The organism is Cellvibrio fontiphilus (assembly GCF_042646205.1).
Taxonomy (GTDB): domain Bacteria; phylum Pseudomonadota; class Gammaproteobacteria; order Pseudomonadales; family Cellvibrionaceae; genus Cellvibrio; species Cellvibrio fontiphilus_A.
Genome location: NZ_JBHRTF010000016.1, coordinates 57672 through 149485 on the forward strand (window position 1 = coordinate 57672; position 91814 = coordinate 149485).

The window sequence follows — 91814 nt, forward strand, 5'->3', positions numbered from 1 at the left end:
GATGTGCTTACACAAGCTGATATTCAGAGCGCAACTCGTGAATTATTTAAAGTAGGTTATTTTTCCGACGTTGAAATCAAGCGTGATGGAGATGTATTGGTGCTAGTGATCAAGGAGCGCCCGGCCATCAACAAAATCGAATTAAAAGGTAACAAAGCCATCAAAACTGAAAACTTGATGGACAGCCTCAGAGACAACAATTTATCTGAAGGGCAAATTTTCCAGCGCGCCACTCTTGAAGGTATTACTCAGGCGTTGCAGCGCGAGTACGTCAATCAGGGGCGTTATGGTGCTAGTGTAAATATTGAAATTGAAGATATGCCTCGCAACCAGGTAAAAGTTCTGGTGAAGATCGACGAAGGTAGCCCTTCTCGTATCAAGCAAATCAACATTGTTGGTAACCATAGCTACACAGAAGAAGACTTGGTTGATTTGTTTGAGTTGAAAACTACTGGTATGTGGTCATGGATTTCCGGCAACGACAAATACAATCGTGAGAAATTAAAAGGCGATCTGGAACGCTTGGAATCCTGGTATTTGGATCGCGGTTATCTGAATTTTAAAATTGATTCTTCCCAAATATCGCTTAGCACTGATAAGTCCAAGATATTTATAACTGTAAATATTACCGAAGGCGATATATACCGCGTTAATGGCATAGAGTTGGCTGGTGATCCTGCGATTGATGAAAATATTATTCGCAGCATGATTCTTGTGAAAAAGGATCAAATCTTTTCCCAGATTTTGATGACTACATCTGAAGAGTACGTGACCAAACGTTTGGGTAATGAAGGTTATACTTTTGCTAAAGTCGAAGGCATGCCTGAGCGTAATGAGGCGGATAAAACGGTAAAAATTACCTTCTTCATTGATCCGGGCAAACGCGCTTATGTGAATCGCATTAATTTCCGCGGTAACACTAAAACAGTGGATGAAGTACTGCGCCGCGAAATGCGCCAAATGGAAGGTGGCTCTGCCAACTCTGCACAAATCGAGCACTCAAAAGTTCGTTTGGAGCGTTTAGGTTTCTTCAAAGAAGTTAAAGTAGAAAATAAAGAAGTTCCTGGAACCTCAGATCAAATCGATGTTGAGTACACTGTTGAAGAGCAGCCATCAGGTAGTATGGGGCTACAAGTAGGTTATGCCCAGTATTCCGGCTTGCTGTTCTCTGCGAGCATTCAGCAAAACAACTGGTTCGGTACGGGAAAACAAGTTGGATTTAGTTTTAGTCACAACCGTTATCAAACCGCCTATAACTTTAATTATAACGATCCTTATTTTACTCCCGATGGTGTCAGTCGTGGTTTGAGTTTGTATTACACCAAGAGTGACTACGGCTCATACAATATTACACCTTACAGTACTAACGTTTACGGCGGAAAAATTAACTTTGGCTACCCCATCTCCGATATTGAGCGTATAGGCTTTGATATAGGTCTACGTAGTTTAAACGTTGATTACACTTCATATTCATCCCAGGAAATTATTCGGACACCTTTCTGGAATCCCAATTATGGCTATATAAGCCAGGATGAAAATTATGAATTAACTCTGCGCAAACGACTGGGACTCGACTATCCATTAGGTAGCTTTGAAATTAAATCTGTCGATGAAAGCATGTTGGGTACGCCCGGTTTTCTGGATATCTACGGCGATACTTTCAATGATGCCCAAGCCAGCGTTTATTGGTTAAGGTCAACACTCAATCGCGGTATTCTTGCGAACCGTGGCGCATCGCAGCAATTGGGTATAGAAGTGTCATTGCCTGGCGGTGACCTGCAGTACTACAAAATTAACTACAATGGTCAAATATTCCAACCTCTGACGCGCGCGCTAACATTGCGTCTTCATACCCGTATAGGTTATGCCGCAGCCTATGGTGATTTGGACGAGTTACCTTTCTTTGAACATTATTATGCAGGTGGCTTTGGATCTGTTCGTGGTTTCGAGCGTAATACGTTGGGCCCTCGCAGTACTTATATTCGAGAAGCAATTGTTGCCAATACTGTTTGGGATGACGTAAACGGTGATGGTATTGCACAAGCGAGCGAGCAGAGTAATCCTGCTTATGTTCTCTGCAGCGATCCGGATGCTGGTAATTACGATGCTAACATCGCGTGTGATGAGGGAGTTTTATTATCCAACGCCAATACCAATAATTTGGTTGGTAGGACACGTGGCGCCTTCGGTGGTAATGTTTTGATTCAGGGCGGGGCAGAAATACTCTTCCCACTTCCGTTTATCAAAGATCAGCGCTCGCTACAAACTACATTTTTTGTCGATGCGGGGAATGTCTTTGACACACATTGCGGCGCAACACAGTTGAATTGTTATGATGTCGATTTGAGTAAAATTAATGCATCTGTAGGATTTGGTTTGACGTGGATTTCAGGATTCGGCCCTATGACTTTCAGTATCGCGGAGCCGTTTAAGGAAAATGAGTACGATCGTACCGAAGTGTTCCAATTTTCGTTGGGACAAACGTTTTAATAATAATTGTTTGGGCTAATTATCCAGAGGAATAGATTGTGACTGTTACACAGAAAATGTTTGCTGTAATTGCTTTATCTTTGGTTTCTGCAGCATCCTTTGCGCAGGGGAAGGTAGTTGTATTGGATCCAACAGGGGCTGTGATGGCTACAGCTGCTGCAAAAGCTAAATTTGAGAAATTACAAAAGAGTGCTGATTTTGCGGCTGCAAAAGCAAAACTTGATGGCCTTGCTGCAGATATCAAAGCACTGCAAACTGAATACCAGAAAGACGGTATGACTTGGAGTGCGGAAAAACGTGCCGAAAGTGAAAAGAAATTACAAAGCTTGGGGCAGGATTATCAATTCCAGGGTAAAAAGCTTCAAGGCGAACAGCAGGCATTGATGCAGCAAATCATGCAGGAGTTGGGTCCAAAAATGGAAACCGTGGTTAAGCAATTGGTTGAGTCTGAGAATATCAGCATGATTGTTGATGCCAAGTCAGTAATGATGGCCAAGCCAGAAAATGATTTGACTCCAAAAGTGACCGAACTTTTGAATAAAGCTAAATAATCAAAGCGAGTAAATGGTGACACGCACTTATTCACTGCTGGGATTGGCGGAGTACTTGGGTGCTGAGCTAGTTGGTGATCCAACGCATGAAATAAGTGCTTTGGCTACATTGCAGAAAGCTGAGGCTAATAGCCTCAGCTTTCTTGCTAATCCTGCGTACAAAAAGTACTTGGGCTCCACCAATGCCGGTGCGGTTATTTTGCATCCTGATCTGCAACATGAATTTGCGGGTAACAAACTGGTTTCTGTAAAACCTTACGTGGACTATGCCCGAGTCTCGGCTTTGTTTTCATCTGTCCCGACAGCGGAAGCGGGGGTTCATCCTTCTGCGGTTGTTGGTGACGGCTGTTCTATTGCTAATACAGCCTCGGTAGGTCCAAATGCTGTGATTGGCAAAGGGGTAGTTTTGGCAGATGGGGTTATAATCGGCTCTGGCAGCTATATTGGTGATGATAGCTCTATTGGACCTAACACCCGGGTTGCAGCGAATGTCAGTATCTATCACGGCATTACCATTGGTGGCGGGTGTATATTACATAGTGGTTGTGTGATAGGGGCTGATGGTTTTGGCTTTGCTCCACAGGATGATGGTTGGCTTAAAATCCATCAGCTCGGTGGAGTTGTAATTGGTGATAATGTTGAGATTGGGGCTTGCACCTGTATAGATCGTGGAGCCTTGGATGATACTTGGATTGCCGATGGGGTAATTATCGACAATCATGTTCAGATTGCCCACAACGTTCGTATCGGTAAAAACACGGCTATTGCCGGGCATTCTGCTATTGCTGGGAGCACGACAATAGGCGCTAACTGCACCATCGCCGGTGCTGTTGCCATTGTGGGTCATATTAGCTTGGCCGATAAAGTTCATGTTACTGCAAGAAGTTTTGTTTCTGCTTCGATCACCGAAGCGGGTTCTTACTCATCGGGAACACCACTGGCGCCAACTAAAGATTGGCGTAAAAATGCCGCCCGCTTTCGTCAGTTAGATTCATTAGCTACGCGCTTAATAAAACTTGAACGCGAATAAGCGTACATATAATTTCTATTTCTTCTTGGGGTTAAACCATGATGGACGTTAACGAGATTCGTGAATATCTTCCACATCGCTATCCATTTTTGCTCGTGGATCGTGTTGTTGAGTTGATTGAAGGTGAATCAATTGTCGCCTACAAAAATATTACCGTTAACGAGGAAGTCTTTAATGGTCATTTCCCTCAAAACCCGGTGTTTCCAGGAGTAATGATTCTTGAAGCCATGGCTCAAGCTTCTGGTATCCTCGGCTTTAAAACTATGAATAAAAAGCCACAGGATGGGTCTATTTATTTATTTGCTGGTGTAGATGATGTGCGTTTTAAACGACAAGTAGTACCGGGTGATCGTTTGCAACTGGAATCACGGGTTATTTCTGAAAAGCGCGGTATTTGGAAATTTGAGTGTAAGGCAAGTGTTGATGGTGTATTAGCCGCTTCAGCAACAATTTTGTGTGCTGACCGCAAGGTTTAACAACAACTAGACATTCAACGAGAAAGCATTTTGATAGATCCATCTGCAATTATTCATCCTGATGCCAAGCTTGCTCCCGATGTTCAAGTTGGCCCTTGGACAATTATTGGTCCTGATGTAGAAATTGATGAGGGCACAACAATTGCCTCACATGTTGTGCTTAAAGGACCAACAAAAATTGGAAAGCACAATCGTATTTATCAATTTTCATCCATAGGCGAAGATACTCCTGATTTAAAATACAAGGGCGAACCAACACGTTTGGTAATTGGCGATCACAATGTGATTCGCGAGGGTGTAACCATTCACCGCGGAACAGTTCAGGATCGTAGTGAAACTACAATTGGCAATAATAATTTACTCATGGCCTACGTTCATGTCGGCCACGATAGTGTAATTGGCAATAACTGCATTTTAGTGAATAACGCAGCTCTCGCTGGGCATGTCCATATTGGTGACTGGGCCATTTTAAGTGGTTTCACTCTTGTGCATCAGTTTTGCAAAATTGGTGCACATAGTTTTTCTGGAATGGGAAGCGCGATAGGAAAGGACGTACCTGCCTACGTTATGGTTAATGGTAGCCCTGCGGAGGCTAAAAACATCAATGTTGAAGGTCTGCGTCGTAGGGGATTTACCAAAGACGATATCACTCTGCTAACCAAAGCCTACAAAATTATTTATCGTCGGGGTTTGACGTTGGATGAAGCTTTGGCCGAATTAAATCCCTTAGCTGCTGGATCGCCTGCGTTACAAGTCTTAATAGACTCACTAAATACATCTACACGCGGTATTGTTCGTTAGAATTTTCGCTTGCGATTCTCTTTGCATTGAGTAAAAAACCGGAGGGCTTGGTGTCTGATCACATACATATTGGTATTGTTGTCGGAGAAGCCTCCGGGGATATACTCGGTGCTGCCCTAATTCAGGAGCTGCGCAAGCGCTTTCCCAACGCAGAATTTTCCGGTATCGGTGGCCCGCGGATGTTGGCGCTGGGCTTTCATTCTTATTTTCCCCAAGATCGTTTGGCAGTAATGGGCTTGGTTGAGCCTCTAAAACGTTTGCCTGAGTTGTTGCGGATTCGCAAATTTTTGCGTGAGCATTTTATCAAAAATCCTCCTGCTGTTTTTATTGGAATAGATTCGCCGGATTTTACTATTCCACTCGAGGCATCCCTCAAAGAAAGAAATATTAAAACAGTTCATTACGTCAGCCCATCTGTCTGGGCTTGGCGGCAAAAGCGTGTTTTTAAAATTGCGCGCGCCGTTGATTTGATGCTCACACTACTGCCGTTTGAAGCAAAATTTTATCAGGAACACAATGTTCCGGTTGAGTTTGTCGGACATCATTTGGCCGATGAGATTCCTTTTGCTGTCGATAAAGTTGCAGCGCGAAAAATACTGGGGTTGCCTACAGAAGGACGTATTATTGCGCTCTTGCCGGGTAGTCGTGCGAGTGAGGTTGAGCGCATGGGGCAGTTGTTCATGCAGTCTGCAGTGTATTGTCTCGAGCAAGATCCTGGGTTGTTGTTTATTATTCCTGCCGCCAGTCCTGATCGATATCGGCAGCTACATATTGAATTAAATGATTATGTGGATTATCCAATCCAATTAATCAATGGTCATTCCCATGAAGCAATGGCAGCAGCAGATGTTGTTTTATTGGCTTCTGGCACTGTTGCGCTGGAAGCTCTGTTGCTCAAAAAGCCAATGGTTGTCGCTTATAAGCTGGCACCATTAACCTATAAAATTTTATCCTGGCTGGTTAAATCGCCTTGGATATCCTTGCCTAATTTGCTTGCGCAGAAACTACTTGTGCCTGAAATTTTACAAGATAACGCAACGCCCCAAGCTTTATCGGCTGCGGTGATGCATTATTTTGAAAATCCGGACGAGGCAATTGCTCTTAGCGAAACCTTTGCACAAATGCACCTTGAGTTGAAGCGCGATGCCAGTGCTCGAGCGGCCGATGCTATTGCCAGTTTGCTCAATTCACCTACAAGAACTACCAACTAATAAAAGGTCAAATCGTGATAGAACCATTTGTAAGTGTTTATCAAGGAGTGCTTTGTGCTGGTTGTGATGAAGTAGGGCGTGGGCCTTTGGCTGGTGATGTAGTTGCTGCTGCGGTTATTCTCGACCCGGCCAAAATAATTAGCGGCTTGGACGACTCCAAAAAGCTAACAGAAAAAAAGCGCGAACTTTTATTCGATGAAATTCAAGCAAAAGCCATGAGCTGGTGTATTGCGCGCGCTTCTGTTGCAGAAATAGATAGCCTGAATATTTTGCAAGCCAGTTTGTTGGCAATGACTCGAGCAGTACAGGGCTTGCACATAGAACCCGAACACGTGCTGGTTGATGGCAATAAGTTACCAAAATGGAAATATACAGCAGAAGCTGTTGTGAAAGGTGATAGCCGTGTCGCCGCGATTAGTGCCGCATCTATTCTTGCCAAAGTCACTCGCGACCGCGAAATGATTCAGTTGGATAAAGTTTACCCTGGTTATGGATTTGCAGATCATAAAGGTTATCCAACCAAAGTGCATATGGAAGCACTTGAGCGTTTGGGGATTACCCCTATTCATCGACAATCCTACGCGCCTGTCAGAGTCAAAATAGAACAAATAGCCTTGTTCTGAATTCAGTTTTTCTGCTTAAGAAAATTATTATGCCGGCAGCCAATTTTGTTCATTTGCGGTTACACACTGAGTTTTCGCTAAGCGATAGCTTGGTGCGCATTAAAGCGTTAGTTAAGCGTGTTGCAGAGTTGAATATGCCTGCCTGCGCTATCACTGATCAGACGAATTTTTATGGTCTTATAAAATTCTACAAGGCAGCACAGGGCGCGGGCATTAAACCTATTGCTGGCAGTGACTTCTGGATTACCAGCAATGAAGCCGAAGGCAAGCCTACGCTAATTACTCTGCTTGCGATGAATGATCAGGGTTACAAAAATATCATTGAATTAATTTCGCGCGCTTGGCGTCAGGGGCAGCAGCAGGGCATTGCTTATTTGCAGCGTGAATGGCTTACAGAGTTTAATGCGGGTGTTATAGCGTTATCCGGCGGCAAATTGGGTGATGTAGGCATGGCGCTTTTGGGGGGGCGTGCTGCACAGGCAAAAGAGTTATTGCAAGGTTGGATGCAGGATTTTCCCAATCGCTTTTATTTGGAATTACAGCGCACTGGTCGGGAAAACGATGAAAATCATCTACATGCTGCGGTTGCACTAGCGGCAGAAATGCAATGCCCAGTGGTGGCAACTAACGATGTGCGTTTTTTAAAAGCCAGTGAATTTGAAGTTCACGAGGCGCGGGTTTGTATCAGTGAAGGGCGCACACTCGACGATCCACGGCGCGAACGTCGCTACAGCGACCAACAATATCTGCGCTCTGCAGAAGAAATGACAGAGCTGTTTAGCGATATTCCCGAAGCCATTGCTAACACACTCGAGATTGCCAAACGCTGCACCATTAACATTCAAATGGGCAAATATTTTCTGCCCGAATATCCTGTCCCTGCAGGCATGACCGAAGCGGAGTTCTTCCGCAAAATTTCTCACGAAGGTTTGGATGCGCGCCTGGAGCGCATTCTGGATAAAAGCGCGGCTGACTATGTTGAGCGACGCAAGGTCTATGAAGACCGGTTGAATTTTGAGTTGGATATTATCAACCAAATGGGGTTTCCCGGTTACTTCCTGATTGTGATGGACTTTATCCAGTGGGCCAAAGACCACGATATTCCCGTGGGGCCGGGGCGCGGTTCAGGTGCTGGTTCTTTGGTGGCTTATTCGTTAAAAATTACCGACCTTGATCCACTGCAATACGATTTGCTGTTCGAGCGCTTTCTAAACCCTGAGCGGGTTTCCATGCCCGACTTTGACATCGACTTCTGTATGGATAACCGCGACAAGGTGATCTCCTACGTGGCAGATAACTACGGTCGCGATGCAGTAAGCCAAATTATTACCTTCGGAACCATGGCTGCAAAAGCGGTGGTGCGCGATGTGGCGCGGGTGCAGGGAAAGTCCTACGGTCTTGCCGACAAACTCTCCAAAATGATTCCGCCCACACCGGGCATGACTCTCGCACAAGCATTGGAAGAAGAGCCGCAACTCAAAGAATTTATCGAGCAGGATGCTGACGCTGGCGAAATTTGGGAAATGGCTGTGCAGCTTGAAGGCCTCACGCGTAACGTGGGTAAACATGCCGGTGGTGTGGTGATTGCACCTACCAAGCTCACCGATTTTTCTCCGCTGTATTGCGACGAAACCGGCAGTGGTTTGGTCACGCAATTTGATAAAGGCGATGTGGAAGAGGCGGGCTTGGTCAAGTTCGACTTCCTCGGTTTGCGCACCCTGACGATTATTGATTGGGCGCGCATTATGATCGACAAGCAGCGCGCCAAAAAAGGTGAGCCGCCGCTGGATATCAGCGCCATTCCGCTGGATGACGCAGCAACATTCAAATTATTAAAACGCGCTGAAACGACTGCGGTATTCCAATTGGAATCGCGCGGCATGAAAGACCTGATCAAGCGTTTGCAACCCGACAACATCGAAGACTTGATTGCACTGGTAGCACTGTTTCGCCCGGGCCCTTTGGAGTCGGGCATGGTGGACGACTTTATCAACCGTAAACACGGCCGTGCGCAAGTTGCCTACCCGGATGCAAAATTCCAGCATCAAAGTTTAAAACCGGTTCTGGAGCCAACCTATGGTGTCATTGTTTACCAAGAACAGGTAATGCAAATTGCGCAGGTGCTCGCCGGTTATACCCTGGGTGGTGCAGATATGTTGCGTCGCGCCATGGGTAAGAAAAAACCGGAGGAAATGGCCAAGCAGCGCGCGGTGTTTGAAGAGGGCGCAAAAAATCAGGGCGTTGATCCTGAATTGGCGATCAAGATCTTTGACCTAGTGGAAAAATTTGCCGGTTATGGTTTTAACAAATCCCACTCGGCCGCTTACGCGATTGTGTCCTACCAAACGGCTTGGTTAAAAGCACATTACCCCGCCCATTTTATGGCGGCGACTATGTCGTCGGACATGGATAAAACCGATAAGGTGGTTACCTTTATCGAAGAATGTCGCACCATGAAATTGAAACTCCTGCCGCCGGATGTAAACTCCGGCGAGTTTCATTTCACCGTCGATGATGCCGGTCGCATTATTTATGGTTTGGGTGCGATTAAAGGTTTGGGCGAGGGGCCAGTTGAATCCATTATTGCAGCGCGCAACGAAGGCGGTCCATTCAAGGATTTATTTGATTTTTGCGCGCGCGTCGATCCGCGCAAAGTGAACAAACGCGCGCTGGAAGCCATTATTCGCTCCGGTGCGGCAGACAATTTAGGCCCAACCGCCAACACACCGCAGCACAATATTGATCACGACCGCGCAGTGATGTTTGCCGCCATGGGCGAAGCGGTAAAAACCGCTGAACAAGCTATGGCCAATACCAATGCCGGCATGATGGATTTATTCGGTGCGGTCATGACCAGTGACGATTCCAATAAGGATGTTTATGCGGATTTTCGTCGGGTACGCACCTGGACGATGAAAGAGCGTTTAAACGCCGAAAAAGAAACCCTCGGTTTGTATTTGACTGGTCACCCCATTGATGAATATGAAAGTGAATTAACTCACTTGGTGAGTTCGCGGATTTCCAATCTCAAACCGGAAAAAGGTAGCCAGACAATTTCAGGTTTGGTGATTTCCCAGCGGGTGGTGAAAACCAAACGGGGCGATAGCATGGCGATAGTGACGCTGGATGATCGCACTGGTCGCATGGATGTCACTCTATTTGCAGAAGTATTTCATGCGGCGCGCGATTTACTGCTCAAAGATGGTTTGTTAGTGGTAAGTGGGCAAGTGCGCTATGACGATTTCAGTGGCATGTTAAAAATGAGCGCCGACAATATTCGTTTGCTCTCCGATGTGCGTCAGGAAAAAGTGCGCGAATTGTGGTTGGAGTTGGAGTCTGGTTTGCTGCCGGTAAGCTTCAGCCGTGATTTGAGCGAGATACTCGACCCCTACCGCCAATCACCCCAGCAGGACGCTCGCTGCGCAATTGTGGTGGATTACCTGCGCAGTGATGCCCGCGCGCAATTGCGTTTTGGCAATGAGTGGAATATCCGCCCGGAAGATGAATTGCTCCAGCGTTTACGCGATGCATATGGAAGCGACAAAGTGAAACTGGTGTATTGATAACTGAAAAGTCTTTAGCTCTTTGTGATCTAACAAAAATCCTGCCTAAATTATTTATATCTTTCAGCTTGTGCTGATCGAACTAGACTAAAAAAGAGATAACAAAAGTCTGTGTTAATCAGCGTCTGGAGGTAACTACCATGCTGTCGATCCTGGTGAAAGATTATATGCAGTTAAATGCCCAAGCGATTTCCGCAAGTGCCAGTGTGCGCGATGTGGTTGAGCACCTGCTCAAATGGAATGTGACTGGGGCGCCGGTGGTAGATGAGGAGCGCTGTGTTATTGGCTTCGTATCCGAACAGGACTGTATTAAAGATATGCTCAACAGCGCGTTTTATGCGGAAGAGTCTGATAGTGTGACCCGCATCATGCGTCGGGACGTGCTATGTGTAACTCCAAATACCAGCATTCTGGAGATTGCAGAAACCATGTTGGGAAACAAACCTAAAAATTACCCGGTTGTGGAGCATGGCAAGTTGGTTGGTTTAATTAATCGCCGCTGCATCCTTCAGGCTTTGCGGGATAACAATGGCAGTTATTTTTCTCCCCGGCGTGATTCACCCGAGTTCGTGATTAGCTCTCGCGATATTCAGTAATGTCATGTCCGGTACTTAGTCCTACCTTGGTCATCTGCTTCGCCATATGATAAATGTCGCACGCTGTTGTGTGCGTGCGACCTTTTGTCCCACTCAGCTCCAGCGGCATTTTCACTCGAAAAGATCGACTAAAGCGCCCATTTCGCGTAAGGTAGCGACCCAATTGTGCCTGCTCAGGTTATGGTCAAAAAGCCAACAAACTCAGGTAGTTGCACTCCCTCTCCAAGTCAAAATGGTAATTCCTTACCCGGAACACGAGCTTGCTATGAATCTGAATTATCTGGATTTTGAACAGCCCATCGCCGAACTCGAAGGCAAAATTGAAGAATTACAACTGGTTGGCAATAGTTCCGATGTGAACATCGCCGACGAGATCGCCAAGCTGCGCGAGAAGAGCACCAAACTCACTGAAACCATCTACTCCAAGTTGACCGCGTGGGATATCGTAAAAGTTGCCCGCCATCCCCTGCGCCCTTATACCTCCGACTACATTTCCCGTGTATTTGAAGACTTTGATGAGCTGCATGGCGACCGCCATTTTGGTGATGATGCGGCGATTATCGGCGGTGTTGCCCGATTGGATGGCAAGCCAGTGATGGTGATCGGTGAAGAAAAAGGCCGCAGTGTGCATGAAAAAGTCATGCGCAATTTTGGTATGCCACGCCCTGAAGGTTATCGCAAAGCCCTGCGTTTGATGGAAATGGCCGAGCGCTTTAAATTGCCAGTACTCACCCTTATCGACACCCCCGGTGCTTACCCCGGGATCGACTCTGAAGAGCGCGGTATTTCTGAATCTATCGCGCAGAACCTAGCGGTTATGTCGCGCTTGCGCACCCCGATTATTTGTACGGTGATCGGTGAAGGTTCATCGGGTGGTGCTCTGGCAATTGGTGTGGGCGATCAGCTGAATATGCTGCAGTACTCCACCTACTTTGTGATTTCGCCCGAAGGCTGCGCCAACATTATTTGGAAAACCGTTGCCAAGGCACCGGAAGCGGCGCAGGCCATGGGCGTCACTTCTAAGGTGCTGCAAGATTTGGGTATTGTGGATGAAACTATTCCTGAGCCATTGGGCGGTGCGCACCGCAACATTGATGAAATGGCGAAAAAACTGCAAGAGCGTTTAATTGCCCAAGTGGATCGTTTAAGCAAAGAGCCGATTGATGCTTTGTTGGAGCGCCGCTACCAGCGTTTGATGAGCTACGGCAACTAAGCCTGTAACACACAAACCAAACCCATAAAAAAACCGCTGATACCAATCAGCGGTTTTTTTATGGGCGATTGAACCCTAGCGAGGTTTGTTGGGTTTATTGGCGTTTCCGGGGCGGTTATTTTTATTTACCGCCTTGCTTGTGGGTTTTACGTTGGTTGCTACTTTGGGCGTGTTGCGCCCATTAACCGGTTTGACACTTGGCTTGGCTGGTGCGGTCTGTTGCTGATTAAATTTCTTCGCACTTTCAAATTTATCGCCAAAGGCTTTTGCTGCTGGTTTTGCGTGAGGTTTTGCAGCGCTACCAGTGCGCGGTTTTTGCTGTTGCGTGCGGGCGTTAGGGTTGTGGCCGCGCGGTTTGCTGCGCGCTTCGCTCTGCTCGTCGGGAATCAGCGCAGAGGCGCTGCTGCCAATTAAATGCGGCTTGCGCATGGCGCGCAGGGCTTCGCGGATAATCGGCCAGTTAGCCGGATCGTGATAGCGCAATAGCGCTTTTTGCAAACGGCGCTGTTCAATACCGCGTGGAATCGCAATTTTCCCAGCTTTGTAAGTCAGTTTTTTCAGCGGGTTGCGCTCGCTCACATACATGGCGGTAGCCAAGGACATGGGCGATGGATAAAAGGTTTGCACCTGATCCACTTCAAAATTATTTTTCTTCAGCCATAGCGCGAGGTTGAGCATGTCCTCGTCGCGGGTGCCGGGGTGCGCGGCAATAAAATAGGGAATCAAAAATTGTTCTTTGCCAGCTTCTTTGGAGAACTTATCAAACATGCGTTTGAATTCGTAGTAGCTGCTCATTTTAGGTTTCATCATCTGTGCGAGCACACCTTCTTCGGTGTGTTCCGGGGCGATTTTCAAATAACCGCCCACGTGATGAGTAACTAATTCTTTTACGTATTCCGGGTCCAGTACCGCCAGGTCATAACGCAAACCTGAAGCAACCGATACTTTATTTACACCGCGAATTTTGCGCGCCGCGCGATATAAATTGGTGGTGTGTTTGTGGCTGGTGGTGAGGTTTTTACAAATAGTAGGGTAAACGCAAGACAAACGACGGCATTTGGAGAGCGTCGGCATATCTTTACAAGTCAGGCGATACATATTCGCCGTGGGGCCACCCAAATCAGAAATATGGCCAGTAAAACCTGGCACTTTGTCGCGGATATCTTCAATTTCTTTGAGAATGGATTCCTGCGAGCGGCTTTGAATAATGCGCCCTTCGTGTTCGGTGATGGAGCAAAAGGTACAGCCGCCAAAACAACCGCGCATGATGTTGACGGAGGTTTTGATCATCTCGTAGGCGGGGATTTTTTGTTTGCCATACACCGGGTGCGGCACACGCGCATAAGGCAAATCAAACACACCGTCCAATTCATCGGTTTCCAGCGGAATAGGGGGCGGGTTTATCCAGACTTCGCGGTTTTCATGTTTTTGAATCAGGGGGCGCGCATTAAATGGATTGGCCTCCTGATGCAGCACGCGCGATGCATGGGCATACAAAATGGGATCTTTGCGCACCTTATCGAAGGAGGGCAGGCGCACATAAACCTTCTCGGCGTCCAGCATTTCGCTGCGGTTTTGCAGCGGCATGGGAATAATGCGAATGGGCTGTGGCTCGTTGGGATCAAAGGCTTTTTCGCTTTCCATTCCCTGAGCCGGGCAGCCAATGGTTTTGAGTTGTTCGGCAGCTTCGGGGTTTAATGTGGCAATTTGCTCGGCCATTTTTTCCGGGTCGAGCTGACGCAAGCCAATTTGCGAATTGTTGATATCGCTTTGCGCGGCATCCACCACTGACTTGCTGTTGTGCTGGTATTCGTAGGGGTTGGGCAGTTTGTCGATATTGCCCGGCCAATCAATACGGGTGGAGTCGATTTCCGTCCAACCTGCTGGCGGCTCTTTTTTGATAACGGCGGTGCCGCGAATGTTATCCAGCTCTTTAATGCTTTTGCCTGCCGCGAGCGAGTGTGCTACTTCAGCGATTGCGCGCTCGGCGTTGCCGTACAACAGAATATCGGCGGTAGCATCAATCAATACCGAGCGGCGCACTTCGTTGCTCCAGTAATCGTACTGGGCGATACGGCGCAAGCTGGCCTCTATGCCGCCCAACACAATCGGCACATCTTTATAAGCTTCTTTGCAGCGCTGGCTGTACACGGTCACTGCGCGGTCGGGGCGTTTGCCGCCTATGCCGCCGGGGGTGTAAGCATCGTCCGAGCGCAGGCGTAAGTCCGAGGTGTAGCGGTTGATCATGGAGTCCATGTTGCCCGCGCTAACCCCAAAAAAAAGGTTGGGTTTGCCCAGCGCCTTAAACGGCTCGGCACTTTTCCAATCGGGCTGGGCGATGATGCCCACACGAAAGCCTTGGGATTCCAAAAACCGTCCAATCACCGCCATACCAAAGCTGGGGTGATCCACATAGGCATCGCCACAAACGATGATAATGTCGCAGCTATCCCAGCCAAGCTTGTCCATTTCCGCACGGCTCATCGGCAGGAAAGGTGCTGGCTTATAGGTTTTAGCCTGGGCGTGGATCTTGGGTTTGGGGTAGGAAAACAGGTGTTTGGCGGTGTTCATAGGGACTGCAATCGGGGGAATTAAACCAGCCGCCATTGTCCCAGAATCGCGGCTGGCGAGACAGCATTAATTTGCGCGCTTACTGACTTGCGCGTTGCTGCAGTAGCTCCTCATAGCCACCTTCGTTAGTCGCTTGGGTGAAACCCATAGCTTGCAGGGTTTCCTGGGCTATGCCAGAGCGGCGACCGGTGCGGCAATAAAGGCGGATACTGGCGTTTTTGTCGCTGGTGACTTCGCCAATACGCGCCGCGATTTCCTCAAACGGGATATGAGCTGCACCCTCCAAATGGCCGGCATTAAATTCTTCTGCGGTGCGTACATCAATCCAGATTTCGTTGGCAGTAGCTGGGTGAGACATGATCAAAATGACCCCTGTAATCAGTGAGTAAAAAAGGTGACGCAGCATATCAATCTCCTCTTAATCAGTGCCAGTTTCATGAGTGCCATCGTTGATAAGTGTGCGCCTTAAGCTGCATCAAAGCATATTAGCGCGCAATAAAAAACGCCCGCAGAGCGGGCGTAGATCGAGTGGATGATAGTAGTTCAAAAAGTTGACGGTTTTGGTTTGTTTCTATGCATTCGCCAATAATCTGTCATATTTGCGGCTGAGCATGTCATAAAACTGCTCGCGCACCTGCACTATGGTGTTTTTCAGCGCGGTAATTTGCTCCAGCGAAATATCCTTGCGCCCCACGTAGACCTGCTTGCGGTAAACCGCAATCTTGGCGCCATACAAACGCAGGCTGCGCTCCAGGTTTTTCTCCCCCAGCATCAACAGTTTGGCTTCGGCTTCGGCGAGTTTCTTAAACTCATCCACCAGCTCGGTGTTGACCGCCTCCAGCTCGGCGCGGCGCGCCTGCGGCCAACGCTCACCGAATTGGATGGACTCCACCACCAGCGACGAGTACTTGGCGAAAATATGGGTGACCGTGCCGACTTGGGTAGAGACTTCTTCCAGTATTTGCAGGCGACGGTTGTCGCGCGGGCTAGTAATGGGCTGATTGTTGGCTTTACGCAGCACTACCCAAGCGGTAACGGCGGCGATAAGCGCGCCCAAGCCAATTTTGAGTGAAGTATCAGTGATTTGTAAAAACAGTTCGTTGTCCATTGTGCGGTGCCCCTCTGTCAGTAAATCGACGTTATTGGTTCGATAACAGAGATTTAGCAAGATGCAGGCCAGCCTGCTGGCGCTGGGTAAAGAATCAGCGCAGGGGTTTGAGCAGGGGCTCCAAACCATTTAAGCGGATTTCATACATCAACCTCAACAGCTGGCCAAGCCTGCCTTTAGGGAAACCCTCACGCCCCATCCACATCAAATAATGCTCAGGAATATCAGCAATCACATGGCCGGCGTATTTGCCGTAGGGCATGGGTGTGGTGACCAGTTCTTTCAGCAGTTGGGGGTCAAAGGGAAATTCGTCCACCTTAACCACCCGCGAGTTTTACGGTAAAGCCGCGTTTTTCCAGCTCGGTTTTGATCTTGTCGCGCTGGTCGCCCTGAATTTCTATCACCCCGTCTTTTAGTGAACCACCTACGCCGCAGCTGACTTTCAAGGCTTTGGCGAGGTCTTTGAGTTGGGCTTCAGCGAGCGGTACACCGGTAATAGTGGTCACGCCCTTGCCGTTGCGCCCGGCCGTTTCACGGCGAATACGCACTATGCCATCACCCTGCGGAATACTAGCCGCCGGTTTTTCCTCTGTGATGCGCCCAGTCTCGGTGGAATAGACCAGGCGGGAGTTTTTGTCTTTGCTCATCTTGGTGATTTATCCCCATTAATAGATTGGTAATTCTAGCGCTGCTCACTGTTAAAATGCGCGCCGACATTATCGCTGCTCATCACCACAGAGAACATCATGCAAATACAAGGTCATTGGGCTGCCCGCTGGCAGCCACTGGTAGATGTCTTCGCCGACAATTTCACCCAAGGCGAGGAGGGGGCTGCGCTGGCGCTGGTGCATCGCGGGGAGTTGGTGGTAAACCTCTGGGCGGGTCAGCGCAGTAACAAGGTTGTGGGCTTGGAGCGGGTAGATTGGCGAGATGATACGCTGGTTAATATCTTTTCCGCTGGTAAGGGGCTGGTGGCGCTCTGTGTGTTGCAGCTGGTTGCCGAGGGCAAATTACTGTTGGATGAACCCATCCCCAAGGTTTGGCCGGAGTTTGCGCAGGCGGGCAAAGCGAGTGTTACGCTGCGTCAGTTGTTGTGCCATCGCGCGGGTGTGTCGGCGTTTCATCAGCATATTGCCAATGAGCAAATTTTTGACTGGGCGGCCATGACCAGCGCGGCGGCGGCTGAAACGCCTTGGTGGGAGCCAGATACCGCGCAGGGCTATTCGCCGTTTTTGTTTGGCTGGATTTTGGGCGAGCTGGTGAAACGCGCCAGTGGTTATGCCAGTTTTAACGATTACTTTCAGGCTCGGGTCGCTCAGCCGCTCGGCGTGAATTGTCATTTTGGTGTACCAGACGCGCTGCTCGACCAGATTGCCGATACAGGCCCCCTCAAGCGCCCTTTGGGGGCTACTCCCAGCTCCACCGGTGCCGATAGCGTTATGCTCGGCAAACTTATGAAAGCTGACCCGCGCGGTGTGACCAATCGCGCTTTTGCTAACCCGATTAGTTTGATGACCGCGACCAATTCACTGGCGTGGCGCCAAGCACAAATACCGGCCGCTGGCGCCCATGCCGATGCCCGTGCGCTGGCGACTATTTATGGCGCCTTGGCTAATGGCGGTGCCGTGGTTAAGAGCGGTGTTTTGGCAAATCAAGCGCAGCCGCTGTTGGCTGATGCTGTACTGCCTCTGTGCTGGCAAGAGCAGACCTTCGAGCAGGATCGCACGCTCGGTTTGCCGCTGCGCTTTAGTCATGGGTTTATGCTGTCCCAGCAGGATCGCCCCGACTGCCGTTACGGGCGGGGTGAGCGCGCCTTTGGTCACCCTGGCGCCGGTGGTTGCCTGGGTTTTGCCGACCCGGATGCAGGCTTGGGTTTTGGTTATGTCACCCATCGCATGGGGCAAAGTGTGTTAATTGACGAGCGCGCCGTGCGTTTGATTGATGTGACCTATAAGTTGCTGGAGCAATAAAATGATAGATCTTGAAGAGCAGTTAATTGATGTTCAAACCCGCGTTGCCTATCAGGAGGATACTCTGGCGCAACTCAATGAAGTAATCACTCGCCAGGACGCTGAAATAATCCAGCTAAAGCAGCAATTGCGATTGTTGGTGCAGCGTATTGATGAGCTTAGTCAAAGCGCCGCGCAGCCCGGCGGCGAGCTAGTTGATGAGCGTCCGCCTCATTACTGATGTTGACCCAAGTCAACCCTTGGCGTTTCAATCTTCTTTGTGGCGCTAAATGCCTCATATTTGAGAATAAATGTGATTTACACCGCCGTTTCTTCCGCAGCATAAAAAATCCTTGTCTACACTTTGCTTTCGGTAGGTAGATTTTTTAGCTTCGGGAGCAAGTGCGGTCACTATGCATACCTCAACCCCTAACTGGTTAGCAAAACCCAGCGATGAGTATGCTTTGCCGTTTTTATCAGGTTTATTTTCCGAGAGTCCCATCCCCAGCTTTATCACTGACAAACAGGGCGTGATAGTCAATATCAACCCGGCTTGTGAGCGCTTGTTGTATCTATCTCCACGTCAGGCAGAACAGGCAATCGGTGTTTACTCTATTTTTCGCGACCGTCAGCTGAGTGCGAATACTGAGCTGGGGCCGATCATGCAGTTGGTTTATGCCCAAGGAAAAGCCCAAGCGTTGGAGATGAGTTATACGCTGGGCAACATTCATCGCAGTCGTTTTATTTGTAACAAGCAGCTTCATTTTCGGGTGAGTTTTACACCTGTGCCGGATCGCCAAGGGCAGGTTGCTTATGTGTTGGTGCAATTGCAGGATCTTTCCCGTGAAAAAAGCGCACGTGACGCATTGCAGGAGAGTGAAGCTAGCTATAAGGCATTTATCACCAATAGCTCTGAGGCGATCTGGTGCTACGACATGCAGCCTCCTGTCGCCATTGATATGGAATTTGAGCAGCAGGTGAGGCAAATTGCGCAAAGTGCGCGGCTGGTGGAGGCCAATAAAGTCCTTATCAATATGCTGGGTGTCAATTCGTTGGATGATATTTTGGGGGCGGGCCTGATGGACAGTGGCTCAAGGAATTACGTCTTCGATATTCACTATTTTGTAAAAAACCATTACGTGATGGTGGATCATGACATTGTTCGTCAGGATTCACGCGGTAAAAATTTTTATTTCCAGATCTGCTGTACGGGCATAGTTGAGCAGGGGCAGCTCAAACGGGTTTGGGGAACCACTAAAGATATTACCGCACGCCGCCGCTACGAAGAAAAACTCCGCTATCAGTCCTATCACGATTCACTCACCGCCTTGCCCAACCGCGAAAAACTGTATGCCGATATGCAAACCTGTTTCGAGCAGCGCGGAGCAGAGCAAATAAGTGCGCTTTTACTTATCGACCTTGATCGATTCAAAGAGATAAACGATACCCTGGGTCACAATGTGGGTGACCACCTGCTGCAGTTGATCGGGCCTCGCCTCGCCAATGAAATGTCGGAGGTGCCTGGCACTGTGGCGCGCTTGGGAGGGGATGAGTTTGCCGTGTTTTTACCGCGCATTCGCAGTACCCATCAAGCAGTAGTGTTTGGTCACAGGCTACTGGATGCACTCTCCCAGGAGTTTGACCTCGATGGTTTTACCACCCAGATATCCGCCAGTATTGGCATCGCAATATCGCCACAGCAGGCGCAGGACCAGCACACCTTGATGCGATATGCCGATATCGCCATGTATTACGCCAAGAGCCAAATGTTAGGGCTGGCGATTTACAGTGCCGATTATGACCCTCATTCAACCAAGCGCTTGTCCATTATCGGTGAATTAGGGCGAGCGATTCGAGAGGATCAGCTGTGCCTTTACTACCAACCTAAAATCTTGTTGGATGAAAAGCGTTGTTACGGTTTTGAGGCGCTAATTCGCTGGATTCATCCTGAATTAGGGTTTGTTTCGCCAGCAGATTTTATCCCTATGGCGGAGCTGACCACTCTCATTCACCAGCTTACCGCCTGGGTTTTGGAGAAGGCCATCGCCCAATGTAGGTTGTGGCAGGATCAAGGAATGCCGCTGAGCATTGCAGTGAATCTTTCGGCACGCAATTTGATGGATGACAATATTCCCAAGCTGGTAGAGCGTTTGTTGTTGAAATACCAATTGCCGGCAGGTCGTTTGGAGCTGGAGATTACGGAAAGTTCGATAATGACTGATCCTGCCCGCGCCCTGCGCAACCTTGATGCCTTACATGCTTTGGGGGTGCATTTGGCGATTGATGACTTTGGTACGGGCTATTCGTCGCTGGCATATTTGAAGCGTTTGCCAGTGCAAACCCTGAAAATCGACAGTTCTTTTGTACGCAATATGCTTGAAGATCTACAGGACGAATTGATTGTAAATTCTACGATTCATCTCGCCCACAATCTGGGGTTGATGGTTGTTGCCGAAGGTGTGGAGAACGAGGCTTTATTGGAACGCCTGAATGACATGGGGTGCGATGAAGCCCAAGGGTTTTTCATCGGCAAGCCCATGTCGGCGGTGAATACCAGCGAATGGCTGGTAGAGTCGGGTTGGGTTAAACAGCCGGACTAATGAATGCCCTAAAACCCTTGGTACTGCAGTTGCGCCTCCACATATTTCAAACGCTCTTCAACCAAGGCAGTGCGATAGCTATTACCCTGTGTCAGCTTAAGCGCATTTCGCAGTTGAATCTGCGCCCGGTCGTAAACACCATTTAGAATAAAATATTCGGCGCGCGCTTCGTGAACGCCCAGAATATTACCTGCCAAGCCGTTCACCTCTGCCAACAGATACCAGACATAGTCATCGTTGCTGCGCTTGCGTGAATAGCGATCAAGGATGTCAGCGCATTGCTGGTATATGCCAGCTTTCATTAATGCTTCTGCATGGCGAATAATCAGTGGATGGCTGTTTGGATGTTTTTGCAATTGGGCTTCAATAATCTCCAATGCGGCCTTGTGACGCTCAGCGGCAATCTCAATATCGGCACGCATTATTTGATAAGTCACCCGTTCGGGTTCTTTTTCCAGCAAGGGTGCCAAAGCTTCACGCGCGGCATCAAACTGACTGGCTTTGGTCAGCGCAAGGGCCCACCCATAGCGACTGGCGTCAGGGTAAGCAGATTCTTTATCCAGCTCACTTTTAAACATACGCGCTGCTATTTGTGGTGTCTCTTCTGCATCCACACGGACACGGCTGCGCATAAGTTGGAATTCCAAGTCATCTTCAGCAGGTTTGCGTTCGTACTGCATAGCGCGGTTTCGGGCATCCGCTACACGGGTTTCGCTGACCGGGTGAGTTAATAGGTATTCTGGTGGGCGGCGGTTGAGGCGATTGGCGCGTACCATTTCTTCGAACATATCACCCGCTGCATGGGGATCAAGGCCTGCCTGAACCATGGTTTGCATGCCAATCCGGTCTGCTTCCTGTTCATTTTGACGGCTGAAGGCCAAAGAGGCCTGTTGTGCCGCTGCCTGGGTGCCCATAATTGCCGCGACACCTGCGTCGCTATTGCTGTTTGCCGCTAGCACAAGGCCGGCAAGCATACCCGCGAGCATTGGCATCATCATATTCTTTTGTTGTTCCAAGCGGCGTGCGTAATGACGCTGGCTCAAATGGCCCATCTCATGCGCGAGCACAGCGGCGAGCTGGTTCTCGGTCTTGGCGTAATTGAGAAGCCCGGTGTGGACTCCGATGATATTGCCAGGCACTGCAAACGCGTTGAGCGTGTTATTTTGCGCAACAACCAGGTCGATTTGCTTATTATCCAACTGGCTGTGGGGTAACAGTCGGGCAAAAAGCTGTTCGAGGTAATTGATAATCAGAGGGTCTGATGAGGTTGGTACCTGGCTGCGATAAGCTCTAAGCCAGCGCTGCCCCAAGGCTCGCTCTTGTGCAGGTGAAATCATGATGGAGCTGGTGTCGCCCAAGCTTGGCAGCTCAACTTCAGCACGGACGGCAAAGGGGTTAACAATCAGGCCGCAGACCAGTAGTAGAGCAAATCCTACAGGTGCAAGCGCGCGTTTTAGTAAAAACAGAGGGCGTTGAAAGAGCGTGAACACAGTAATTATCGGCTCCAGAGTCGATGCTACAGAATGAATTGCCAAGCAAAAAACAGGGCGCAACTCTAGCCTTTTTGGCGCGTAAAGACTAGGTTAGCAACCTTTTATGACCGCTGTTGCACTTAGGGGTTCGCTCTCCATGCGAACTTTTGTATTGTCTGGGCGCACTGGTTTCTGGAATCTGGACTGCTCCAGGCGTTACAACGGGCCAAATGGCTTGAAAAATCGGGTTTTCAGATTGGGATACTGCGCTTTGAGTGACACAACTGATTGTTTTATCCTGCCTGTAGATGCAGATCTAGATGCCAGAGGGCTGCTCTGTCCTTTACCTCTGCTAAAAGCCAAGCAGGCTCTGCGTAATCTGCAGCCCGGGCAGGTGTTGAGAGTCTTGGCGACAGACGCCGGCTCGGTGCGTGATTTTCATGCCTATGCGAAGATTAGTGGTATAGAACTTTGTGACCATGCAGTGCGTGATGCTGTTTATTGTTATTTATTGAAAGTTCCCAATACCTGAAGACAGTTTTGCCAGACTTCAAATTATTTGTTTTTATCGGCGCTGCACAGTTGCAGTAGCAGTCATTTTAGGAGGCCCATATAAATGGAGCCTGCGAATGCCGAAGTGAGCTTGTTATGCCAATATGCTGTTACAACATCAAAAAAAGTGCCTGGCTTGCGCTGTTGCTGGCCCTTGTTATGGGGGTTACGTGTCCTGCGCTCAACGCCCAGGGTAATGATTCCCCCAAGGCTACAAATACCCCTCTCACAGTAGTTAAAAGCGAAAATGACCAGCGAGATTATCGTTATCTGATTTTAGATAACCAATTGCGGGTGTTGTTAATTTCCGATCCTGCAGCAGAGAAAGCTGCAGCATCACTCGATATTCAGGTTGGCGCCAATCAAAATCCAGCTGATCGCCTTGGGCTTGCACATTTTCTTGAGCACATGTTGTTTTTGGGAACTGAGAAGTACCCCAGAGCTGGCGAGTATCAGGAATTTATTTCGCAACATGGCGGGCGCTATAACGCATTTACTGCCGCCGAAAATACCAATTACTTTTTTGAAATAGACAAAGAAAAATTGGCTCCTGCACTGGATAGATTTGCACAGTTTTTTGTGGCGCCATTATTTTCTGCAGAATATGTAGAACGCGAGCGCAATGCTGTTCATTCTGAATATGTCGCCAAGCTTAAAGATGATTCACGGCGCGAGTGGGATGTCTATCGTGAGTTATTCAATCCGGCACATCCTGGCGCCAAGTTTTCGGTAGGCAACCTGGTTACGCTTGCAGATCGAGAAAATCAGTTAGTTAGAGATGACATGATTCAGTTTTATGAACGCTATTATTCATCGCATTTGATGAGTTTGGTGGTGCTGGGAACTGAATCATTAAATGCACTGGAGTCTATGGTAAGAGACGGCTTTAGTGCGATTGAAAAACGTGATGTTGATTTCGTTGGCAATTATCCACCACTGTTTGATGCATCGACATTGCCCGCAAGCCTGGAAATTAAACCTGAAAAGGAACTGCGTCAGCTTAGCTTCAATTTTCCCATTCCCAGTCCTGATCCTCTATATCGTCAGAAGCCTTACGTTTACATTGCGCACATGCTCGGACATGAAGGGCGGGGCAGCTTGTTATCCCTGTTAAAGCGGCTTGGGTGGGCAGAGGGTATAAGTGCAGGAACCACTCTGCACAGTCGTAGTGACGCTGTTTTCCAGTTGACTATTCAGCTGACCCCACAGGGAGTAAGGGCACGAGATCAAATTGTTTCGTTGGTCTTTCACTCTATTGAACAGCTTAAATCGCGTGGCGTCTCGTCCTGGCGTTACGCCGAACTTCAGCAGTTAGCTGGCTTGGATTTCCATTTTCAAGAAAAACAGACCCCCATGGAAACGGTAAGCGCCTTCGCCCAAAAAATGAGTAAGTATGAGCCGCGCGATATCCTTCGGGGCGACTTTATGTATGCTGATTTCGACTCAAATGTGATTGAAAAAAGCTTGTCGTTTTTAAATAGCAATAACCTGTTGCTTGTGCTCAGTGCACCTGAAGTTCAGGCTTATCGCGTTTCCCGCCTCTATGCCGCACCCTTTACACTGCGCATGCAGATCCCTGAAATTCTTGAACTCAAGCCTACGGTGCAGCAGGAATTGTTTTTGCCGGAAAAAAACCTGTTCATTCCCAAGCGTCTTTCTGTAAAAGCAGGTTCTATGCTTGAGCAACGTGATGCAGAGGTTGATTCGAGACCAAAGATTATTTATCTAAATGATCACATGCGTACCTGGTTTGCTCAGGACCGTAAATTTAAACAACCGCGTGCGCAGATAAACTTGCGCATCAAATCTCCGTTAGTTGCAACCAGCGCTGAGGGAGCAGCGCTGGCGGAATTGTTTGCTGCACTGGCGATGGATCAATTAAATGAATTTGCCTATCCTGCTAGCTTGGCCGGTATTGATTACACTTTAACGGCAAATGGTCGCGGTTATGACTTAAGTATTTTTGGTTATTCAGGTCGGCAGGGAATGCTGATGAATAAACTCATAAGTGCAATAAACTTGGGGCGATTCAAAGAGGATCGTTTTGTATTGTTAAAAGAAAATTTACTGCGCAACTGGCGCAATAAAAACAAGGATCTTCCTTATCAGGTTATTGCACAGCAGGTTCCTGCCATGCACCTTGAGCCGCTCTGGTCAACACAAGAACTTATAGATGGGTTGCAAGATAAAAATTTTGCGCAGTTTAACCAGTTTGTTAGTCGCCAGTTAATTGATGCAAAAATTGATGCGCTTTTTTACGGTAACTATTTTCGCGCAGAAGCATTAAAACTCGCAGTGTTAGTAGAGCATGAATTATTGGGGCGGCGAACAGGAAGGGAGTTACCTCCAATGGTGCAGTTGATGTTACCCAATGATTCCACTAAACCTTGGCTTTACACTCAAACTCTGGGCCACAGCGACAGAATTGTTGAATTGTTTGTCCAGGGGCCTTCTGCTTCAGCTGAAGATGCTGCACATATGATGTTAATCAGGCAATTGCTGCAGCCGGCTTTTTATCATCAATTAAGAACGGAAAAGCAACTTGGCTATATTGTCGGCATTTTATCCGCATCTTCGCTAAATCTTGAGAATAGTTTGTTCGTGGTACAGTCTCCTGGGGCCAGTGAAACAAATATCATTGCCCATATAGATTCTTTTTTAGATGAGCAAGCCGGGGTGCTCGCCGATAACTTCACCTTGAATCAACAGTCATTGATAAAAAAGTTACAGGAACCTGCGCGCTCCCTCAAAGAACAGTCTGAGCGTTACTGGACGTCTATCATCACAAATGATGAAACCTTTGCTCGTCGTGAAGCATTGGTGGCTGCTGTTGCCAAAATTACTCCCGAGTCACTGACTCAATTTTATGATCGAGTATTTTTAAATAAAAATCGTCGCCTATGGCTGACATCAGGAGGCGTTGAAGAGCGGGATAAGTTCGAGGAAGTTCAAAGTTTGGCGGCTTACCGCAAAGCGTTACAACGCATGTTGGTTGAGTAAATGAGTGTGTTTTTTTGAGGCATAAAAGTGTTCTTGTGCTGCATTTTTGTGCGTGAATCTGAGTGAATTTCGCGCTAAAAATTATCATTTTTTTTACTGTCAATCGCTTGGTGAAACACAAACCTTAGGTAATAATGCCAGCCCTGTCGCGAGGCCCCGATTCTGTTTGGATTCATTCGGAATGACCACCTTGTTACAGCGATCTGTGCACTAAAGTTGTGCCCCTCCAGAGTGTTACCGTGTTGGCTAGGGCTGGTAAAAAATTCACACTTATGCAAGAATTCGTGGATTTTTTACACAAGTAAAAGGAATGTTCCTCCTGTAACTCCATGAAATTACAGCACTTTTTACTTTTCGCCTGTTTTTGCATGAAGCCCAGATCCAAATTCCTGTATTAGATACTACTGCTACATGATGTGCGCACCTGCGTACAGCTGAGGAGATTTGAATGCAACAAGATATCAATGCCATTGAAACAAAAGAGTGGCTAGACGCCCTTCGGTCAGTTGTTCGTCATGCGGGAAAAGATCGCGCCGCAGAAATCCTGAAGTCCCTGTCCGAGTCTGCTGTCAATCATGGCATTGAGCAGCCTTCTTCTATCAAGACTCCCTATATCAATACCATCCCTGTCGACAAAGAAGTAAAGTCTCCTGGCGATAATGCCATGGAGCGTAAAATTCGTTCGATCATCCGCTGGAATGCTATGGCGATGGTTATGAAAGCTAATGACAACGATGAGGGCTTGGGTGGCCACATAGCTTCATTTGCTTCATCCGCTACCTTGTACGATGTTGGTTTTAACCACTTTTTCCGCGGTAATGATGGCGATACCCCAGGCGATCTAATTTATTTCCAAGGCCACGTTTCACCGGGTATGTATGCCCGCTCGTATGTAGAAGGTCGTCTGAGTGAAAGCCACCTGGATAATTTCCGTCGCGAAGTAAATGGCGGCGGTCTGTCCTCCTACCCGCACCCTTGGTTGATGCCCGATTACTGGCAGTTCCCGACTGTATCCATGGGCTTGGGCCCAATCAAAGCCATTTATCAAGCGCGTTTTAACCGTTACATGGAAGCCCGTGGTTTGATTCCGGCGACTGACCGCAAGGTGTGGGCATTTTTGGGTGATGGTGAGTGCGATGAGCCGGAAAGCTTGGGCGCAATTTCCCTTGCTACCCGCGAGAAGTTGGACAATCTAATTTTTGTGATCAACTGTAACTTACAGCGCCTTGATGGGCCTGTGCGTGGCAACAGCAAAATCGTCCAGGAACTGGAAGGTGTGTTCCGCGGCGCTGGCTGGAACGTGATCAAGGTTCTCTGGGGGCGCGGCTGGGATGAGTTGCTCGCCAAAGACAAAACCGGTTTATTGCAAAAGCGCATGGACGAAGTTGTAGATGGCGAAATGCAAAACTACAAAGCCAATGGTGGCGCCTATACCCGCGAGCATTTCTTCGGTAAATATCCGGAGTTGCTGGACTTGGTCAAAGACATGACCGACGACCAGATCATGGCGCTTGCACGTGGTGGTCACGACAGCCACAAGGTTTACAACGCCTACCACCAAGCAGTAAACACCAAAGGTAAGCCGACCGTAATTCTGGCTCAAACCGTGAAGGGTTACGGTATGGGTACATCCGGTGAAGCCATCAATAAAACTCACTCGGTAAAAGCGCTGGATATTGAAAGCCTGAAAAAATTCCGCGACCGTTTTGAACTGCCAATTAGCGACGAAGACCTGCCGAAACTTCCTTACTACCGCCCGGCGGAAGACAGCCCTGAAATGCATTACATGAAGAGCCGTCGCAAGGAACTTAAAGGATTTATTCCATCGCGTAACGCCAGCTTTGATCCATTGCTCGTTCCCGCGCTGGATGCCTTTGCCGCGCAATTGAAATCCACCGGTGAGCGTGAAATTTCCACCACCATGAGTTTTGTGCGCATTTTGTCCTCTCTGGTGAAAGACAAGAATATCGGCAAGCAAATCGTACCCATCGTGCCTGACGAAGCGCGCACCTTTGGTATGGAAGGTATGTTCAAAACTATCGGTATCTATTCATCCGAAGGTCAAAAATATACTCCCCATGATGCCGGCCAAATGATGTCTTACCACGAATCTGCCACTGGCCAGATTCTCGAAGAGGGCATTAACGAAGCGGGCTCCATGGCTTCCTGGATTGCAGCGGCAACGGCTTACAGTAACTACAAAAAGCCGATGATCCCCTTCTATATTTATTACTCCATGTTTGGTTTCCAACGTATTGGTGATCTTGCTTGGGCTGCGGGTGATTCGCAGGCGCGTGGCTTCCTAATGGGTGCTACCGCTGGTCGTACCACTTTGAACGGCGAAGGTCTGCAGCATCAGGATGGCCATAGTCATGTATTTGCCAACACCATTCCTAACTGTCGTTCCTATGACCCAACCTATGCTTATGAGCTGGCGGTTATTATTCAGGACGGCATGAAGCGCATGTACCATGACAATGAAAATGTGTTTTATTACATTTCATTGATGAATGAAAACTACCAGCATCCCGATATGCCAGAAGGTGCAGAAGAGGGCATCATCAAGGGTATTTATCAATTAGAGAAGGGCGCTGGTAAAGCCAAGAATCGCGTGCAATTGATGGGTGCCGGTACCATTTTGCGTGAAGTGCGTTTTGCTGCAGAAATCCTGCGCAACGAATTTGATGTAGAAGCTGATGTATGGAGTGTAACCAGCGTGAACGAACTGACTCGTGATGGTCAGCGCGCAACTCGTTGGAATATGCTCAACCCTACGGCGACTCCACGCAAGCCATATATCACACAGGTATTGGAAGGTGCCGAGGGCCCATTTATTATCTCTACTGACAACCTGAAAACTTACTCAGAGCAGCTGCGGGCTTATGTTCCCGGTCACTACACTGTGTTGGGTACAGAAGGTTTTGGTCGCAGTGATACCCGCACCCAACTGCGTCATTTCTTTGAAGTTAACCGCTACTTTGTAGTAATTGCGGCACTCAAATCTCTGGCTGACCAAGGCAAGATTAAGGCCGACGTGGTTGCTAAAGCCATCAAGAAGTTTGGTATCGATCCTGAAAAAGCGGATCCGATGAGCGTATAAAACCATCGCCCTCTCACAAAGAGGGCGATGTTGTTTGTACTCGTCAAAAACATTTATCAAATGTAGAAATAACCGATTAGTGAGGAACTACAGTGGCAATTCAAACTATTAAAGTGCCTGATATTGGCGGCGCCGAAGGCGTTGAAGTAATTGAAATCTCCGTAAAAGTGGGTGATGTTATCGCCGAAGGTGATTCAATTGTCGTGCTTGAAACCGACAAGGCTTCAATGGAGATCCCGGCCGATAAAGCAGGCAAGGTTGTCGCTATTAAAGTGAATCTTGGCGATAAAGTTTCCCAAGACAGCTTATTACTCGAAGTAGAAACCGAGGGTGCAAGCGAAGCTGCTCCTGCGCCGCAAGCTGCAGCACCACAAGCGGCAGCCCCCGCTCCGGCAGCAGCTCCTGCTGCTAGCACTGCTGAAGTGCAAATGCTGGTTCCAGATATCGGCGGTGCAGAGGGTGTAGAAGTTATCGAGATTTCGGTAAAAGAGGGTGATGAGGTTGCCGCTGGTGATTCACTCATCGTTCTGGAAACCGATAAGGCTTCAATGGAAATTCCAGCGGAAGCTGCCGGCAAGATTCTTAGCTTAGCCGTAAAAGTGGGTGACAAAGTATCGCAAGGTGCACTGATTGGTGTATTGGCAACAGCCGGTGGTTCAGCACCTGCGCCAGCCAAATCTGAAGCTGCACCTGTTGCTGCCACTGCTCCGGCACCTGCCCCCAAAACAGAAGCAGCCAAACCTGCTCCAGCACCAGCCGCAGAAGTAGAGCAAACGGGTGACGTTTACGCAGGCCCTGCGGTGCGTAAATTGGCGCGTCAATTGGGTGTGGATATGGGCAAAGTCTCTGGTACTGGCCCACGTGGACGTTTGTTAAAAGATGACATTCGCGGCTATGTAAAACCTATTGTACAAGCCGCTCAATCCGGTGCATCGTTTGGTGGCTCTGGTATACCTGCATTACCGGTGATTGATTATTCCAAGTTTGGCGAAATTGAAATCGTCAAAATGAGCAAAATCAAGAAATTGACTGCCGAAGCTATGACGCGCAGCTGGTTGAATGTTCCGCGTATCACCCAATTTGACGATGCTGATATTACCGACCTGGAAGCTTTCCGTAACAGCATGAAAGCCGAGGCGGAAAAGCGCGGCAGCAAATTGACTCCACTGCCCTTTATCGTAAAAGCCGTGGCTGCTGCGTTGGTGGCTGAACCTTCATTCAATGTATCCATGCACCAGGACGGTGAGAGCATTGTGCATAAAAAGTTCGTCCACATTGGTATCGCTGTGGATACACCGAATGGCTTGCTGGTTCCTGTGGTACGCAATGCAGACAAAAAAGGCTTGTTCGAATTGGCCGACGAGATCAACGTGCTCGCCAAAAAAGCGCGCGATGGCAAACTGACCCCAGCTGAAATGCAGGGTGGTTGTTTTACCATTTCCAGCTTGGGCGCTATGGGCGGTAATGGCTTTACCCCAATGGTTTCCGCACCAACTGAAGTGGGTATTTTGGGCGTGTCACGTGCGCAAATGAAACCTGTTTGGAATGGCAAAGAATTCATTCCACGCAATATGTTGCCACTGTCGTTGTCCTACGATCACCGCGCTGTTAACGGTGCGGATGCCGGTCGTTTTATGACTTATCTGGTATCCGTGATTGGTGATTTGCGTCGCCTGTTGTTGTAATCCAGTGCAGTAAATGAGTAACACAGAGGGTCAGCAAATGCTGACCCTTTTATTTTTACAATTTGGTCTAGCGAGACAAAAAAGATAAATATCCCTCGCTTGTTTCATCACTCCTCTTTGTTGTTAATTCGGCTATTTGGTTTTGTTCGGTCACTTCATTTCTTTGTATGAGCGATATAACAATGAACCTAATCGATAGAATTATTTTTGTAGCCTGCCTGATGTCACTAGTTGGTTGTCAAACTATTACCCAGGTTAATGACCCATCTAATACCTATACCCCTGAAACTACCTATCAAAAACTCGTTGGCGATTATCCATTCATTGGTATTGCCAGCAGTTCGGTCCCTGAATCGGTAATGGAGATAAAAAATATTACCTACCAGCGTTATGGCAAGCGTGCACTGCAACTGGATTTATATTTACCTAAACGACCAGCAGCGAGTTCTGTGTCTGGCATTGTGTTGGTTCATGGCGGTGGTTGGCGCTCGGGTTATCGCACCAATTTTACACCTATGGCCATTGGGCTTGCGGAACGCGGTTATGTTGCTGCCACTATCACTTATCGTTTGTCGGATGAAGTGCAATATCCTGCAGCCATTCATGATGTAAAAGCCGCTATTCGCTGGTTGCGGAAAAATTCAAAAAAATATGGTGTCAATCCAAATCAGATTGCAGTGGCGGGCGGCTCTGCCGGTGGTCAAATCGCGAGTTTGGCCGGCGTAACAAAAGGATTGGAAAAGTTTGATCCGCAAATGAAACGCTCAGCGGTTTCCAGTGATGTACAGGCGATTATTAATATTGACGGGCTCTCTGATTTCACTTCGGAAGCTGCACGTTTTTATGAAGATGATCCGCGTAAAAATCCATCGGCAGCGGGCGCTTGGTTTGGCGGACGTTACGCTGAAAAACAAGATTTGTGGCGTGAGGCATCGCCTATTTTTTATGTCGATAAAGATACGCCGCCAATATTATTTTTAATCAGTGCCCAGCCACGATTCAGTCTCGGGCATAAAGAAATGATAGAAAAAATGCGGCCTATGGGAGTTCCTTATCAGGTTTCGCAGATTCCGGATTCACCTCACTCCTTTTGGTTGTTTGATCCTTGGTTAAAGCCTTCTGTTGTGATTATTCATGAATTTTTACTGCAGCAATTTTCCTGGACGAAATAGTTTGTTTGTCAGTTTTTCCAAAAAAGTAAATGCCGGAACCATGGACAATACTTTTTGCCGGCAACAACTAGGCAGAGGCCTACAATCACTCCCGTGGCGTTGGCGATTATGTCAGCGCCGCTAAAGGTGCGCGGTGGATTGAAGTGTTGGGCAATTTCAATCGCAATTGAGTAAAGCACTAACAACAGTGCTTGTTGCCAATAGGGCCAGCGAGGGCGAGCGAAACTAATGGATATTGCTGCGACAGCGTAGCCCGCAAAATGCATTAATAAATCATTGAAGACGGGAACTGATTTTTCTGGATGAGGCGTTAAGCCCAGATAAGTGTAGATAACCAAAAGAAAACAAAATTGGATTACACACAAAACACGCCATGCCATAGTTTGTACCTGCCACATTCAACAGCGCCAGAGAATAACAGGTTTTTCAGTTGCAGGAATTGAAGCGGCTATTTGACTAAAGGGACCATAGGTTCGGCGGCGTATAAATCCTGTGGGGTATTGATGTTGAAAAAAGGATCGTAATCAGCTGCACCAAAGTTAACTTCTACGGTATGTTGAGCTTCAATCCAATCTTGAAGGCGAGGAACTTGTTCCTGCGATAATTGCTGCGCAAGAGCGTCTTTCAAAGAAATGTGCCAGAGTGCAAAAGTCGGATGCCTGCGCTCCAGAGAGCTGGCAACTGCAAGGAATTTATCCTTAGTGGTTGCCGCATTCAAAAGCTTTTCTACCAGGTCTGAAGGAAAGAATGGGGTGTCAGACGCAAAACTCATTAACCACTGTGTATTAGGGGTATTGTTCTGCATCCACTCCAAGGCGGCATGAATCCCAGCCAGTGGCCCACGATTATTGGTGTAAATATCAGCAACTACTGGCAGGCGTGTGCGCGCAAAACGCAAGCTATTGCCGTTAGCACTAAGAATCAGTTTTTGGACTTGGGGTTGAGCACGATCAAGTGTGCGTTGTAACAAGGTTTTCCCCGCAAGCGGAAGTAGGCATTTGTCGCCACCGCCCATGCGTCGCGCCAGACCTCCTGCCAGAATGACTCCCACTACCGGATCGATATTGCTCATAAGTTTTACTGCTTTGGGTTCTTGCCTGGGATTGCGCCCTGAGAATTGGTTGTGGCGCATTAATCATCGTTGTAGCTTATGTATTAGTGTAGCTGGAGACCTTGATCATCTCCATGACTTTTGCTCTAAGAACCAAAACCTAACCTTTTAAACCGCTGAAAATTGTGTATGAGGTAAATTGCTTTTCCCCATGTGACAAGTAGTATGCCTACCCAATTGCTTTGAAGGAGCTGTTATGGAACTTAAACTCGATGATTTCCGACGTGAATACACTCAGGCTGGGCTGCATCGCACCGATCTGGCAGAAAACCCGCTGGAGCAATTCAGACAGTGGATGGAACAGACCATTAAATCGGGTATTCCTGACCCCAATGCCATGACCGTAGCAACAGTAGATCCCAGTGGCCAACCTTCACAGCGTATTGTGTTGTTGAAGCACCTGGATGATAGAGGCTTTGTGTTTTACACCAATCTTAACAGTCGCAAAGCACAAGAATTGAATCAAAACCCTAAAGTGAGTTTGCATTTCCCGTGGTATTTCCTAGAACGTCAGGTAAAAGTGTGCGGCATAGCTGAACCCTTAACTAAGGGGGAGGTGTTCAAGTACTTTATTTCCCGTCCGCGTGAAAGTCAGTTGGGTGCTTGGGCATCGCAGCAAAGTCGGCCGATTTCTTCACGCGCCTTGCTTATGCAGCAATTTGAAGCGATGAAAAATAAGTTTTCCAAAGGGGAAATTCCACTGCCGGACTTCTGGGGCGGGTTCCGGGTTAAGCCTCATCAAATTGAATTTTGGCAAGGCGGGCCGCATAGGTTGCATGACCGCTTCCAGTACAGTTTGCAAGAGGATGGCACTTGGACCATCACTCGTCTGGAGCCTTGAGTGTTAATGCGTTATGTACATGCAACAGCCGCGGGCGATGCTGATGTTTTACATTTAAAAGAAATGCCTATTCCTGTTCCAGCTGCTGACCAGGTGTTAATCAAAGTTTGTGCTGCAGGTGTTAACCGACCGGATATTTTACAGCGTCAGGGTTTGTACCCTCCGCCGGATGATGCATCTCCTCTGCTGGGGCTTGAAGTGGCAGGCGAAATTGCGGCCTGTGGCAAAAGCGTTTTCAATTGGCAGGTGGGGGATAAAGTCTGCGCTCTGGTCAATGGTGGAGGTTACGCGGAATACTCGCTTGCACCTGCAGCTCAATGCCTGCCTGTGCCAACTGATTTTTCTTTTGTGCAAGCAGCTGCTTTGCCGGAAACTTTTTTTACTGTGTGGCACAACCTGTTCCAACGCGCACAATTGCAGCCGGGGGAAACCCTGTTGGTACACGGTGGCGCTAGCGGAATTGGTGTTGCAGCGATTCAAATTGCCAAGGCCTTGGGCGCGTCGGTGATCGCCACTGCAGGAACATCGGAAAAATGCAGTGCCATAAAGCATTGTGGAGCAGAGGCAATAAACTATCGCACGCAGGATTTTGTCGCTGAAGTGAAAAAAATAACCCAGGGAAAAGGTGCTCAGGTCATTTTGGATATGGTAGGTGGTGATTACATCCAGCGTAATTTTTCAGCCGCATCAAAAGATGGTCGCATAGTTAACATCGCTTTTTTAAATGGTAGCAAGGTGATCGTCGATTTTATGCCCTTGATGTTAAAGCGACTGACGCTCACAGGCTCCACCTTGCGCGCGCAATCGTCTTCAGCGAAGGCTGTGATTGCAAGCGAATTGATGGAAAAAATTTGGCCGCTCCTCAACAGCAAAATCATTACACCAATCATCGATTCAGTATTTCCATTGCATGAAGTTGCCGCCGCGCATCGTCACATGGAGTCCAATCAACATGTAGGTAAAATTATTCTGGATTTAAATCATGAATAGCTCAGAAAGCCATCTATCTAAACAGCGACCACTGGATGGTGTACGAGTGATTGAGGTAGGGCAATTAATTGCAGGGCCATTCGCTGGTTGTATGCTGGGATATTTTGGTGCGGAGATCATTAAAATTGAACCGCCCGAAGGGGACGCAATTCGTAATTGGCGTGTATTGGAAAACGGAACTTCTTTTTGGTGGCGCAGCATTGGACGAAATAAAAAAAGCATTACTCTGGATTTAAAAAAACCGGAAGGGCAAGACATTGCTCGACAGTTAATTGAGCATGCTGATGTAGTTATAGAGAATTTTCGGCCTGGTGTTATGGAGTCCTGGGGGCTTGGACCTGAAGTTTTTAAAATCAGCAATCCCGGTTTGATTTATGCGCGTATATCGGGCTACGGACAAACAGGCCCCTACGCCAGCAAGCCAGGTTTTGCATCGGTCTGTGAAGGAATAAGTGGATTCCGTTATGTCAATGGTTTTCCTAATCAAGCGCCGGTTCGCCCCAATTTAAGTATTGGAGACACCATCTCTGGGATTCATGCGGCATTGGGTGTTGCACTTGCGTTGTTGCAACGCAATAACAGTGGCGCGGGGCAAATCGTGGATGTTGCGCTCTATGAATCCATGTTTAATTTAATGGAGGCCGTGGTTCCGGAATTTTCGGGTGCTGGTGTTGTGCGTGAACCATCGGGTACAACGGTTACTGGGATTGTTCCTACCAATACATATCGCTGTAAAAATGGAAAGTATGTCGTTATTGGCGGTAATGGTGATTCAATTTTTCAACGATTAATGCAGGTGGCCGGGCATCCTGAAATGGCAGCTGATCCACGCATGGCGAACAACGCCGGACGAGTACAGCATGAGCTGGAAATAGATAACGCGTTGGCTGCCTGGTGTATGAGCAAAGATGCAGATGAAATTTTGCAGCTTCTGGAACAGGCGCGCGTACCTGCCGGCCCCATTTATAGCGTAAAAGATATGCTTGCCGATCCACATTTTGTCGCACGCGGAATGTTTGAGCAGGTGGAAATAAATGGAAAACCTTTGCAGTTGCCAGCGATTGCGCCAAAGTTATCGCAAACACCGGGTGTAACCAATTGGCCTGGTGGTGATATCGGCAGTCATACCCTGGATATTTTGCAAGACGTGCTGAATTTTACTCCCGAACAAATCGAACATCTAAAAGCATCGGGTGTTATCTGATGAATTTCTAAAAAAGGATAAAAGTATGTCATTACCATCCGGTTTGTATCGTCATTACAAAGGCAAAGATTATTTTGTGTTCCAAGTTGCGCATCACAGTGAAACACGTGAACCTGTAGTTTTTTATCGCTGTTTATATGGTGATTATTCCTGGTGGGTTCGCCCTTTGGAAATGTTTACTGAGTCTATAGAATTTGCAGGTGAGACTATTCCGCGCTTTCGTTTTTTACGTGAGCCAAATGAAAATGAAATGGCGATGTTTTTAGCACCGCATCTGGATTATCAGCAATCGTGACTTCTTTAGATGAGCGCGACAATAGCGATTCGCTGTTAGCGCAGGATGAATATTGGATGAGCCGTGCGTTTGCGCTTGCCGCACAAGGTGAACAATTGGGCGAAGTGCCAGTAGGTGCCGTTATTGTTTGCGATGGACAGGTTGTGGGTGAGGGATTTAATCAGCCAATTACCAGTCATGATCCAACAGCTCATGCTGAAATTGTTGCTTTGCGTCAGGCGGCGCAACGATTACAAAACTATCGATTGGTTGGTGCGAGTATTTATGTCACCTTGGAGCCTTGTACCATGTGCGTTGGTGCTTTGGTGCACGCACGTATATCGAGATTGGTTTTTGGTACTTCCGAGCCGAAGGCGGGAGCTGTAGTCAGTAAGTCACAATTATTGGATAACAATTACTTCAATCATCGAGTGAGTTACAGCAGTGGTGTTATGGCGCGGGAATGTCAGCATCAACTGAGTCATTTTTTTGCGTTGCGTCGTCAGCAAAAACGACAAGAGAAAGAACAGCGCCTGAAATAAGAAGGGGCCGCTATGCGGCCCCTTACAGATACTATCCCTTAGTAGAAGTAGTCAATATGCTCGACATTCCCTTCGATTCCCTGACCGCCTTTCCTCCTGCGCTAGCGCAATCCCTTGATGTCTCCTGACATCGCGTCCCTAACAGGTGGGCGCATCCATTGACCTTTCTTGGCCAGATCACATCATTGTCTACTTCCTTGATGTGCTCATTATGCTGGCAGGCTGGCGAGTAGAATAGTCGCCAAAGACGCTATCTCTTGTGAGACATTGACTACACTGTATAACTTTAATATCTATTTGGGGCTTATTTAATAACTTTATAGCAGGGTACATATTCCCTACCGGGTAATTTCATCCGGTTATCACGTGCAAAGGAGGCCAATAGCTCATCTATGGGATGCATGATTTCTGGATCGCCGTGTAACTCGAAGTGGCCAAACTCTTCAATCGCACAAATGCCTTCTTCTTTCACGTTGCCTGCCACTATGCCCGAGAAGGCACGGCGTAAATTGGCCGCTAGCTGATTAACTGGTTGGTTTTTGTGAAGCTCCAGATTGCGCATGTTCTCATGGGTAGGGATAAAGGGTTGCTGTAAGTCAGGGCTGATCCGCAGCTGCCAATTAAAGTAATAAGCATCATCACTCTGCTTGCGGAATTCCCTGACTTTTTTGATTCCCTCTCTCATTTCTCTTGCCACTGCTTCGGAATCATTCACAATAATTTTGTAATGGGATTGCGCTTCAGCACCCAGAGTGTTGCCAATAAAACTATCGATATGGGCAAAATAATCTGCCGAGCTTTCTGGCCCGGTGAATACCAAAGGGAAGGGGATTTCCTTATTATCTGGATGCAAAAGTATGCCCAGAATATAAAGAATTTCCTCGGTGGTTCCTGCGCCGCCCGGGAATACAATAATGCCGTGACCCAGACGCACAAATGCCTCAAGGCGTTTTTCAATGTCCGGCATAATGGCTAACTGATTAACGATTGGGTTAGGTGCTTCAGCAGCGATAATGCCCGGCTCAGTGATGCCAATGTAGCGACCATTATTGATGCGCTGTTTAGCGTGGCCAATCGTTGCTCCCTTCATTGGGCCCTTCATGGCTCCTGGCCCGCAGCCGGTGCAAATATCAAGACTACGCAGACCGAGTTGATAGCCAACTTCTTTGGTGTATTCATATTCAACGCGATTAATTGAGTGCCCACCCCAGCAGACCACCAGGTTGGGGTCTAGACCTGGCTGCAACAAATTGGCGTTGCGCAGCATATGGAATACCGCATCGGTAATGCCCTCGGAACTGTTTAAATTAAATTTCGGATTACCTTTAATTTCATCATTGGTGTAAATCACATCGCGCAAAACGGTAAACAAATGTTCGCTAATACCGCGAATCATTTTGTCGTCTACAAAAGCATTGGCCGGCGCATTTTTAACCGCGAGTTTTATTCCCCTTTCTTGCTGCACAATACTGATATCAAAATCTTTATACCGTTCCAGCAATTCTTTGCCGTCATCCAAGTCATTACCTGTATTTAGTACGGCAAGAGAGCAGCTGCGGAATAATTTATAAAGTCCGCTTTGACTGGAGTCCAAGAGTTTCGCGGCTTCTATTTTGGAGAGCGCGTTCAGTTGGTCGATGGGTGAAATAAGTGCGTCTACCGTTTTATAAACACCGGGTTCGGTGAGAATGGGTTGATTTGGGTTCAGATTGCTCATAGTGTTCCTTAGCATCGGTGATGCGTTTGTTTGCCATCATATGGACAGCGGTAATTTTATTTTGTTATCCCTAGTGTAGTGCTAATTTCTCGGGAGTGTACTTTCTTGGGGCCTTGTCTGCTGATTTGGCATTTTTTGTGTGTTTTTTGATCTTCTTGTGGTTGAGTGAGGGGCAGATGGAATATTTATCCTGTGTGGAAATTGAGACTGGTAAGACTCCAGTTACTGCAAGTGTAATTTGGTTGCATGGCTTAGGTGCCGATGGTCACGATTTTGTGCCTGTTATATCAGAGTTGAATTTGCCGGATCATCTTGCGATTCGTTTTTTATTTCCTCATGCGCCCGAGTTGCCCGTAACGGTAAATGGTGGCTACTTAATGCCCGCTTGGTATGACATTCTGGAAATGAATTTGGAGCGCAAAATAGATTTGCCGCAACTGCTTGCCAGTGCCAAAAAAATACAAGCGCTGATAGAGCGGGAAATAGCGCGTGGTATTCCACCGCAGCGAGTTTTACTGGCCGGATTTTCACAGGGTGGGGCTGTGGCATACCAAGCTGGTTTGAGCCTCGATAAACCTTTGGCGGGTCTATTGGTTATGTCCAGTTATTTGGCAGGTCAAGCTAGTCTTGAAATCAATCCAGCCAACCAATTAACACCGATATTGATTCAGCATGGGCTTCAGGATCATATAGTCCCTGAGGTATTAGGACAGCGTGCTTTTCGCTTCTTGAGTGATAATGGTTGTAAGCCTGAGTATGAGTCTTATGCGATAGATCACAGCTTGTGCGCTGAACAGATTGAGTCGATTTCTCAATGGATTCAGCGCATTTTTAAACAATAATTATTCTGTTAGACAGGCGGGATCAAAGGTATAAACACCATCTAGCCAATTGATAATTTCCTGAGCATAGGGGTTGTCGCCAAATTGGCTGTAGCGCGTGCGCAAGTATTGCTGTTCTATATGGTTAAGGTTTTTTAAACCCTTATCTTGCAGTGTGTTTATATCTTCCGCTAAACATTGTGAAAACGCGTCCCCGCACAGTTCTTTGATTATGTGCGGGAAGATGTTGTCCGGTGAGTAAAGAGCTTGCTGAGAATAGGCAAGGGGCAAACTTGCCAATGGAATGCGTGAAAGCCACGCTTGGTTCATTGGGTTGACAGCGTGACCAGATAGTTTTCCCTCTAGCTGGCTGTGTGCTTTATTGAATGCTCGAAGCTGCAATAAATTGGATTTTACGGCGCCGTCATTCACCGGATAATTATCCCAAAGAAAAGGTTTTCTACCTATTAGCATTTCAACTTCTGATAAATGTTCATGGCTGTAGGCGTTAGAGCACACCTTTTCTCCGGTCCAAAATATATCGATATTTTTATCTAACTTACGGGAGAAAGTTTGCCAATAATTATCAGGCATGGTGCCAAATACTTTCTCAAGCACCGGATCAAAGCTGTAATAAGTGGGGCAAAAAATAATTCGTTTGGCGCAGCTCAGCTCTGCGGCTTCATGTACGATATCAATTTGGATGTCCGCTAGGCTGGGAATATCACCGCGCATATCATCAAATAATATGCAAAGAATATCGGGTTGCAGGTGATTGATTTGCTTGATGCGCTGTTTTAATTGTTCGCGTTGGTGGGTTTGATTGCCCAGATAAATTTCATGCGGACTAAGCCCTATGCCAAAGTTGATGTGCTCATCCGCATAAACGCCCCGCAGTTTGGATATTTTTTCTTTGGTTGTTGCTGGCCAATCTTCTTGCCAGATGCGCCGTAAGTGTTTGTCACTTTTTGGTGCATAGATATAAAAATCATAACCCTGATCAGCAAGAAATTCGGCGTAAGTTTCGCGCTCGCTCCATGTCCATTCGCGGCCAAAAAAACCTTCGATGATACCCAGAGGTGTTGAATATTTTTTATCCGTAAGCATGGTTGGTAACTCCGCGGCTGATATTTATTGCTGGTTGTAAATGAGCGGTTAATCTTTTAATTATGGAAATATTTGCTGCTTCTTTTTAGGTGTTTCTCGCGCACTTGGTTGTTGTTGAGAGTTTCCCACTTTTTTTAAAAGGGAGTGCTTTTTAATGCGCTCTACTGGGATTGGCGTTAATTGACACTCCATGGTCATCTGCCTATGATAGCGGCCTTTTCGAGTTGGGCAATTTTGGCGGGTTTTTGCAGGGATTTAGCGCAATTAAACCACTAATGTGCTGCATTATCCCAATGATTTTTTCATATAGGTTCGTGCTTTCGCATCTGAATTGCTCATTAATGCTGGTCTCTAGGATGACCTGTGGGTCCAAGGGTAAAAAGTAGGAAGCGCATCACTTCCATTTCTTGTGCAAATCCCGGATGCAGATGCAAAACGGTATCGGATTCTGCGGAAGGTTCCTCCGCAACAGGGGTAAGATTTTTACCGCTATCAAAACTAAAAAGTGGAACCAGTTTAAAAATCAACCGCCTCTATATTAGGTGCATCACCTATACAACATTGTTTGTGGAGTAGAAATGACCAAGCCTGACGTGCGCCCTACCGACCTGCCTTCGTGGAAAATACTTGAAGCCCATGCGGCGCAAATGAAAGACCGCCACCTTAAAGAATTGTTTGCCGAAGATGACAAGCGATTTAACAAGTTCTCTCTGCAGCTTACCCCCTTCTTATTTGACTACTCCAAAAATCTTATCACTGATGAAACGAAGGCGGCTCTCTTGGCTTTGGCTGAAGAGTCGGGTGTTGAGTCTTGGCGGACCAAAATGTTTGCTGCAGAGCATATAAATGCAACTGAAGATCGCGCGGTAATGCATGTGGCCCTGCGTGATAAATCAGTTGATCCGATTGTTATTGATGGTGTCGATGCTCGCCCGGCGGTAAATGCCGAGCTGGAGCGTATGCGCAAGCTGAGTGAAAAGCTGCGTTCCGGCGCCTGGCTTGGCTTTACCGGAAAAACTATTACCGACATAGTGAGTATCGGTATAGGTGGTTCTAATCTTGGGCCTCTGATGGTTTGTGAGGCGTTGAAAGCATACAGCGACAAGCGCTTTAATATGCACTTTGTTTCCAATATCGATGGTGTGCAGATCGCCGAGGTGTTGGAAGGCTTAAACCCGGAAACGACTCTATTTGCCATCTCCTCCAAAACCTTTACCACCCAAGAGACAATGACTAATGCGCGCACGGCTGAGCAGTGGTTTATGGCGGCAGCTGGCGATAAGACGGCGATTGCCAAGCATTTTGTGGCGGTATCTACCAATCGCAAACTAGTAACTGCTTTTGGAATTGCAGAAGAAAATATTTTCGACATGTGGGATTGGGTTGGCGGGCGCTTCTCTCTCTGGTCAGCGATTGGCTTGCCAATTGTATTGTCACTTGGCTTTGAGTTGTTCGACGAGTTGTTGCAAGGCGCTTACGCGATGGATCAACACTTCAAAACGGCTCCGTTGGCTGAGAATGCGCCGGTCATGCTGGCCTTGGTAGGGATTTGGAACCGTAACTTCCTCGGCTATCCTGCGCATGCGCTTTTGCCATATGATCAATGTTTGCACCGCTTTCCCGCTTATATGCAACAAGCGGAAATGGAGAGTAACGGTAAATCCGTTAATTGGGCGGGCGAACAAATCAGCTACGGCAGTGTTCCGCTGGTTTGGGGTGAAGTGGGTATCAACGGTCAGCATGCGTTTTATCAGATGCTGCACCAAGGTACAGATATCATTCCTGCAGATTTTATTGGCTCGGTTACGCCAAATCTTGTTGTTGAAGGGCATCACGATGCGCTGATGGCCAATTTCTTCGCCCAAACCCAAGCGCTGATGTTGGGCATAGACGCCAATCAAGTGCGTAGCGAGTTGACCGCAAAAGGTGTGAGTGCCGAGCGTATTGAAGAGATTGTCGAGCATAAGGTTCATCGTGGTAATCGCCCCAGCAATACCCTGTTGCTGAATAAAGTTGATGCCTTTTCCTTGGGGGCTCTGATTGCGCTTTATGAGCACAAAATCTTTGTTCAAGGTATCATTTGGCGCATCCACTCCTTTGATCAGTGGGGTGTCGAATTAGGCAAGGTGCTGGCTGCTGGTATCCAGCCGGAGCTGGATGTTAATAAGGCAACCAACACCAAGCACGATGCCTCTACCCGTAACCTGATCGACTATTACAAGCGCGCCAAGTCAGCTAGCTAGGCTGGCGCAATAACTACTCAAGCGCTGGGCAAAGTACCCGGCGCATCCACCGACAGGCAATAATGCCTGTCGTAGGTACGGCCCCATAGAGCAATGGTATCCACATGACTGAAGTGTTAAAAACTGATCCGCGACTTGTTGAAATTACTGAGCGAATCGTCGCTCGGAGCCGTGACGCACGTGCTGCCTACTTGGCGCGCGTAAATCGCTTCCGCAATACGGGGCCGGCGCGACATCATTTGGGTTGTGCAAACCTTGCTCACGGTTTTGCTGCCTGTAATAGCGAAGATAAGGCAGCCTTGGCTGAGGGGCAGGCCCCCAACCTCGGAGTAGTAAGCGCCTACAACGAAATGCTATCCGCTCATGTCCCATATGGTGAGTACCTTGAGCCAATCAAGGCTGCTGCTAAAGAGATGGGCATGACTGCGCAGATGGCAGGCGGTGTACCGGCTATGTGCGACGGTGTTACCCAGGGGTTCCCTGGCATGGAAATGTCGCTGTTCAGTCGCGACGTAATTGCCATGAGCACAGCGATTGCGCTGTCGCACGATATGTTTGATGGGGCAATGTGTCTGGGAGTATGCGACAAGATCGTTCCCGGTTTGATGATTGGTGCGCTGTCATTTGGTCAGTTGCCCATTGTTTTCATCCCGGCAGGACCTATGACGCCCGGTTTGTCCAACGCTGAAAAAGCCAAAGCGCGTCAATTGTTCGCGGAGGGTAAGGTAGGGCGCAAAGAGCTTTTAGCTGCCGAGAGCGCCTCCTATCACAGTGCTGGAACTTGTACTTTTTACGGTACTGCTAATACCAATCAGATGTTAATGGAAATCATGGGGATGCATCTCCCGGGCAGTACATTCATCAATCCCTATACCCCTTTGCGCGATGCGCTGACCCGCGCCCACGTACATCAACTGGCTCGCATTACTCAACCGGAAAACCGCGTTACTTTGTCCGACATAGTCACCGAAAAGTCGGTGGTTAATGGTATTGTCGGCCTTATGGCGACAGGTGGATCGACTAACCATGCCATGCATATTGTGGCGATTGCGCGCGCGGCGGGTGTTATTATCGATTGGCAGGATTTGTCTGACATTTCGGATATAATCCCTCTTATGTGTCGTATATACCCCAACGGACTGGCGGATGTTAACCGCTTCCAGGCAGTGGGTGGTATGGGCTTTTTGATCCGTGAATTGCGTGCTGCCGGCCTGTTGCATGATGATGTAAAAACCATCATGGGTGCTGAAGGTGGTATGTCCCATTACACCAAGGAACCTTTCCTTGAAAAGGGTGAATTGGTTTGGAAGGATGCTGTCGCTGAAAGCCTCGATGACTCAGTGTTGCGTCCCGCCAGCAAACCTTTTGCACCAGAAGGTGGTTTGCGTTTATTGAAAGGAAATGTTGGGCGTTCGGTGATCAAAATTTCAGCGGTCAAACCTGAGCATCGCAAAGTAACTGCGCCGGCGATGGTTTTTCACAGCCAAGAGGAGATGCAATCTGCATTTAAGCGTGGCGAGTTGGAAAAAGATTTTATTGCTGTAGTGCGCTTTCAAGGTCCCAAGGCTTGCGGTATGCCGGAGCTGCACAAATTGACTCCCCCTTTGGGGGTGCTTCAGGATCGCGGTTTTAAAGTCGCATTGGTGACAGATGGTCGCATGTCTGGCGCCTCTGGTAAGATTCCTGCCGCCATTCATATGACTCCTGAAGCTTTGGATAGTGGCGTGATTGGTCTGATCCAAACCGGCGATATGATCGAGCTGGATGCCGAAGCTGGTACCTTGAAGTTATTAGTGTCTGAGGAAGAGTTGACCAAGCGTCAACCGGCGCAATGCGATTTGACCAATGTCCATTATGGTATGGGGCGTGAACTCTTTGCTCCCTTCCGCGCCTCGGTGGGCTTGGCAGAAGAAGGAGCTACAGTGTTTAACTGGTAAGCTGTTAAACATTCTGACCCCGAACTTGTGTTCGGGGTTATTGTTTTAAAAACCTGCTGGAAAGCAACAAATTTTTTGTACCTATACCACTGTCCAGATTTATAAACAGGATTACCCCTCATGCTCGAAGCGTTTGATTTTGTTATTTTTGGAGGCGCTGGCGACTTGGCTTTGCGCAAGTTAATTCCAGGTTTATACCGCGCTCATCGCGAGGGCTCGCTTCCGCTTAATGCGCGTATTATTCCGACTTGTCGCAATACCCAAATGGTTGCTGAATACAAAGATAAAGTGCGTGCAGCGGCTGAGAAACACCTAAATGCAGACGAGTTTGTTGCGTCTGACTGGGAAAATTTTGCAGAACGCTTGTTTCCGGTCTTTGTGGATATAGGTACAAAAGATGAGCACTGGGATGCTTTGGCGCAATTGTTAAACAGCGGTGGTAATTCCCAGCGAGTTTTCTATCTGTCTACACCACCGTCGGTGTTTAGTATTTGTTGTAAACACTTGCATGAAACTGGTTTGATCACCGACAAAGCTCGTGTTGTAGTAGAAAAACCTTTGGGTTACGACGCAAAAACGGCAGAAGAAATTAATAGTCAAATCGCTGAATACTTTAATGAAGATGCGATTTTCCGTATTGACCATTATCTTGGTAAAGAAACAGTACAGAACCTCCTTGCGCTACGTTTTGCCAACGGTATGTTTGAGCATCTATGGGATGCAAAATCCATTGATCATGTGCAAATCAGTATTTCTGAAACTGTGGGCCTTGAAGGGCGTGCCAGTTTTTATGACGGTGCCGGTGCGCTGCGCGATATGGTTCAGAACCATATTTTGCAATTGCTTTGTTTGGTGGCGATGGAGTCCCCTAACAAGATGACGGCTGAACGTATTCGTGCCGAAAAATTAAAAGTATTGGAAAGTCTGCGCCCGCTGACTGGCAACACTGTCAAGTACAATACAGTGCGTGGCCAATATGTGGCAGGCGAAATGGATGGCAAAATGGTTCCCGGTTATTTGGAAGAGCTGGGCCAAGCTAGCAACACTGAAACTTTTGTTGCTATTCGTGCGTACATCGACAATTCGCGCTGGGCAAACGTCCCTTTCTACTTGCGTACAGGCAAACGTATGAAGCAGCGTTTTGCCGAGATCGTTATCCAATACAAAGATGTCGCACATCGCGTTTACCCCGAGTCTGCCGGTGCAGCAACACCCAACCGCTTGATTATTCGTCTGCAGCCAGAGGAAAGCATCAAGATCATTATGGTTTCCAAAGATTTGGAAAAACACGAAACGCATTTGCGTCCGGTAGTGCTTAACCTGAACTTTGCCGATACCTACAAAGATTTTTATTCAGATGCATACAAGCGTCTAATGCTGGATGCAGCCGCAGGCGACGCCAGCTTATTCATTCACCGTGCAGAAGTTGCCGCAGCCTGGGCTTGGATTGATCCAATTATCGAAGCTTGGCAGCGTCCTGAAAACAAACCCCATGGTTACATGGCAGGTAGCTGGGGCCCGCAGGCTTCAGCACAATTAATGGCGAGTGATCGTCGTCGCTGGTTCTCGATTGATGAAGTTCTCTCGGGAGCAGATCAGGAATGGTAACCGAACGTTTATTTGAAAACCGTGCAGAGATGATCGCCGCCTTGCAAGCAGAGTGTGAAGCTGCTCTGCGTACAGCAGTTGAGGAGCGCGGTGAGGCCACTTTCATGGTATCCGGTGGAAGTACACCGGAGCCACTCTACAAAGCATTAAGCCAAGTTGATTTGCCTTGGGAGTCTGTCTACGTTGCTTTGGTAGATGAACGCTGGGTTGATTTCGATCACGACAAAAGTAACGAGGCTTTCACCGTAAAACATCTAATCCAAAATAAAGCGGCTGTTGCGAATTTGGTGGGCATGAAAAATTCTGCCGAGACAGCGGCCCAAGGCCTTGATGACTGCGAAAGCGCCTACCAGCAATTGGCGCAACCATTTGATATCACCATTCTCGGTATGGGCTCAGACGGTCACACTGCTTCCCTTTTTCCGCATGCTCAGGGTTTGGCTGATGCATTGACGCCGGATTCTGGACAGCTTTGCGCAGCAATTATCGCCAAACAAAGCGAAGTGACGGGTGCTATTACCGAGCGAATGACGTTAACGCTTGCCGGTTTGTTGCGCTCAAAAGTGTTGGTGTTGTTGATCACAGGCGATGAAAAACTTGCCGTATTGCGTGCAGCGCAGGCAGGAAATGATGTCAGTGAGATGCCTATTCGCGCTGTTTTACAACAGCAACAGGTGCCTGTTGTAGTCTATTGGGCACCTTAATAGTTATTGGATTTTTGTGGGCTTTAGGCCTTGTGTTGAATTTTTTGAATTGAGGGACATGCCAGTGGCTTTAACTATTGATCAAATCGTAAAGATAGCGCCAGTTGTACCCGTAATGGTTGTTGAGCGTATTGAGGATGCGGTGCCATTGGCTACTGCACTTTATAATGGTGGCCTTAAAGTATTGGAAATCACTCTGCGCACCCCCTGTGCCCTGGATGCTATTACCGCGATGGTAGAGGCTTTGCCTGATGATGCGGTGATTGGAGCCGGCACAATTATTACTCCAGCTGATTTGGACAAAGCGGTAAAAGCGGGCTCAACATTTTTAGTAAGCCCGGGCACTACGCCAGCACTCATTGAAGCAGCTAAGGCTTGCCCTGTACCGCTATTAGCGGGCGTTGCCACGCCAACCGAAGCTATGAACTTATATGTTCAAGGGTTTACTCATCAAAAATTCTTCCCGGCTGAAGCAGCGGGTGGTGTGCCAATGTTGAAGTCTATTGCCGGCCCCCTGCCTCAAATTACTTTCTGCCCAACGGGCGGTATCGACTTGGCAAAAGCGCCAAGTTATTTGGCCCTGCCTAATGTGCACTGTGTAGGTGGCACATGGATGGCGCCAAAAGAACTGATGAAGGCCGGTCGCTGGGACGAAATTGAACGTCTCGCGCGTGAAGCAGCCAGCCTGCCACGTTAACTGATAATCCCCTGGGGGCGCATATATTGCGCCCCTGTGTTTTTTAATCCCAAGGACACAAGCAATTTTGTCCCTACAGCAAAAAGAATCAGCAAAGATTTATTTAGGAGAATGCAATGACTATTAGAGTGGCAATTAACGGTTACGGTCGTATCGGTCGCAATGTTTTGCGTGCGTTGTATGAATCAGGCAAGCGCGATCAAATCCAGATTGTTGGCATTAACGATTTGGGTGATGCTCATCTGAATGCGCACCTCACCAAATATGACTCTGTTCATGGTGGTTTTAACGGTAGCGTGAAGTTTGAAGGCGACACTATGTTCGTGAATGGTGATGCAATTCGTATCACTGCCGAGCGTGATCCATCCAAATTGCCATGGGCAGAATTGAATGTAGATGTGGTATACGAGTGTACCGGTATTTTCACTAGTAAAGAGAAAGCGGGTGCACATCTGACTGCTGGTGCTAAAAAAGTGATTATCTCTGCACCCGGTACTGATGTAGATGCCACGGTTGTGTTCGGTGTTAACCACAATGTATTGAAGGCGACTGATACCATCATTTCTAACGCTTCCTGTACTACCAACTGTTTGGCACCGGTTGCCAAAGTGCTGAACGATAACTTTGGTATCGTTCAGGGTTCTATGACCACCATCCACTCCTACACCAACGACCAAGTTCTGTCTGACGTTTTCCACAAAGACATCTACCGCGCGCGTTCAGCTACCCAATCCATGATCCCAACCACTACCGGTGCAGCCAAGGCGGTAGGTTTGGTATTGCCTGAATTGAAAGGCAAGATGGATGGTATTTCAGTTCGTGTTCCTACTATTAACGTATCTTTGGTCGATCTGAACGTACTGGTAGAAAAAGACGTAAGCGTTGAATCTATTAATGCAGCGATGAAAAAGGCGGCAGAAACAGAAATGCCAGGTGTTCTGGCATTTGTTGACGAGCCTTTGGTATCGATTGATTTCAATCACAACCCACATTCGTCCAATTACGACTCACTGCAAACTAAAGTTTACGGTAAGTGGGTGAAAGTGCTGGCTTGGTACGACAACGAATGGGGTTTCTCAAACCGCATGTTGGATAACACCATCGCATTGATGAATGCCAAATAAGAGAGCCTGTTATGTTAAGACGTACCAAAATCGTAAGTACTCTTGGTCCGGCATCTGAGTCGCCAGAAGTACTTGAGAAGCTTATTCTGGCGGGCGTAAACGTAGTTCGTTTGAATTTCTCGCACGGTTCACCGGAAGATCACAAGCGTCGCGCCGAAACCGTGCGCGCTTTGGCGGCCAAACACAACCGTTTTGTAGCGGTATTGGGTGACCTGCAAGGCCCCAAAATTCGCGTTGCACGTTTCGCCGAAGGTAAGATTTACCTGAAAGTAGGTGACAAGTTTGTGCTGGATGCCAGCCTTGAGCGAGACGTCGGCAATCAGGATCAAGTGGGCATCGACTACAAAGAACTCCCCAATGACTGCAAGCCTGGCGATGTGTTGTTGCTGGATGATGGTCGCGTAGTTTTGCAAGTGGACAAGATTGACGGTCCGCGCATTTATACCACCACCAAAGTGGCTGGCCCTTTGTCAAACAACAAGGGTATTAACCGCCAGGGCGGGGGGTTAACTGCGCCGGCGTTGACTGATAAAGATATAGCAGACATCAAAACTGCAGCTGAAATCGACGTGGATTATCTTGCCGTTTCTTTTCCTCGCTCCGCAGAAGATATGAACTACGCGCGCAAGCTGATGCTGGAAGCGGGCGGTCGAGCAGGGCTTGTTTCCAAGGTAGAGCGCGCTGAAGCTGTTGCCGACGATGAAACCTTGGATGACATCATTCGTGCTAGCGATGCTGTTATGGTGGCTCGTGGTGATCTGGGTGTAGAGATCGGGGATGCTGCTCTGATTGGCGTGCAAAAGCGCATTATTGCGCGTTCACGTGCGCTTAACAAAGTTGTCATCACCGCCACCCAGATGATGGAATCGATGATCAATAGCCCACTTCCTACCCGTGCTGAAGTGTTCGACGTTGCTAACGCCGTACTTGATGGCACCGATGCTGTAATGCTTTCTGCAGAGACTGCTGCTGGTAATTTCCCTGTGGAAACAGTAGAGGCAATGGTGCGTATCATCCTGGGTGCTGAAAAGCATCCTACGGCGAGTTTCGATAACTATCGTATGGATCAAGCTTTCACCACGGTTGATGAATCGATTGCCCTTGCTTCCATGTTTACCGCCAACCACCTGGATGGCGTCAAAGCGATTATTTCCTTCACTGAATCAGGTAGTACACCACGCTTGATGTCTCGTGTGGGTTCACAATTGCCAATATTTGCGTTCTCGCGTCATGTTGGTACTCAACGCAAAATGGCTTTGTACCGTGGTGTCCAGCCAATTGCTTTTGATACTGACAGTACGCCTTGTGCCGCGGATTTTACCCGCGCTATAAATTTGCTCAAGGCGCAGGGCGGTTTATCCGCAGGAGATCTTGTGATTGTTTCCAGTGGTGACACTAATTTGTTAGGTGGCACTAACACCATGAAGATCCTGCGTGTAGAGGATTAACTTTTTGGTGCTCAAAAAAACGGCAGCTCGGCTGCCGTTTTTTTTGCCCACAATTTATTGCAGGGGGAGTAAAGACTATGCTGCGTTTTGGACTCTGTTTTTATTTGCTTTTTCTGGTTGCTTCACCTGCTGTAGCACTGGAGTTGCGTGGCAATTGGCAGCAGGGTGGGGTGATTATCGGCAAGCTGGCTGAGGGCCAGCAGATCGAGTATCGCGGTAAAAGATTACAGCTTTCTCCCCAAAATGAATTTGTGATTGGCTTGGGGCGTGATGCTGCCAAAGAGGTGACCTTAACGGTATTGGATCAGCAGGGCAAACGGATCGATTACAAATATCAAGTCAAGCAACGACAATATAATATCCAGAGAGTAACCGGTGTGCCGCAGCAAACTGTGGAGCCAGATCCAGATCAAGTAGAGCGAGCCAAGCAGGAAGCTAAAATGGCTGCCGATGCGCGTAAGGGCGATCTGCCATTGCCTTTTTTTGCGCAGAAGTTTGTCTGGCCACTCACTGGGCGTATTACTGGTGTATATGGCAGCCAAAGATTCTACAACGGAGTTCCAAATTCACCGCATTACGGTGTGGATATTGCGCGCCCGGTTGGTACGCTGGTGAAGGCGCCGGCGGGTGGGCTTGTGACCTTGGTGCATAAAGATATGTTTTTTTCAGGCGGCACCTTGATTATCGATCACGGCCATGGGCTTTCTTCAACTTTTATTCATCTCAGTGAAATTCTTGTAAAAGAGGGAGACGAAATAGTTCAAGGGCAGATCATCGCTAAAGTGGGTCAAACCGGCCGTGCAACTGGCCCGCATTTGGATTGGAGGATGAACTGGTTTGAAGAGCGAATTGATCCGCAGTTATTGGTTGGCGCCATGTCTTCCGAGTGACTGTGTCGTTGCAGCTTGAATGTCTAATTGTCGCAATAGCCGGAGGCTCTAGAGACAGGCCAGCAACAGGCAGTGTAAGATACTGCCCCCGAATGCCCATCGCGACCTTGAGATGATGATAGATAAAAAGTTACTGAGTATTTTGGTTTGTCCGGTCAGCAAAAGCGAGCTTGAGTACAAACCAGAGCGGCAAGAGCTCATCAGCTGGCAGAGTGGTCTGGCTTACCCAATTCGTGACGGTATTCCCGTGATGCTAGAGCATGAAGCGCGCAAATTGAGTGCAGAAGAAATCGAACAACATCAGGCCTGATGGCACTGATCGCTTATATAGACATTTATTGGAATCGTTATGAAAAGCGCTGAAATTCGCAACGCATTTTTAAAATACTTTGAAACTAAAGGGCACACTATTGTCGCCAGTAGTTCATTGGTGCCAGCTAATGACCCCACCCTTTTGTTTACCAATGCGGGTATGAATCAGTTCAAAGATGTGTTCCTGGGTGGTGATAAGCGTCCCTATACCCGCGCTACCAGCTCCCAGCGCTGCGTGCGTGCAGGCGGTAAACATAACGATTTGGAAAATGTAGGTTACACCGCTCGTCATCACACCTTCTTTGAGATGCTTGGTAATTTCAGCTTTGGCGATTACTTCAAGAGGGACGCTATTACTTATGCATGGGAGTTTTTGACATCCAAAGACTGGTTGAATATTCCTGCAGAAAAGCTTTGGGTGACTGTTTACGCCTCTGATGATGAAGCTTACGACATCTGGAATAAAGAAGTGGGCATCCCAGCAGAGCGTCTGATTCGTATAGGCGACAACAAGGGGGCTCCTTACGCATCAGATAATTTCTGGGCGATGGGTGATACTGGCCCCTGCGGGCCTTGCACTGAAATATTCTACGATCATGGAGCTGATATTTGGGGTGGGCCTCCTGGCTCACCGGAAGAGGATGGTGATCGCTACATCGAGATCTGGAATAACGTATTCATGCAATTTAATCGTACCGCCGATGGTGTTCTGCACCCATTGCCTGCGCCCTCTGTAGATACGGGTATGGGCTTGGAGCGCATCTCAGCGGTGATGCAGCATGTCCATTCCAATTATGAAATTGATTTATTCCAGCATTTATTAGCGGCCGCAGCCAAGGCAACTGGCAATCACGACATGGAGAATAAATCCTTGCGTGTTATCGCCGACCATATTCGTTCTTGCGCATTTCTGATCAGTGACGGTGTTACGCCCTCTAATGAGGGGCGTGGATACGTATTGCGCCGTATTATTCGTCGCGCTATTCGTCACGGTCATCAGCTTGGGCAAAAACAACCTTTTTTCCACAAGCTAGCAAAGGCTTTGGCTGAGGTAATGGGGGATGCATACCCTGAGTTGAACAAAAATCAGACTCAGATAGAGCGAGTCCTGCTACAGGAAGAAGAGCAGTTTGAAAAAACGCTCGATAAGGGAATGGCGGTTTTGGAGGATGCTTTTAGCCAATTATCCGGTTCTATTGTGCCCGGCAAAGTTGTGTTCACCCTTTACGATACCTACGGTTTTCCGGTTGATCTCACCGCCGATATAGCGCGTGAGCGTGGATTGAGTATCGACCAAGAGGGTTACGAGGCGGCTATGGCTGAACAGCGCGCGCGTGCGCGTGCTGCTGGCACATTTAAGGTGGATTACAGTGCTGCCGGTCTTGATTTGCCAGCAACAGAATTTCTCGGCTACAGCAGTTTGGTGGAGCAGGGTAATGTGCTTGCTCTATTACAAGATGGTAAAAAAGTTGACCGATTGGTTGAGGGGCAAGATGGAGTTGTGCTTCTAGATAAAACCCCTTTCTATGCGGAGTCCGGTGGTCAAGCTGGCGACTGCGGTTATTTGGAGTTGGGGGGCAATCGCGTGGAGGTGCGTGATTGCCAGAAACAGGGCTCCTCGCACTTGCATTTGGTTCGTGTGCTGCAGGGTGCTATCTCCGTGGGTGACTTGGTTGCTGCTAGGGTAGATGCAGGTGTGCGACAGGCTACTGCTTTAAATCACTCCGCAACCCATCTACTGCATGCCGCATTACGTAAGGTATTAGGTGAGCACGTTACCCAGAAGGGCTCTCTGGTAGATTCCGAGCGTTTACGTTTTGATTTCTCGCACTTCGAAGCCGTATCTGCGGAACAGTTAAAAACCATTGAAAATCTCGTCAATGATCAAATCCGTGTTAATTCAGCCGTAGCTACCGAGCTTTGCGATATGGATGCTGCCAAAGCCAAAGGGGCGATGGCGTTATTTGGCGAGAAATATGGCGATACAGTGCGGGTATTGACCATGGGTGACGGTTTCTCAGTTGAGCTTTGTGGCGGAACCCATGTCAGTCGTACTGGCGATATAGGCTTATTGCGCATCACCAGTGAATCAGGTGTTGCGGCGGGTGTTCGACGGATTGAAGCGATCACCGGAGCCAAGGCGTTAGAGCTATTTGACCATGTTGAATCACTCGTGGATGCCGCAGGGCGTAGCTTGAAAGCAAACCGTGATTCACTGATCGAAAAGCTGGAGGCTTTGGTTGCCCAGAATCGCAAACTGGAAAAAGATCTGGCCAGCCTGAAAACCAAGCTGGCCACCGCCGGAAGCGGCGATCTTTTGTCCAATGCGGTTGAAGTAGCGGGTGTCAAAGTGCTGGTACTGAACCTTGAAGGTGCGGATGCAAAGTCTCTGCGTGATTCGGCGGACCAGTTTAAAAACAAGTTGGGTTCTGCAGTAGTCTTGCTTGCTGCTGTTGAAGATGGCAAAGCATCTCTCATCGCAAGTGTAACTCAGGATATCACCTCTAAAATCAAGGCTGGCGAATTGGTTGCTTATGTTGCTGCCCAAATCGGCGGCAAAGGCGGTGGTCGTCCTGACATGGCGCAAGGTGGCGGGACTGAATTGGCTACCCTTGATGCAGCACTTGCATCGGTGGTGCCATGGGTTAGCAATTTTCTGAAATAGAGGTAAATTGAGGCGATTCAAACGGGATTAATCCGTTTTTGTCGCCCATTTGGGTTAACTTTTGTCGCAATCTGGTGTTTAATTGGCGCCTTTTTCGTGATCTAGTTAGTAAATAATCGCAATCGTCAATTGATAGAAGGATTGGCTGTAATGAGCTTATTGGTTCAGAAATACGGTGGCACCTCCGTCGGTTCCATTGAGCGTATTGAGCAAGTTGCTGATAAGGTAGCTGGGTTTCGTGCGCAAGGGCACGATATGGTGGTAGTGCTGTCCGCTATGAGTGGAGAAACCAATCGTTTGATTGGTTTGGCCCAGCAGGTGCAGGAAACTCCGGATCCACGCGAGCTGGATGTTTTGGTTTCTACCGGTGAACAAGTAACCATTGCTCTGTTGTGTATGGCATTAAAAAAACGTGGTGTTGATGCTCGTTCCTACACAGGTTCACAGGTTCGTATTTTAACGGACAGTTCTTTTACAAAAGCGCGTATTCAGTCGATTGATGAAGAGAATATGCGTGCTGATCTCAAAGCTGGCCGCGTTGTCGTGGTTGCCGGTTTCCAGGGTGTCGATGAGCAGGGCAACATCACCACTCTTGGTCGTGGCGGCTCAGATACAACGGGTGTTGCACTTGCTGCTGCGCTAAGTGCTGACGAATGCCAGATCTATACGGATGTGGATGGCGTATACACTACCGATCCTCGCGTGTGTGAGCGCGCGCGTCGCTTGGAAAAAATTACCTTTGAAGAAATGCTTGAAATGGCGAGTCAGGGCTCCAAAGTACTGCAAATTCGCTCCGTAGAGTTTGCTGGAAAATACAAAGTACCGTTGCGCGTATTACACAGTTTCAAAGAAGGCCCTGGAACCCTGATTACCCTCGACGAGGAAGACTCAACTATGGAACAACCAATTGTTTCCGGTATTGCATTTAACCGTGATGAAGCCAAAGTAACCGTAGCTGGCGTACCAGATACTCCCGGCGTAGCAGCAAAAATTCTTGCACCAATCGGTGCGGCAAATATTGAAGTTGATGTTATTGTGCAGAATGTGTCTGCTGATGGCACCACTGACTTGACTTTCACTGTACACAAGAACGACATGAACAAAGCGGTGTCAGTGTTAGAGGCAGTTGCAAAAGACATAGGCGCCCGTGAAGTTCGTAGTGACGACAAGGTTGCTAAAGTTTCTATCGTAGGTGTTGGTATGCGTTCACATGCTGGTGTCGCATCGCGTATGTTTACTGCCCTTGCAGAGGATCGTATCAATATCCAAATGATCACCACATCTGAAATTAAAATCTCGGTGATCATTGATGAGCGTTACTTGGAGTTGGCTGTGCGTAGTCTGCACACCGCTTTTGGTTTGGATGCCGAACCGTCAGAAAGCCGCGTAAGGGGCTAAGCTTTCTAGAATAACGGTTTAGTTAAGGTGTATGAGTTATTTTGTCTGTGATAGCTGCAGGCGGAAAAATGTTAGGGTTTTCTTCCCTTTCGCGAAAAGTAGTCAATACTTAATTCCAGGCACTTGGTTGTCAGGACGCGATAGGGGGTGTTCGGAGGCCGGTGGTGGCAAGGGGTGTCTAAGTCGGGCTCTTACAGGATGAGTGAAGGAGATTAAAAATGTTAATTCTGACTCGCCGTATTGGCGAAACCTTGATGGTAGGTGACGAAGTTACTGTTACTGTTTTGGGTGTGAAAGGCAACCAAGTTCGTATTGGTGTCAATGCGCCTAAAGATATCGCAGTTCATCGCGAAGAAATTTACCAGCGTATTCAGCGTGAAAAGCAAAATCAGGAAGAGCAAGACAATTAATTGTTTTACGCTTTATTGTTTTTCAATTGCGCGGCGATATGAGAAATCATTCGCCGCGTAGCTGTTTTTGGAGTCTGGTTTTTTATTGAGCAAAAAGTTCAGGCATTGGCAAGAAGTTTTAATTTTTTTGTTTTTGTGTCCTAATTTCTTTCTCAAGACTTTGATTTTTAGAGAATTATGGTATTATGCCGCACCTACTGAGGCAGAGCTAGATTTGCTGAGGTGGACGTGGAGAAGTGGCCGAGTGGCCGAAGGCACTCCCCTGCTAAGGGAGCATACCTCAAAAGGGTATCGGGGGTTCGACTCCCCCCTTCTCCGCCATTGAATTCAAAAATCCCAATCTTACGATTGGGATTTTTTTTGCCTGTCAATTTTAATGATTATTTAATGGTGCAAACCTTTCATCTTTTGTTGTGTGTGTTGCCTGCACCTACGATCTTATGATTGAGCCAATAAAAAAACCGATGACGCGAGTCATCGGTTTTTTTGATATTGCGATATACCTAGTTGCTAGAGCGCACTAATTTTCTGAATTTGCTCGCGTAACTTTTCTACGGCGATCTTATGTTCAGCAACGCGATTGCGCTCAGCAGCTACGACCTCAGCAGGTGCTTTTGCGACGAAACCTGGGTTGTTGAGTTTGGTTTCGGTGCGCTCAATATCCTGAATCAGCTTATTGCTCTCTTTGGTGAGACGTGCGATTTCCGCATCCTTATCAATCAACCCAGCCATGGGCACGAGTATTTCCATTTGCCCGACCAGAGTTGTTGCTGACATTGGCTCTACATCGCCCGTATTGAGCCAGGTCACGCTCTCCAAAGAGGCTAGTTTTTTCAAGAACTGTTGATTGCTAAGCAGGCGCTGTTGATCTTCACTGCTGCCATTTTTGAATAGTACGGCAATGTCTTTCGCGGGCGATATATTCATCTCGCCACGAATATTGCGCACACCCAAAATAACTGCTTGTAACCACTCGACATCTTTCAGTGCCTGCTGATCGATTTTGCTTTCATCAGCTTGCGGATAGTGCGCATGCATAATGAACTCACCTGTGGCGCCGGCGAGAGGCTTAATTTTTTGCCAGATTTCTTCGGTGATAAACGGCATTAACGGATGTGCCAAACGCAGAATCGTTTCCAGCACGCGAATCAGGGTGCGACGAGTGCCTTTTTTCTGTGCGATGGTGGCATCCGCATTCCAGATAACTGGCTTAGATAATTCCAAATACCAATCGCAGTATTCATTCCAAATAAATTCATAAATAGCTTGCGCCGCCAAATCCAAACGATAGCTATCCAAATGTTCAGCAACGGATTTTTCCGCCAATTGCAATTTGCTGATGATCCAGCGATCCGCTAGGGATAATTCAAAATCAGTCGCTCCATCTTGTCCGCAGTCCTGCCCCTCACAATGCATCAAGACATAGCGTGTGGCGTTCCAGATTTTGTTGCAGAAATTGCGGTAGCCCTCTACGCGACCCATATCAAATTTTATATCGCGGCCGGTTGAGGCGAGTGAGCAAAAGGTAAAACGCAACGCATCAGTGCCGTAGGCTTGAATGCCTTCGGGAAATTCTTTGCGTGTTTGTTTTTCGATTTTTGCGGCGTCTTTGGGATTCATTAAGCCTGTGGTGCGTTTCTGTACCAGAGTTTCCAAATCAATGCCGTCGATGATGTCTAGCGGGTCGAGTACATTGCCCTTGGATTTGGACATCTTTTGGCCTTGGCTGTCGCGCACCAAACCGTGTACATAAACGGTTTTAAACGGAATCTGCGGCGTGCCGTCCTCATGCTTCACCAAATGCATGGTGAGCATAATCATGCGCGCTACCCAGAAGAAAATAATATCGAAGCCAGTTACCAGCAAATCAGTTGGGTGAAATTTTTTCAAAAATTCTGTTTGCTCTGGCCAACCGAGCGTAGAGAAAGTCCAGAGGCCTGAGCTGAACCAGGTATCCAAAACATCTTCATCTTGGTGCAGTGTTACATCATTCCCAAGTTTATATTTATTGCGCACTTCCGCTTCGTTACGCCCTACATAAACCTTGCCGCTAGCGTCATACCACGCGGGAATACGATGCCCCCACCACAACTGACGGCTGATGCACCAATCCTGAATATCGCGCATCCAGGAGAAGTACATATTTTCGTATTGTTTGGGTACGAATTGGATTCTTCCGTCTTCCACCGCAGCAATGGCCGGCTCTGCCAGGGGTTTGGTGCTTACGTACCATTGGTCGGTGAGCCAAGGTTCAATCACCACACCTGAGCGATCACCGCGTGGTACTTTTAACGCGTGATCATCAATTTTTTCTAGCAATTCTGCTGCTTCAAACGCTGCGACAATTTGTTTGCGTGCTTCGTAACGATCGAGTCCCGCGTATTGTGCGGGTAGGGTGCCATCCAATCGGGTATTGAGGCTGCCATCCAAATTAAAAATTTGAGCTGTTGATAATACGGCCGCGTTTTTGTCCAGCACATTGATCAGTGGAAGATTGTGGCGTTTACCAACTTCGTAATCGTTAAAGTCATGCGCAGGGGTGATTTTTACGCAGCCGGTACCAAATTCACGATCAACATAATCATCGGCAATAATAGGAATTAAACGATTAACTAATGGCAGTAATACAAATTTTCCGATGAGAGATTTATAGCGCTCGTCTTCCGGGTGAACCGCAACAGCGCTATCGCCCAGCATGGTTTCCGGGCGAGTGGTAGCAACGACTAGATAATTTTTACCTTCTGCGGTAGTGGCGCCATCGGCCAGGGGATAGCGTAGGTTCCACAGCGAGCCTTTCTCGTCGTGGTTTTCCACTTCCAGATCGGAAATGGCGGTGTGTAGTTTGGGGTCCCAATTTACCAGGCGTTTGCCGCGATAAATCAATCCATCTTCATAAAGACGAACAAAGGCTTCTTGTACGGCTTTAGATAGACCATCGTCCATGGTAAAACGCTCACGACTCCAATCCACCGATGAGCCCAAGCGGCGAATTTGACGCGTAATAGTCCCGCCTGATTGTTCTTTCCACTCCCAGACTTTTTCCAGAAATTTATCGCGGCCCAAATCATGACGGCTCACGCCTTGTGCCGCTAGTTGGCGCTCGACAACCATTTGTGTGGCGATGCCGGCGTGGTCAGTGCCAACTTGCCATAGAGTGTCATCGCCCTTCATACGACGATAACGGATGAGTGCATCCATAACTGCGTTGTTAAAACCGTGGCCCATGTGCAAGCTGCCGGTAACGTTGGGCGGGGGAATCATAATGCAGTAGGGGTTGCCTTCACCGGCGGGCTTGAAACAGCCTTGCGCTTCCCAGGTTTGATACCACTGGCGTTCAATAGCATGGGGTTCGTAGGTTTTTTCCATAGCGATTTGGGCTCTCTCGGTCTGTCGCTAACAAGTTCATGTTGGCGAAAATGGCTAAAAATTTGCCGGTGATTATAGCCTTTTGAGCGCTTTAGTCCCACCAAAACCGGGTTTATTTGCCGGCTGCAAAGTTCGGTCATGGTGTAATATAGCGATTATTTTTTGGCATCTGATGTGGATGATTTATGACAGAAACAATCGTTAATGAAGCAATAGATGCGGTTATTTTATGGGTCGATGGCGCTGATCCTGTGCACGCTGAAAAGTTGAATAATTATTTGGCCTCGATTGGCAGCGTCAGACCTGCGGCGGCAAGCAAGACACGTTTCCATAACGCTGGCGAAATAGACTATTGCCTGACTTCGCTGCTGAAGTTTGCCCCCTGGTTGCGGACCATATACATAGTGACTGATAACCAGCGGCCTTCGTTAATGGATAAAATTACAGGAAGTGTTTTTGAAAAAAAGGTGAAGGTTGTCGATCATTCGGAAATTTTTGCTGGCCACGAAGACTGTTTACCTAGTTTTAATAGTATGGCTATCAGCAGCTTGTTATGGCGTATACCCGGATTAGCTGAGCAGTTCATATATTTTAATGATGATTTTGTAATCGTCCGTCCAGTATCGCCTGACGATTTTTTTAGCAATGGGAAAGTGATTCTTCGCGGTCGCTGGAAGAGGCTCAGTGCTTCTGTTCCGGGGAGCAAAGTGTTCAAGGCTCTGCGCAATTTCTTGGGTGGGGGGAGAAAGAAAAATCGTATTAGTTTTTGGGGACTACAACAGCAATGCGCTGAACTTCTCGGTTTTAAAAGCCGGTATTTCCGTCTTCCTCATGTGCCTCACCCATGGAAGAAATCCACTTGGAATGAGCTGTTTTTACAATTCCCAGAGGCTATGTCGAAAAACATTAAGGCGCATCTGCGGGTTCCGGATCAGTATGTCCCCGAGGGATTGTCGTCACATTTTCATTTAAAAAATAACCTTGCGGTAGTAAATACAGCGCCTGTGAATGTGCAGCTGAAACCTGCTGATCAATCCTTATTGCGCATCAAAATGAAATTAAATAATGCCGATAAAAACGAGAGTATTATTTTTGCTTGTGTGCAGAGTATTGAAACGGCGCCCGAAGAAAAACGCCAGTTAATTTTTAACTGGCTGGATAAGCGCGTTGGAAAATTGGATGATTTATTGATTTAAGCATTTTTTATTGGCACTACAGACTAACGCTTTAGGCATAAATAAATGGGGGTGCCAGAAATTTCTGCCGTGGGCAGCGGTTCTCCATTCCGATCCAAAATATAGTCGTAATGAATCTCCCTTGGAACAGCTGACGTTGAATTGTCTATTGTCCAGGCGATAGTGATTTTTTTATCCTTAGTATCAAACTCCAGCGCATATAGATTGCTCTCAGTGGCTAGTTTTCTGGTGAATCGGGCATTGCCAATAAGCTGCAGGAGTTGGCGAAGCGCATTAAACGCCGGGCGAGGGGTGAAATTGTTAAGGTCATCAACCAATCCGTAACCGTGTGCGGAGAGGCGCCACCAGAATACTTGCTCCACATGTCCTGAACAGAGTGTTATTAAATAGTAACGCAGCATGTAATTTGCGTAGTCGTCATCAGTTTCGCCGGGTTGTTCGCGTCGCCATTTGGGGGTTTCATAGGGGCAGCCGATGGGTGACCAGATTCCCGTGTGTTTTACCGGCCAATTGACCTCCGACACAATTATTTTATCTGCACAGCGGTCTGACCATTGCGCTAATGCTTTGAGTAGCGCGGATTTTTCCAAAGTCGAAAATTTATGCCCTTGAGTGCTTTCGGGGGCGCCGCGCCTGTCCACATAAAGTAAATGCGAGAGCGCTGCCAGTGGTTGATTTTTGGGATGTGTAGCCAAAGCTGCAATAACCGGTAGATATTCAAAATCGATGCAAGCTGGCCCGGTGAGCTTAATCTGTGGAAAAAGCTGTTGTAGTTCTAACGCAGGCGCCATTAGCTGCTGATATTCGTCGCTGCTCCAAATTCCCCATTTCAGGCGATTGCTGGCATGGGTGATTTCAATGTGGGCAACATCCGCACCGATATTTTCAATAATTAATGTTAAAAAATCTTTCCAGGATTCAGGCTGTAACAAGGCTTGTCGGTCTTGTAAGACAGCAAGCATCACCTCAATACCTTTACTGCGCAGGTGTTTTACTAACGCAATTGTTCTGTTCCACTCAACGGGCGTTTCGTGGTGGCAAAAGCGAATGAGCACGGGTGGATTGCCTAATTGCTCAAGCAGTTTTAATTCTGTTTCTATGTAGTCGGGGTGAGGGTGTAAAGCAATACCAATGCGCCCGCTCATGTCTACAGGTGTGTTGTAACTTTGGGCTAATAATTTTTTGTAAGTGCTGTAAATAGTTGGCGCTGCACATAGACCTTGCCACACCATTGAGAACATATAACGCCAATTGCGGTAGGCATGTTTTTCCTGGCGCCCTGGAACAATCATGGGTTGCGCCGATTTTTCATCCCACAGCCATATATCTTGTACTGGTGGATACACTGGTTTGACTTTAGGTAGCTTTTTGCTTTTCCAATGGCGTATGGGGTGACGCCATTTTCCGCTACGGCGATGGCTCCAAAAACGTTGCCTTGCTTTTTGCTCAAGGCGATCAAAATCTGCCGGAAAATCTTCGTGATTGTTGTAAATCGTTTTAAATATTTTTAGATAAGCGCCGGGCAGGGCGATGCGAGCCAAATCAAATGCGCGTTGTTCCTGTGTAAGCACCTTATTTGAATATTTGGCGCGATTTAAATCGATAAATTGCGGTTTAAGCCAGCCACCATTTTCATCGCGTGGCAATAAAATATTCTGATTGCCCATATCACCGTGCATAAAACCAGCATTATGCATAGCGCGAATAGCAGGCGCTACCACTTGGAGCAAATCCATTAATGGTGCATTGTCTCGTTGGTTGTAATAAATATCGGAGAGCGCATCGCGAAAGCTGATGCCGGGTTCATACATACACAGATAGTAACTTTCAAGTAAACGCTTGCCTTCCCAGCGATCCAGCCAGGCAATAGGTGCGGGTGTGCTTATGCCATTACTTTGCAAAAAACTTGCAGCGTCAAATGATCGTTTGGCTTTTGAGCCTTTGTTCCAGTCATGCCAATCTTTTAACCAGTTCTGCCGTTTAAATACTTTGATGGTGATGCTGAGCGGTTTTTGATTAACCAACAGTTCAGTTTTTACAACATAGTCCGGGCCATTGGAGATACGTTGTGCCACCGGTTTATCCAGCAGCATAGAAATATTGTTTAACTGTGCAGTTACTTCGGGTAACTGGAATGCAATTGCTAGTTCACTTTGATAATTGCCGATAGTTTCTGTCATAAAATTTTATATTGATATGGGCTGAATTATCGGCCTTGAATTTGATAGTGATTACAGATGGCCTTCCATTGTTCATAGTTGCCATTTTCGCGCACATTAGTGTGTTTGAGTGATACTTTTTGTGATCCGGCAATAGGTGTAGGTTTTTGTCCAGGCTGCTGGGAGCGCTGTGTCAGAGTGCCATTTAAATAGGACATGGCTTTAAACCACAAATCATCGGCGCGGGGCGCCAAGGCCAGATAAAGATCGGCGCGGGTAACATCCTGATGCAGCACTCCAGGTGGATAAAGTACACCGCCGTAACCAATTGGCATCATCCAGTTTGAGCTGACACCGGGCATTGTTTGGGTTTTCCATTGGTCATAAGGTAATAACTTACCTTGGTTGTCATAGGCAATTTCCCGGCATTCGTGGGCGATTACCTTTTCCGGATAGTGCAGATGATCCTGATACAGCCGCGCCAGCCAGGTTGATTCATACATTAGATCGTCATCGCAGGTGACAATAATTTTTTCCGGGTAACGCTCAAGGCTATGCACCAATTTGCGATGCGAACAAGTCATATCGACATAGTGAATTTCAAAAGTGTCACCCACAAGCACTCTCAAGCTGGCGGGAATTTTTGATTGCAAATCTTTATGCAGCCACAGCAAAATTTTTTCAGCGCGATATGACTGCGTCAGTAGGCTGCGGATTACCAGGTACAGTGTGTCGAGGCGCGACGGTATGGACGTCAGTGAAATGATCACCGGTATTTCTGGTTTTTCCGATGGGTTCAAATCTTTGAGTGCCAGTTGTTTTAGTTTCCAGGCAGTCCAGAGTGATCCGGGCAATTCCTTAAGTTTCATTTAAGGCTAGTCTCCGCTGCAGATGTTTTTATTATTCCGTTCTCTGCCCAGTATCTGCCGGTGCGTTTAACTTCATTGCGAATAGCGTAATTTTTTTTCCAGGTTTCAGGGTTGTCGTAAGCGCGCGGGTGATCCAGATGCAAGCAATTCACGCTGTAGCGAACTTGTTTGCCCTTGAGTCCATGGTTGTATAAACGCTCACCCAGCTCGCGATCCAAACCGCCGTATTGCATGTCTTCGTTAAAACCATTACAAGCTTTTATATCTGCTGTCCAAGTGGAGCTATTCATACCATTCCAGGTGGCTTTGGTCGGTGTAATGGTATTGAGAACCGCTTTAATGGTTTTATTTTTAATCAGTTTCCATAATTTATGGCTGCTGGGTTGGCCTGCATTTTTAAGCCAGTCCAGATTAAAAATGACCCCCGTTGCTATGTCTGTCTCGGTAATTTTTTCTGAAACTGGTGTGGTTAGTTTTACATAACCGCCCGACAGAAAATAACCGGGTTGTGCCAGTGCTTCGTGCAGCCCGATAAAATCGGGTTCGGGTATACAGTCGCCATCGGTAAAAATTAAATAATCACAATCGGTTTGTGCGATGGCCTTGTTGAGTATCTGGCATTTTTGAAAGCCTTTATCTTCATGCCACACATGCTCAATACGCAATTTGCCGCGTGCCTTAAAAAACTCTATAACATCCCGTGTTGGTTGCCCTGAGCCATCGTCGGCAATGATCACGGTAAAGTGAGTGTGACGTTGCGCCTCATAGCCAAACAATACATTTTTTAGCCATTTGGGTTGGTTGTAGGTGGTGATAACTACGCCAATTTTTTGCGGTTTCATGGGGGCATCCAGTTTTTGGGTGGCTACTTATTTGGCTTTCAAAAAGCGCGACATGTGTTCGATGGTGTTGGCTAATACGTCTGGTGGAAGTTCCTGATCATCTACAGGCTCGTAGTTTTTATCGACCGCTTCTACGCCACCAAGAGGATTGATCAGGAATAAATATTCACCATGACGAATGGCTCTGTCAGTCCAGGATTCCATTAACAATCCGCGGTCATTACCGGGTAGGTTAAACAGAGAATAGCCAGTGGAGTAATCGGTTATTGGATTAGCGCATCCGAATGCTTCGCTTAATAATGTAGGTATCAGGTCTTCATGGGAGCTGAGTGTAGTAGTAACCATGGCTTCACGGCCTGGCCATACCAGCATAAGCGGAACCTTGGTTTGCCAAACGCTAAAATTACTGTTGTGGCCCCAGAAGTTTTTCCCCATTTCATTAAATTCCTGACCGTGATCACTGGTGATAATGACCAAGGTATTGTTCAGGCGATTTGTTTGTGCAAGCTCATCCATCACGGTTTGTATCAAGCTGTCCACATAGTGGGCAGTTGTTTTATACAAGTTTAAAAATGGTTCGGGGTTGTAATCATTATTCAACTCCAGGTAATTGACTTGTTTGAGCATGGGCTCAAAACGATGTGGATAGTCCTCTGGAATGGAAAAACCATGGGGCGCATCAAAAAATAAAAAACCAAAAAACGGTTTTTCGGAAGGTAATTGTTGTAAGTCGGTGATGAATCGCCGGGTAATATCCAAATCATTTTCTGCACTGGATTTGGCATTTCCCTGCTGTAGTTGGGTGCGAAGTTCAGAAAAAATAGTGCGATCAAATTCCGGAAAAGTCAGTGTGCTACTGCCGTAAATAAAATGCTGATAGCCACGTTCCAAGGTTAGATCAAACAGCACGCTGCCTTTCTCTGCCGCTAATATCGGTTTCCAGTAACTGCCGGAAATACCGTACATCATGCTGAACAGCCCATAGCGGGTGGCATTGCTAGTGCTGTAATGGTTGTCAAATACCAGTGCTTTATCGCGCAACTTGAAACTGTTGGGCATTACTTCGGCAGTCAATTGATCGGCACGCAGCGAATCAACTACCAACATAAGAATATTCAGCGGTTGCTCTGTTTTGCATTGCAGTGCAGTGCGTGGGTACTGCAATCCATCGGTGGTGTCAGGCAGATTATAACCTTCGGTATTCTCTACCACTTCAAAGCCCATTTTTTCCAGCGAAGAGCGCATGGTTGTAGTTGGCATCCAGGGAATGTAACGGTTCTGTGCCGTAATTTGATTCCAGCCGAAGGCATCCGCGCACCCACTGATTAATTGCAATCCAATATAGGTCGTGAGGAAAAAACCAAGATGGTGGCGATTGGTAAATCGATGGAACTGGGAAAGTTTACGGCTGAGTAGCAGCAGCAGGGTTTGTCCAAATACCAATGCTAGCAGTATGGCGCCCACCGATAACCACATGGACCATGAGAAGGCTATGTTCTCCAGCAGTGCGCCGCTAAACAATAAATTCAGCACCATGCCGTTTATATGAAAATGATACAGGCTAAAAACTTTTACATTGGTGACGATAATTATTTGCGCCAAGGTAAATAAGCTCACTGCAATAGCGGCGTAATATTTTTGCGCCCGCAGAATAAACGCCAGGCTGATGGTGAGCAGTACAACCAAAAAAGACAGCAGGGAAAAATGAATCAGCATACCCAGTACCAGGTAAAACTGACCGCTTATGGCGTCAGGCCATTGGCTATGGCTAAGCGTAATACCGGTCATTACCAATGCATTCAAAAGTGCAAATGCCGCCAGCCATCGGCGAGAGCTGCGTTGATTGAGGGGAGCCTCCAGATGAGTTAGGTGCATAGCGTTTTTCCTTGGCGCAGAATCAAAAAAGCAGAATTAACACTGAGATAATTTGTTTTGCAGTAATAGCCAGACTTGCCCGGCTTTTATTCCCGTCATGCATGCTGGGGTATCGCGGCTATTTTCCGGCAACCATTTGCACTGGCGTTTGTGGCAGGGCATGCAATCCAATGGTTCGTCTAATTGTAAATTGTGGGTGTGCTCGCCAATTAACCCCACTTTGGTGGGCGAGGTAGCGCCGTAGAGTGCGATGGTGGGAGTTTCCAAGGCGCCGGCCAAATGAGAGAAGCCGGTATCCAAACCAACTACGCCCGCGGCCTCCACCAACTTTTCCGCAATCGTGGTGATGGATAAACGCTGCGCCGGGCGAGTGGCTTGCGGGCAGGCGGCGATGATGGCATCGGCTATGGCCTGCTCATCGCTGCTGCCCCAAATAATTTCCACACTGAAACCCGCATCAAGCGCCATTTGCGTGAGCGCTTGCCATTCACTGGTTGCCCAGAGTTTGGTGACCCAGCTAGTGCCAATAATAAAAACCAGTTTGCGTGGATTTTTTTGAATATGGGTAAAGTTTTGATTGATACCAAAATTCAAAGCCGGCTCAGGCTGGTAACCCAATACTTTGCCCACCAACTGCCGTGTGCGCTCAACGGCATGTTGATTTTTGTCGACGCTGTGCGTGCGTTTGTAAAACCAATGGGTGATGGGCTCGCGTGCAGAGTGTTTGTCGTAGCCATCCACACCGCTAGTTGCAATGGCGCATTTTGCGATCAGTGCGCTTTTTAACAAGCCTTGCGCGTCAATCACATAATCATAGGCTTGGGTTTGCAGCGCTTTGCGCCAGGTTTTAAATTCCCGCCAGCTGTGTTGATCGCGCTGTTTTACCCAGCGGCGCAACTGAATGGGAATGGCTTGGTTGATCTGTGGATGCCACTGCACAATTTCCTTAAAACTGTCTTCTACCACCCAGTCGATGATGGCGTCGGGAAATTGTTTTTTAATATCGCTGATCGCAGGAAAGGTGTGGTAGATATCGCCCATGGAGGACATTTTGACAAGCAGTATGCGCATGGGCGAAGTCTTCATTGCAGCTAAAACAGGAACGGCTTATTGATAATCTTTGTAAGATTTTTCTTCGATCAATTCGGAACCAAAAGCCAGGTTGATGTCTTTTTTCACCTTGGCGCGTTTGTCGTTAGTGACATACACAGCGCGTGCAAGTTGGATAAATTTATCGCTAAAATCTTTGGCAAATTCGCAATCGCGAATATCGTCTTCAATAATCCACAATTCCTGATTGATGTCTTTAAGCGCTTGTTTGAGCGGTGCCAGTTTGGCTTGGCCAGCGTCATCCAATAATTGCTCAACCTTGGCGTTGAGAATATTCAACTCGTGAGTCACATTTTTGAGTTTGGTTGCATCGCCAATGTTCACGGCTTTGATTTCCAAAATAGTGATTTTGTCGATTAATTCGCCAAGGGAAATAGGTGCTTCAATCAGCATGGTTGCGTTCTCTTAGAGGATTTTTTGTGGCGGCGATTCTAGCAGACTTGGCTTTATAACCCCACCCCAGCCCTCTCCTTAATAAGGGGGCGGGGGCAGTTGGGAGGGGGTTTTAATAACCCCACCCTAACCCTCCCCTTGGCAGGGGAGGGAACTGTGCTCCACCCCTTAAGAAGTGGGAGGTCGGGAGGGGTGATTTGGGTTGAGAGAGACGGTCAGCTTTTTTGATAGTGATAGGCGTAATACACCACTGGAATCACCACCAAAGTCAGTAGGGTGGACACCAGCAGACCAAAAATCAGGCTCACCGCAAGCCCACCAAAAATCGGGTCGTCGAGGATAAAAAAGCCGCCCATCATGGCTGCCAGTGCAGTCAGGCCAATGGGCAGGGCGCGCACGGCGGCGGCGCTGATGGTGGCATCCTCCAGCGATTTACCGCTGCGCACCTCCTGCTGGATAAAGTCCACCAGTAGTATGGAATTGCGCACAATAATGCCGGCTAGGGCAATCATGCCGATCATGCTCGGCGCGGTGAATTGCTGCCCGAGCAGAGCGTGGCCGGGCATGATGCCGATTAGCGTGAGCGGAATCGGCGCCATAATAATCAGCGGCACCGAGTAGCTTTTAAACATGCCCACCACCAGCAAATAAATCATCACCAAGCCAACCGAATAGGCGATGCCCATATCGCGGAAGGTATCCAGCGTGACTTGCAATTCGCCGTCCCATTTCAGGCTCCAGTTGACCGGGTTCTCGGGTTGTGAGTTCAAGAATTGATCAATGACTTGCCCATCAATCGGGGTTTCGGCGATGCGTTTATAAATCGCGGCCAAGCCGTAGAGTGGGCTGTCGGTTTCACCCGCTACATCGCCCAGCACATAGACTACGGGCAACAAATCTTTGTGATGAATCGTTTGCTGGCGCTGGCTTTCAATCACCTGAGTCAGTTCCGCGAGGGCGATAAGTTTGCCGTTTTGGGCGCGCACTTTTATTGCGAGCACCCGCTCAAGGCTGTCTTTTTCACCGGCGGGCAACTCCAGGCGCAGCGGCAGAGCGACCTTGGCACTGGCGCTGTGCAGGTAGGCGGCATCCTCACCGGCCAGGGCGGTGCGAATGGCGTTGGCGATGCTGGTTTGATCCACACCCAAGCGCGCAGCGCGGGCGCGATCCACCGCAATTAACCAGCGGGTTTGCGGCGCTTCGATGGAATCGTCCACATCCACCACATCGGGCGTGGCTTCAAACGCGGCCCGCACCTGTTTGGCGACATCGAGCTGGCGGGTGTAGTTCAAGCCGTAAACCTCGGCAACCAGTGGCGATAACACTGGCGGGCCGGGCGGAACCTCTACCACTTTGACATTGGCATTCATCGCCTTGGCCGTTTCCGTCAAGAGTTCGCGCGCGGCCAAGGCAATCTCGTGGCTTTTGCGCTGGCGCAGGTGTTTATCCAGCAGGTTGACTTGAATCTCGCCCATGTAGGGCGCGCGGCGCAAATAATTTTGCCGCACCAAGCCATTAAAATTAATCGGCGCGGCGGTGCCGGCGTAGAGTTGGTAGTCGGTAACTTCGGGAATGGTTTCCAATTTATCCGCGAGTGCCTGCAATACGGTTTGGGTGTTTTCCAGCGGTGTGCCTTCGGGCATATCCACCACAATTTGGAATTCACTTTTGTTGTCGAAGGGCAGCATTTTTAACATCACCGCTTGCACAACGACCAAACCGATAGAGGCCACAATTAACGCCAGAATGCCGCCTAGCAACCAGAGGCGCGCTTTTTTTCCAGCTTCGCGATTTAACAGCGGCGTCATAATGCGGGTAAAAAATGGCAGGAATTTATTGCCGTGGCTCTGTGTTTCTTCGCTGCTGTGTGCCGCTGCGTGATTCACGTTTGCAAACAAACGGCGATACAACCAAGGGGTAAACATAAAAGCCACGGCGAGGGAAATCAGCATGCCGGTGGAGGCGTTAATCGGAATGGGCAACATATAAGGGCCCATCAAACCGCTCACAAAGGCCATAGGCAAAAGTGCAGCAATCACGGTGAAAGTTGCCAGAATGGTTGGCCCGCCCACTTCATCTACCGCGAGTGGAATCGCTTCATTGAGCGATAATTTTCCCTGGCTCATGTGGCGATGAATATTTTCCACCACGACTATGGCGTCATCCACCAAAATACCGATGGAAAAAATCAGCGCAAACAGCGATACGCGGTTGAGCGTAAAACCCCAAGCCCAGGAAGCAAACAGAGTGATGGCGAGAGTCGCAATCACCGCCGCGCCCACCACCAGAGCTTCGCGTTTGCCCAAGGCAATCAGCACCAGAATAATGACGGAGAGTGTGGCAAAAATTAATTTTTTAATTAGCGTTTGCGCTTTGTCTTCTGCTGTCGCGCCGTAGTTGCGAGTCACATTCACGTTCAGCGCATCCGGCAGGCTTACGCCGCGTAGTTGTTCAACGCGCGTGATGACTTGCTCAGCAACATCCACCGCATTTTCGCCGGGTTTTTTAGCGATGGATAAGGTAATGGCGGGGTAGCGACCGCTATTTTTTTCATCTGCATTATTTTTTTCATCTGCATAGGCAGCAGATGCAGAACCAAAGCCATGGGTCACATAGTGTGTGGGTTGATCTGCGCCCAAACTGACGCTGGCTACATCGCGCAAAAAGACTGGCGCACCTTGGTAAACACCTACTACCAGATCAGCTACTTCTTCCGCCGACGATAAAAAAGTGCCTGCTTGCACCAACATCTCGCGGTTATCGCTCACTAGGGTGCCAGCGGCTTGTGAGCTGTTGGCGGCGCCCAGGGCGCGGCGTAAATCGTCCAGTGCCAAACCAAAAGCGGCCAAGCGTTCAGGGTCAAACAACACGCGCAGGGTTTTATCGCCACCGCCAATAATTTCTATATCGCGCGTGCCCGGCACACGTTGTAATTGGGTTTGTAATTCGCGCGCAACGCTGAGCAAATCGCTGTTGGTTGTCGCTGCATTTTTGCTCCACAGGGTGAGCGCCACAATAGGTACATCGTCTATGCCTTTGGGTTTAATGAGCGGCTGGCCGACGCCCAAATTTTGTGGCAGCCAATCGCTGTTCGCATAAAACGCGTTGTATAAACGCACGATTGCATCGGTACGCGGTTCGCCCACTTTGAAACGTACTGTGAGGCTAGACATGCCGGGCGATGAGGTGGAATAAATATGCTCAACCCCTTCAATTTCAGACACGATTTGCTCAGCAGGGTTAGTCACCAGCGCTTCCACTTCTTCTGGCGTAGCGCCGGGGAAGGGAATAAACACGTTGGCAAAGGTCACATTAATTTGTGGCTCTTCTTCGCGCGGTGTAATCAGCACTGCAAAAATACCGAGCAGTAATCCGGTCAGTGCTAACAGCGGTGTAATTTCCGTGGTTAAAAACGCGCGGGCGATACGGCCGGAAATACCCAAGTTTGAATGATGGGATGAATCTTGCGGAGCGCTCATGGTTTATTGCTCCCCGCTGTGGATTTTTTTATAGGCATTGGCCGCCGCGATGGGATCGAGCGCGATGGTTTCACCCGCAGTAAGCCCCGCCAGCACCGGGTAATGTTTAGCACTGTTGAGCGAGCCGAGATTGAGTTGGCGAAATTCCAGCGCATTATCTTTAATCGCATAAACACCGCTGACTTCACCGCGCTGGCTAATGCTGCTCGCCGGAATTAATAATTGCTCCTGCTCGCCAGTGACAAAAGCGATTTTTACAAAGGTGCCGGGAAATAAATCGTGATTGCCCTCGGGCAAATTCACCAGCACACTAAACGAATGGGTTTGCGGGTCGGCACTGGGTGGAATACGCAGCTCGCTGCTGTGCAATATCTCGCCGCTGCTTAAATAAATTTGTGCTTGTTTGTATTTACGCACCGGGCCTATGTGTTGCTGCGGAATATTCACTTGCGCGCGCAATTGCTCCAGCGACAAACCAGTCATCAGTGGTTTGCCCGGTGCCACGGTTTCACCCACATTGACTGCGCGGCTTACCACAATGCCGGAGTAGGGCGCATAAATACTGGTGTAAGCAAGGTTTTGTTCGGCTTCACGCAGCGCCGCTTCAGCCGCTTTAAACGCAGCTTGGCTTTTATCAAAATCCGCTTGCGCAATTAATTTTTTGCTGAGCATTTCCTGCATGCGTGTGAACTGCGCTTGAGCTTCATTGAATTGCGCTTGCGCACTGGCGGCGCGGGCTTTTTGTTCGGTGTCGGTAAAGCGAATAATTAAATCGCCCTTGGCCACAAAATCGCCCACATCCACCGGTATTTCCACAATGCGGCCAGAGGTTTGCGCCGAGACGGTGGCTTGGTTAATCGCTTCAATCACGCCGTCGTATGTCACCGTTTGCGGGCTGATTTGTGCTTGCAGCGTGAGTCTTTCCAGCTCGGGAATATTTTTTGCCGCTGCAGGCACAGGGGATTCTTTGCTGCAGGCGGATAACAACATCACTGCGCCGATCATTGCCAAAAGTTTGCTATTCATTGCTAATCCTGTGGAAGGCTCTGTTTAATTGTTACCGCAAGCGCGATTGGCTGGTACGGCTATGTCCATGAGTTTTGGATTGGGCAATTTCAGGTTGTTCATTAGCTCCACGTAAGCCGCGACATCTTTTACTTGCAAACGCGGGTTGTGCGCTTTTTCTTCGCCAAGGGTACTGCGTGTCCAGCCTTTGTAATCGTGGCCGGGGTAAACCCAGGTGGTTGCAGGCAAGGTTAATAATTTGCCAAAAATACTGTCGTATTGATCGCGCGCATTACCGTTTTGGAAATCGGTGCGGCCGGTGCCGCGAATTAATAAGGTATCGCCAGTAAATAAATACTGCTCATCGCCATCAATTAAGTGATAAGTATAGGAGTCATCGGTGTGACCGGGGGTGTGAATCGCCGTAAGCGTTAATTCACCCACCTGAATTTTTTCACCATCGCGCAAGGCGTGGGAAACACAAGTGGAATTAGCTTCTTCACCCAAGAGCGTGGTGCAGTCAGTTAAATCGCGCAGCGCACCAGCGGCGGTAATGTGGTCGGCGTGGGTGTGCGTATCCAGCGCGTAAACCAGCGTTAAATCCAACTCTTGCAGCAGTTGTACGTATTTGGGCAGCTCTTCTTTTACTGTATCAATCAACGCCGCTTTGCGGGTTTTTTCGCAGGCGATGAGATAGGTGTAAGTGCTGGATTCGCGCTCAAAGAGTTGACGGAAAATCATAAGTGCCTCGCATTTTTTTACCCCCTCCCGGCCTCCCCCTTGGCAGGGGGAGGAGTTGACCCCCTCCCAGCCTCCCCCTCATGGAGGGGGAGGAGCTTTTAATTCCTCCCCCTGCCAAGGGGGAGGTTAGGAGGGGGTAAGTGCTGTTGAAAAAAACATTGCTCCTGCTGCGACTAACAAACCAATCGCAAATAATTTCTGTAACCACACGTTGGCAATTTTGTGGCTGACGGCTTGGCCGATCATCATGCCCACCAAACCGCCTGCGGCTACCAATAACAACCAATTCCAATGTTGGTTTTCACTCAGTGCCACATGGCTAATAAAACCTGAGCTGCTAATCAGCGCGATAATAAACAGCGATGTACTCACCGCCTGCGCCATGCTCACCGCGCTTAAGGCCAGCAGTAGCGGCACAATTAAAAAACCGCCGCCAACACCGAACAAACCCGATAACAGCCCAACTACTAAACCGCCAATTAATAAACCGGTTACGCAGCGCGGGCGCAGTTCAAATTGGCCAGTGGGATTCAAATTGCATAAATGATCAGGGCTGGGTATTGCCGCAAAATTACCGGCGCGCACCACACTTGCAGCCTGCGGATTGTTGCGTGCGCTCATCCACATGCGCACGGCGATGATCGCCGCCAACAAACTAAAACCACTGACTAACCACAGTTCATCCAACTGCATGCCCAACCATTTACCCAGTGGCGCGGTGAGCGCGCCGCTCAAGGCCAGAATCAAACCCGGCTTCCACAAGAGCGGCACTTGCTTGCGCGAGACACTATTGCGCAGGCTGGCGTAAATAGTGGTGGCGGCAACTGCACCCAAGGAGATGCCTGTAGCATCTGCCATAGACATACCGCCGAGTAGTAATAACAACGGCACCGCAAACACCGAGCCGCCAGCACCGGTCAGGCCGAGAATTAACCCAATCAATAAACCAATCAGCAGCAACACGTTTATTCCTCAGGTGAGGTGATCAACAGCTCGCGCTATTTATTCCAAGGTGCTTATTTATTCCAAGGAGCCTTGGCAATCAGCATACCCATTGGGCAAATATCGGTGACGCCAGCAAAAATCAAACCCGCTCCCACAAAGGCCGATAAACCGTAAAACGCCGGGTTAAACCAAGTGCCCAATACCGCGCCGGTAATCACCAACAAACCAGCGGCGATGCGTACTTGGCGCTCCAGCGGAATTACTTTTTTGCCAGTGGCCGCAAGCGGAATGTTGGACTGTTTAACCGCGTTCATGCCGCCTTCAATGACTACCAGCTCGGCATTAACTTGGCCTTTAAGTTGATCGGCCGCCATTTCGGCGCGCTTGCCGCCTTGGCAGAGCAAATACACCGCACTGCCGTTTTTGCCGCTCTTGGCGATTTCTTCCTGCAGGCGCGCTGGCGTTAATTCATGCAGCGGGATATGCAAGCAGTCGGGCAGGCCAGCGGCTTTTACTTCGGCGGCGGTACGCACATCCAAAATGCACATATCGGCGCTTTTGTTGGTCATCAAATCAACGGGGTGGATACGTTTATGGCTCATGGTTTTACCTCTTGGTGAAAAATGGTGAGTCAGGTTTTAAACAGTTAGTGCGATACATCAGCCCGGCGGACAGTAAATGGATTGCAGCAGTGCAATCACTTTGGGAGCTTCATCGCCCTGCACCCGGTAAAACACCGTCTGCGCCTCTTTGCGCGTTGCCACCAAACCCGCTTCACGCAAACTCGCCAAATGCTGGGAGAGGGCGGATTGGCTCAGTGGCACCTGTTCGTTTAGCTCGCCGACCGACATTTCGCCTGCCATCAGGGTGCATAAAATCATCAGCCGGTTTTCGTTGGCCAAGGCTTTGAGCAGCGCAGCGGCGGCCTGGGCGTGTTGTTGTAGCTCGGATAAAGGGTTGGTGGTGATTGCAGCTATAGCCATGAAGTAGCTCCTCGTGTTCATGAATAGATTGTATTAGTATTTATTAAATTAGCAATATCTAATTTAGTTATTTTTGATTTAAGGAAAAGGCTACCGGAATGCCATTGTTATATTGGGCGCCAAGGCAATCGGCTCATTCTGGTCTAGGCTGAGATAACCAATGTTGTTGTGCTTGATGGCGCGTAGAAGTGGGGTAGATGTGGATCGCTGGACAAACATTCATGGCTTGGGGCGCTTGCGGCACGAATTTCTCGATCAGGTCTGGCGCAACCTTGCCTGGCTGACCTTGGTTCTGGTTCCGCTCTCTCTGTTTCGCATCAAGTTCACCGGTTGGTTGCCCTTATATGGGGTGCACCTTGTATTGGCTGTCGCTGTGTTATTGATCGCACTTAACCGTAAACGCTTGTCCGTGCGCTACAAAGCGCCGTTATTGGTGGCGGTGTTTTGGGGGGTGGGCATCAGCGGCGTAATCAATTTCGGTTTGGCATCCGCCGGGCTTTGGTGGCTGTTGATGGGGGCTGTGGTCACGGGCGCGGTTTATAACCTGCGTCACGGCGTGATTATGGGGATTGCCGTTTTAGTTGTGCTCTTGTTGTTTATGCTGGCTTTTTCATCCGGCCAGTTAAGCACCAGGGCGGATTTGAATGTTTACAACACCCATCCTGCCTCCTGGGTAAATATGGTGATAGGTACAGCGCTGTGTATTGCGGTCATAGTGCGCTCCATCATTTTGTATCACCAGTCACTGGTGCGTGAGACTGAACATCGCTTTCAGCAGTGGGTGGAGGATATGCCTGCCGCTATGGTGGTATTGGACAGCGACGCGCGGGTTTCCTTTGCCAACGCACCAGCGCGTGAGTTACTGGGCCTTTCCGATAAACCGGGCGTCAGATACCTGGGCAATTTTTATCGTGCGGGTAGCGATACTCTTTATCCGCTGGAAGACTTGCCTATGCTGCGCGCACTCAAGGGTGAGCAGGGCAAGGTGGATGATGTGGAAGTGTTGGTGGCCGGGCGCCGTATCGCCCTGCAAATTTGGGGTAAACCCTGCCTGGACTGGCGCGGCAAGGCGAGTTTTGCTATTGCCACCTTTGAAGACATTACCGAGCGCCGCCGCGCTGAAACCATGAAAAGCGAGTTTGTCGCTACGGTGAGCCATGAATTGCGCACGCCACTGACCTCTATTCACGGCTCCCTGGGGTTGTTGCGGTCGGGTGCGCTGGGTGAGCTGAACGACAAAATGCAATCGGTCGTCACTATTGCCGGCAATAACACTGACCGTTTATTGCTGTTGATCAACGACATACTCGATATCCAAAAAATCACTGCCGGGCATATGAGCTTCAACATAGCGCCGGTGGCGGTCATGCCACTGGTGCGCCGGCAGATGGACGAACTGGCCACCTACGCCAGTCAGTTCGGGGTCAGTTATCGCCTGAGCCTGGCGGTTGCAGAAACAGAAAAGGTGATGGCGGATGAACATCGCCTGATGCAAGCGCTGGGTAACTTGATGTCCAACGGCGCCAAGTTTTCTCCCGCTGGAGGCCTTGTCACCCTTGAGGTGAGCATTCTGGATGAAGATAAGGTTTGTATCACCGTGAGTGATACCGGAACCGGCATTCCCGAGCATTTTAAACCGCACATTTTTGAGCCTTTCAGCCAGGCGGATACCTCCAGCAAGCGCGGCAGGGGAGGTACTGGTCTGGGCTTGGCTATCACCAAAGATTTGATTGAACACCAGCAGGGTGAGATTTCGTTTACCAGTGACCCGCAATTGGGTACTCGCTTTTCTATTTGTCTGCCACGGGTGAGGTGAGGAGCGGCGGGTTTGTCTGGCGCTGAGCAAGGAAGTGTAAAGTCGTAAGTGCTTTTTTGATCTTGTCCTGCCTTTGGCGCGTAGAACCACTATCGATATCAAGAGGTAATGACGATGGCTGGTTCTTATAACCTGGTTTTGGTGTTCGCATCCTACTGTGTGGCGGTCATCGCCTCTTATACAGCGATTTATTTTGGCACCCGTGTGTTTAGCCTGAGCGGTGGTTCCCGCCGTTTTTGGTTGGGTATGGGCGCACTCTGTTTGGGTAGCGGTATTTGGTCCATGCATTTTGTGGGTATGAGTGCCTACACCATGCCAATGCACATGCATATGACCTTCAGCGCGACCCTGACGCTGATCTCCTGGCTGCCGGCGGTAATGGCATCGGCGCTGGCGCTCTACGTTATCACCCTGCCGCAGGTATCCTTTAAAACCCTCGCCTCTAGCGCGTTGATTATGGGCGCAGGTATTTTTGCCATGCATTACGGCGGCATGTATGCCATGCAAATGCACCCCGGTATCGAATACAACACCTTGTTGGTGATTCTGTCGGGGGTGATTGCGGTGGTTGCATCCGGCGCGGCGCTGGTGATTTGCCGCAAGGTGCGCGATGTTCCCCCGCAGTATGCGCTGTTGACCAAGGTGGCAGCCGCACTGGTGATGGGCGCGGCCATTTGTGGCATGCACTACACCGGCATGGCAGCGGCCAGCTACCCCGAGGGCGCAGCCGCACACCCGGACAACCTTTTGCGCGGTGATTGGATGGGCATACCCACTGCGGTAGCCGCCAGTGTGCTTTTGTTGTTGGCGATCTATTCCGCCTATACCGACTTCCGTGCCATGGAGCGCGCCCGTCAGGAGGAGCGCAAGCGCAACGAGGCAGCACGTCAAACGGCCTTCTATGACTCGCTCACCGGGCTTGCCAATCGCTCTTTTTTGGAGGCGAGGGTGCTGGAGAAGCTTACCGTCACCAACCCCGACAACTCCCCCGCACCTTTTATGCTGGTCTATTTTGAGCTGACCGATTATCGCGATCTCTGGCAGCGCCATGGCGAGGCCTATGCCCAGGCGCTGATCAAATATGCGGTGACCGAGTTGCAGGTTCAGCTGCCTACGGCCGAGCTGATTGCGCGCTACAGCGGCAACAGTTTTATGGCGATCCTGCCCTCCAATAACAGCAAGATGATCAATTCGCTCGCACAGCGACTTGCTGGCCGCCTGCAGGCAGTGGTGACTATTCAGGGTCAGCCAACCCTGTTCCAGTGGGGCCTGGGGTACAGCGAGTACCCGGCATCCGGCACCAATAGCCGAAATCTGGTCAGGGCGGCACAGCGCATCCGCGTCTCCTCCGGCGAGGTGGGTGCTGAACTACAGTTGGAGCTGATGTGATTGGCTTCACGTTATTGATAGTTTGATTTTTCACAGGTTTATTCGCGCGCCAGGTTCGCCTGGCGATGTTTTAGTCGAACGTGCCAGCTTTAGCCAAACCCTTGTGGCACAAGGGCTGTAACTGCTGGTATCCATTGAAGGTTTTGCTTGTGTTCGCCCTTGAATGGCAGTGACAGGTTCGATTTTTTTCCCTTTCCCAAGGTGTTAAACCCTTACTTTGCTCACTTTCTAATCTTGTTAGAGTGGGACGACTCGCTGTTTTCCTCTGGCATACACTCATCGCGCTTGGCATATCCAGCCGTACCGGGCCTGCCATTCGACATCCAACAATAACGATGAATAAATGAGGAAATACCAGATGCGAATTACCCAATTCGGTCGGCGGATGCTATTGGCGCTGGTGGCGCTCAGCAGTGTCTCTGCCGCAGCACAAACCATTAATATCAATCCGGTTTCGGCCACTGGCAGTACCAACTTGCAACCGGCCAGCTACGCCATCGATAACATCGGCAATACCCGCTGGGAATCCAATCACGGCATATCGCCCAGTTCACTCACTCTGGATTTAGGGCAGGTTTATAACCTGTCGCAGGTAGTGATTTTGTGGGAGGCCGCCAATGCCGAGCGCTATGAAATTCTCGGCTCCAATAACAATTCGACCTGGACACAACTCGCCTTGCGCACTGGCGGCGCCTTTGGCAACCGCACCGACACTGTGCTGCTTGCGGGCAGCTATCGCTATGTACGCATGAATGCCATCACCCGCAGCGCTGGCAATAACTGGGGCTACTCGATTTTTGAGATGGATGTATTCGGCGCCGTACCGGTCGCTTCATCGTCCAGCGTGTCCTCAGCGAATTGTGCACTTGGCTGCGTGACCACCTTGAATAGCTCCACCATGCGCGCGACGGTAACTGGCGGCGACATAGTGGACATCCACTACACCGTCAACGGCGGCGCCCAGCAAAACGTGCGGATGAACCTCGCCAACGGTGTATGGACTTACGACATCGGCGGCTTGCCGGCGGGCGCGGTAGTCCGTGCCAATTTCACCATTATCAAAAATGGCGCAGGGCAGGATACCGAGTGGAAGAACTACACCCTGGGCGCCGGGTCTTCTAGCCTACCCAGTTCATCGCGGTCAAGCAGTTCTGTTCCCTCCAGTGTCGCGCCCAGTTCATCGCGCCCCAGCAGCAGTTCTGTTGCACCACCCAGTTCCAGTTCGGTGGCCAGCAGTGCACCACTGGGCAACATAGTGCCGCTCTATAACAACACCACGGCGCTGGAACCGGTGATCAAGTTTGATCGCGGCGATGCCCTGGTCACCCGTATCGCCGACCGCGCACGCGACCGCCACGCCAAGGAAAACCATTTCCAAGCTTACGATCACTACCTGACCTTCTACTGGGAGCAGCGCACCGCCACTATCGAGATTGTGGATTACGTCGCCAAAGGCGGCACCAGTGTGCGTATGAACGTAGTGACCCAAGGCCGTTTGGATGACCTGCAAGCGGAGAACCGCTGGTTCTATATCGGCATGAATACCCTCGCCGAATACTGCGGCAACGGGGTGATGAACCGCATCAACGACTTTAACTACTGGAAGGAAGCCAGCTGGAACTGCCGTGAGAATCGCCCCATTCAAATTGGTGACCGCTTGGAGTTTGAACTCAGCCAATTCCTCGACAAAAACAGCGTGATTCGCGGCCGCGACAACTATTACGGCACCACCTATTTATACATAGTCGGGCAGGGCATAGTGCCCTGGGATGTGACCGACAAGGTGCCGTTTGTGGGCGGTGTTTATAAGCAGCGCGATTCCATGCCCATGCCGGTCAATGCCCGTTTGGGTGGCGATACCAGCCTGCACGTACAAATGACCGCTGAACCCGATGGCCACTTCCAACAGATGGCCACCAACCTGAGCGCGGTGAATGGTCAGGCGTTTGTGCTCGGCCGTCGTGTGCATCACACCTCCTTTATTAATGGTGGTCACGACGAAAATCCGGAAAACGGTATTTTCAGTGAGATGGTGGGCAAGTCCGGCACCCGTTATGTGAGTGATCGCTGCTCCCACTGCCATGAACGCAATGGTCGCGCACCCGTGGCGGCGGTAGGTGAGGCACTGGATCGCTGGGTATTTAAAGTCGGTAATGCGCAGGGCAATCCGCATCCACAAATGGGCCGTGTATTGCAACCGCAAGCCAATGGCGGCGCAACCAGCGAGGGCACTCCCTCCATCGCCTTCTGGACTGAGTCGGGCGGTTTGCGTTCACCCAACTACCAATTCACCGGCTTGCGCCCCGAGACTTTCTCAGCCCGTTTGGCGCCGCAGTTAGTGGGTATCGGCCTGCTGGAAGCGATTCCCGAATCCACCATTCTCGCCCGTGAAGATATTAACGACGCCAATGGCGATGGTATTTCCGGTCGCGCCCAACGCATTGCCGATCCGGCCACCGGGCAAACCCGTTTGGGTCGCTTTGGTTACAAAGCCGCCACTACCAGCGTGAAGCATCAAGTGGCATCGGCCTTTAATACCGACATGGGGGTGATGACTTCTATGCTCCCCAACCCGGATTGCGGCAGCAGCCAAACCAACTGTGGCCCGAGCGGTTCGGAACTGGCCAACCAACATTTGGATAATTTGGTCAAATACGTTGCCTTGCTCGGGGTTCGCCCACAGCGCGACTACAACAACGCGCAGGTCATTAATGGTCGTACGGTGTTTAACAATATCGGCTGCGCTGGCTGCCACGTGGAAAGCATGACCACCAGCCAATACCACCCCTTTGCAGAACTGCGTTCGCAAACCATTCGCCCCTATACCGACATGCTGCTGCACGACATGGGCCCCGGTCTTGCCGACAATTTAGGTGAAGGCCAAGCCAGTGGCGCTGAATGGCGTACCGCACCGCTCTGGGGCTTGGGTGTTTCCGCCTGCGTCACCGGCGGTGTGACTGGTCAACCGGGCGGCGTACCTTTTGGGGTGGATGGCAACGAAGTTTGCGTCCCTAAAGCCAGCTACTTGCACGATGGCCGCGCCCGCACCATTGAAGAAGCCATCCTTTGGCACGGTGGTGAAGGTCAGAACGCTAAAAACAATTACTCGGCACTTTCTGCCAGCCAAAAACAGGATCTGCTGCGCTTCCTCCAATCGCTATAAATTTCTGCTAGTGATTTTCTCCCCTCTGCCCCGGCTTGCCGGGGCTTTTTTTGGGCGCTACTTTTTGCGGTGGATGTTTTGGCCTGGAGTGAAGAGCAAGGCGCTCATCAATAGCAGGAGCAAACCGTTTGCTGAGCCGCCGCCGGAAGAAGAGCTTGCTTGTGCGGCGGTGCTACTACTTGCAGCAGCAGTAATACTGCTGCTTGTCGCTATCGATGACGCTGCGGTGCTACTGGTCGATGAAGGCGCTGTGTTGCTGGTGGATGAACTCATTGAACTGCTGCTTGGTTCCGGCAGGGTGGATGTGCGGTCGATTTTTTCCAGCATAATTTGCGCATAGCGTATGCCGAACTCACGCACTGACGCGGTGGAGAAGTGTGCACCATCGCCGGGAATATTGGGTAAACCAGCGGCAGATGCGACGAAGCTGTTGCTTAGCATGCCTGGCAATTTGTTAATTTCCGGGTTGTGCCAGTGACAGCAGCCATTGTAGTCAGCGTAGAGTAATTCCCCCGCGATAAAGGGAACCTCACCTATGTTCAAATCCTCGCGCAAGTTGGTCACGATTTCTTTGACTTTGAATTTCCATTGTTGATCAGACGTATTGCTCTCCCCTTGATGGAATATGATGCCTTTTATCACACCGCGCTCTTGTGCTTTTTTGGCCATATCCAACAGCCAGGCGTAACCACTATTAAATTGCGCGGGAATATCGGCGTTGTTGCGGCCAATGGGTGCAGTTTTTTGATACAGCTCAATAGGCGTGCCAGACACAGCCGCCGGCACCAGTCCGATGGTGACACCGCTCGGCATACCATCCGCCATGGTCTTACCAAAGTAATCGCCCGGCCCCAAGCCGCTCCAGCAGCGGTTCAGTGGTGGTGATGCGGTGTACCAGTTGCCATAGGTCCGTCCCAAATTACTGCAATTTAAATTGGCCATGACTTTCACGCGGTCATTGGTAGTTCTGTCTTGCGCTTCTATAGGTGCTGCTCCCTCCATATTGGATTGGCCAAACAGCAGGTAAATATGGAAGTTTGGATCGGGTTCTGCCTTAACAAAAATAGCGATTGAATACAGGGTTATCAGAGTTAAGCCTTTAATAATGTGTTTTCTAGAGCGGCGAAGTTTGATCGACATAGAAAATATTCCGGAGCGTTCACAATGTTATTGATCGTTATTGATGACTACCCTCGTTAGTCTGGGTAGTGGGCGGAGCTTAAGTGGGCGGGTGTTGAGACGCTTGGCGGAATCACCGGAAGAGTTGCACTTTGTAAAAATTGATAGTTTTAATGCGGAAACTGCAGGTTAGTTGGTCAAGTTTTAGCGGTTGTTTACATTTATCCTCAATTACTGATGATGGCTGTCACTCTCGCCCGGGGGTTGATGGTGCTAAGTTGTCAGCTCACCCTCAATCACGGAGAGACACCCATGAGCGATAAAGTCATCCCTAAAAACCCCAGCATTATTTCCCATGTGTCGGTCGGTACTAACGACTACGAAGGTGCACGCGCTTTTTACGATGCGGTGCTGCCCGCGTTGGACATCAACATTATTATGGAGCACCCCGGCGCTACCGCTTACGGCCGGCTCTACCCCGAGTTCTGGGTGCAGCTCCCCCATGACGGCAAACCCGCCAGCGTGGGCAACGGTTTCCACATAGGTTTTATCGCCCAAAACAAAGAGCAGGTGCACAGCTTTTACGAAGCCGCCATAGCTGCAGGTGCTATTTGCGATGGCCCACCCGGCCCGCGCCCACTTTATGGCGAGCCTTATTACGGCTGTTTTGTGCGCGATTTGGATGGCCACAAAATAGAAGCCGCTTTTTGGGATGAAGCCTTGGCTGCAACGCTTTAGGGTTAGGTAAGTGGGTGTCGGGCCGCCTCGTTATTTGCAGGCGGCTCGGCGTATAATGCGCGCCTTTTCCCATTTCCAATGATCGATTCGCAAAAAGGCCGTTTCATGTCTGAAGTCCGCACCCGTATTGCCCCATCGCCCACCGGCGATCCCCACGTAGGCACCGCTTATATCGCTTTGTTCAACCTGTGTTTTGCCCGTCAGCACGGCGGCAAATTCCTGTTGCGCATTGAAGATACCGACCAAACCCGCAGCACCCCCGAATCCGAACAGGCGATTCTGGACAGCCTGCGCTGGTTGGGTTTGGAATGGGACGAAGGCCCGGACGTAGGCGGCCCACACGGCCCTTATCGCCAAAGCGAGCGCATGGATATTTATGGCAAATACGCGATGGAGTTGGTCGAAAAAGGCCACGCGTTTTATTGCTTCGCCACCGCCGAAGAGCTGGACGATATGCGCCGCGAACAACAAGCGCGCGGTGAAACACCCAAGTACGATGGTCGCGGTTTGAAATTATCGCCCGCTGAAGTGCAGGCAAAGCTCGATGCAGGCGAGCCTTACGTGATCCGCATGAAAATCCCGGAAGAGGGCGTGTGTGAGATCGACGATATGCTGCGCGGTAAGATCGAGATCGAATGGTCGCAAGTGGATATGCAAGTGCTGCTCAAAGCCGACGGCATGCCCACCTATCACCTCGCCAACGTGGTGGATGACCACCTGATGCAAATCACCCACGTGATTCGCGGTGAGGAGTGGATCAACTCCGCGCCCAAGCATTTGAAACTCTACGAATATTTCGGCTGGCAAGCGCCGGTGCTGTGCCACTTGCCGCTGCTGCGCAATCCGGATAAATCCAAACTCAGCAAACGCAAAAACCCCACCAGCATTCTCTATTACAAGCGCATGGGTTATCTGCCCGAGGCGATGCTCAACTACCTCGGCCGCATGGGCTGGTCAATGCCGGACGAGCGCGAGAAATTCACCCTCGCCGAAATGCAGGAACACTTCGACCTGCTGCGCGTGTCCCTCGGCGGCCCGATTTTCGACGTGGAAAAACTCAGCTGGTTAAACAGTCTGTGGATTCGCGAAAACTTCACCCTGGAACAACTCGCGCAGCGCCTGCACGACTGGGCACTGAATAAAGACATGCTGTTACAAGCGCTGCCTTACGCCCAATCGCGCATGACCACCCTGAGCGACTTTGCACCGCTTGCCGGTTTCCTCGTCAGCGGCATGATGCCTGTCACCGAAGCGAGTTTTGCAGCCAACAAGCTTGATATCGAAAAACAAAAGGAATACCTGCAATTCGCCCTCTGGCGTTTGGAAGCCCTGCGCACCTGGGAACGCGATAGCCTGTTTGCCGAACTCAAACTGCTCGCCGATCAAATGGGCATCAAAGTCAAAGACGCCATGGCCCCGATATTTGTCGCCATCGCCGGCACCACCGCCAGCTTCCCGGTAGTGGACTCCATGCAAATCATCGGCCCCGACATGAGTCGCGCCCGTTTGCGCCACGCCATCAATGCCTTGGGTGGCTTTGGTAAAAACAAACAAAAAGACTTGGAGAAAATCTTCGACAAGTTAGGCACAGCGCCAGAGGAGCCAGCGGTTAATAGTTAACCGCTTGATTTCCCAATAAAAAACCGGAACGCAAGCGCAAAACTTTTGCTTGACACTCCGCAGGCCGCTGCATAAAATGCGCGCCACTCAGAGACAGGATGTCAATGATCTGGGGCTATAGCTCAGCTGGGAGAGCGCAACACTGGCAGTGTTGAGGTCAGCGGTTCGATCCCGCTTAGCTCCACCAAAACATACGTTGTAAATCAACGACTTAAAAACCCGCTCAAGAGCGGGTTTTTTTATGTCTGCAATTTAAGTCCAAATACGTAAACGCATGTAATGCTCATTATTCTCTCGTTTTCCCATAATACCATCTTGTAATTCTTGACTCTCAAGCCGCAGTCTAAGTGTTTGATTTCCAGTTGGGCTGGTAATGTGCTTATTCATAAAATGTAATAAGACATATGAGCTAAAAATTAAGCAGATTGGTGTTGTGATGTATCAAGTAGATGCTTCTTCCTTTCAAGTTATTTAGTATTAAGGATTAGATGGCACGAATTAAGGTATTTACGTGTTTATGGTTGAGAGAGCAGTTGCCTGATCAGATTGATGATTTATTTCATCTCAATGGCCCCTCTTCCTGTAAAAAGATAGTGAATATTTGGTGTATGGGATGAATTCTAATAAAAAAGAGAAGGGCAAATGAATAAGACACAGCTTCAAAAAATATTTATAGAAAACTTTAGGGCTTTGAATGGCGTAGAGATTGAGTTCGCTGATCATATCACTGTTATTTGTGGGAAAAATGGTACATCTAAATCATCTATCCTTGGAATAGCTGCGCAGATTTTTAGTTTTGAAAAAGATTATGTGAAAAATGAACAAATATCATTTCAGCAAATAAGTGGTGCAGGATTTAAATCTCAGTATAGAGACCACTTTAGAATGTCTGATGCTTTTGATTTGCCGGGATCAATGAAAGTCGATATTGAACTGAACGATGGATATACCAGACGAGCAGCAACTGGTAAGCTCGAACTTATGAGGCGTGGTGAGTCTCCCCGACCTGTTGTGCGTAACAATAGCACTGCGACAGGTAATACCAGCAGAAATTTTACCCATCCTGTGATTTATCTGAGTTTAAAGCGTCTTTTTCCAATAGCAGATAGAGAATATAACGTTATTAACTTCGATTACTTGCGCGAGCACGAGCAGGAATTTATTGATTTAACAAATGAGTTGCTTAATAGAGATTCTGCTCGTGCAACAGGAACAGGAGGGACGATAAGTTCAGCTGTGGCTCACGGCGATAATTATGATCAGGAGTCAGTTTCTGCTGGTGAGGATAACGCCGGACAGATTGTCTTAGCGATAATGTCATTTCGCAAATTGAAAGAGGAATATAGTGATTATAAAGGCGGCTTGCTGCTGATAGATGAGGCAGATGCTAGCTTGTTTCCGACTGCACAGATAAATCTTTTAAAAATACTTGAAAGAGAGTGCAGGGATCTAGATCTTCAAGTTGTAATGACATCTCATTCGCCCACTCTAATTGAGTATGCATTCGAGCAAAGTCAAAAATTTAGGAAAAGGTATAAGACGATTTATTTGAGCAATACTTACGGTACTGTTCAAGTTATGCAGGATATGTCTTGGATGCAAATAAATGCAGATATTCACACTCGAACTATTGCCTTGAGTCCAGATGTGTCGCTACCAAAGATCAATATTTATTTTGAGGATAATGAAGGGTTTGATCTTTTTAAAGCCATATTATTTAGACAGCCCATTAATAAATTTATTAATCCTCTGAAAGAAATAACGCTAGGCTGTTCAAATTATATTAACTTAATTCAAAAAAGAGTTGCCGAGTTTTCACAAAAGAGTCTGATTTGCTTGGATGCTGATGTTAGAGATGCCCAAAGATACGAAACAGTAATTCTTCTGCCTGGGCATTTGCCACCAGATCAGCTTATTTTTGAATATTTGTATAATCTTCCTGCTGATCATTCTTTCTGGAGAAATCCGCAACAATTTACTCGACAAGTTTTCACTAATGCAGCTAGTGAGTTGATAAGTACGCTATCTATTCGTGGTGCTAGTGTGAACATAGAAGAGCGGATTACCACATATCAAGCTAATCAGAATCAGGCTGCGGCTAAAAAGCCTCGTGAGATGTTTAAACGCTTCTATAAAGAGGAAACAATTAGAGCTTTTATCGAGTCTAAGCAGCCATGGAATAGTTGGATATCAGATAATCGTGAAAGTTGTGATCAGTTTTTATCAAGCTTGTTAGTCAAATTGCGTAAAGTTATGAAGAGTGGACATTCGGTGGATGAAGCAAAGTTGGTTTCGTTGAGAGTTCAATTGAGGGGGCGATAACATGTTTTCAAATAGATTGTATAGCCCCTTGCGTTATCCTGGAGGGAAAGCCTCTTTCGCGCCTTTTATTGCTGGTGTTATGGAGGCAAATGGGTTAAGCAAAGGACACTATCTTGAGCCTTACGCTGGCGGTGCTGGGGTTGCGCTTGAATTGCTTTTTCATGGACACGCAGCTCATATTCATATAAATGATATAGATCCCGCTGTGCATGCGTTTTGGGTATCTGTTGTCAGTCATTCGGAAGAGCTTTTAGAGCTGCTAAATGCTACCCCTATAAATATGGATGAGTGGTTCAAATGGCGTTGTGTGCTGCGTGAAGAAATTTCAGCCACTATTGTTGAAAAAGGTTTCGCGGCCTTATTTATGAATAGAACAAATCGTTCCGGAATTTTAAAAGCTGGTGTTATCGGCGGAAAGAGTCAGGCTGGTGTATATAAGTTGAACGCAAGATTTGATAAAGATAAGATTTCAGAGAGAATCTTAAAAATAGCAGAGAGAGCTGAAAACATAACGGTATATTGTGAGGATTCTTTAGAGCTACTTAGGCGTTGCGAGGAATTTTTGCCTGACCGTTCTCTGATTTATCTTGATCCACCATATTATGTTAAAGGCAAAGGATTGTATCGTAACTATTATAAGCACGACGATCATTTGATGATTGCAGAAACCCTTAAAAACTATAAATTTCCGTGGGTTGTATCTTATGATAATGCTGAAGAAATTTGTGAAATGTATCAATTAAGTAAATCGTTGACCTACGGATTGAATTACACCGCGCAACGTCGATATGTTGGCAATGAAATTATGTTCTTTAGTCATAACTTAATTGTGCCAAACATGAAAATTCCGCAGACAAAATTGGTTAGTTGAGTAAATACAATTTAATGAATTTAAAGCTTCCTCTTAATTATTAATTGCGTACTGTTATTGACAGAACTCCAAGGGTGGCGCGTTCGCGCCACTTAAAGCTAAACCCATCCCGAAATCATTTTTCTTAGTTGATAAATCCACTGGGCGAACAATCCATTTGCGGATGTGGGTTTTAATCGTTTCAATTCCCTGAAAGCAAAGCCCGATTAATTTCTTGATGGCTTCGCCATATTTGTTTGGTGTTTCCTTGGCAACATGTAAAGCGCTCAAAGGTTGGTTTTTGAGTGGAACGCAGGCGCCGCCAGACAACTCAACGAAGGTTTTAAAGTCGCCTTTATCGCAGGCATCGATAATTGCTTTTAGTTGCTTGCTGCCAATGCGCTCCATCCAGTACAGGCTTATACCCAGCGGGGCACGAGGTTGATATTCCGTTGCTGATCAGTGAAAAACAACGGGAATGGGATGATCTCCAATCCTTACAGTTCGGCAATACTGCTGATGCAAATAGTTTGAATGACTACTCCGGGTTTGCAGCGCAAGCTGGTGGTGGATTCACGCAGTTTACTTGCACAAGGTGAGATTGATTTATTGGGAGTGGGTGATATAACAAAATGCGATTTCATTCTTGGTAAAGAATGATTGGGCGGGCCGTTTAATGTCAGGATAAAATAGGTTTCAATTGCTACTTATTGGATGGCGTTTTGGGCACTTATAATAATGAATTCAAATTTCCTTAATTTTCATGATGCGGTATTAATCCTTACATTTATTGAATGCCTTTTTATTGTTGGGCTACTTAAAGTATTGCCGACTGCAAGGCCTCAATCCCGCAACATATTGTCGTTCTTTTTTATTCTTAATGCGCTTTGGGTTATTGTGACTTTATTGTCATGGAATGATGAGCTTAAGAAGTTATGGATTAATACCACTTTATTTACGCCTGTATTAACTGCCTTTGCCCTTCTGTTACAGGGGCCATGCCTTTATTTATATTTTCGCTCGCTAGTAGAAACTATTGATTTCAAACACTGGAAACTGTGGTTGCATTTATTGCCATTTGGTGTGGTGGCCTTGGCGATTATTGCTTTTGATGTGAATGGTGTTGCCTGGATTTTGAAATCGCCTATGCCTGCTGAAACCGAAGCTGCCGCGAGGTTTGCGTGGACTATTATTCGCTGCCTGCCGATTATTTATATTATTGCCTGCTTTTCACTCATACGGCGCCTGCATGAACAGCAACACCATTTGTATTCGGTTGTCTCTCCGGCCAAATTTAAACTGGATTATTTTGTGTTGTGGAGTTTTGTTACTCACTGGGCATGGGCATTTTTCCAATACCTGGTGGGCAATTTTTTGAGCGAGGAAGTGAACGATATTATTGGCAACTGCGAGGATTACCTGGTGGTAGTGCAATTAAATGCGTTGCTGGTATTGGGTTTGATTAATGCCAGGGAGCTGCTAAATATTAGCCCCTATGATGCGAAGAAAGTGGTTAATCAGCCGCTGGATGAATCAAAAATCGAATTAGTAGAGCGCGTTATCAATGAGAAAAAAATATATTTGGAAAATAATATTAACCTTGAGCGCTTTGCTGAGGCTGCGGGTTTAAAGCCGCGCGTGCTTTCCTCTATATTGCATGCACATTACAAACTGAATTTTTTTGATTTTATTAATGGTTTGCGCGTGGAGGAGGCTAAACGCTTACTCGCTGATCCAGCCATGGCTGAAGTGTCGATTCTGGATATTATTTATAAATCCGGCTTTAACAGCCAATCCTCTTTCCAGCGTATTTTTAAACGCGCTACCGGTTGCACGCCTACTGAATACAGGCGCACTGCACGCAGTGAATCGCAGGTGTCTTGAGCGGTTTCAGTAAAAACGGTTGCACAGCGTGAGTGTGCAACCTTAATCGCAAAACCTTGATCACCAGCGGTTAATAATTAATTGTTGGGATTGCCTGAACAGCCGGGCAGGGTGAAGCCTGATCCCGAATTGCCCGTGAAACCAAAACTGGTGGATGCACCGGCCCCCAGATTCCCGTTGTAACCCACATTAATGGCCGTCACGTGAGTGGTGCCGTTGCCGCTGAATGTTGCGTTCCAGGCGCTGGTGATTTGCGCGTTCTGGGCAAAATTCAAATACACCTTCCACCCGCTTACGGCTGGCCCATTGTTGGTCACTCTCACGTCTGCCTGATAACCACCAGTCCAGTTTCCGGTGCGAGTAACTGTGCAGGTAAATTGGGAGGGGGCAGCACTGGAATTGCTGCTGGATGCTTGACTACTGGACGGGGCACTAGCGGATGCCGGGCTACTGGACAGCGCTGTGCTACTCACCGCTGACGAGGAGGAGAGGGCGGTAGTTGACTCACCAAACACGGATACCTCCCACAGCGAGTAGCCCCAGGCCGGGTTGGCTTTTCCCGTCATATTGATGCGCAGATAACGCCCTTGGCCGAGGAACGACAGGTTCTCTGTTCCACCCACGCCGTTGCTCTTGCTGAAAATGGCGCTGGAAAAATTAACATTATCGGTGGACACCTGAATCTCATAAGCCGTTGCGTAGGCCGCTTCCCATTGCAGGCGCGCGCCTGTCAAATCGTAATAGCCACCCAAGTCGATAGTCACTGCTGCACTGGGCGCGTTCAATGCAGAGGCCCAGCGTGTTGTGCTATTGCCATCCACCAATCGGCTCGCCTCATAACCGGCGCCCTCAACCGAGGTAGTGCTAACGGTTTTGCCCTGCGCAATATTGATTGGCCCGGCGGACGAACTGGAGTTGGTTGCGTTGAAATCGGGCAGTTGGTCAATGGAAATCGTTCTGCTACTTGCCATGGCTGTGCGCCAGGAATTTTCGCAGCCTTTTACATCGCCCGAACTCGGTTGGCCCTGTGTGCGGTAACAATCGCGGAATGCCCACACTACAGAGAATGAAAAAGGCGGTTCCGTGGCCGGGTTTAGCGCGTTAAAGGTTTCGGCGATGCCGAGGATTTTATTGTTGCCTATGGCTCTGAGCGTGTTGTAATCCGTCCAGCTTTGGTAGTAGTCGGAGGTGACGGCATCCACCATGTTGTCGCCCGGATACCAGTCGCGCATATTGCTGCGATAGCCTTCAGTGCTGGCCATGCCGTTAAATACCCAGAGCACATTGTTTACGCCCTGGGCATTGACCCGGTCGTATATTAATTTCCATAAACGCTTGTAGTTGTCAGTGCCTTTTTTGGCCCACCACATAAAGTTGTCGTTGGCTTCGTGAAGCGGGCGAAACAGCACTGGAACCCCGGCATCGCCCATTTTTTTCAATTCACGGGCAACAACATCAATGTCCTGATACAGCTTGGAGTTGGGGTTATTCATGTCCTGATCAAAGGCGCAGTCGGTGTAATACTCGCCACCGCGCGGGCATTTCCAGTGCCACTGAAACGCCACTATGCCTTTTCTGACCTTGGCAAAATCGATGGCTTTTTGGGTTTCCGAGGTGTCGCCATCGGTGTAGCGATAAAAATCAAAGGCCACAATTGCCGGGTAGCGCCCGGTCCATTGCTGGACTTTGTCGGCATCGGGCATGTCGGTTTGACCGGAAATGTAAGTGTTGTTTTTGAGATAACAGAGCAGGTTTTTGGCCTGCAGGTTAGCGTCCGGGTCTGCCGGCGTTTGGCTGCAGCTTTGCTGGGCATTGGTGGTTGCTGAAAACAGGCCGCTTGCGGCGCCCAGCATCAATATTGAAAAAAGTTTTTTGTTCATGAGTAGTCCGCCTTGATAAAAGAAGCCCGTCCCTGGACTTAAAAGTGGCTCTTTGCACCCAGGTTACCCAAACAACCTGAGTGGAATGAGTCATGGGGTTTTTACAGTGGTGGATAGGCGTTGTTCAGCAACACTTGGAAGCCCTCTTTGAACCAGCGCCCGGCAACCGGTGCATTAGGCATAGCGCCGGTAGTGGTGCCCGCGGCATTGGTGAAGGTTGGGTCACAGTTGCGGTCGAAACCTTTGGCTGGATCTTGTGGATCA

At 48.6% G+C, this 91814-nt stretch carries 72 protein-coding genes and 2 tRNA genes (1 of these 74 only partly in view); 48 read left to right on the forward strand and 26 right to left on the reverse strand.

Features of this window, described 5'->3' with window-relative positions; translation table 11 throughout:
* From bamA to ACFODX_RS17110, 10 genes are all read left to right on the forward strand, one after another.
* Positions 1-2490, forward strand: partial view of an outer membrane protein assembly factor BamA gene (bamA, locus tag ACFODX_RS17065; RefSeq protein ID WP_378121521.1) — the 3' portion only. Its footprint begins 144 nt before the window's first position; only the last 2490 of its 2634 coding nucleotides appear in the window; the start codon falls outside the window, past its left edge; the stop codon is at positions 2488-2490.
* Between the two features lie 38 nt (positions 2491-2528).
* On the forward strand, positions 2529-3041 hold the full coding sequence (locus ACFODX_RS17070) for an OmpH family outer membrane protein (RefSeq protein WP_324259453.1): 513 nt from the start codon (positions 2529-2531) through the stop codon (positions 3039-3041).
* A 13-nt stretch (positions 3042-3054) separates the two neighbouring features.
* Entirely contained in the window at positions 3055-4071 is a 1017-nt protein-coding gene (lpxD, locus tag ACFODX_RS17075) for a UDP-3-O-(3-hydroxymyristoyl)glucosamine N-acyltransferase (protein ID WP_378121385.1), read from the forward strand.
* Between the two features lie 38 nt (positions 4072-4109).
* The gene (gene fabZ / locus ACFODX_RS17080) at positions 4110-4547 is read left to right on the forward strand and encodes a 3-hydroxyacyl-ACP dehydratase FabZ (protein WP_324259455.1); all 438 of its coding nucleotides are present in this window, start codon (positions 4110-4112) and stop codon (positions 4545-4547) included.
* Positions 4548-4577: 30 nt separating this feature from the next.
* A complete protein-coding gene (gene lpxA, locus ACFODX_RS17085; RefSeq protein ID WP_378121387.1) occupies positions 4578-5348 on the forward strand; it encodes an acyl-ACP--UDP-N-acetylglucosamine O-acyltransferase in 771 nt (256 codons plus the stop codon).
* Between the two features lie 50 nt (positions 5349-5398).
* On the forward strand, positions 5399-6559 hold the full coding sequence (gene lpxB, locus ACFODX_RS17090) for a lipid-A-disaccharide synthase (protein WP_378121389.1): 1161 nt from the start codon (positions 5399-5401) through the stop codon (positions 6557-6559).
* A gap of 47 nt (positions 6560-6606) precedes the next feature.
* Complete coding sequence (rnhB, locus tag ACFODX_RS17095; protein WP_378121523.1) at positions 6607-7182, forward strand: ribonuclease HII; 576 nt, start codon at positions 6607-6609, stop codon at positions 7180-7182.
* A 29-nt stretch (positions 7183-7211) separates the two neighbouring features.
* The gene (gene dnaE / locus ACFODX_RS17100; RefSeq protein WP_378121391.1) at positions 7212-10745 is read left to right on the forward strand and encodes a DNA polymerase III subunit alpha; all 3534 of its coding nucleotides are present in this window, start codon (positions 7212-7214) and stop codon (positions 10743-10745) included.
* A 140-nt stretch (positions 10746-10885) separates the two neighbouring features.
* Positions 10886-11341 carry a CBS domain-containing protein gene (locus tag ACFODX_RS17105; RefSeq protein WP_378121393.1) on the forward strand — a complete coding sequence of 152 codons (456 nt, stop codon included), beginning with the start codon at positions 10886-10888 and terminating at the stop codon, positions 11339-11341.
* Positions 11342-11606: 265 nt separating this feature from the next.
* Positions 11607-12554: an acetyl-CoA carboxylase carboxyltransferase subunit alpha gene (locus ACFODX_RS17110; protein WP_378121395.1), complete on the forward strand. Its 948-nt coding sequence runs from the start codon at positions 11607-11609 to the stop codon at positions 12552-12554.
* Between the two features lie 75 nt (positions 12555-12629).
* On the opposite strand, the gene ACFODX_RS17115 is transcribed toward ACFODX_RS17110, so the two are convergent.
* The 5 genes from ACFODX_RS17115 to yciH all read right to left on the reverse strand — a co-directional run bounded on the left by ACFODX_RS17115 (position 12630) and on the right by yciH (position 16880).
* Positions 12630-15125 (reverse strand): YgiQ family radical SAM protein, encoded by a 2496-nt coding sequence (locus tag ACFODX_RS17115; RefSeq protein ID WP_378121397.1) that lies wholly within the window; start codon positions 15123-15125, stop codon positions 12630-12632.
* 79 nt (positions 15126-15204) lie between these two features.
* On the reverse strand, positions 15205-15531 hold the full coding sequence (locus ACFODX_RS17120) for a rhodanese-like domain-containing protein (protein WP_378121399.1): 327 nt from the start codon (positions 15529-15531) through the stop codon (positions 15205-15207).
* 165 nt (positions 15532-15696) lie between these two features.
* On the reverse strand, positions 15697-16233 hold the full coding sequence (locus ACFODX_RS17125; RefSeq protein ID WP_378121401.1) for an energy transducer TonB: 537 nt from the start codon (positions 16231-16233) through the stop codon (positions 15697-15699).
* Between the two features lie 94 nt (positions 16234-16327).
* The gene (locus tag ACFODX_RS17130) at positions 16328-16549 is read right to left on the reverse strand and encodes a DUF3820 family protein (protein ID WP_378121403.1); all 222 of its coding nucleotides are present in this window, start codon (positions 16547-16549) and stop codon (positions 16328-16330) included.
* 1 nt (position 16550) lies between these two features.
* The gene (yciH, locus tag ACFODX_RS17135) at positions 16551-16880 is read right to left on the reverse strand and encodes a stress response translation initiation inhibitor YciH (RefSeq protein ID WP_378121405.1); all 330 of its coding nucleotides are present in this window, start codon (positions 16878-16880) and stop codon (positions 16551-16553) included.
* A gap of 99 nt (positions 16881-16979) precedes the next feature.
* Between yciH and ACFODX_RS17140 the strand changes: the two genes are divergently transcribed.
* From ACFODX_RS17140 to ACFODX_RS17150, 3 genes are all read left to right on the forward strand, one after another.
* Entirely contained in the window at positions 16980-18203 is a 1224-nt protein-coding gene (locus tag ACFODX_RS17140) for a serine hydrolase domain-containing protein (RefSeq protein WP_378121407.1), read from the forward strand.
* 1 nt (position 18204) lies between these two features.
* Positions 18205-18423, forward strand: coding sequence for a SlyX family protein (locus ACFODX_RS17145; RefSeq protein WP_378121409.1), 219 nt, complete (start codon positions 18205-18207; stop codon positions 18421-18423).
* Between the two features lie 172 nt (positions 18424-18595).
* Positions 18596-20782 carry a sensor domain-containing protein gene (locus ACFODX_RS17150; protein ID WP_378121411.1) on the forward strand — a complete coding sequence of 729 codons (2187 nt, stop codon included), beginning with the start codon at positions 18596-18598 and terminating at the stop codon, positions 20780-20782.
* Positions 20783-20790: 8 nt separating this feature from the next.
* On the opposite strand, the gene ACFODX_RS17155 is transcribed toward ACFODX_RS17150, so the two are convergent.
* The gene (locus ACFODX_RS17155) at positions 20791-22272 is read right to left on the reverse strand and encodes a M48 family metalloprotease (RefSeq protein WP_378121413.1); all 1482 of its coding nucleotides are present in this window, start codon (positions 22270-22272) and stop codon (positions 20791-20793) included.
* A gap of 253 nt (positions 22273-22525) precedes the next feature.
* On the opposite strand from ACFODX_RS17155, the gene ACFODX_RS17160 reads away from it, so the two are divergent.
* From ACFODX_RS17160 to ACFODX_RS17180, 5 genes are all read left to right on the forward strand, one after another.
* On the forward strand, positions 22526-22786 hold the full coding sequence (locus ACFODX_RS17160) for a sulfurtransferase TusA family protein (RefSeq protein ID WP_378121415.1): 261 nt from the start codon (positions 22526-22528) through the stop codon (positions 22784-22786).
* A 116-nt stretch (positions 22787-22902) separates the two neighbouring features.
* Complete coding sequence (locus tag ACFODX_RS17165) at positions 22903-25806, forward strand: insulinase family protein (protein WP_378121417.1); 2904 nt, start codon at positions 22903-22905, stop codon at positions 25804-25806.
* Between the two features lie 448 nt (positions 25807-26254).
* Positions 26255-28906, forward strand: coding sequence for a pyruvate dehydrogenase (acetyl-transferring), homodimeric type (gene aceE / locus ACFODX_RS17170; RefSeq protein WP_378121419.1), 2652 nt, complete (start codon positions 26255-26257; stop codon positions 28904-28906).
* Positions 28907-28998: 92 nt separating this feature from the next.
* Entirely contained in the window at positions 28999-30591 is a 1593-nt protein-coding gene (gene aceF / locus ACFODX_RS17175; protein WP_378121421.1) for a dihydrolipoyllysine-residue acetyltransferase, read from the forward strand.
* Positions 30592-30773: 182 nt separating this feature from the next.
* A complete protein-coding gene (locus ACFODX_RS17180; protein ID WP_378121423.1) occupies positions 30774-31763 on the forward strand; it encodes an alpha/beta hydrolase fold domain-containing protein in 990 nt (329 codons plus the stop codon).
* A gap of 8 nt (positions 31764-31771) precedes the next feature.
* Here the strand turns inward: ACFODX_RS17180 and ACFODX_RS17185 are convergent, their stop codons facing one another.
* Both ACFODX_RS17185 and mobA read right to left on the reverse strand, forming a co-directional pair.
* Positions 31772-32143: a VanZ family protein gene (locus ACFODX_RS17185; RefSeq protein ID WP_378121425.1), complete on the reverse strand. Its 372-nt coding sequence runs from the start codon at positions 32141-32143 to the stop codon at positions 31772-31774.
* Between the two features lie 68 nt (positions 32144-32211).
* Entirely contained in the window at positions 32212-32835 is a 624-nt protein-coding gene (mobA, locus tag ACFODX_RS17190) for a molybdenum cofactor guanylyltransferase MobA (protein WP_378121427.1), read from the reverse strand.
* Positions 32836-33070: 235 nt separating this feature from the next.
* Here mobA and pdxH point away from each other — a divergent pair, with 235 nt between their 5' ends.
* Genes pdxH through tadA form a run of 5 tightly spaced genes read left to right on the forward strand, consistent with a single transcriptional unit; the run spans position 33071 to position 36725 of the window.
* On the forward strand, positions 33071-33715 hold the full coding sequence (gene pdxH, locus ACFODX_RS17195) for a pyridoxamine 5'-phosphate oxidase (protein WP_378121429.1): 645 nt from the start codon (positions 33071-33073) through the stop codon (positions 33713-33715).
* 6 nt (positions 33716-33721) lie between these two features.
* Positions 33722-34705 (forward strand): NAD(P)H-quinone oxidoreductase, encoded by a 984-nt coding sequence (locus ACFODX_RS17200; RefSeq protein WP_378121525.1) that lies wholly within the window; start codon positions 33722-33724, stop codon positions 34703-34705.
* Positions 34698-35909, forward strand: a complete 1212-nt coding sequence (locus tag ACFODX_RS17205) for a CaiB/BaiF CoA transferase family protein (protein ID WP_378121431.1) — start codon at positions 34698-34700, stop codon at positions 35907-35909. The genes ACFODX_RS17200 and ACFODX_RS17205 overlap by 8 nt, the downstream gene beginning before the upstream one ends.
* Before the next feature lie 25 nt (positions 35910-35934).
* Entirely contained in the window at positions 35935-36204 is a 270-nt protein-coding gene (locus ACFODX_RS17210) for a DUF1653 domain-containing protein (RefSeq protein ID WP_378121433.1), read from the forward strand.
* Positions 36201-36725 (forward strand): tRNA adenosine(34) deaminase TadA, encoded by a 525-nt coding sequence (gene tadA / locus ACFODX_RS17215; RefSeq protein ID WP_378121435.1) that lies wholly within the window; start codon positions 36201-36203, stop codon positions 36723-36725. Before ACFODX_RS17210 ends, tadA begins: the two co-directional genes overlap by 4 nt.
* A gap of 304 nt (positions 36726-37029) precedes the next feature.
* Here tadA and ppnN read toward each other — a convergent pair whose 3' ends face one another.
* The gene (ppnN, locus tag ACFODX_RS17220; RefSeq protein ID WP_378121437.1) at positions 37030-38442 is read right to left on the reverse strand and encodes a nucleotide 5'-monophosphate nucleosidase PpnN; all 1413 of its coding nucleotides are present in this window, start codon (positions 38440-38442) and stop codon (positions 37030-37032) included.
* Positions 38443-38618: 176 nt separating this feature from the next.
* Here ppnN and ACFODX_RS17225 point away from each other — a divergent pair, with 176 nt between their 5' ends.
* A complete protein-coding gene (locus tag ACFODX_RS17225) occupies positions 38619-39284 on the forward strand; it encodes an alpha/beta hydrolase (RefSeq protein WP_378121439.1) in 666 nt (221 codons plus the stop codon).
* On the opposite strand, the gene ACFODX_RS17230 is transcribed toward ACFODX_RS17225, so the two are convergent.
* A complete protein-coding gene (locus ACFODX_RS17230) occupies positions 39285-40370 on the reverse strand; it encodes a beta-N-acetylglucosaminidase domain-containing protein (RefSeq protein WP_378121441.1) in 1086 nt (361 codons plus the stop codon). It abuts the gene before it with no gap.
* Between the two features lie 578 nt (positions 40371-40948).
* Between ACFODX_RS17230 and pgi the strand changes: the two genes are divergently transcribed.
* The 13 genes from pgi (at position 40949) to ACFODX_RS17295 (ending at position 56127) form a co-directional block, all read left to right on the forward strand.
* Complete coding sequence (gene pgi, locus ACFODX_RS17235) at positions 40949-42613, forward strand: glucose-6-phosphate isomerase (RefSeq protein ID WP_378121443.1); 1665 nt, start codon at positions 40949-40951, stop codon at positions 42611-42613.
* Between the two features lie 104 nt (positions 42614-42717).
* Positions 42718-44550 carry a phosphogluconate dehydratase gene (gene edd, locus ACFODX_RS17240; RefSeq protein ID WP_378121445.1) on the forward strand — a complete coding sequence of 611 codons (1833 nt, stop codon included), beginning with the start codon at positions 42718-42720 and terminating at the stop codon, positions 44548-44550.
* 120 nt (positions 44551-44670) lie between these two features.
* Entirely contained in the window at positions 44671-46158 is a 1488-nt protein-coding gene (zwf, locus tag ACFODX_RS17245) for a glucose-6-phosphate dehydrogenase (RefSeq protein WP_378121447.1), read from the forward strand.
* The gene (gene pgl / locus ACFODX_RS17250) at positions 46152-46862 is read left to right on the forward strand and encodes a 6-phosphogluconolactonase (protein WP_378121449.1); all 711 of its coding nucleotides are present in this window, start codon (positions 46152-46154) and stop codon (positions 46860-46862) included. The genes zwf and pgl overlap by 7 nt, the downstream gene beginning before the upstream one ends.
* Before the next feature lie 64 nt (positions 46863-46926).
* Positions 46927-47559 carry a bifunctional 4-hydroxy-2-oxoglutarate aldolase/2-dehydro-3-deoxy-phosphogluconate aldolase gene (locus tag ACFODX_RS17255; RefSeq protein ID WP_378121451.1) on the forward strand — a complete coding sequence of 211 codons (633 nt, stop codon included), beginning with the start codon at positions 46927-46929 and terminating at the stop codon, positions 47557-47559.
* A 116-nt stretch (positions 47560-47675) separates the two neighbouring features.
* Positions 47676-48683, forward strand: coding sequence for a type I glyceraldehyde-3-phosphate dehydrogenase (gene gap / locus ACFODX_RS17260; RefSeq protein ID WP_378121453.1), 1008 nt, complete (start codon positions 47676-47678; stop codon positions 48681-48683).
* A gap of 11 nt (positions 48684-48694) precedes the next feature.
* Complete coding sequence (gene pyk / locus ACFODX_RS17265) at positions 48695-50131, forward strand: pyruvate kinase (RefSeq protein WP_378121455.1); 1437 nt, start codon at positions 48695-48697, stop codon at positions 50129-50131.
* Between the two features lie 77 nt (positions 50132-50208).
* Entirely contained in the window at positions 50209-51021 is an 813-nt protein-coding gene (locus ACFODX_RS17270) for a M23 family metallopeptidase (RefSeq protein ID WP_378121457.1), read from the forward strand.
* A 115-nt stretch (positions 51022-51136) separates the two neighbouring features.
* Positions 51137-51331 (forward strand): Trm112 family protein, encoded by a 195-nt coding sequence (locus tag ACFODX_RS17275; RefSeq protein ID WP_324259490.1) that lies wholly within the window; start codon positions 51137-51139, stop codon positions 51329-51331.
* 39 nt (positions 51332-51370) lie between these two features.
* Positions 51371-53998, forward strand: coding sequence for an alanine--tRNA ligase (gene alaS, locus ACFODX_RS17280; RefSeq protein WP_378121459.1), 2628 nt, complete (start codon positions 51371-51373; stop codon positions 53996-53998).
* A 150-nt stretch (positions 53999-54148) separates the two neighbouring features.
* Positions 54149-55396 carry an aspartate kinase gene (locus ACFODX_RS17285; RefSeq protein ID WP_378121461.1) on the forward strand — a complete coding sequence of 416 codons (1248 nt, stop codon included), beginning with the start codon at positions 54149-54151 and terminating at the stop codon, positions 55394-55396.
* A 218-nt stretch (positions 55397-55614) separates the two neighbouring features.
* Entirely contained in the window at positions 55615-55806 is a 192-nt protein-coding gene (gene csrA / locus ACFODX_RS17290) for a carbon storage regulator CsrA (RefSeq protein ID WP_012486997.1), read from the forward strand.
* A 230-nt stretch (positions 55807-56036) separates the two neighbouring features.
* A tRNA-Ser gene (locus ACFODX_RS17295) sits at positions 56037-56127 on the forward strand.
* Positions 56128-56316: 189 nt separating this feature from the next.
* Here ACFODX_RS17295 and ACFODX_RS17300 read toward each other — a convergent pair.
* Complete coding sequence (locus ACFODX_RS17300; protein WP_378121464.1) at positions 56317-59172, reverse strand: valine--tRNA ligase; 2856 nt, start codon at positions 59170-59172, stop codon at positions 56317-56319.
* Between the two features lie 185 nt (positions 59173-59357).
* Here ACFODX_RS17300 and ACFODX_RS17305 point away from each other — a divergent pair, with 185 nt between their 5' ends.
* Positions 59358-60368: a stealth family protein gene (locus tag ACFODX_RS17305; RefSeq protein ID WP_378121466.1), complete on the forward strand. Its 1011-nt coding sequence runs from the start codon at positions 59358-59360 to the stop codon at positions 60366-60368.
* Positions 60369-60391: 23 nt separating this feature from the next.
* Here ACFODX_RS17305 and ACFODX_RS17310 read toward each other — a convergent pair whose 3' ends face one another.
* From ACFODX_RS17310 to ACFODX_RS17365, 12 genes are all read right to left on the reverse strand, one after another.
* A complete protein-coding gene (locus ACFODX_RS17310) occupies positions 60392-62548 on the reverse strand; it encodes a lipopolysaccharide kinase InaA family protein (RefSeq protein WP_378121468.1) in 2157 nt (718 codons plus the stop codon).
* Between the two features lie 26 nt (positions 62549-62574).
* Entirely contained in the window at positions 62575-63396 is an 822-nt protein-coding gene (locus ACFODX_RS17315) for a glycosyltransferase family 2 protein (RefSeq protein WP_378121470.1), read from the reverse strand.
* Positions 63393-64238: a glycosyltransferase family 2 protein gene (locus ACFODX_RS17320; protein WP_378121472.1), complete on the reverse strand. Its 846-nt coding sequence runs from the start codon at positions 64236-64238 to the stop codon at positions 63393-63395. The genes ACFODX_RS17315 and ACFODX_RS17320 overlap by 4 nt, the downstream gene beginning before the upstream one ends.
* Positions 64239-64265: 27 nt before the next feature.
* Entirely contained in the window at positions 64266-66113 is a 1848-nt protein-coding gene (locus ACFODX_RS17325; protein ID WP_378121474.1) for a sulfatase-like hydrolase/transferase, read from the reverse strand.
* Between the two features lie 36 nt (positions 66114-66149).
* The gene (gene waaC, locus ACFODX_RS17330) at positions 66150-67184 is read right to left on the reverse strand and encodes a lipopolysaccharide heptosyltransferase I (RefSeq protein ID WP_378121476.1); all 1035 of its coding nucleotides are present in this window, start codon (positions 67182-67184) and stop codon (positions 66150-66152) included.
* Between the two features lie 36 nt (positions 67185-67220).
* Positions 67221-67616: a DUF6165 family protein gene (locus ACFODX_RS17335; protein ID WP_378121478.1), complete on the reverse strand. Its 396-nt coding sequence runs from the start codon at positions 67614-67616 to the stop codon at positions 67221-67223.
* A 215-nt stretch (positions 67617-67831) separates the two neighbouring features.
* Positions 67832-71095 (reverse strand): efflux RND transporter permease subunit, encoded by a 3264-nt coding sequence (locus ACFODX_RS17340; RefSeq protein WP_378121480.1) that lies wholly within the window; start codon positions 71093-71095, stop codon positions 67832-67834.
* 3 nt (positions 71096-71098) lie between these two features.
* Positions 71099-72121 carry an efflux RND transporter periplasmic adaptor subunit gene (locus tag ACFODX_RS17345; protein ID WP_378121482.1) on the reverse strand — a complete coding sequence of 341 codons (1023 nt, stop codon included), beginning with the start codon at positions 72119-72121 and terminating at the stop codon, positions 71099-71101.
* Between the two features lie 24 nt (positions 72122-72145).
* A complete protein-coding gene (locus ACFODX_RS17350; RefSeq protein ID WP_378121484.1) occupies positions 72146-72841 on the reverse strand; it encodes an MBL fold metallo-hydrolase in 696 nt (231 codons plus the stop codon).
* A gap of 126 nt (positions 72842-72967) precedes the next feature.
* Positions 72968-73804, reverse strand: coding sequence for a sulfite exporter TauE/SafE family protein (locus ACFODX_RS17355; RefSeq protein ID WP_378121486.1), 837 nt, complete (start codon positions 73802-73804; stop codon positions 72968-72970).
* Positions 73805-73857: 53 nt separating this feature from the next.
* The gene (locus ACFODX_RS17360; protein ID WP_378121488.1) at positions 73858-74388 is read right to left on the reverse strand and encodes a rhodanese-like domain-containing protein; all 531 of its coding nucleotides are present in this window, start codon (positions 74386-74388) and stop codon (positions 73858-73860) included.
* A 57-nt stretch (positions 74389-74445) separates the two neighbouring features.
* Positions 74446-74769: an ArsR/SmtB family transcription factor gene (locus ACFODX_RS17365; protein ID WP_378121491.1), complete on the reverse strand. Its 324-nt coding sequence runs from the start codon at positions 74767-74769 to the stop codon at positions 74446-74448.
* 199 nt (positions 74770-74968) lie between these two features.
* Between ACFODX_RS17365 and ACFODX_RS17370 the strand changes: the two genes are divergently transcribed.
* The 3 genes from ACFODX_RS17370 to ACFODX_RS17380 all read left to right on the forward strand — a co-directional run bounded on the left by ACFODX_RS17370 (position 74969) and on the right by ACFODX_RS17380 (position 81137).
* Entirely contained in the window at positions 74969-76585 is a 1617-nt protein-coding gene (locus ACFODX_RS17370) for a sensor histidine kinase (RefSeq protein WP_378121493.1), read from the forward strand.
* A 114-nt stretch (positions 76586-76699) separates the two neighbouring features.
* Positions 76700-77974 (forward strand): MHYT domain-containing protein, encoded by a 1275-nt coding sequence (locus ACFODX_RS17375; RefSeq protein WP_378121495.1) that lies wholly within the window; start codon positions 76700-76702, stop codon positions 77972-77974.
* Positions 77975-78332: 358 nt separating this feature from the next.
* The gene (locus ACFODX_RS17380; RefSeq protein WP_378121497.1) at positions 78333-81137 is read left to right on the forward strand and encodes a di-heme oxidoredictase family protein; all 2805 of its coding nucleotides are present in this window, start codon (positions 78333-78335) and stop codon (positions 81135-81137) included.
* Between the two features lie 57 nt (positions 81138-81194).
* On the opposite strand, the gene ACFODX_RS17385 is transcribed toward ACFODX_RS17380, so the two are convergent.
* Entirely contained in the window at positions 81195-82277 is a 1083-nt protein-coding gene (locus tag ACFODX_RS17385) for a sialate O-acetylesterase (protein WP_378121499.1), read from the reverse strand.
* Between the two features lie 291 nt (positions 82278-82568).
* Between ACFODX_RS17385 and ACFODX_RS17390 the strand changes: the two genes are divergently transcribed.
* The 5 genes from ACFODX_RS17390 (at position 82569) to ACFODX_RS17410 (ending at position 87807) form a co-directional block, all read left to right on the forward strand.
* The gene (locus ACFODX_RS17390) at positions 82569-82994 is read left to right on the forward strand and encodes a VOC family protein (RefSeq protein ID WP_378121501.1); all 426 of its coding nucleotides are present in this window, start codon (positions 82569-82571) and stop codon (positions 82992-82994) included.
* A 105-nt stretch (positions 82995-83099) separates the two neighbouring features.
* The gene (gene gltX, locus ACFODX_RS17395) at positions 83100-84614 is read left to right on the forward strand and encodes a glutamate--tRNA ligase (RefSeq protein ID WP_378121502.1); all 1515 of its coding nucleotides are present in this window, start codon (positions 83100-83102) and stop codon (positions 84612-84614) included.
* Positions 84615-84725: 111 nt separating this feature from the next.
* Positions 84726-84801: transfer RNA gene (locus ACFODX_RS17400), tRNA-Ala, on the forward strand.
* 455 nt (positions 84802-85256) lie between these two features.
* Positions 85257-86936: an ATP-dependent nuclease gene (locus tag ACFODX_RS17405; protein WP_378121504.1), complete on the forward strand. Its 1680-nt coding sequence runs from the start codon at positions 85257-85259 to the stop codon at positions 86934-86936.
* 1 nt (position 86937) lies between these two features.
* Entirely contained in the window at positions 86938-87807 is an 870-nt protein-coding gene (locus ACFODX_RS17410) for a DNA adenine methylase (RefSeq protein WP_378121506.1), read from the forward strand.
* 54 nt (positions 87808-87861) lie between these two features.
* On the opposite strand, the gene ACFODX_RS17415 is transcribed toward ACFODX_RS17410, so the two are convergent.
* Entirely contained in the window at positions 87862-88194 is a 333-nt protein-coding gene (locus ACFODX_RS17415; protein WP_378121508.1) for a hypothetical protein, read from the reverse strand.
* A gap of 126 nt (positions 88195-88320) precedes the next feature.
* Here ACFODX_RS17415 and ACFODX_RS17420 point away from each other — a divergent pair, with 126 nt between their 5' ends.
* Both ACFODX_RS17420 and ACFODX_RS17425 read left to right on the forward strand, forming a co-directional pair.
* A complete protein-coding gene (locus ACFODX_RS17420) occupies positions 88321-88446 on the forward strand; it encodes a hypothetical protein (protein ID WP_378121510.1) in 126 nt (41 codons plus the stop codon).
* A gap of 198 nt (positions 88447-88644) precedes the next feature.
* Complete coding sequence (locus ACFODX_RS17425) at positions 88645-89670, forward strand: helix-turn-helix transcriptional regulator (protein WP_378121512.1); 1026 nt, start codon at positions 88645-88647, stop codon at positions 89668-89670.
* A gap of 77 nt (positions 89671-89747) precedes the next feature.
* Here the strand turns inward: ACFODX_RS17425 and ACFODX_RS17430 are convergent, their stop codons facing one another.
* Entirely contained in the window at positions 89748-91550 is a 1803-nt protein-coding gene (locus ACFODX_RS17430) for a glycosyl hydrolase (RefSeq protein ID WP_378121514.1), read from the reverse strand.
* Positions 91551-91814 lie beyond the last annotated feature (264 nt).

Excerpts from the sequence above, each read along its gene's own strand:
- edd (WP_378121445.1), top strand. The coding sequence starts at position 42,718 with ATGACTGAAGTGTTAAAAACTGATCCGCGACTTGTTGAAATTACTGAG.
- ACFODX_RS17335 (WP_378121478.1), bottom strand. The coding sequence starts at position 67,616 with ATGCTGATTGAAGCACCTATTTCCCTTGGCGAATTAATCGACAAAATC.
- ACFODX_RS17200 (WP_378121525.1), top strand. The coding sequence starts at position 33,722 with ATGCGTTATGTACATGCAACAGCCGCGGGCGATGCTGATGTTTTACAT.
- ACFODX_RS17145 (WP_378121409.1), top strand. The coding sequence starts at position 18,205 with ATGATAGATCTTGAAGAGCAGTTAATTGATGTTCAAACCCGCGTTGCC.
- ACFODX_RS17300 (WP_378121464.1), bottom strand. The coding sequence starts at position 59,172 with ATGGAAAAAACCTACGAACCCCATGCTATTGAACGCCAGTGGTATCAA.
- ACFODX_RS17140 (WP_378121407.1), top strand. The coding sequence starts at position 16,980 with ATGCAAATACAAGGTCATTGGGCTGCCCGCTGGCAGCCACTGGTAGAT.
- ACFODX_RS17385 (WP_378121499.1), bottom strand. The coding sequence starts at position 82,277 with ATGTCGATCAAACTTCGCCGCTCTAGAAAACACATTATTAAAGGCTTA.
- pdxH (WP_378121429.1), top strand. The coding sequence starts at position 33,071 with ATGGAACTTAAACTCGATGATTTCCGACGTGAATACACTCAGGCTGGG.
- zwf (WP_378121447.1), top strand. The coding sequence starts at position 44,671 with ATGCTCGAAGCGTTTGATTTTGTTATTTTTGGAGGCGCTGGCGACTTG.
- ACFODX_RS17375 (WP_378121495.1), top strand. The coding sequence starts at position 76,700 with ATGGCTGGTTCTTATAACCTGGTTTTGGTGTTCGCATCCTACTGTGTG.
- pgl (WP_378121449.1), top strand. The coding sequence starts at position 46,152 with ATGGTAACCGAACGTTTATTTGAAAACCGTGCAGAGATGATCGCCGCC.
- ACFODX_RS17390 (WP_378121501.1), top strand. The coding sequence starts at position 82,569 with ATGAGCGATAAAGTCATCCCTAAAAACCCCAGCATTATTTCCCATGTG.
- ACFODX_RS17420 (WP_378121510.1), top strand. The coding sequence starts at position 88,321 with ATGACTACTCCGGGTTTGCAGCGCAAGCTGGTGGTGGATTCACGCAGT.
- ACFODX_RS17185 (WP_378121425.1), bottom strand. The coding sequence starts at position 32,143 with ATGGCATGGCGTGTTTTGTGTGTAATCCAATTTTGTTTTCTTTTGGTT.
- ACFODX_RS17180 (WP_378121423.1), top strand. The coding sequence starts at position 30,774 with ATGAACCTAATCGATAGAATTATTTTTGTAGCCTGCCTGATGTCACTA.
- mobA (WP_378121427.1), bottom strand. The coding sequence starts at position 32,835 with ATGAGCAATATCGATCCGGTAGTGGGAGTCATTCTGGCAGGAGGTCTG.
- ACFODX_RS17430 (WP_378121514.1), bottom strand. The coding sequence starts at position 91,550 with ATGAACAAAAAACTTTTTTCAATATTGATGCTGGGCGCCGCAAGCGGC.
- ACFODX_RS17125 (WP_378121401.1), bottom strand. The coding sequence starts at position 16,233 with ATGGACAACGAACTGTTTTTACAAATCACTGATACTTCACTCAAAATT.
- pyk (WP_378121455.1), top strand. The coding sequence starts at position 48,695 with ATGTTAAGACGTACCAAAATCGTAAGTACTCTTGGTCCGGCATCTGAG.
- waaC (WP_378121476.1), bottom strand. The coding sequence starts at position 67,184 with ATGCGCATACTGCTTGTCAAAATGTCCTCCATGGGCGATATCTACCAC.
- ACFODX_RS17340 (WP_378121480.1), bottom strand. The coding sequence starts at position 71,095 with ATGAGCGCTCCGCAAGATTCATCCCATCATTCAAACTTGGGTATTTCC.
- gltX (WP_378121502.1), top strand. The coding sequence starts at position 83,100 with ATGTCTGAAGTCCGCACCCGTATTGCCCCATCGCCCACCGGCGATCCC.
- ACFODX_RS17285 (WP_378121461.1), top strand. The coding sequence starts at position 54,149 with ATGAGCTTATTGGTTCAGAAATACGGTGGCACCTCCGTCGGTTCCATT.
- ACFODX_RS17380 (WP_378121497.1), top strand. The coding sequence starts at position 78,333 with ATGCGAATTACCCAATTCGGTCGGCGGATGCTATTGGCGCTGGTGGCG.
- ACFODX_RS17345 (WP_378121482.1), bottom strand. The coding sequence starts at position 72,121 with ATGAATAGCAAACTTTTGGCAATGATCGGCGCAGTGATGTTGTTATCC.
- ACFODX_RS17325 (WP_378121474.1), bottom strand. The coding sequence starts at position 66,113 with ATGCACCTAACTCATCTGGAGGCTCCCCTCAATCAACGCAGCTCTCGC.
- ACFODX_RS17120 (WP_378121399.1), bottom strand. The coding sequence starts at position 15,531 with ATGCTGCGTCACCTTTTTTACTCACTGATTACAGGGGTCATTTTGATC.
- ACFODX_RS17210 (WP_378121433.1), top strand. The coding sequence starts at position 35,935 with ATGTCATTACCATCCGGTTTGTATCGTCATTACAAAGGCAAAGATTAT.
- pgi (WP_378121443.1), top strand. The coding sequence starts at position 40,949 with ATGACCAAGCCTGACGTGCGCCCTACCGACCTGCCTTCGTGGAAAATA.
- ACFODX_RS17230 (WP_378121441.1), bottom strand. The coding sequence starts at position 40,370 with ATGCTTACGGATAAAAAATATTCAACACCTCTGGGTATCATCGAAGGT.
- alaS (WP_378121459.1), top strand. The coding sequence starts at position 51,371 with ATGAAAAGCGCTGAAATTCGCAACGCATTTTTAAAATACTTTGAAACT.
- csrA (WP_012486997.1), top strand. The coding sequence starts at position 55,615 with ATGTTAATTCTGACTCGCCGTATTGGCGAAACCTTGATGGTAGGTGAC.
- lpxD (WP_378121385.1), top strand. The coding sequence starts at position 3,055 with ATGGTGACACGCACTTATTCACTGCTGGGATTGGCGGAGTACTTGGGT.
- ACFODX_RS17275 (WP_324259490.1), top strand. The coding sequence starts at position 51,137 with ATGATAGATAAAAAGTTACTGAGTATTTTGGTTTGTCCGGTCAGCAAA.
- ACFODX_RS17105 (WP_378121393.1), top strand. The coding sequence starts at position 10,886 with ATGCTGTCGATCCTGGTGAAAGATTATATGCAGTTAAATGCCCAAGCG.
- gap (WP_378121453.1), top strand. The coding sequence starts at position 47,676 with ATGACTATTAGAGTGGCAATTAACGGTTACGGTCGTATCGGTCGCAAT.
- dnaE (WP_378121391.1), top strand. The coding sequence starts at position 7,212 with ATGCCGGCAGCCAATTTTGTTCATTTGCGGTTACACACTGAGTTTTCG.
- ACFODX_RS17225 (WP_378121439.1), top strand. The coding sequence starts at position 38,619 with ATGGAATATTTATCCTGTGTGGAAATTGAGACTGGTAAGACTCCAGTT.
- ACFODX_RS17305 (WP_378121466.1), top strand. The coding sequence starts at position 59,358 with ATGACAGAAACAATCGTTAATGAAGCAATAGATGCGGTTATTTTATGG.
- ACFODX_RS17270 (WP_378121457.1), top strand. The coding sequence starts at position 50,209 with ATGCTGCGTTTTGGACTCTGTTTTTATTTGCTTTTTCTGGTTGCTTCA.
- ppnN (WP_378121437.1), bottom strand. The coding sequence starts at position 38,442 with ATGAGCAATCTGAACCCAAATCAACCCATTCTCACCGAACCCGGTGTT.
- ACFODX_RS17410 (WP_378121506.1), top strand. The coding sequence starts at position 86,938 with ATGTTTTCAAATAGATTGTATAGCCCCTTGCGTTATCCTGGAGGGAAA.
- yciH (WP_378121405.1), bottom strand. The coding sequence starts at position 16,880 with ATGAGCAAAGACAAAAACTCCCGCCTGGTCTATTCCACCGAGACTGGG.
- ACFODX_RS17365 (WP_378121491.1), bottom strand. The coding sequence starts at position 74,769 with ATGGCTATAGCTGCAATCACCACCAACCCTTTATCCGAGCTACAACAA.
- ACFODX_RS17320 (WP_378121472.1), bottom strand. The coding sequence starts at position 64,238 with ATGAAACCGCAAAAAATTGGCGTAGTTATCACCACCTACAACCAACCC.
- ACFODX_RS17315 (WP_378121470.1), bottom strand. The coding sequence starts at position 63,396 with ATGAAACTTAAGGAATTGCCCGGATCACTCTGGACTGCCTGGAAACTA.
- ACFODX_RS17150 (WP_378121411.1), top strand. The coding sequence starts at position 18,596 with ATGCATACCTCAACCCCTAACTGGTTAGCAAAACCCAGCGATGAGTAT.
- ACFODX_RS17205 (WP_378121431.1), top strand. The coding sequence starts at position 34,698 with ATGAATAGCTCAGAAAGCCATCTATCTAAACAGCGACCACTGGATGGT.
- ACFODX_RS17310 (WP_378121468.1), bottom strand. The coding sequence starts at position 62,548 with ATGACAGAAACTATCGGCAATTATCAAAGTGAACTAGCAATTGCATTC.
- aceE (WP_378121419.1), top strand. The coding sequence starts at position 26,255 with ATGCAACAAGATATCAATGCCATTGAAACAAAAGAGTGGCTAGACGCC.
- ACFODX_RS17115 (WP_378121397.1), bottom strand. The coding sequence starts at position 15,125 with ATGAACACCGCCAAACACCTGTTTTCCTACCCCAAACCCAAGATCCAC.
- ACFODX_RS17360 (WP_378121488.1), bottom strand. The coding sequence starts at position 74,388 with ATGAGCCATAAACGTATCCACCCCGTTGATTTGATGACCAACAAAAGC.
- ACFODX_RS17165 (WP_378121417.1), top strand. The coding sequence starts at position 22,903 with ATGCCAATATGCTGTTACAACATCAAAAAAAGTGCCTGGCTTGCGCTG.
- ACFODX_RS17415 (WP_378121508.1), bottom strand. The coding sequence starts at position 88,194 with ATGGAGCGCATTGGCAGCAAGCAACTAAAAGCAATTATCGATGCCTGC.
- fabZ (WP_324259455.1), top strand. The coding sequence starts at position 4,110 with ATGATGGACGTTAACGAGATTCGTGAATATCTTCCACATCGCTATCCA.
- ACFODX_RS17110 (WP_378121395.1), top strand. The coding sequence starts at position 11,607 with ATGAATCTGAATTATCTGGATTTTGAACAGCCCATCGCCGAACTCGAA.
- ACFODX_RS17405 (WP_378121504.1), top strand. The coding sequence starts at position 85,257 with ATGAATAAGACACAGCTTCAAAAAATATTTATAGAAAACTTTAGGGCT.
- ACFODX_RS17350 (WP_378121484.1), bottom strand. The coding sequence starts at position 72,841 with ATGATTTTCCGTCAACTCTTTGAGCGCGAATCCAGCACTTACACCTAT.